Annotated in this window: 104 protein-coding genes (2 of these 104 running past the window's edge); 69 read left to right on the top strand and 35 right to left on the bottom strand. The window is 60.6% G+C overall.

The annotated features are described in order from the left end of the window. Together DYI22_RS02665 and DYI22_RS02670 are read left to right on the top strand one after the other, a co-directional pair. Positions 1 to 2183: the 3' portion of an acetyl-CoA hydrolase/transferase C-terminal domain-containing protein gene (locus DYI22_RS02665; protein ID WP_213476493.1), read on the top strand. It extends 28 nt beyond the left edge of the window; the window shows 2183 of its 2211 coding nt (coding positions 29-2211); its start codon lies off the left edge, out of view; the stop codon is at positions 2181 to 2183. Next, positions 2183 to 2641 carry an FKBP-type peptidyl-prolyl cis-trans isomerase gene (locus tag DYI22_RS02670; protein WP_213476494.1) on the top strand — a complete coding sequence of 153 codons (459 nt, stop codon included), beginning with the start codon at positions 2183 to 2185 and terminating at the stop codon, positions 2639 to 2641. Before DYI22_RS02665 ends, DYI22_RS02670 begins: the two co-directional genes overlap by 1 nt. Here the strand turns inward: DYI22_RS02670 and DYI22_RS02675 are convergent. Together DYI22_RS02675 and DYI22_RS02680 are read right to left on the bottom strand one after the other, a co-directional pair. Continuing rightward, a complete protein-coding gene (locus DYI22_RS02675; protein ID WP_213476495.1) occupies positions 2601 to 3398 on the bottom strand; it encodes a lysophospholipid acyltransferase family protein in 798 nt (265 codons plus the stop codon). The two genes, DYI22_RS02670 and DYI22_RS02675, sit on opposite strands and share 41 nt — an antisense overlap. A 51-nt stretch (positions 3399 to 3449) precedes the next feature. Further along, entirely contained in the window at positions 3450 to 4208 is a 759-nt protein-coding gene (locus DYI22_RS02680) for a GNAT family N-acetyltransferase (protein ID WP_213476496.1), read from the bottom strand. 248 nt (positions 4209 to 4456) lie between these two features. Between DYI22_RS02680 and DYI22_RS02685 the strand changes: the two genes are divergently transcribed. The 3 genes from DYI22_RS02685 to glpK all read left to right on the top strand — a co-directional run bounded on the left by DYI22_RS02685 (position 4457) and on the right by glpK (position 8583). Next, positions 4457 to 5194 (top strand): response regulator, encoded by a 738-nt coding sequence (locus DYI22_RS02685; protein WP_213476497.1) that lies wholly within the window; start codon positions 4457 to 4459, stop codon positions 5192 to 5194. A 70-nt stretch (positions 5195 to 5264) separates the two neighbouring features. Further along, entirely contained in the window at positions 5265 to 6848 is a 1584-nt protein-coding gene (locus DYI22_RS02690; RefSeq protein WP_213476498.1) for an ATP-binding protein, read from the top strand. Positions 6849 to 7101: 253 nt separating this feature from the next. Beyond that, positions 7102 to 8583 carry a glycerol kinase GlpK gene (gene glpK / locus DYI22_RS02695; RefSeq protein WP_213476499.1) on the top strand — a complete coding sequence of 494 codons (1482 nt, stop codon included), beginning with the start codon at positions 7102 to 7104 and terminating at the stop codon, positions 8581 to 8583. An 8-nt stretch (positions 8584 to 8591) separates the two neighbouring features. On the opposite strand, the gene DYI22_RS02700 is transcribed toward glpK, so the two are convergent. Together DYI22_RS02700 and argF are read right to left on the bottom strand one after the other, a co-directional pair. Further along, positions 8592 to 9665, bottom strand: a complete 1074-nt coding sequence (locus DYI22_RS02700; RefSeq protein WP_213476500.1) for an ABC transporter ATP-binding protein — start codon at positions 9663 to 9665, stop codon at positions 8592 to 8594. A gap of 4 nt (positions 9666 to 9669) precedes the next feature. Then, the gene (gene argF / locus DYI22_RS02705; RefSeq protein WP_213476501.1) at positions 9670 to 10584 is read right to left on the bottom strand and encodes an ornithine carbamoyltransferase; all 915 of its coding nucleotides are present in this window, start codon (positions 10582 to 10584) and stop codon (positions 9670 to 9672) included. 283 nt (positions 10585 to 10867) lie between these two features. On the opposite strand from argF, the gene grxD reads away from it, so the two are divergent. Next, positions 10868 to 11194 (top strand): Grx4 family monothiol glutaredoxin, encoded by a 327-nt coding sequence (gene grxD / locus DYI22_RS02710; protein ID WP_213476502.1) that lies wholly within the window; start codon positions 10868 to 10870, stop codon positions 11192 to 11194. 1 nt (position 11195) lies between these two features. On the opposite strand, the gene DYI22_RS02715 is transcribed toward grxD, so the two are convergent. From DYI22_RS02715 to DYI22_RS02735, 5 genes are all read right to left on the bottom strand, one after another. Then, positions 11196 to 11993, bottom strand: a complete 798-nt coding sequence (locus tag DYI22_RS02715; RefSeq protein WP_213476503.1) for a TonB family protein — start codon at positions 11991 to 11993, stop codon at positions 11196 to 11198. A gap of 37 nt (positions 11994 to 12030) precedes the next feature. Beyond that, complete coding sequence (locus DYI22_RS02720; protein ID WP_213476504.1) at positions 12031 to 14250, bottom strand: DUF1631 domain-containing protein; 2220 nt, start codon at positions 14248 to 14250, stop codon at positions 12031 to 12033. 199 nt (positions 14251 to 14449) lie between these two features. After that, on the bottom strand, positions 14450 to 15052 hold the full coding sequence (locus DYI22_RS02725) for a Yip1 family protein (RefSeq protein WP_213476505.1): 603 nt from the start codon (positions 15050 to 15052) through the stop codon (positions 14450 to 14452). Between the two features lie 141 nt (positions 15053 to 15193). After that, a complete protein-coding gene (locus tag DYI22_RS02730) occupies positions 15194 to 16471 on the bottom strand; it encodes an HlyC/CorC family transporter (RefSeq protein WP_213476506.1) in 1278 nt (425 codons plus the stop codon). Then, complete coding sequence (locus DYI22_RS02735; RefSeq protein ID WP_213476507.1) at positions 16468 to 17268, bottom strand: cytochrome C assembly family protein; 801 nt, start codon at positions 17266 to 17268, stop codon at positions 16468 to 16470. The genes DYI22_RS02730 and DYI22_RS02735 overlap by 4 nt, the downstream gene beginning before the upstream one ends. 178 nt (positions 17269 to 17446) lie before the next feature. On the opposite strand from DYI22_RS02735, the gene ffh reads away from it, so the two are divergent. From ffh to ung, 13 genes are all read left to right on the top strand, one after another. Further along, positions 17447 to 18835, top strand: coding sequence for a signal recognition particle protein (gene ffh, locus DYI22_RS02740; RefSeq protein WP_213476508.1), 1389 nt, complete (start codon positions 17447 to 17449; stop codon positions 18833 to 18835). 163 nt (positions 18836 to 18998) lie between these two features. Continuing rightward, complete coding sequence (gene rpsP, locus DYI22_RS02745) at positions 18999 to 19238, top strand: 30S ribosomal protein S16 (RefSeq protein WP_213476509.1); 240 nt, start codon at positions 18999 to 19001, stop codon at positions 19236 to 19238. 26 nt (positions 19239 to 19264) lie between these two features. Continuing rightward, entirely contained in the window at positions 19265 to 19792 is a 528-nt protein-coding gene (rimM, locus tag DYI22_RS02750; RefSeq protein WP_213476510.1) for a ribosome maturation factor RimM, read from the top strand. Between the two features lie 3 nt (positions 19793 to 19795). Continuing rightward, positions 19796 to 20554 carry a tRNA (guanosine(37)-N1)-methyltransferase TrmD gene (trmD, locus tag DYI22_RS02755; protein ID WP_213476511.1) on the top strand — a complete coding sequence of 253 codons (759 nt, stop codon included), beginning with the start codon at positions 19796 to 19798 and terminating at the stop codon, positions 20552 to 20554. 24 nt (positions 20555 to 20578) lie between these two features. Beyond that, a complete protein-coding gene (gene rplS / locus DYI22_RS02760) occupies positions 20579 to 20935 on the top strand; it encodes a 50S ribosomal protein L19 (RefSeq protein WP_127330945.1) in 357 nt (118 codons plus the stop codon). A 110-nt stretch (positions 20936 to 21045) separates the two neighbouring features. Beyond that, positions 21046 to 21978: a site-specific tyrosine recombinase XerD gene (gene xerD, locus DYI22_RS02765; RefSeq protein WP_213476512.1), complete on the top strand. Its 933-nt coding sequence runs from the start codon at positions 21046 to 21048 to the stop codon at positions 21976 to 21978. 135 nt (positions 21979 to 22113) lie between these two features. Then, positions 22114 to 22860 (top strand): DsbC family protein, encoded by a 747-nt coding sequence (locus tag DYI22_RS02770; RefSeq protein ID WP_213476513.1) that lies wholly within the window; start codon positions 22114 to 22116, stop codon positions 22858 to 22860. A gap of 101 nt (positions 22861 to 22961) precedes the next feature. Further along, on the top strand, positions 22962 to 24263 hold the full coding sequence (locus DYI22_RS02775; protein WP_213476514.1) for a homoserine dehydrogenase: 1302 nt from the start codon (positions 22962 to 22964) through the stop codon (positions 24261 to 24263). An 11-nt stretch (positions 24264 to 24274) separates the two neighbouring features. Further along, the gene (thrC, locus tag DYI22_RS02780) at positions 24275 to 25675 is read left to right on the top strand and encodes a threonine synthase (RefSeq protein WP_213476515.1); all 1401 of its coding nucleotides are present in this window, start codon (positions 24275 to 24277) and stop codon (positions 25673 to 25675) included. A gap of 6 nt (positions 25676 to 25681) precedes the next feature. Then, on the top strand, positions 25682 to 27418 hold the full coding sequence (recJ, locus tag DYI22_RS02785; RefSeq protein WP_213476516.1) for a single-stranded-DNA-specific exonuclease RecJ: 1737 nt from the start codon (positions 25682 to 25684) through the stop codon (positions 27416 to 27418). A 303-nt stretch (positions 27419 to 27721) separates the two neighbouring features. Then, positions 27722 to 28817, top strand: a protein-coding gene (gene prfB, locus DYI22_RS02790) for a peptide chain release factor 2 (protein ID WP_213476517.1) whose coding sequence is annotated in 2 segments (ribosomal slippage) — positions 27722 to 27793 and positions 27795 to 28817 — 1095 coding nt in all. Because the reading frame shifts where the segments join, the coding sequence is not laid out codon by codon here. Positions 28818 to 28870: 53 nt separating this feature from the next. Then, positions 28871 to 30403 carry a lysine--tRNA ligase gene (lysS, locus tag DYI22_RS02795; RefSeq protein WP_213476518.1) on the top strand — a complete coding sequence of 511 codons (1533 nt, stop codon included), beginning with the start codon at positions 28871 to 28873 and terminating at the stop codon, positions 30401 to 30403. A 4-nt stretch (positions 30404 to 30407) separates the two neighbouring features. Then, the gene (gene ung / locus DYI22_RS02800) at positions 30408 to 31151 is read left to right on the top strand and encodes a uracil-DNA glycosylase (RefSeq protein ID WP_213476519.1); all 744 of its coding nucleotides are present in this window, start codon (positions 30408 to 30410) and stop codon (positions 31149 to 31151) included. Between the two features lie 141 nt (positions 31152 to 31292). On the opposite strand, the gene DYI22_RS02805 is transcribed toward ung, so the two are convergent. The 5 genes from DYI22_RS02805 to nadB all read right to left on the bottom strand — a co-directional run bounded on the left by DYI22_RS02805 (position 31293) and on the right by nadB (position 35476). Continuing rightward, a complete protein-coding gene (locus DYI22_RS02805) occupies positions 31293 to 32126 on the bottom strand; it encodes an HDOD domain-containing protein (RefSeq protein WP_213476520.1) in 834 nt (277 codons plus the stop codon). Positions 32127 to 32243: 117 nt separating this feature from the next. Continuing rightward, positions 32244 to 33239, bottom strand: a complete 996-nt coding sequence (locus DYI22_RS02810) for a YgfZ/GcvT domain-containing protein (protein WP_213476521.1) — start codon at positions 33237 to 33239, stop codon at positions 32244 to 32246. A gap of 14 nt (positions 33240 to 33253) precedes the next feature. Then, the gene (locus DYI22_RS02815; protein ID WP_213476522.1) at positions 33254 to 33541 is read right to left on the bottom strand and encodes a hypothetical protein; all 288 of its coding nucleotides are present in this window, start codon (positions 33539 to 33541) and stop codon (positions 33254 to 33256) included. A 46-nt stretch (positions 33542 to 33587) separates the two neighbouring features. After that, a complete protein-coding gene (locus DYI22_RS02820; RefSeq protein ID WP_213476523.1) occupies positions 33588 to 33842 on the bottom strand; it encodes a succinate dehydrogenase assembly factor 2 in 255 nt (84 codons plus the stop codon). Between the two features lie 29 nt (positions 33843 to 33871). Then, the gene (nadB, locus tag DYI22_RS02825) at positions 33872 to 35476 is read right to left on the bottom strand and encodes an L-aspartate oxidase (RefSeq protein ID WP_213476524.1); all 1605 of its coding nucleotides are present in this window, start codon (positions 35474 to 35476) and stop codon (positions 33872 to 33874) included. Positions 35477 to 35607: 131 nt separating this feature from the next. On the opposite strand from nadB, the gene rpoE reads away from it, so the two are divergent. From rpoE to pdxJ, 13 genes are all read left to right on the top strand, one after another. Continuing rightward, positions 35608 to 36294, top strand: a complete 687-nt coding sequence (gene rpoE / locus DYI22_RS02830; RefSeq protein WP_213476525.1) for an RNA polymerase sigma factor RpoE — start codon at positions 35608 to 35610, stop codon at positions 36292 to 36294. Positions 36295 to 36309: 15 nt separating this feature from the next. After that, on the top strand, positions 36310 to 36876 hold the full coding sequence (locus DYI22_RS02835; protein WP_213476526.1) for a sigma-E factor negative regulatory protein: 567 nt from the start codon (positions 36310 to 36312) through the stop codon (positions 36874 to 36876). Between the two features lie 21 nt (positions 36877 to 36897). After that, entirely contained in the window at positions 36898 to 37917 is a 1020-nt protein-coding gene (locus DYI22_RS02840) for a MucB/RseB C-terminal domain-containing protein (protein ID WP_213476875.1), read from the top strand. Further along, a complete protein-coding gene (locus DYI22_RS02845; protein WP_213476527.1) occupies positions 37914 to 38381 on the top strand; it encodes a SoxR reducing system RseC family protein in 468 nt (155 codons plus the stop codon). Before DYI22_RS02840 ends, DYI22_RS02845 begins: the two co-directional genes overlap by 4 nt. Positions 38382 to 38503: 122 nt before the next feature. Then, entirely contained in the window at positions 38504 to 39922 is a 1419-nt protein-coding gene (locus tag DYI22_RS02850; protein WP_228300787.1) for a DegQ family serine endoprotease, read from the top strand. 113 nt (positions 39923 to 40035) lie between these two features. Then, on the top strand, positions 40036 to 42762 hold the full coding sequence (locus tag DYI22_RS02855) for an EAL domain-containing protein (RefSeq protein WP_213476529.1): 2727 nt from the start codon (positions 40036 to 40038) through the stop codon (positions 42760 to 42762). Positions 42763 to 42866: 104 nt separating this feature from the next. Next, complete coding sequence (gene lepA / locus DYI22_RS02860; RefSeq protein WP_213476530.1) at positions 42867 to 44669, top strand: translation elongation factor 4; 1803 nt, start codon at positions 42867 to 42869, stop codon at positions 44667 to 44669. Positions 44670 to 44680: 11 nt separating this feature from the next. Next, on the top strand, positions 44681 to 45469 hold the full coding sequence (gene lepB / locus DYI22_RS02865) for a signal peptidase I (RefSeq protein WP_213476531.1): 789 nt from the start codon (positions 44681 to 44683) through the stop codon (positions 45467 to 45469). 30 nt (positions 45470 to 45499) lie between these two features. Then, positions 45500 to 45889: a DUF4845 domain-containing protein gene (locus DYI22_RS02870; RefSeq protein WP_213476532.1), complete on the top strand. Its 390-nt coding sequence runs from the start codon at positions 45500 to 45502 to the stop codon at positions 45887 to 45889. Next, on the top strand, positions 45886 to 46575 hold the full coding sequence (rnc, locus tag DYI22_RS02875) for a ribonuclease III (RefSeq protein WP_213476533.1): 690 nt from the start codon (positions 45886 to 45888) through the stop codon (positions 46573 to 46575). The genes DYI22_RS02870 and rnc overlap by 4 nt, the downstream gene beginning before the upstream one ends. Continuing rightward, entirely contained in the window at positions 46575 to 47492 is a 918-nt protein-coding gene (gene era / locus DYI22_RS02880) for a GTPase Era (protein ID WP_213476534.1), read from the top strand. Before rnc ends, era begins: the two co-directional genes overlap by 1 nt. An 8-nt stretch (positions 47493 to 47500) precedes the next feature. Continuing rightward, positions 47501 to 48235, top strand: a complete 735-nt coding sequence (recO, locus tag DYI22_RS02885) for a DNA repair protein RecO (RefSeq protein WP_213476535.1) — start codon at positions 47501 to 47503, stop codon at positions 48233 to 48235. Further along, positions 48232 to 48972: a pyridoxine 5'-phosphate synthase gene (gene pdxJ / locus DYI22_RS02890; RefSeq protein WP_213476536.1), complete on the top strand. Its 741-nt coding sequence runs from the start codon at positions 48232 to 48234 to the stop codon at positions 48970 to 48972. The genes recO and pdxJ overlap by 4 nt, the downstream gene beginning before the upstream one ends. A 20-nt stretch (positions 48973 to 48992) precedes the next feature. Here the strand turns inward: pdxJ and DYI22_RS02895 are convergent, their stop codons facing one another. Beyond that, a complete protein-coding gene (locus DYI22_RS02895; protein WP_213476537.1) occupies positions 48993 to 51893 on the bottom strand; it encodes an ATP-binding protein in 2901 nt (966 codons plus the stop codon). 261 nt (positions 51894 to 52154) lie between these two features. Here DYI22_RS02895 and cysM point away from each other — a divergent pair, with 261 nt between their 5' ends. The 5 genes from cysM (at position 52155) to DYI22_RS02920 (ending at position 58035) form a co-directional block, all read left to right on the top strand. Then, positions 52155 to 53048, top strand: a complete 894-nt coding sequence (cysM, locus tag DYI22_RS02900; RefSeq protein ID WP_213476538.1) for a cysteine synthase CysM — start codon at positions 52155 to 52157, stop codon at positions 53046 to 53048. A gap of 21 nt (positions 53049 to 53069) precedes the next feature. Beyond that, positions 53070 to 54410, top strand: a complete 1341-nt coding sequence (rlmD, locus tag DYI22_RS02905; RefSeq protein WP_213476539.1) for a 23S rRNA (uracil(1939)-C(5))-methyltransferase RlmD — start codon at positions 53070 to 53072, stop codon at positions 54408 to 54410. 54 nt (positions 54411 to 54464) lie between these two features. Next, positions 54465 to 56702, top strand: a complete 2238-nt coding sequence (gene relA, locus DYI22_RS02910) for a GTP diphosphokinase (RefSeq protein ID WP_213476540.1) — start codon at positions 54465 to 54467, stop codon at positions 56700 to 56702. Further along, the gene (gene mazG / locus DYI22_RS02915; protein WP_213476541.1) at positions 56699 to 57541 is read left to right on the top strand and encodes a nucleoside triphosphate pyrophosphohydrolase; all 843 of its coding nucleotides are present in this window, start codon (positions 56699 to 56701) and stop codon (positions 57539 to 57541) included. The genes relA and mazG overlap by 4 nt, the downstream gene beginning before the upstream one ends. A gap of 149 nt (positions 57542 to 57690) precedes the next feature. Continuing rightward, the gene (locus DYI22_RS02920) at positions 57691 to 58035 is read left to right on the top strand and encodes a pilin assembly protein (protein WP_213476542.1); all 345 of its coding nucleotides are present in this window, start codon (positions 57691 to 57693) and stop codon (positions 58033 to 58035) included. Positions 58036 to 58118: 83 nt separating this feature from the next. On the opposite strand, the gene DYI22_RS02925 is transcribed toward DYI22_RS02920, so the two are convergent. Beyond that, entirely contained in the window at positions 58119 to 58352 is a 234-nt protein-coding gene (locus tag DYI22_RS02925; RefSeq protein WP_213476543.1) for a hypothetical protein, read from the bottom strand. 83 nt (positions 58353 to 58435) lie between these two features. Here DYI22_RS02925 and ppc point away from each other — a divergent pair, with 83 nt between their 5' ends. The 7 genes from ppc to DYI22_RS02960 all read left to right on the top strand — a co-directional run bounded on the left by ppc (position 58436) and on the right by DYI22_RS02960 (position 66166). Then, positions 58436 to 61081, top strand: a complete 2646-nt coding sequence (gene ppc, locus DYI22_RS02930; RefSeq protein WP_213476544.1) for a phosphoenolpyruvate carboxylase — start codon at positions 58436 to 58438, stop codon at positions 61079 to 61081. Positions 61082 to 61109: 28 nt separating this feature from the next. Further along, positions 61110 to 62480 carry an HDOD domain-containing protein gene (locus DYI22_RS02935; protein WP_213476545.1) on the top strand — a complete coding sequence of 457 codons (1371 nt, stop codon included), beginning with the start codon at positions 61110 to 61112 and terminating at the stop codon, positions 62478 to 62480. A 206-nt stretch (positions 62481 to 62686) separates the two neighbouring features. Beyond that, positions 62687 to 63340, top strand: coding sequence for an adenylate kinase (gene adk, locus DYI22_RS02940; protein ID WP_213476546.1), 654 nt, complete (start codon positions 62687 to 62689; stop codon positions 63338 to 63340). A 40-nt stretch (positions 63341 to 63380) separates the two neighbouring features. Beyond that, entirely contained in the window at positions 63381 to 64076 is a 696-nt protein-coding gene (gene tsaB / locus DYI22_RS02945; protein ID WP_213476547.1) for a tRNA (adenosine(37)-N6)-threonylcarbamoyltransferase complex dimerization subunit type 1 TsaB, read from the top strand. A gap of 32 nt (positions 64077 to 64108) precedes the next feature. Beyond that, on the top strand, positions 64109 to 64906 hold the full coding sequence (locus DYI22_RS02950; protein ID WP_213476548.1) for an undecaprenyl-diphosphate phosphatase: 798 nt from the start codon (positions 64109 to 64111) through the stop codon (positions 64904 to 64906). 85 nt (positions 64907 to 64991) lie between these two features. Further along, a complete protein-coding gene (locus DYI22_RS02955; protein WP_213476549.1) occupies positions 64992 to 65351 on the top strand; it encodes a UDP pyrophosphate phosphatase in 360 nt (119 codons plus the stop codon). Next, on the top strand, positions 65351 to 66166 hold the full coding sequence (locus DYI22_RS02960; protein ID WP_213476550.1) for a class I SAM-dependent methyltransferase: 816 nt from the start codon (positions 65351 to 65353) through the stop codon (positions 66164 to 66166). The genes DYI22_RS02955 and DYI22_RS02960 overlap by 1 nt, the downstream gene beginning before the upstream one ends. A gap of 38 nt (positions 66167 to 66204) precedes the next feature. On the opposite strand, the gene plsB is transcribed toward DYI22_RS02960, so the two are convergent. Next, a complete protein-coding gene (gene plsB / locus DYI22_RS02965) occupies positions 66205 to 68670 on the bottom strand; it encodes a glycerol-3-phosphate 1-O-acyltransferase PlsB (protein ID WP_213476551.1) in 2466 nt (821 codons plus the stop codon). 165 nt (positions 68671 to 68835) lie between these two features. On the opposite strand from plsB, the gene nudC reads away from it, so the two are divergent. Both nudC and murI read left to right on the top strand, forming a co-directional pair. Beyond that, complete coding sequence (gene nudC, locus DYI22_RS02970; protein WP_213476552.1) at positions 68836 to 69663, top strand: NAD(+) diphosphatase; 828 nt, start codon at positions 68836 to 68838, stop codon at positions 69661 to 69663. A 25-nt stretch (positions 69664 to 69688) separates the two neighbouring features. After that, the gene (gene murI, locus DYI22_RS02975) at positions 69689 to 70522 is read left to right on the top strand and encodes a glutamate racemase (protein WP_213476553.1); all 834 of its coding nucleotides are present in this window, start codon (positions 69689 to 69691) and stop codon (positions 70520 to 70522) included. On the opposite strand, the gene DYI22_RS02980 is transcribed toward murI, so the two are convergent. From DYI22_RS02980 to DYI22_RS02995, 4 genes are all read right to left on the bottom strand, one after another. Then, on the bottom strand, positions 70500 to 71507 hold the full coding sequence (locus tag DYI22_RS02980) for a DUF2156 domain-containing protein (RefSeq protein WP_213476554.1): 1008 nt from the start codon (positions 71505 to 71507) through the stop codon (positions 70500 to 70502). The genes murI and DYI22_RS02980 overlap by 23 nt on opposite strands. 51 nt (positions 71508 to 71558) lie before the next feature. Further along, positions 71559 to 72212, bottom strand: coding sequence for a class I SAM-dependent methyltransferase (locus DYI22_RS02985; RefSeq protein ID WP_213476555.1), 654 nt, complete (start codon positions 72210 to 72212; stop codon positions 71559 to 71561). Positions 72213 to 72469: 257 nt separating this feature from the next. Next, a complete protein-coding gene (locus DYI22_RS02990) occupies positions 72470 to 74641 on the bottom strand; it encodes a putative bifunctional diguanylate cyclase/phosphodiesterase (RefSeq protein WP_213476556.1) in 2172 nt (723 codons plus the stop codon). Between the two features lie 16 nt (positions 74642 to 74657). Beyond that, positions 74658 to 76643, bottom strand: a complete 1986-nt coding sequence (locus DYI22_RS02995; protein WP_213476557.1) for an HDOD domain-containing protein — start codon at positions 76641 to 76643, stop codon at positions 74658 to 74660. A gap of 208 nt (positions 76644 to 76851) precedes the next feature. On the opposite strand from DYI22_RS02995, the gene DYI22_RS03000 reads away from it, so the two are divergent. The 5 genes from DYI22_RS03000 to DYI22_RS03020 all read left to right on the top strand — a co-directional run bounded on the left by DYI22_RS03000 (position 76852) and on the right by DYI22_RS03020 (position 84546). After that, positions 76852 to 78165: an AAA family ATPase gene (locus tag DYI22_RS03000; protein ID WP_213476558.1), complete on the top strand. Its 1314-nt coding sequence runs from the start codon at positions 76852 to 76854 to the stop codon at positions 78163 to 78165. A gap of 298 nt (positions 78166 to 78463) precedes the next feature. Then, a complete protein-coding gene (locus DYI22_RS03005; RefSeq protein ID WP_213476559.1) occupies positions 78464 to 79999 on the top strand; it encodes a fatty acyl-CoA reductase in 1536 nt (511 codons plus the stop codon). A gap of 349 nt (positions 80000 to 80348) precedes the next feature. Further along, positions 80349 to 82295: an acetate--CoA ligase gene (acs, locus tag DYI22_RS03010; protein ID WP_213476560.1), complete on the top strand. Its 1947-nt coding sequence runs from the start codon at positions 80349 to 80351 to the stop codon at positions 82293 to 82295. Positions 82296 to 82335: 40 nt separating this feature from the next. Next, positions 82336 to 83001: a LuxR C-terminal-related transcriptional regulator gene (locus tag DYI22_RS03015; protein ID WP_213476561.1), complete on the top strand. Its 666-nt coding sequence runs from the start codon at positions 82336 to 82338 to the stop codon at positions 82999 to 83001. A 459-nt stretch (positions 83002 to 83460) separates the two neighbouring features. Then, positions 83461 to 84546 (top strand): fatty acid desaturase family protein, encoded by a 1086-nt coding sequence (locus DYI22_RS03020; protein ID WP_213476562.1) that lies wholly within the window; start codon positions 83461 to 83463, stop codon positions 84544 to 84546. 209 nt (positions 84547 to 84755) lie between these two features. Here DYI22_RS03020 and DYI22_RS03025 read toward each other — a convergent pair whose 3' ends face one another. Beyond that, the gene (locus DYI22_RS03025) at positions 84756 to 85739 is read right to left on the bottom strand and encodes a D-2-hydroxyacid dehydrogenase (protein WP_213476563.1); all 984 of its coding nucleotides are present in this window, start codon (positions 85737 to 85739) and stop codon (positions 84756 to 84758) included. 257 nt (positions 85740 to 85996) lie between these two features. Here DYI22_RS03025 and DYI22_RS03030 point away from each other — a divergent pair, with 257 nt between their 5' ends. The 3 genes from DYI22_RS03030 to DYI22_RS03040 all read left to right on the top strand — a co-directional run bounded on the left by DYI22_RS03030 (position 85997) and on the right by DYI22_RS03040 (position 88081). Beyond that, positions 85997 to 87223: a pyridoxal phosphate-dependent aminotransferase gene (locus DYI22_RS03030; protein WP_213476564.1), complete on the top strand. Its 1227-nt coding sequence runs from the start codon at positions 85997 to 85999 to the stop codon at positions 87221 to 87223. A 7-nt stretch (positions 87224 to 87230) separates the two neighbouring features. After that, on the top strand, positions 87231 to 87422 hold the full coding sequence (locus DYI22_RS03035; protein WP_213476565.1) for a CPXCG motif-containing cysteine-rich protein: 192 nt from the start codon (positions 87231 to 87233) through the stop codon (positions 87420 to 87422). 89 nt (positions 87423 to 87511) lie between these two features. After that, positions 87512 to 88081 carry a DUF1439 domain-containing protein gene (locus tag DYI22_RS03040; RefSeq protein WP_213476566.1) on the top strand — a complete coding sequence of 190 codons (570 nt, stop codon included), beginning with the start codon at positions 87512 to 87514 and terminating at the stop codon, positions 88079 to 88081. Between the two features lie 58 nt (positions 88082 to 88139). Here the strand turns inward: DYI22_RS03040 and DYI22_RS03045 are convergent, their stop codons facing one another. Continuing rightward, a complete protein-coding gene (locus tag DYI22_RS03045; RefSeq protein ID WP_213476567.1) occupies positions 88140 to 89294 on the bottom strand; it encodes an isocitrate/isopropylmalate dehydrogenase family protein in 1155 nt (384 codons plus the stop codon). A gap of 183 nt (positions 89295 to 89477) precedes the next feature. Between DYI22_RS03045 and DYI22_RS03050 the strand changes: the two genes are divergently transcribed. Beyond that, positions 89478 to 90242, top strand: a complete 765-nt coding sequence (locus DYI22_RS03050; RefSeq protein ID WP_213476568.1) for an EAL domain-containing protein — start codon at positions 89478 to 89480, stop codon at positions 90240 to 90242. Positions 90243 to 90261: 19 nt separating this feature from the next. After that, complete coding sequence (locus DYI22_RS03055) at positions 90262 to 90618, top strand: hypothetical protein (RefSeq protein WP_213476569.1); 357 nt, start codon at positions 90262 to 90264, stop codon at positions 90616 to 90618. Positions 90619 to 90627: 9 nt separating this feature from the next. Here the strand turns inward: DYI22_RS03055 and DYI22_RS03060 are convergent, their stop codons facing one another. After that, positions 90628 to 91521, bottom strand: a complete 894-nt coding sequence (locus tag DYI22_RS03060; RefSeq protein ID WP_213476570.1) for a LysR family transcriptional regulator — start codon at positions 91519 to 91521, stop codon at positions 90628 to 90630. A gap of 146 nt (positions 91522 to 91667) precedes the next feature. Between DYI22_RS03060 and DYI22_RS03065 the strand changes: the two genes are divergently transcribed. The 5 genes from DYI22_RS03065 (at position 91668) to DYI22_RS03085 (ending at position 96691) form a co-directional block, all read left to right on the top strand. Continuing rightward, positions 91668 to 92879: an acyl-CoA dehydrogenase family protein gene (locus DYI22_RS03065; RefSeq protein ID WP_213476571.1), complete on the top strand. Its 1212-nt coding sequence runs from the start codon at positions 91668 to 91670 to the stop codon at positions 92877 to 92879. A gap of 392 nt (positions 92880 to 93271) precedes the next feature. Next, positions 93272 to 94090 carry an SDR family oxidoreductase gene (locus tag DYI22_RS03070; protein ID WP_213476572.1) on the top strand — a complete coding sequence of 273 codons (819 nt, stop codon included), beginning with the start codon at positions 93272 to 93274 and terminating at the stop codon, positions 94088 to 94090. Positions 94091 to 94137: 47 nt separating this feature from the next. Then, positions 94138 to 95202 (top strand): phosphotransferase family protein, encoded by a 1065-nt coding sequence (locus tag DYI22_RS03075; protein ID WP_213476573.1) that lies wholly within the window; start codon positions 94138 to 94140, stop codon positions 95200 to 95202. Further along, complete coding sequence (locus tag DYI22_RS03080) at positions 95202 to 95891, top strand: histidine phosphatase family protein (protein WP_213476574.1); 690 nt, start codon at positions 95202 to 95204, stop codon at positions 95889 to 95891. The genes DYI22_RS03075 and DYI22_RS03080 overlap by 1 nt, the downstream gene beginning before the upstream one ends. Positions 95892 to 95920: 29 nt before the next feature. Then, positions 95921 to 96691: an SDR family oxidoreductase gene (locus DYI22_RS03085; protein ID WP_213476876.1), complete on the top strand. Its 771-nt coding sequence runs from the start codon at positions 95921 to 95923 to the stop codon at positions 96689 to 96691. Between the two features lie 5 nt (positions 96692 to 96696). Here DYI22_RS03085 and DYI22_RS03090 read toward each other — a convergent pair whose 3' ends face one another. Continuing rightward, positions 96697 to 97593, bottom strand: coding sequence for a DUF6279 family lipoprotein (locus DYI22_RS03090; RefSeq protein WP_213476575.1), 897 nt, complete (start codon positions 97591 to 97593; stop codon positions 96697 to 96699). A gap of 141 nt (positions 97594 to 97734) precedes the next feature. Here DYI22_RS03090 and DYI22_RS03095 point away from each other — a divergent pair, with 141 nt between their 5' ends. From DYI22_RS03095 to DYI22_RS03105, 3 genes are all read left to right on the top strand, one after another. After that, positions 97735 to 98001: a DUF2798 domain-containing protein gene (locus DYI22_RS03095; RefSeq protein ID WP_213476576.1), complete on the top strand. Its 267-nt coding sequence runs from the start codon at positions 97735 to 97737 to the stop codon at positions 97999 to 98001. A gap of 133 nt (positions 98002 to 98134) precedes the next feature. Beyond that, positions 98135 to 99253: a DUF4397 domain-containing protein gene (locus DYI22_RS03100; protein WP_213476577.1), complete on the top strand. Its 1119-nt coding sequence runs from the start codon at positions 98135 to 98137 to the stop codon at positions 99251 to 99253. Further along, on the top strand, positions 99172 to 99540 hold the full coding sequence (locus DYI22_RS03105) for a DUF4397 domain-containing protein (RefSeq protein WP_323132873.1): 369 nt from the start codon (positions 99172 to 99174) through the stop codon (positions 99538 to 99540). The genes DYI22_RS03100 and DYI22_RS03105 overlap by 82 nt, the downstream gene beginning before the upstream one ends. Before the next feature lie 59 nt (positions 99541 to 99599). Here the strand turns inward: DYI22_RS03105 and DYI22_RS03110 are convergent, their stop codons facing one another. The 3 genes from DYI22_RS03110 to dacB all read right to left on the bottom strand — a co-directional run bounded on the left by DYI22_RS03110 (position 99600) and on the right by dacB (position 102556). Next, positions 99600 to 100409: an OmpA family protein gene (locus tag DYI22_RS03110; protein WP_213476579.1), complete on the bottom strand. Its 810-nt coding sequence runs from the start codon at positions 100407 to 100409 to the stop codon at positions 99600 to 99602. Between the two features lie 27 nt (positions 100410 to 100436). Next, positions 100437 to 100811, bottom strand: a complete 375-nt coding sequence (locus DYI22_RS03115; protein WP_213476580.1) for a DUF4398 domain-containing protein — start codon at positions 100809 to 100811, stop codon at positions 100437 to 100439. 206 nt (positions 100812 to 101017) lie between these two features. Then, positions 101018 to 102556 carry a D-alanyl-D-alanine carboxypeptidase/D-alanyl-D-alanine-endopeptidase gene (gene dacB, locus DYI22_RS03120; protein WP_228300770.1) on the bottom strand — a complete coding sequence of 513 codons (1539 nt, stop codon included), beginning with the start codon at positions 102554 to 102556 and terminating at the stop codon, positions 101018 to 101020. Positions 102557 to 102869: 313 nt separating this feature from the next. On the opposite strand from dacB, the gene DYI22_RS03125 reads away from it, so the two are divergent. From DYI22_RS03125 to DYI22_RS03135, 3 genes are all read left to right on the top strand, one after another. Continuing rightward, positions 102870 to 103343, top strand: coding sequence for a sterol desaturase family protein (locus DYI22_RS03125; protein ID WP_213476582.1), 474 nt, complete (start codon positions 102870 to 102872; stop codon positions 103341 to 103343). 37 nt (positions 103344 to 103380) lie between these two features. Further along, positions 103381 to 104151, top strand: a complete 771-nt coding sequence (locus DYI22_RS03130) for a glutathione S-transferase N-terminal domain-containing protein (RefSeq protein ID WP_213476583.1) — start codon at positions 103381 to 103383, stop codon at positions 104149 to 104151. Positions 104152 to 104253: 102 nt separating this feature from the next. Beyond that, entirely contained in the window at positions 104254 to 105189 is a 936-nt protein-coding gene (locus DYI22_RS03135) for an aldo/keto reductase (protein ID WP_213476584.1), read from the top strand. Positions 105190 to 105228: 39 nt separating this feature from the next. On the opposite strand, the gene dkgB is transcribed toward DYI22_RS03135, so the two are convergent. Beyond that, positions 105229 to 106038: a 2,5-didehydrogluconate reductase DkgB gene (dkgB, locus tag DYI22_RS03140; RefSeq protein WP_213476585.1), complete on the bottom strand. Its 810-nt coding sequence runs from the start codon at positions 106036 to 106038 to the stop codon at positions 105229 to 105231. A 135-nt stretch (positions 106039 to 106173) separates the two neighbouring features. Here dkgB and DYI22_RS03145 point away from each other — a divergent pair, with 135 nt between their 5' ends. Continuing rightward, the gene (locus tag DYI22_RS03145) at positions 106174 to 106587 is read left to right on the top strand and encodes a GFA family protein (RefSeq protein WP_213476586.1); all 414 of its coding nucleotides are present in this window, start codon (positions 106174 to 106176) and stop codon (positions 106585 to 106587) included. Between the two features lie 29 nt (positions 106588 to 106616). Here the strand turns inward: DYI22_RS03145 and DYI22_RS03150 are convergent, their stop codons facing one another. Further along, entirely contained in the window at positions 106617 to 107741 is a 1125-nt protein-coding gene (locus DYI22_RS03150) for a PQQ-dependent sugar dehydrogenase (protein WP_213476587.1), read from the bottom strand. A 215-nt stretch (positions 107742 to 107956) separates the two neighbouring features. Between DYI22_RS03150 and DYI22_RS03155 the strand changes: the two genes are divergently transcribed. Then, a complete protein-coding gene (locus DYI22_RS03155) occupies positions 107957 to 110134 on the top strand; it encodes a TonB-dependent siderophore receptor (RefSeq protein WP_213476588.1) in 2178 nt (725 codons plus the stop codon). A 125-nt stretch (positions 110135 to 110259) separates the two neighbouring features. On the opposite strand, the gene DYI22_RS03160 is transcribed toward DYI22_RS03155, so the two are convergent. The 5 genes from DYI22_RS03160 to DYI22_RS03180 form a co-directional block, all read right to left on the bottom strand. Next, the gene (locus tag DYI22_RS03160) at positions 110260 to 111081 is read right to left on the bottom strand and encodes a (2Fe-2S)-binding protein (protein WP_213476589.1); all 822 of its coding nucleotides are present in this window, start codon (positions 111079 to 111081) and stop codon (positions 110260 to 110262) included. Continuing rightward, on the bottom strand, positions 111068 to 113098 hold the full coding sequence (gene fhuB, locus DYI22_RS03165; RefSeq protein ID WP_213476590.1) for a Fe(3+)-hydroxamate ABC transporter permease FhuB: 2031 nt from the start codon (positions 113096 to 113098) through the stop codon (positions 111068 to 111070). Before fhuB ends, DYI22_RS03160 begins: the two co-directional genes overlap by 14 nt. Then, positions 113088 to 114020, bottom strand: a complete 933-nt coding sequence (locus tag DYI22_RS03170) for an iron-siderophore ABC transporter substrate-binding protein (protein WP_213476591.1) — start codon at positions 114018 to 114020, stop codon at positions 113088 to 113090. Before DYI22_RS03170 ends, fhuB begins: the two co-directional genes overlap by 11 nt. After that, a complete protein-coding gene (locus DYI22_RS03175; protein WP_213476592.1) occupies positions 114010 to 114783 on the bottom strand; it encodes an ABC transporter ATP-binding protein in 774 nt (257 codons plus the stop codon). Before DYI22_RS03175 ends, DYI22_RS03170 begins: the two co-directional genes overlap by 11 nt. A gap of 104 nt (positions 114784 to 114887) precedes the next feature. After that, positions 114888 to 115053: the end of an ABC transporter ATP-binding protein gene (locus DYI22_RS03180; protein ID WP_213476593.1), read on the bottom strand. Its footprint extends 1625 nt past the window's final position; only the last 166 of its 1791 coding nucleotides appear in the window; its start codon lies beyond the right edge, outside the window — the gene reads right to left on this strand; it ends in the stop codon at positions 114888 to 114890.

A 115053-nucleotide genomic window follows, 5' to 3' on the forward strand; every position in this document is an offset into this window, starting at 1 on the left:
GTGACACCAGTGCCTGTGTCGACGCCGTCATTGAGCGGGTCGGTAAAAACATCACCCTGGGGCTGCCGCTCGGGCTCGGAAAGCCGGTTCGTTTCGTGAATGCGCTGTATCAGCGGGCCAAGGACGATCCCACCCTCAATCTTCACATCGTCACTGCGTTGTCTCTGCTGGCACCGGCGGGCAGCTCGTCGCTGGAAAAGCGATTCCTCGGGCCCTTTACCGAACGTCTTTACGGTCGTATCCCTGAACTGGCCTACGCCCGTGACGTCAGTGCCAATCGTTTGCCGGACAACGTCAGGGTGTCGGAATTTTTCTTCAAGGCCGGGTCCTATCTCAATAACACCGACCAGCAGCGCAACTACGTCTGTACCAATTACACCCACGCGGTTCGCGACCTGATGGCGCTGGGCGTGAACGTGGTCGGGCAGATGGTGGCTCCGGGCGCCGACCACGGCCTGCCGGGGCAGGTCAGCCTGAGTTCCAACCCGGATCTGACACTGGATCTTCTGCCGTTGATGCGCGCACGGGAGGCCGAGGGCACACCGGTGGCCCTACTGGCGGAACTTAACGGCAATATGCCGTTCATGGCGCAACATGCCGCTGTTGATGAAGCCCGGTTCGATATCGTGCTGGATGATCCCGGCACGGATTACCCGCTGTTCTCGGCGCCGCAAATGGCGGTCAGCCCGGAAGAGCATCTGATCGGCTTTTACGCCAGTGCGCTACTGAAAGACGGCGGCACGCTACAGGTAGGTATCGGCTCCTTGGGGGCGGCGCTGGTGCACAGTGCGATTCTGCGTCACCAGCACAACGAGCGCTGGCAAACGGTATTCCGCGACCTGAATGTTGCTGAGCGGTTTCCCGTGGTGGCCGACGTGGGCGGCACGGAGCCATTCAGCGAGGGGCTGTACGGCTGCAGTGAAATGATGGTCGACGGCTTCTATTACCTGCTCGAGGCCGGCGTGCTCACCCGCGAGGTATACGACCATGCCGCCCTGCAGGAGCTGATCAATCGCGGCGTCATTGGCAGCGAGGTGTCTCTGGATACTCTTGATGTCCTGTACCGCGAGAAGCTCATCGATTCGCCATTGCGCGCCCGTGATGTGCGCTGGTTGAGGCGGCTTGGCGTGTTACGCGGTGATGTGGAGTTCAAGGGTGGCCGGCTTACGGTGGGGGAGCAGTCTCTGGATGCCGATCTGGGCCACGAGGAATCCCGCGAGGCCATCCAGGCGCTGGCGCTTGGCGACCGTTTGACCGGCGGTATCGTGATGCATGGCGGCTTCTATGTGGGGCCGGAAGCGTTCTACCAGTCGCTACGGGAGCTTCCGCAACAGCAGCGCGAACGCATCTGCATGACCAGCGTGAATTACATCAACCATCTGTACGACCACGAGTTTGGCAATCAGCGGCTGAAAGCGGCCCAGCGGGTGCACGGCCGGTTCATCAATTCGACCATGATGTATACCCTCAGCGGCGCGGCGGTATCCGACGGTCTTGATGATGGCCGTGTGGTCAGCGGTGTCGGCGGGCAGTATAACTTTGTGGCGATGGCCCATGAGCTGCCCGGCGCCCGTTCCATACTGACCCTGCGCAGCACACGCCAGTCTGGCGGCGATACGGTGTCCAATATCGTGTTCAGCTATGGCCATTGCACCATTCCCAGGCACCTGCGGGACATTGTGATTACCGAGTACGGTATTGCGGATCTGCGTGGTCAGCCGGATGAGCAGGTGTATCTGCGGCTGATCCGCATTGCCGATTCCCGGTTCCAGCAGGCGCTGCTGGACCAGGCCAAAAAGGCGGGCAAGGTCGCCCGGGATTTCCGGTTGCCGCCCGAGTGGGGCAATAACGCGCCGGAAGCCGTCCGCAAGGCGATGACCGTGGCGGGTCAGGATGACCTGTTTCCACCGTTTCCCTTCGGTCGCGACTTTACCGACGAGGAACTGACACTGGGTAAAGCGCTCAAGTCCCTGAAGGCCGCAACCGCCACCCCCCGTGGTAAACTGGTCACGTTATGGCGGGCACTGCGCGAAAAAGACGAGAGCGGGCGTTACGCTTCCCTGCTGGAACGCATGGGGCTTGCCGAGCCGCGCGGGCTGAAAGCGAAGCTGGAACAGCGCCTGGTGATTCATGGCCTGCGCCAGACCGACACGCAACCGGATACAGGAAACCAAGAGAGCTGATGCAAAAACCTGATGTGTTTACCGTTCATTATGTCCTGAAGAACAAGATCGGAGAGCTTGTCGATACCTCGGAAGGTAGCGAGCCGCTGCATTTCCTGTACGGTAGCCCGGGCATCATCGCCGGCATTCAGGAGGCGGTAAAGGAGCGGAATGTAGGGGACTGTCTGGAGGTGACCGTACCGCCGTCCATGGCATACGGCGAACACAACCCCGAACTGATCCGCACGGTGCCGAAATCCATGTTCGAGGGCATAGAAAACCTCGAAGTTGGCATGAAATTCCAGACCAACACCGGCGACAACGCCCAGATTGTCCAGGTGGTGGGCATCGACGGCAATCTGGTCAAAGTGGATGCCAACCATCCGCTGGCGGGGTTCACCCTCTACTTCGACCTGGAGATTGTGGGTAAGCGGGAGGCTACCGAAGAGGAAGTTGCTCAGGGGCGTCCGCTGTATTGAGGCGTCGGGCCTGGTAAATCCGTTGCACGCCCGTGGCAACGGTCTCCCGCAGGCCTTCCGCCACATCGTGCCAGCTCTGGTCGGCGGAGACTTTCTGGGGGGAGTGAAACAGAACGGTCACATCGACCGCCGGGTGTCGCAACATTCGTGGCAGGTGCTGCTGGAATTCGTCGTCACCGGTGAAAGGGGCGAGGTGATCCGGCTGACCGTTCCGTGTGTAGGCAATGCTGATCGGCTGGATGGCAACGCCCGCATCGGCCGCCGCCTGTAGCAGACGGCCGTGAAATGGCAAAACGGTCAATCCGCTGCTGGTGGTGCCCTCCGGGAATACCAGCACGGACTGGCCAGCGGTCAGGGCGCTGGCAATCTCGGCCCTGATTTCGCCGGCCCGGCCGCCGCCCCGGGTAATGAACAGGGTGCCGGCCTGGCGGGCCAGCCAGCCAATCACCGGCCAGCGGGCCACTTCCGCCTTCGACAGAAATCGCAGGGGCGCGCGCCCGCCAAGCACCGGGATGTCCGACCAGGACACGTGATTGCTGACAAACAGCACCGGACCCGAGGCCGGCTGGCCTTCAAAACGGGTGCGGAAGCCGAGGCAGCGACCGGCGTAATCAAAGCAGAAGCGGGCAATCGGCGCCCGATTGATCGATTGTCGGGTGATGAGTTCCAGTGCAAGGCAGGCCGTCGCTATCAGGCCGGTAATCACCAGAAACCCGCTAAACAGCGCCAGTCGCAGGCCCAAACGCAAATTACCCATAGTTAGTCGCTCCTGATTCAGCAAAACCGGCGGTGTGAAGGCGGCGGCAACTCAGACGCGGCCCATAAAGTGCCGGCTGTAGCGGGAGGCGAGTCGGCTCACTTCCAGAACCACAAGTACGTCGGCACAACGGAACTCCGGGTCCCAGCAAGGTTCGCCGCATACCCGCGCACCCAGCCGCATGTAGGCCCGGATCAGCGCCGGGACATCAACCGGCCGGTCCACCGCGACCGGGTGAGCCAGATGGGGAAGTTCACGCCGCGGGGTAACGCGAAAGGCCTGATCTGCCATGAATTCGCGCTGAAGGTAGCGGGCGATGTTCCAGGCCTTCAGGCCGCCATCGGCCATGCTGATGCTGGCGCAGCCGATCAGGTACTGAACGTCGTGTTTCACCAGGTACTCCGCCAGGGTTGCCCATAACAGGGTGATGGTGGCGCCGTTGCGGTACTCAGGGTGCACGCAGGTTCGTCCCAGTTCGGCGATGTTGCCGCTCAACTGGTAAAAGGCGTCGAGCTCGAACTCCCCCTCGGAATAGAACCCACCGGTGCGGGCCACCTTATTCTGATGAAGGACCCGTGTGGTTGCGACAAGCGCGCCGGTAGTCTCATCCGTTACCACCAGATGGTCACAGTGGCGGTCAAAGTTGTCGGCGTCGATGCCGGGCGTGTCAGCGCCGAGATCGGAATCGTACTCCTCGGAGAAAACCCGGTAACGCAAGCGCTGCGCTGCTTCCACGGTTGCCGGATCGTTGGTGATGCCGGCCTTCAGTTTGCGGGTTGGGCGGGTGGCGGGAACGGATTGTGCGCTCATGACCTTGTCTCGTTGTTGCCATTTCCAGTCAAGGCTATGAAGCCGGTGTGACAGGGAAATGAACCCGCAATGACGAGTTTATGACAGTCCGTTATCTATTGTGGGGGTTCCCGGCTGTGTCACTGGCTGTAACGGCATGCCCGTTCCATGTATATTTCTGAATAGCATGTATAATTGCTGTTACAGCAGGTTGCCTGTATTGTCAGGAATTGAATGCTTCTTCTGAAACCGGAATAACAAAATCAGAGATGGACGGCGTGGAACAAACAAACGAAAGTTGGCGAATTCTCATTGTCGAGGATGACGAACGGCTGGCAGAGCTGACGCGGGAATATCTGGAGAGCAACGGCCTGACGGTCACTCTGGAAACCCATGGTGGCCAGGCAGTCGAGCGCATCCGCAACGAGCAGCCTGACCTGGTTGTTCTGGATCTAATGCTGCCGGGGGAAGATGGCCTGTCTATCTGCCGCCGCGTAAGGCCATTTTATCAGGGGCCGATCATCATGCTGACCGCTCGCACGGACGACCTTGACCAGGTGCTGGGGCTAGAGATGGGTGCGGATGATTACATCGGCAAACCGGTCAAGCCCCGGGTGTTGCTGGCCCGCATCCGTGCCATGCTGCGGCGGATCACCGAGGGAGCGCAGAACGAAGGCGCCGCGGCCAGCGGGGAAGAGCCGGTCCGGCTGCAGTTCAATGATCTGGTGGTCGATCGGTCCATGCGCGAAGCCTGGCTGAACGACGACAGCATCGATCTGACCAGCGCCGAATTTGATTTGCTCTGGCTGCTGGCCAGCAACGCCGGGCGGGTGCTGAGCCGTGAAGAAATTTTCACGGCCCTGCGGGGTATAGAGTACGACGGACAGGACCGTTCGATCGATGTCCGGGTTTCCCGAATCCGGCCCAAGATTGGTGACGATCCGATCCATCCCCGGCGCATCAAGACGGTTCGCAGCAAAGGCTACCTTTTTGTAAAAGAAGCCTGAACCAACAGCCTCCGGCGCTGGCCTTCCCGTTACCGTGGCGGGGCCGGCGTTCGTTGCCCGGGTTAATGCAATGCCCCTGAAGTTTTTCCTCAAGCTGTACCTTCGTCTGATCGGTCTCACCTTTTTGGTGCTGCTGCTTTGCGCGGCGCTATTCACCGGGATCAATTCCGTCCGTCAGCAGTTCTGGCATGAGCGTTACCCTGAACCGCTGATGCGCTGGCTTGCTGCCGCCCCGGCTCCGCTGCAGCAATATCACTGGTTATCCTCCCTGTACGATTTCCGGGTGTCTCCACCCGATGATCTGGCGTTGTCGTCAGTAGCCCGGGAGCGGCTCAGCTACGGCCAGGTGGTCGCCCGGGACTCGGCCATCGGGCTGCAGGTTCTGGTGCAGCGCGAAGATGGCGCTATTCTGGACGTGCGCTTGCGGGACCCCTACCGGGATGTGGCCGAGGCGGTGGCACTGATTGCCCGTTGGCACCTTGATGAAGTTGCCGGGCAACAGGAAGAGCGTCGGGAGCAGGTGAGGAACCGGCTGGAGGCTGCGCTGCAGGTTTCCTTGTCGCCGGTGCGCGATCCCGACCGCGTGCCTGAGGCGGAAGTGCTTGATCGCGTCTCGGAACGTGGGCTCGCCTGGTACCGCCACAAGACGGGCGGGCGTGCCAGCGTGCTGATCCGTCTGCAGGACGGGTCGTTGATCGATCTGTCCCTGCCGCCCCCCTTCCGCAGCTGGGCCTGGCCGGTGGTGTTACTGCTGATGGCGGTCAGTGGTGGCGTACTGGCGCTGGCGCTGTATCTCGCCCTGCGGGATGTGGACAGCAATTTGCGGGCGGTAGAGTCGGTGGCCGTGCGTATCGCCCGCGGAGAAATGGGGGCCCGCGTGGATGCCGGTGACAGCAAACTGGTGTCTCGGCTGGCCGCGGCCTTCAATGGTATGGCCGAGCATATCCAGCGACTGGTCGGTGTCCAGCGGGAAATGATCCACGCGGTGTCCCACGAGCTCCGAACGCCGGTCGCCCGTATTCGCTTTGGCGTGCAGATGATCGAAAGTGCCTCCAGCCCGGAAGCCCTGCAGAAGCAGCTGGACGGCATCGACGGAGACATCCAGGAGCTGGACGAACTGATCGATGAAATACTGACCTACGCGCGTCTGGAGCAGGGTGGCCCGGTGTTTTCTCTGCAGGAAACCTCGGTTACGGATATTGTTCGCCAGGTTGTCGGGGAACAGCAGCTGGTGCGCCCGGCGTTGACGATTTCCGCCAATATTGACAGCGAGTCCGAGCGCTGGGGGCTGTCCGACGTCGAGCCCCGTTACCTCCATCGCGCTATCCAGAACCTGGTAGGCAACGCCGGGCGCTATGCCAACGGCAAGGTGGTCGTGAACTGCCATTTTGATGAGGACAACTGCCGGATTGATGTGGAAGACGATGGCCCCGGCATTCCCGAAGAAGACTGGGAAAAGGTATTCACTGCGTTTGCCCGGCTCGATGACAGCCGAACCCGCACCTCAGGCGGCTATGGCCTCGGGTTATCCATTGTCCGCCGCATACTGTACTGGCATGGTGGTCAGGCATTCGTCAGCCGCAGCGACACCCTCGGTGGTGCGCGTTTCAGTCTGGTGTGGCCCCGCAAGAAGCCGGACGCCGCCATAGTGTGAGCCAGGCCTCACTGCCTCACTTGTTGTAACAATCGGAATACACAACCTCAACGGAACCCGCCGGCGCTGTTGGCCATAATGCAGAGCGTAAGGGATGACTTTTGAGGTTGTAGTTCTTACGAACTTTCCTTGTTTCATTCGTCATTTGAGGGCCGGTTTTTCCGGCCCTTTTTTTATGCTTTTTTGCAGTCCTTCCAGTTCCCTGCGCTCTCCGCTGTTAGAATTACCAAAAAACAACGGAGCCTTCAGGACAATGCCCGATTACATACTCGCTATAGACCAGGGAACCACCAGCTCCCGCGCCATCGTGTTTGATGACGCCGGAACCAGTGTTGCGGTCGCCCAGCAGGAGTTCCATCAATACTTTCCCCGTGATGGGTGGGTGGAGCACGATGCCACCGAAATCTGGGACAGTACCCTGGCGGTGTGCCGCGAAGTGTTGCAGCAGGCGGACATCGACGCCGCCAGGCTGTCGGGTATCGGCATCACCAATCAGCGAGAGACCACGGTGATCTGGGACCGCGAGACCGGCGTGCCAATCCACCATGCCATTGTCTGGCAGGACCGGCGCACCGCGTCGGTCTGCACCAAACTCAAAACCGATGGCCACGAAGACACGGTGGTTGAGCGCACAGGGCTGCTGATCGACCCGTATTTCTCTGCCACCAAAATCGCCTGGATTCTGGATAATATCGACGGTGCGAGGGCAAGGGCAGAAGCCGGCGAACTGACGTTCGGCACCATCGACAGTTGGTTGCTCTGGAATCTCACCGGCGGCCAGTCTCACCTTACGGATGCCACCAACGCGTCTCGTACCGCGCTGTTCAATATCCATGAACAGAAATGGGATGACGAGCTGTTGCGGCTGTTCCGGGTGCCCAAAGCGTTGTTGCCGGAGGTGATGGATTGTGCCGCGGACTTTGGCCGCACTGAGGAAAAGTGGCTGGGTGTCTCGGTGCCGGTGGCAGGTATTGCCGGCGACCAGCACGCAGCGCTGATCGGCCAGGCGTGTTTTGAGCCGGGTATGGCGAAAAGCACCTACGGCACCGGTTGTTTTCTGATGCTGAACACCGGTGAACAGGCGCTTCGGTCGGAGAACCGGCTGCTCACCACGATGGCCTACCGGCTCAACGGCAAACCCTGTTACGCCATGGAAGGCAGCATTTTCGTGGCGGGCGCCGCCATGCAATGGTTGCGGGACGGGCTGCGGCTGATCCGCCACGCCAGCGAATCGACGGCCCATGCCGAGCAGGTGGGCGTGGACAATCCGGTGTACCTGGTGCCCGCGTTTACCGGATTGGGCGCGCCGCACTGGGATCCACATGCCCGTGGTGCGATCATGGGCCTGACCCGCGACACCGGCATTGCGGAGATTGTCACTGCCGGCCTGCAGTCAGTGTGCTACCAGACCAAGGATCTGATCCGCGCGATCCAGAATGACGGCGCGAGCGTGCAGGGATTGCGGGTGGACGGCGGCATGGCGGTCAATGACTGGGTCATGCAGTTTCTCGCCGACATTCTCAACGTGACCGTTGACCGTCCGCGCGTGACCGAAACCACCGCACTGGGCGCCGCCTATCTGGCGGGCCTGCACACCGGCGTATTTCGCAGTCTTGAGGATATTTCCGCCTTGTGGGAGCGTGACCGGCGTTTCGAGCCGGCCATGAAGCCGGCTCTGAGGGAATCGCTGTACGCCGGCTGGCTGGATGCGGTGGAACGCATCTGTAACAACTGAGGCGTGGCTCAGGCGGTGCGCTCGAAGGCGATCAGGTGATCGGCTTCCACCCGCACCGGCACATGTTCGCCCAGGTGGAAGTCGAGGTGGCTGCGGAACAGTGCCTCGAACTCGGTGTCTTCGGAACAGCGGAAGCGGTACAGGGTAGACGTGCCGGCAAAGGTTTTTTCCACCACTTTGGGCTTCAGGTCCGATTCCCCATCGTAGACGATGTCGTCAGGGCGAATCAGAACGTCCACCAGCGTGCCCTCGGCCCATTTGTAGGCGCGGTTGCCATGAATAATGCCGAGCTCTGACTCGATGGTGTCAGGCCCGAGTGCCTTGCCGGGGATAAAACCACCCTGGCCGACAAAGCCGGCGACGAACCGGTTGGCGGGCTCGTGGTAGAGGTTGTAGGGCACATCCCACTGCTGAATGGTGCCGTCTTTCAGCACCGCGACCTGATCGCACATGGCGAACGCTTCCTGCTGGTCATGGGTGACCAGAATGCCGCTGATGCCGAGAGTCTTGAGAATTTCACGCACATCCAGGCTGAGGCGGCGGCGCAGGTCGGTGTCCAGATTCGAGAACGGTTCATCCAGCAGGATCAGTGTGGGCTCCGGAGCCAGTGCCCGGGCCAGGGCCACCCGCTGTTGCTGGCCGCCCGACAGCTCGTGGGGGTAGTTGTCGGCCAGATCCTGCAGGTGCACCAGGTGGAGCAGTTCCATCACTTTCTGCCGGCGCTCCTGGCGGCTTTCCTTGTGCAGCCCGAAACCCACGTTGTCGGCAATGGTCAGGTGCGGGAACAGCGCATAGTCCTGAAACACCATGCCGATCCGGCGTTTCTCTGGTGCCAGAGTTCGGCCGGGCAGGCTGATCGACTGGGATTGCAAAGAGATCTCACCGGCACTGAGGGGCAGAAAGCCCGCCAGGGCTCGCAGGATGGTGCTTTTGCCACAGCCACTGGGACCGAGCAGGCAGCCGATATCGCCGTGACCGAGGGCAAAACTGACGTCTTTGACCACGGAGCCATCACCGTAGCCGCAGGAGAGGTTGTTGACTTCCAGCAGCCAGTCTACGGCCGGGGGGGCGTGTTGGCTCATGCGGTCAGTCCAGCCGGTTGAGCATCAGAAATTCCAGCAGCGCTTTCTGGGCATGCAACCGGTTTTCTGCTTCGTCCCAGACCACGGAGCTTGCATGCTCCATCATGTCAGCGGAGATTTCTTCGCCACGATGAGCGGGCAGGCAGTGCATGAACAGTGCATCCTTGTCGGCCAGTTGCAGCAGCCCGGGGTTGATCTGATAGCCGCGGAACGCCTGTTCACGAGCTTTCTGTTCATCTTCCTGACCCATGGAGGCCCATACGTCGGTAACCAGCAGATGGGCGCCGCGGGCGGCTTCCGCCGGATCACGAACGATGCTCACGCGGTCCCGGTGTTCCTGGACCAGTGCTTCGCTGGGCTCGTAGCCTTCCGGACAGGCCACGCGGAGATTGAAGCCGAACTGGGTGGCCGCATTGATGTAGGAGTGGCACATATTGTTGCCGTCGCCCACCCAGGTCACCGTGGCGCCGCGGATACTGCCGCGGTGCTCACGGTAGGTCTGCATGTCGGCCAGCAACTGGCAGGGGTGGAAGTCGTCGGTAAGGGCATTGATGACCGGCACCCGCGAAGCGCCAGCGAACCGTTCCACGGTTGCGTGGGCAAAGGTGCGGATCATCACCGCATCCACCATGCTGGAAATGACGACGGCGGAGTCTTCGATGGGTTCGCCGCGACCCAGCTGGGTGTCCCGCGGGGACAGGAACAGGGCGGCGCCGCCAAGCTGAGTCATGCCGGCTTCGAAGGACACCCGGGTACGGGTGGATGATTTCTCGAAGATCATGGCCAGCACCCGGTTCTTCAGGGTGTCCCGGGTGACGCCACTGCGCCACTCCTTGCGGAGCTTGCTGGCATGATCCAGCAGGCTCTCCAGCTCGCCGGAGGCCAAGTCATTCAATGTCAGAAAGTGTCGTGCTGCCATGTTCTGGCCCTTTATCAAACGGAAACCCTGCCGCACCGAACAAACAACAACGCCCCGGGATGCGGAAGAACCGCACCGGCGTGTGAACGTGACGGGAGCTGCGCTGGCTGCCTGGAAGACAGGAGCCCAAGTCTAGCCCTTCAGGCAGTTGAAGACAACGGCGTGGGGCCGGTGGGTGGATTGTCTCGGCGCCGGAGTTTGGTGACCGAGTTGTGCCCCGTGTACAATAGCCCCAGGTATATTGCCGCGTGGCAATCCCGTTTCCAATCAGAGGTGAGTGTTCATGGACATCAACGAAACCATCAAGAGCCAACTCGCGGACAACCCGGTCATTCTGTATATGAAGGGTACACCGCAGGCTCCCCAGTGCGGTTTCTCGGCAAAAACCGTTCAGGCTCTGATGGCCTGCGGCGAGCGATTTGCGTTCGTAAACATCCTGGACAATCAGGAGCTTCGCGAAGCCCTGAAGGTTTACTCCAGCTGGCCCACCTACCCGCAGCTGTACGTCAATGGCGAGCTGGTCGGCGGCTGCGATATCGTTCTGGAGATGTCTGAAAGCGGCGAGCTGGCTCAGGTAGTCAAGGACGCTGCCAAGCAGGCGGAAGCCTGATCTAGGATCCCGCCTTGCGCTCCGGGGAGAACACCAGTTCGACCCGGAAGCGCGTGCGCTCTTCGTTGTCAGGCACCTGCTGATAGGGGCTGGCTGCAAGAGCCGCCCTGTAAGCCGCCGCATCAATTTCGTCCACGCCGCTGGAGCGAATAACTCTGGCCCGCGTCAGCACACCGCTTTGCATCAACTGCAACTCCACCTCCATAGCCACAGGCTGCGTTAGTGCATGCACGGCCCGAATACGGCTGCGTTTCAGTTCGCCGGCAATCCGCGTGGCAAGGCTGACAATATAGTCATCGGTTTCCGCTGGTGAGCGGGTGATTCGGGTAATGTCTGCGGGCGCAGCCTCGGTTTCAGGCGTCGTCGGCACGCCGGCAGTGGCCGGCGCTGAGTTTCTGGCGCTTGCTGTGGAATTGGGCGCCTGCGCTGTAGGCTGTTGAGTTGAGGGGGCTGGCGGGCTTGGCGCGGTTGGTACCGGCGCCGGTGAGGCAGTGTCTGGTTTGGAGGCGCGGGCTGATGTCGGCGTCGGCACTGTGGCCGGGCGTGGCGCTAAGTCAAACTCCGGGTTCCGCTCGGGGGGCGGCTCGCTTTGCGGGCCGGCGTCTGCCGGCGTCTGCGGGGCCGGACGCTGGCCCGGAGAGACAAGCTCTACCGTCAGGGTAGAGTTAACCGGTTCGCTGCGCTCGAACAGTAACGGCAGGGCTGACAGAACCAGGGTATGTACCAGAAGCGCCAGCGAAACGGCCAGCGCTATGCGATACTGCGCCGGTGGGCTTGCGGTGCTGCCAGGGTCGAACATGGTCCGTCAGGTGCTCCGGGAGAGGGCAGTGGCCGGGCTACCCGGCCTTGCTGCGGAGGCTTCCGACGACAGCATCCAGTGCCCGGTCAATCAAGGCACCCTGCTCCAGCACGGTCAACCGGCCGCGCCGCATTTCATGGGCCAGTTCCGTGCGGCTCTTTTCGATGACCTTGAGCCCCATGCGGTTCACAAAGACGAAGCAATCGGCCTCGTCGATGATGGCTGACAGTTTGCAGCGGAAGCTGGCGCCGTTGACCAGATTGAACTCCACCCAGTTGCCGATGGCGATGCTATCAATCTGGGCCACGTACTCGGCAATCGCCGCGTCTTCCAGCTGCTGTTCGCGCTGGATAGCGGTTTGTGGCGTGGCTTCGGGCATCCCGGTGCTGTCCGTGTCCGGCGCGTCTTCCTGCGCTTCGGCCAGGGCGTTAGCGCGGAACGCCTGGGTAAGTTCGTGTTTGAGCTCGCCCATCATTTCGTCCAGCTTGGAGGAGTTGTAGGAGACCTCCTCCAGTCCGGCGCGAAGTGACTTGATCAGGCCCGGAACCACGCGGACCCATTGATCCCGCTCTTCATCTTCCTGATGGGGATGCAGGCACCAGATCAGGTCATCCACGACGCGAACGGATTCCTGCCAGCGATGTTCCACATCGTCCCGCAGATAAGCGAGAAACATGACCCGGCTCCAGCCATTCAACAGGATGCCGCGGATCGATTCCGGGAGGCGGTAACGACCGATTTTCTCCTGCAACACCTGATCCACTGTTTCCTGGGCTTTCTGGGATTTGATGCGACCGCGCTCGGATTCCCGCGTCCGCTGTTCCACCAGCGACGCTTTGCGGTTCTCCCTCGCCAGATACTGTTCGAATTCTTCGCCAAGGGTTTCAAACAGGGTCAGATCGCCATCAAACTCGTTCAGAATTCTTTGCACGATGGTGTGGATCTGGTCGTAAAGTTTGTCCCGGGTCTTTTCGTCGCTGTCGCTCCAGCCGATGCCGGCACGGGCCAGCGAGTTCAGCAGGCGCCGTGCAGGGTGAGTGGCGCGGCTGAAGAAACTCTTGTCTTTGATCACGACCTTGAGAATGGGGATCTGCAGCCGGCTGATCAGCACCTGAATGGGGGCGGACAGGTTGTAATCGTCGAGAATGAACTCGAACAGCATCGACACGAGGTTGATCAGGTCCTCGTCCATCTCGTTCAGCGCCGGTGTTTTTCCCTCGGCCGCTGCGCTGCGTGCCAGTAGCTGCTCCACAACCTGATGCAAATCCACGGTGACGGGTTCGCCGGCACTCAGGTTCTCCCCGGCGGTGGCGGCGGGTTGTTGGGGCAGGGCGCTGAGCAGGGCGACCAATTCCGCACCTCCTATGACTTGAAAATTTGGATCGGAAGCCCGCGATGGTGCACCGGCATTGGCCCGCTGCAGCGACAGCATGTGGCGGATCTGCTCGAAGATGGCGTCGTCACCGCTGTGGGCGCCCTGGCTACCCTGGGAACTTTCCGCGCCGGCAGGGGGCTGACTGCCGCCATCAGGCGCCTCCGGCCGGCTTCGCTGCTGGCCGGTCTTGCCGTGGTAACGGAAATTAGGAATGACGCCGGCCTGAATCAGGATCCGGTTGGCTTCATCGAGCAGCATGCCGAGGTTGGACACCACGTAGCGATCAAACTGTTTCAGCAGGATGAGCCGCTCACGAATCTGAATCTCGAGCGCCTGAATGGCTTCCGTAAAGGCGTGGCACAAGTGCTCCGGAGACATGGGGTTGACCGGGGATTCGTCGCTGGCGTCGGGGTATACCGCACTGAATCGTGCCTGAAGCTGGAGCAATGGGCCCTGAAAATGGGCTTTTGCCTTGGCAATCATGGCGTTAAGAGCTACCTGTTCTTCCAGGTCGTCGTCGCCAACCAGAGCGAGGCTGTCCGCTGACGGAGAGGCGGCTTGCTGGGCATCGTCGGAATGGCCACTGCGCGGCGGGTTGGAAAAGTATTGGGCGACTGCATCCTGGAAGTGCCGCTCGACGCCCTTGCGCTTGATGCGGATTTCCCGCATCGCCTCAAAATAACGGTTCTGTTCGTTGTTGCTGCGGGCATTATTGGCTAACTCGAACAACGAGTCATCCACCGCATCAAAAGCGCCCTGCAGCAGGTCGCCAAGCCCGGCAACCACTGTGTCGCGAATGCGGCTCACCTCCGCCGGCACTGGCCGGGAACTCCCTGCCTCCCTGTGCTCGCGGATATAATGTATGCCGGACTGCTTATTCATGGCCGACTCCTGTTTACGCCTCAACCGGATACATGACCGAGCTTACTGCCTTGTGTTCTGATTATCGGTTAAATCTACCGCATTTTTACGTTTGGTAATACGTCTAAATGATAACAGAAACACGTTGCACAAAAATTTCGGGGCACCCCTCAGGGTGCCCCGTTTATTACCTGGCGGCGCAGATCGTTGGTCTGGGCCGTCAGCTTACGTAGACTGGCCCTATGCCAACGCTCCAGATCACTACGCTGATGGCAAGCAGCGCCACGAGCATCACCAGGCCGACGGTGAGCACCGAGGAGGCAAACATGAAACCCCGGTCCTCGGGAATCTTCATCAGAATCGGCAGGCCTTCATAGAGCAGGTAAACCGCATAGGCGACGGCAACCAGGCCGACTGCCATGTTGACCCAGATGTTGGGGTAGGCCGCAATCACTCCGAGCAAAAACATGGGGGTTGCGGTGTACGCGGCCAGCGTCACTCCCCTGGGGGTGCGATCCTTGACTTCGTAGGTGGCTGCGAAAAAATCGATGAACTTACCCAGCACGTAGATGCCGGAGAGCATGGCGGCGTAGAACAGTGCAGACAGTTGCAGTCCGCTGGATACCGTAAGGCGAGTGACGGCGCCGTCGCCAATTTGCCAGCCAACCTGGGTGGTGCCGACAAACCCCGCAACGGCCGGTATCAGTGCAAGAATCAGGATATGACCGATGTAGAGTTTGCTGACGGATTCGGAATCCCGGCGAATGGCTTCCCATTCACGGTCAGGATGAGTGAGCAGACCAACGGTATGTGTCAGGCTCATGGACAGACTCCTTGTGATTGTTGTTATGTCGCACGCCCATTCAGTCTTGGTGGAATGGCGGTGGCGGTCAAGGAGCTGGTTAAACTTTGATCTTCTAACCCGGTTTTGGCTATAACCAAATTATCTATAACAGGCGGCCAGTTACAGTCGTCCTCGCTTCTTGCGGCGGCCGGGGTGGACAATGGCGGCTTTGACCACGTTGTCCTTGATCTGGAGCACCTCGATGCGGTGCTCGCCCACCTTCAGGCACACGTTGGTTTCAGGGATGTTCTCGAGGGTTTCGGTGATCAGACCGTTGAGGGTTTTCGGGCCATCGGTGGGCATTTTCCATCCCAGCGTTTTGTTGATGGTCCGCAGCGCGGTGGCGCCGTCGATGATGAAGGTGCCGTTATCCTGCGGAATTATGTCTGGGCTGGTGGCCGCGTAGTCGGTGGTGAACTCGCCGACGATTTCCTCGAGGATGTCCTCCAGGGTGGCCAGGCCCAGCACATCGCCGTATTCGTCCACCACCACGCCGAAACGGCGTTTGCCTTTCTGGAAGTTCAGTAGCTGGGTGTTCAGCGGCGTGCTCTCGGGAACGAAGTAGGGCTCCTGGCACAGCTGCATGATCATTGCTTTGTTGATCTCTTCCTGGAGGAGCAGCTTGGAGGCGCTGCGCAGATGCAGGATCCCCTGGATGTTGTTGATGTCGCCCTTGAAGACCGGCAGGCGGGTGTGCTGGCTGCTGCGAAGCTGCCGCAATATGGTGTCGAGGTCGTCGTCGAGGTCGATGCCCACCACGTCATTGCGTGGCACCATGATGTCGTTAACCGTAACGCTCTCCAGATCGAGAATGCCGACCAGCATGTCTTTGTGCTTGGCCGGGATCAGTGCGCCGGCCTCGTTGACCACCGTGCGCAGTTCCTCACGGCTGAGGTGGTCGTTGGCAACGTCATCCGGTGATATGCCCAGCACTTTCAGGATGGCACCGGTGAACAGGTTCACCGCCCACACCAGCGGGTACAGGATCTTCAGCAGCGGGCCGAGGATGTGGCTGGCCGGAAACGCGATTTTCTCCGGGAACAGTGCGGCCAGCGTTTTGGGGGTCACTTCGGCAAAAATGAGGATGACCAGCGTGAGCAGCAGTGTGGCAATGGCAATGCCGGCATCGCCCCAGATGCGGATGGCGATAACGGTGGCAATTGAGGAGGCAAGAATGTTGACGAAGTTGTTGCCGATCAGGATCACGCCGATCAGCTGATCGGTTCGCTGCAGCAGCCCCTGGGCGCGCTTGGCGCCCCTATGGCCGGTCTTCGCCATATGCTTGAGGCGATACCGGTTCAGAGACATCATGCCGGTTTCGGAGCTGGAGAAAAACGCGGATAGCACGATAAGGCCGATCAGAACACTGCCAAGAACGGTCAGGGATGTTTCATTCATCTATGAAATACCAGCTCCAGTACAAATTTGCTGCCGTAGAACGCCAGCATCAGCAGCACGCAGCCTGCAAGGGTCCAGCGACTGGCGGTAATGCCGCGCCAGCCCTTGGTGTAACGACCGACCAGCAATGCCACAAAGACCACCAGGGAGAGCAGGGAAAACAGCGTCTTGTGAGCCAGGTCCTGAGCGAACAGGTCCTCGATAAACAGGGCGCCGGTCACAATGGCCAGTACCAGCATGACCACGCCAGCCCAGACCATCTCGAACAGCAGTGATTCCATCGTTTGCAGTGGTGGCAGGTTGCGGACCAGTGCGCTGTTGTAATTGCGTTTGAGTTGCCGGTTCTGGAAGTAAAACAGGGTTGCCTGGATCGCCGCCAGGGTGAACAGGCTGTAGGCTGTTACCGATAACGCAATGTGTGAGAGCATGCCGTAGCTGTCTTCGGCAACGACCCGCGACGGCGAGTGCGTCACCAGCGACATGATAATCGCCAGTGCCGCGAGCGGGTAGGCTCCGAGGAACAGGGTCTGGACCGGTTTGCGCAGGTTGAGACCGATCAGCAGAAACACGATCAGCCATGAGATCAGTACCGAGCTCTGGAAGAATCCGAAGTCGAATCCGCCGTGGTGGTGCACGGTTTGCGCAATCAGCAGGCCGTGGCTGGTCAGGGCAAGAACGCCGATCAGTGTGGTAATGGCCAGATTCGTGTGTACCCGTCCTCTGAAACTGAGGGCCTGCAGGGCGGTACCGATGCTGTACAGAAAAAGAGAGGTGACCGCGAGAATCAGCGTTCCCATGACTTCCTTTAACCACTGTCTGACTGGGGATCGGTGCTTCTGGTCACCGATTTGACCGGGTTGGTCGTTTCAGGGCGATAGTCTGGTTATAATGTCGCGATTATGCAACAGGAATCAAGGAGCCGGTCCCGGCTTCGTGGTTTGTGCACTCAATTTATCCGGGGTACGGAAGAGCAACATGTTTGAAAACCTCCAAGACCGACTTTCCGGTAGCCTGCGCAAAATTTCCGGGCAGGCGCGGCTTACCGACGACAATATAAAGGACACGCTGCGCGAAGTGCGGATGGCATTGCTGGAGGCGGACGTTGCCCTGCCTGTGGTCAAAGCCTTTATTGAAGGTGTTCGTCAGCGCGCCGTAGGTCAGGAGGTGCAGCGCAGCCTGACCCCTGGCCAGGTGTTCGTAAAAGTTGTCCAGCAGGAACTTGAGCGGGTCATGGGTGAGGGCAACGAGTCCCTCAATCTGGCTGTGCAGCCGCCGGCGGTGATCATGATGGCCGGCTTGCAGGGGGCGGGTAAAACCACCACCGTGGCCAAGCTGTCGCGGTTGCTGAAAGAGCGCCACAAGAAGACTGTCATGGTGGTCAGTGCCGACATCTACCGTCCGGCGGCGATCCGCCAGCTGGAAACGCTGGCTGGCGAGGTCGGCGTCGAGTTCTTCCCGAGCAGCTCGGACCAGGACCCGGTCGACATCGCCGAGGGCGCGATTGCGGCGGCGCGTAAAAAGCACATCGATGTGGTGATTCTGGATACCGCGGGCCGTCTGCATGTCGACGAGCAGATGATGGGTGAGATCGGGCGCCTTCACAAGGCGGTGAATCCCGTTGAGACACTCTTTGTGGTCGATGCGATGACCGGTCAGGATGCGGCGAACACCGCCAAGGCGTTCAATGACGCCCTGCCGCTGACCGGCGTGGTGCTGACCAAGACCGATGGCGATGCCCGTGGTGGTGCAGCGCTGTCCGTTCGTCATATCACCGGGAAGCCGATCAAGTTCCTTGGCGTGGGCGAGAAGTCCGACGCGCTTGAGCCCTTCCACCCGGATCGGGTCGCTTCGCGGATTCTCGGCATGGGCGATGTGCTCTCCCTTATAGAGGAAGCAGAGCGCAAGCTTGACCAGAAGAAAGCCCAGAAGCTGACCAAGAAAATCAAGAAGGGCAAGGGGTTTGACCTGGAGGATTTTCGCGATCAGTTGCAGCAGATGAAAAGCATGGGCGGCGTTGCCGGTCTGATGGACAAGTTGCCAGGCATGGGGCAGATGGCCCAGATGGCCCAGCAGCAGGTCAATGACAAGTCCATGGGCCAGATGGAGGCGATCATCTGCTCGATGACCCCGAAAGAACGCCGGTACCCGGATGTGATCAATAATTCCCGCAAGCGCCGCATCGCAACGGGGTCGGGCACCCAGATCCAGGACGTGAATCGCCTGCTCAAGCAGCACAAGCAGATGCAGAAGATGATGAAGAAATTCGGCAAGAAAGGCGGTATGGCCAACATGATGCGCGGCCTCGGCGGGATGATGCCGCCAGGGGGCGGAGGCGGTGGTATGCCGCCGTTTGGCCGTATGTAGAAAGCCGTACACAGAAAACCGGGTTTCACTGAGTTTCCCTGTTTTCTTTGGCGCTTAATTAGCATAGAATAGCGCCCCTTTCGAGTATGGGTCTTCACGCCGGCCGCTTTCCGGGCGGTGTGAATCGTACAAAGTTCGTACAACAGAACAGGATATTGGTTAAATGGTAACAATCCGTTTGGCTCGCGGCGGCTCCAAGAAGCGCCCGTTCTATCACCTTGCAGTCACCGACAGCCGCAAATCCCGCGACGGTCGTTTTATTGAGCGTGTTGGTTTCTTCAACCCGATCGCCCGTGGTCAGGAAGAGCGTCTGCGTGTTGATCGTGAGCGCGTCGAATTCTGGCTGGGCCAGGGGGCACAGACCAGCGATCGCGTTGCCCAGCTGCTGAAAGGCGCTGAGTAAGTTCGTATTATTCCGGGGTTAAAGGCATGACGCAGCGTTCGCAGGAAACTGTGATTGGCCGGATAACCTCGGTGTTTGGGGTCAAGGGTTGGCTGAAAGTCTTCTCGTTCACCGACCCCAGAGAAGGAATTCTCAATTACCGGGACTGGACGCTGGATCTGGACGGTAAGCGGATTCCCGTCACGCTTGAAGAGGGTCGCCGCCAAGGGCAGGGGATCGTCGTCAGGCTGAAGGGTATCAACGATCGTGATGTGGCCCACAGTTACTGTGGCGCGGAAATCAGGGTGCCTATTGCTGAGTTGCCGGCGCTACCCGAAGGGGAGTTTTACTGGCATCAGTTGGAGGGGCTCGAGGTTTTCACCGTCGAAGGCGAATGCCTGGGTGCGGTGCATCATCTGATCGAGACAGGCTCAAACGATGTTCTGGTGGTGAAGTCCAGCGCGGCTTCCATCGACCAGCGCGAACGGCTGATTCCTTATCTTCCGGACCAGGTGGTTCGGGAAGTGGATCTGGCCGGGCAACGCATGATTGTCGACTGGGACCCGGAGTTCTGACGGGTGTGGATTGGCGCAGTCAGTCTGTTCCCGGAAATGTTTGGTGCGGTAACCGACTATGGCATCACCGGTAGGGCGGTTCGTGACGGTCTTTTGACCTTCAGGAGCTGGAACCCCCGGGAATTCACCCATGACCGGCACCGCACGGTTGACGACCGGCCCTATGGCGGTGGTCCCGGCATGCTGATGAAGATTCAGCCGCTGCGGGATGCCATCCATGCGGCGCGGGAAGCGGCACCCGGCAACGCCTGTGTGGTGTACCTTTCGCCCCAGGGCGAGACCCTTAACCAGACGGTTGTAGAGTCGCTTGCGGCGGAAGAGAACCTGATTCTGGTCGCGGGTCGATACGAGGGTGTCGATGAACGCCTGATATCGGCGGAAGTCGATAGGGAAGTGTCGCTGGGTGACTTTGTTCTGTCCGGCGGCGAACTGGCAGCCATGGCTGTTATTGATGCGGTTACACGCCTCATCCCCGGAGCGCTGGGTCATGCGCAGTCGGCGGAGCAGGATTCCTTCGCTGACGGTTTGCTGGATTGTCCGCACTACACCCGGCCCGAGGTTTACGAAGGTCAGGCGGTGCCGGATGTATTGTTAGGCGGTCACCATGATCAGATCCGGCGTTGGCGACTGAAGCAGTCGCTGAGGCGAACCCGGGAGCGACGCCCCGACCTGCTCGAGCAGCGGGTGTTTACGGACGAAGAGCGTGAGCTGCTGGAAGAAATTTTGAACGAACCGGGTGCCTCTGAATCATCAGGGCATTAAAAGATTGGGTATCAGGAGCATACGATGAGCGGCAAGAACAACATCATCAGTCAACTTGAAGCAGAACAGATGACCAAGGAAATCCCTGCGTTCGCGCCGGGTGACACCGTGGTTATTCAGGTTCGTGTAACTGAAGGCAACCGTGAGCGTCTGCAGGCGTTCGAAGGCGTTGTTATTGGTAAGCGCAACCGTGGCATGAACTCCTCGTTCACCGTGCGTAAGATCTCTTACGGCGTGGGCGTTGAGCGTACTTTCCAGACTCACTCCAAGCTGATCGACAGCATCAGTGTGAAGCGTCGTGGTGACGTGCGTCAGGCCAAGCTTTACTACCTGCGCGACCTGTCTGGTAAGGCAGCTCGTATCAAGGAAAAGCTGGGCTGATCAGCTATCGCTGGACAGAGAGCTTGAGAAAAAGGCAGCCATCGGCTGCCTTTTTCGTTTGTGGCTGATATAACTCTTCCGCCGTTCCACAGATATCCAGGCTTGTTCCCATGGCAGTGAAGCGCAGATCCCGCCCCGAACTCCGCCCCGACGATGAGGAGGTCATCGGTCGTTTCACCGACGCTATCTGGCTGGAGGACGGTCTGGGTGAGAAAACCCGCATGGCCTACCGCAGTGACCTGGAAAGGCTGGCCGTGTGGCTGATGGGGCAGCCAGGGCGGCCGCTGCTGACAGCGGTGCGTCGGGTTGATTTGCTGGCGTGGATCTCTCGCGGGCTGGCGGAAGGGCTCAAGACCTCCACGGCCGCGCGCCGGCTGTCCGGGCTGCGACGTTTCTATCGCTTTCTGCTCCGGGAGGGCGTAATCAGTGAAGATCCCACCCTGCAGATTGAAAGCCCGCGGCTGCCGCGCCGCTTGCCGGATTCGCTGACCGAGCAGGACGTGGAATCATTGCTGGCGGAGCCCGACCCCGGCGTACCCATCGAGCTTCGGGACAAGGCGATGATGGAGATTCTTTACGGGTGCGGTTTGCGGGTCTCCGAACTGACCGAGTTGCGGGTTGATCAGGTGAATCTGCGCCAGGGGGTGGTGCGGATTACCGGTAAGGGCGGCAAGGAGCGGCTGGTGCCGCTCGGCGAGGAAGCAATCGACTGGCTGATGCGGTACATGAAGGAGGCTCGTGGTGAGCTGCTGAAGGGGCATCCCTCGGATGCGCTGTTTCCCGGCAGCCGCCCGGTGGCGATGACGCGCCAGACCTTCTGGCACCGGATTCGTCACTACGCCCTGCGCACCGGCATTCGCAAGCATCTGTCGCCCCATACCCTGCGACATGCCTTTGCCACGCACCTGCTGAACCACGGTGCGGATCTGCGAGTGGTCCAGATGCTGCTGGGGCACGCGGATCTGTCGACCACCCAGATCTACACCCACGTGGCCCGTCAGCGCCTGCAGGCACTGCATCAGGCTCATCATCCCCGTGGCTGAGCGGGGGCTTTTCGGGTAAGGTAAGGCGCCTGTCACCGTGGCTGAACTTTAGCGTCGCCGGCGTGTCGCAGTAGATTGATCAAGGCGCCGGGTATGTTGAGGCGGCGCACACGATAACCGGGAGTGGAAGTCACTATGTTTGCCAAGATTCAGATCAGATCGACCCTGGCCGTTTTCCTGCTGATGGCGGGGCTGACCGGCGCTCAGACCGCCTCCGCGGGCGAAACCGAGGAGCGGATCGCCGCGCAGTTGACCAGGGCGGTACCCGGCCTTCGGGTGACGGAGGTTCGCGAGTCCGAGGCGCCCGGGCTGTACGAAGTCGAGAGCAACAATGGCGATACCATCTATACCACCAAAGACGGCCGTTACCTGTTGACCGGTGATTTGCTGCAGATTACCGAAAACGGTATAGCCAACGTGTCCGAGCGCAATCGCGCAACCCGGCGCCAGAAGCAGATGGCTGCCTTCGGTAGTGATGGTGTGATCACTTTTCCCGCGGATGGCGACGAAAAAGCCGAAATCGCGGTGTTCACGGACATCGACTGTCCCTACTGCCGGAAAATGCACGACGAGGTGCCGGAGCTGAATAGTTACGGCATCACCGTGCACTACTATGGTTTCCCGCGTTCTGGCCCTGACACCCCGTCGTTCAGAAAGTACGTCTCTGTGTGGTGCAGCGACGATCAGCAGGCGGCAATGGACGATGCCAAGGCGGGCAAGGCTGTCGAGGCCGAGAGTTGCGAAAACCCGGTTCAGGCCCAGTACAATCTCGGTGGGCAGGTAGGGGTAACCGGAACCCCCGCCATCGTTCTCGAAGACGGCAATATGGTGCGTGGTTACGTTCCTGCGAAACAGCTCGCAGAGGGACTCGGCGTACTGTGATTCGGGGCTTATTCAGTGTGCCCTTAACCGGTATACTATGCCCCCTTGAGACAAGCCCATGAAAACCCATCAGCACCCCCAGCGGGATCAGAGGTGAAAGTTTGAAAGACGTCAGTGTCGGAATCTGCGGATTGGGAACCGTCGGCGGCGGTACGTTCAACGTACTGACCCGCAATGCCACTCTCATTGCCGGTCGTGCCGGTTGCAACATCCGGATCAGTCGGGTTGCCAGCCGGACCCGTCGTGATGATATTGATCTGGGGGATACACCGTTCAGTACCGACATTTTTGACGTGGTCAACGATCCCGCCATTGAGGTCGTGGTGGAACTGATTGGCGGCTATGAGACCGCCCGCGAACTGGTCCTTGCGGCGATCCGCAATGGCAAGCACGTAGTGACGGCCAACAAGGCGCTGATTGCCGTTCATGGCAACGAGATTTTCGAAGCGGCCGAGAAAGCGGGCGTGATCGTGGCCTACGAGGCCGGCGTGGCCGGTGGCATCCCGGTCATCAAGGCGGTACGCGAGGGCATGGCGGCCAACCGCATTGACTGGATCGCCGGGATCATCAACGGCACTGGTAATTACATCCTCACCGAAATGCGCGCTGGCCGCGAATTCGCGGAGGTGCTCAAGGAAGCCCAGGATCTGGGGTACGCCGAGGCGGATCCCACCTTCGACGTCGAGGGGATCGATGCGGCCCACAAGCTGACCATTCTGGCGTCCGCCGGTTTTGGCGTGCCGCTGCAGTTCGAGAAAGCCTACACCGAAGGAATTTCCGAGATCACCCCCTATGACATCGCCCACGCCGAGTTGCTGGGTTATCGCATCAAGCACCTGGGCATTGCCCGTCGCCGCGATGACGGCATCGAGCTGCGAGTGCATCCGACCCTGGTTCCCAGAAGCCACCTGATTGCGCAGGTGGATGGCGTGCTCAATGCGGTATTGGTCGATGGCGATGCGGTCGGCCAGACCATGTACTACGGTCCGGGCGCCGGAGACGAGGCCACCGCGTCAGCGGTGATTGCGGATATCGTCGATGTGGCGCGTTCCGTGGCGGCCCAGAGCAGCCAGCGGGTGCCCTATCTCGGGTTTGACCCGTCGGCGCTGGAAGAGCTGGGTGTGCTGTCCATGGAGGACATCCAGTCAGCCTACTACCTGCGCATCACCGCCCTTGATCGCCCCGGCGTGCTGGCGAAAGTGGCATCGATTCTCAGCGAGCATGGCATCAACATCGAGTCGATCATGCAGAAGGAGTCGGAGCTTCAGGATGGCCGCATTCCTGTGATCATCCTGACCCACACCGTTCAGGAGCGTCAGGTGAATCGCGCCATTGAAGAGCTTGAGGCTCTGACGGATATCGACGGTAAGGTTGTTCGCATCCGCGCTGAAAACTTCAACTGACAGGTACGCACGTGAGATACATCAGTACGCGGGGCGAAGCACCCGCACTGGGCTTTGAGGATGTTCTGCTAACCGGGCTGGCCACCGACGGAGGGCTGTATGTGCCCGAGTCGCTGCCGCACTTCAGTCTGGAGGAAATTCGTAGCTGGCGCGGCCTGTCCTACAGCGAGCTGGCGTTCAATGTCATGCATCCGTTTGTGGATGATGCCATTCCGGCGGACGACTTCCGCGCCATGCTGGATGAAACCTACAGCGTGTTTGCCCACCAGGCGGTGGCGCCGCTGGTACAGCTCGACGCCAATGAGTGGGTGATGGAGCTGTTCCGTGGCCCGACCCTGGCGTTCAAGGATTTCGCGCTGCAGCTGCTGGGCCGCCTGCTGGATTACGTGCTGGAGAAACGCAAGCAGCATGTGGTCATCATGGGGGCCACCTCCGGCGATACCGGTTCCGCGGCCATCGAAGGCTGCCGTCGGTGTGAGCATGTGGATATCTTCATCCTCCACCCCCACGAGCGGGTGTCCGAGGTTCAGCGTCGCCAGATGACCACGGTCAAGGGTGACAATATTCACAATATTGCGGTTCGCGGCAATTTCGACGACTGCCAGCGCATGGTGAAGGAGAGCTTCGGCAACCAGTCTTTCCTGGGTGGCAAGACCCAGCTGGCAGCGGTGAACTCCATCAACTGGGCGCGGATCATGGCCCAGATTGTCTATTACTTCCAGGCGTCGCTGGCGCTGGGCGGCCCCGATCGCAGCATGGCGTTTTCGGTCCCCACCGGTAATTTCGGCGACATTTTCGCCGGTTATCTGGCCAAGAAAATGGGGCTGCCGATCTCCCAGCTGGTCATCGCGACCAACCGAAACGACATTCTTCACCGCTTTATGAGCGGTAACAAATACGAGCAGCACCAGCTTGAGCATACCCTGTCGCCGAGCATGGACATCATGGTATCGAGCAATTTCGAGCGCCTGTTGTTCGACCTGCACGGTCGCGATGGCGCCGCGGTCAAGTTGCTGCTGGAGAATGCCGCCAAAGGCCCGGTCAGCATTGAAGACTATCGCTGGCGCCACGCCCGCAAGCTGTTTGACAGCGATGCGGTGGACGATAAGGCAACGTGCGATACCATTCGCGAGATCTTCGATCGCAACGAATATCTGCTCGATCCCCACACCGCTATTGGCGTGAAGGCGGCACGTAACTGTCGCCGTGACAAGACCGTGCCGATGATCACTCTGGGCACTGCCCACCCGGCAAAGTTCCCGGATGCGATCGCCGAAGCCGGGCTGACGGTGAAACCCGAACTGCCGGCCCATATGGCGGATCTGTTCGAGCGGGAGGAACGATACACGGTGCTGGATAACAACATCGCGGGTGTCCAGGAATTCATCGCCCAGAACTGGAAGAATACCTGACCCGGTATGCCCTCAAAAACGATCCTGCGTCGCCCCCGGCCCGAAGTCACCCATGGCTGGGGGCACAATCTGCCGCCTTTGCTTCGCCGTCTGTACGCGGCCCGTGGCATCACTTCTGATGAACAGCTGAGTTATACCCTGAAGCATCTGGCCTCGCCGCTGGAGTTGCGCGGAATTGATCGTGCCGTGGAGCTGCTGTCGGAGGCCATCGCTGCTCAGCAATCGGTGATGATCCTCGGGGATTTTGATGCCGATGGCGCCACCAGTACGGCTGTGGCCATGCTGGGTCTGTCCATGCTTGGCCTGCAGAGCGTCGACTTTCGCGTGCCGAGCCGCTTTGCGGACGGCTACGGTCTCACCCCCGGTATCATTCATCGCCTGAGGGAAGAAGGCGAGTTGCCGGATCTGTTGGTGACTGTCGACAATGGCATCTCCGCCATCGAGGGCGTCCGGGCTGCGAAAGAGCTGGGTGTTCGTGTCGTCATCACCGACCACCACCTGGCGGGCGAAACCCTGCCGGAGGCAGACGCCATTGTGAACCCGAATCAGCCGGGTTGCCCGTTCCTCAGTAAACATGCCGCCGGTGTCGGCGTGATGTTCTATGTGCTTACCGCGCTGCGAAAGCACCTGAGGGAACAGGGCAGGCTGCCGGAACCGCAACCCAACCTCGGTACCCTGCTGGACCTGGTGGCGCTGGGCACCGTTGCCGACGTGGTGCCGCTGGATCACAACAACCGTATCTTTGTGGAACAGGGGCTGCGCCGCATTCGCCAGGGGGAGGCGCGCCCGGGCATTCTGGCGCTGCTGGAAGTTGCGGGTCGCGACCACACCGCCATCAGCTCCACCGATCTTGGCTTCGTGGTTGGACCGCGCCTCAACGCCGCCGGTCGTCTCGACGACATGAGCATCGGCATCGCCTGCCTGTTGGCCGACAGCCCGGACGAAGCCCGCCGCCTGGCGCAAGAGCTGGACACCTTCAACCGCGAGCGCCGCACCATCGAAAAGGACATGAAAGCCCAGGCCCAGGACCTGCTGGCGTCCATGTCCCTGGGTGTGGATGGATTGCCCTGGGGGTTGGCGCTGTTCGACCCCGACTGGCATCAGGGGGTGATCGGCATCCTCGCCGCCCGCATTCGTGAGCAGACCCATCGCCCGACGGTGGCGTTTGCCGCCGACGATAACGGCGAAGACATCAAGGGCTCCGCCCGTTCCATTCCCGGCCTGCATATTCGCGATGCCCTGGCGGTCGTGGATGCGCGGCACCCGGGCCTGATGAAAAAATACGGCGGCCACGCCATGGCCGCCGGTATGACCCTGGCGAAGGTAGACCTGAACACTTTCTGCGAGGCTTTCGACAAAGCCGTACGGGATACCCTCACCGCGGAAGATCTGGAAGCCGCCATCGTCACCGACGGCCCGCTGACCACCGAGGAGCTGAGCCTTGACACCGCCACCCTGCTTAAACGAGCCGGCCCCTGGGGGCAGCATTTCCCGGAACCGCTGTTTGATGGCGAATTCCGCGTCGTCAGCCAGCGCATCGTCGGCGAAAACCACCTGAAACTGGTGCTCCAGCCCGCGGATGGCAACGGCATTGTTGATGGCATCGCCTTCAACACCGGCCCGGAAGTGCCGGACTACACCCGAACCGGCGCAAGGGTGGTGTACAAGCCGGACTCCAATACCTTCCGTGGCCGCACGAATCTGCAGTTGCTGGTGGATTATCTGGAACCGCTGACCTCCTGATTAGCCGAAGATTTGTCGGATTAGGAGGCGCTGCCTCTAATCCGACCTACGGGCTGGCCCGGAGCGGGATGGCACTCATGTCTGCCGGTTTCGGTGTGGAGGTCGCTTTTCTGCAGGGACAAAGGTGTCTGAGCGCAGCGAGTTCTTTTCCCGAAAGAAAAGCGACCCCCACACCGGAACCAGCCCCCCCACCGACCGACCCGCACAAAACAAGCCCATCCCACAGGCTGATTTACAATCAGAATTCCGGTAGAATTCCGCCTCTGTTTTTACTCTCCATTTTCAAGAGCGAGTAAGGGTTTCATGGAAATCAATCCCATTGTGACGAAGATTAAAGACCTTCGTGAGCGCACTGAAGCGCTCAGGGGGTATCTTTGACTACGATCAGCGTAGCGAACGGCTGGTCGAAGTAGAACGGGAACTGGAAATGCCCACCGTGTGGGACGATCCCGAGCGTGCTCAGGCCTTGGGCAAGGAACGCTCGGACCTCGAACTGATCGTACGCACCATCGACAACCTCACCTCCGGCCTGGAAGACGCCGAGGGCCTGCTGGAAATAGCGGCCGAGGAAGAGGACGAAGGCACCGTGGGTGAAATCGAAGCCGATCTGGAAGGCCTCGACAAGGAACTGGAGAAGCTCGAGTTCCGGCGCATGTTCTCCGGCGAAATGGACGCCAACAACGCCTACCTCGATATCCAGGCCGGTTCCGGCGGAACCGAAGCCCAGGACTGGGGCAACATGCTGCTGCGCATGTACCTGCGCTGGGCGGAACGTCGTGGATTCAAGGCGGAAATCGTCGAGTTGCAGGAAGGTGAAGTGGCCGGCATCAAAAGTGCCACCGTTCACATCCAGGGCGACTACGCGTACGGCTGGTTGCGCACCGAGACCGGTGTTCACCGGTTGGTCCGCAAGTCACCGTTTGATTCGGGCAACCGTCGCCACACCTCATTCTCCTCGGTGTTTGTGTCACCGGAGGTGGACGACAGCTTTGAGATCGAAATCAACCCGGCGGACCTGCGTGTGGACGTGTACCGCGCCTCCGGTGCCGGTGGTCAGCACGTTAACCGGACCGAATCCGCCGTGCGTCTGACCCATAACCCCACCGGGATCGTGGTGGCCTGCCAGGCTGGCCGCAGCCAGCATCAGAACAAAGATCAGGCGATGAAACAGCTCAAGGCCAAGCTGTTCGAGCGTGAGATGCAGGAGCGCAACGCTGAAAAGCAGAAAGCCGAAGATGCCAAGGCCGACATCGGCTGGGGCAGCCAGATCCGCTCCTACGTGCTGGACGACAGCCGCATCAAGGATCTGCGCACCAAGGTTGAAACCAGCAATACCCAGTCGGTGCTGGACGGTGATGTCGACAAGTTCATCGAAGCCAGCCTGAAGATGGCGCTGTAAACCAGCGCCATCGCCACGCTAACCCGGACAATTCCCGATTTTTGCGAGCCAACATGACCGATCACACCCCGAATGCACAGCCAGAGGATAACAAGCTGATTGCCGAGCGCCGCGCCAAGCTGTCAGAGATGCGCGAGCAGGGCAACGCCTTTCCCAATGACTTCCGTCGCGACGCCACCGCCGCCGAGCTGCTGGCGAAATACGGTGACAAAACCAAGGAAGAGCTGGCGGAAATGGGCATCACCGTGGCCATTGCCGGCCGCATGATGCTGGATCGCAAGGCGTTCAAAGTGGTTCAGGACATGACCGGGCGCATTCAGATCTATGCCTCCAAGGATGTCCAGAAAGACACCAAGCACTGGGACCTGGGCGACATCGTGGGTGTGCGCGGCGTTCTGTGCAAGTCTGGCAAGGGCGATCTGTACGTGAGCATGGACGAGTACACCCTGCTCACCAAATCGCTGCGGCCGCTGCCGGAGAAGCACAAGGGCCTGACGGATACCGAAGCCCGTTACCGTCACCGCTACGTTGACCTGATGGTGAACGAAGACAGCCGCCGTGTGTTCCATGCGCGTTCGAAAATCATCAGCACCATGCGTCAGTACTTTACCGACCGGGATTTCATGGAAGTGGAAACCCCGATGCTGCAGGTGATCCCCGGCGGCGCCACGGCGCGACCGTTCGTGACTCACCACAACGCCCTCGGTATCGACATGTACCTGCGCATTGCCCCGGAGCTGTTCCTCAAGCGACTGGTGGTGGGTGGCTTCGAGCGGGTGTTCGAGATCAACCGCAACTTCCGCAATGAAGGGCTCTCAACCCGTCATAATCCCGAATTCACCATGGTGGAGTTCTATCAGGCCTACGCGGATTACAACGACCTGATGGACCTCACTGAAGACATGCTGCGCACCATTACCCAGAAAGTGCTGGGCACCACCACGGTGGTGAACACGCGCACGCTCAAGGGCGGTGAAGAGGAAGTCATTGAATACGATTTCGGTAAGCCGTTCGAGCGCCTGAGCGTGGTGGACGCGATCCTGCGCTACAACCCGGACATCACCGCCGCGCAGCTGGCGGATGATGCCAGCGCCCGTCAGGTGGCGAAAGACCTTGGCATCCACCTCAAGGAAGGCTGGGGACTCGGCAAGGTGCAGATCGAGATCTTCGAAGCGACGGCGGAGCATCGCCTGATGCAGCCGACCTTCATCACCGAGTACCCGAAAGAAGTGTCGCCCCTGGCACGCTGCAAAGACAGTGATCCGTTCGTCACCGAGCGTTTCGAATTCTTTGTAGGCGGCCGCGAGATCGCCAACGGCTTCTCGGAGCTGAACGACGCGGAAGATCAGGCCGAGCGTTTCCAGGCCCAGGTTGCCGAAAAGGACGCCGGCGACGACGAAGCTATGTTCTATGACGAAGACTATGTCATGGCCCTGGAATACGGCCTGCCGCCGACCGCCGGTGAGGGCATTGGTATCGACCGCCTGGCCATGTTGCTGACCAACTCGCCGTCGATCCGCGATGTCATCCTGTTCCCGGCCATGCGCCCGGAACACAAGGCTGAAGCCCGCAAAGACGAGGAGTAATCCCATGCACCCGGTGGAGGTACTGGCCAGCCAGCTGAGGCCCGACCGGGGCTGGAGTGAACACCTGAACGCCGAATTCCGCCAGCCCTACATGCAGCAGCTGGCGGAATTTCTGGCCGATGAAGAGCAGGCCGGCAAGACCCTGTTTCCGGCCAGCCACCACTGCTTCAACGCCCTCAACAGCACGCCGCTGGATCAGGTCCGCGTGGTGATCCTCGGCCAGGACCCCTACCACGGCCCCGGCCAGGCCCACGGCCTGTGTTTCTCCGTCCGACCGGACGTACCCCCACCCCCGTCACTGGTGAATATCTTCAAGGAAATCCGCGAGGATCTGGGGGTTGAACCACCGGATCATGGCTGCCTGCAGCCATGGGCTGAGCAGGGCGTGTTACTGCTCAATAGCGTGCTGACCGTGGTACAGGGGCAGGCGGGTGCTCATCAGGGCAAGGGCTGGGAGACGTTTACCGACAGGGTCATCGAAACCATCAACCGGGAACGGCAGGGCGTGGTGTTTCTGCTCTGGGGCAGTTACGCGAAAAAGAAAGGCCGGCACATCGACCGCAGCCGTCATCACGTGCTGGAAGGTCCGCATCCATCACCGTTGAGCGCCTACCGGGGTTTCTTCGGCTGTAAGCATTTCTCGAGAGCGAACGACTGGCTTAAACAGGAAGGTTTGGCGCCTGTAGATTGGTCGCTACCCTCAAAGGCCAAACTTCTGGAGCGCTATCACCGAGAGTCGCGAGCGTAAGCGAGTGGCCCGGGCTACCAAAAACCGTGCGGAGCCATGGATGGCGGAGCCGAGCGTACAGGGACGTATTTACAGCGTGTTTTGGGGAGCCCGGGCCACTCGCTGGAGCGGCCCACTCCAGAGTGAGCAAGGCGCCTGGAGCTATTTGAGCAAAGCCATGGCCGCTTCCATCTGGGCGTTCAGATCCTCTTCCTCGCTCATGTCGGAATTGGGATCAATGCCCAGCCGCCCGAACGCCGTCACGGTATTCCAGTCCATTTCCGTCCACGGATGATCAGATCCGGCAACCAGTTGCAGGTTGGCCACCGTGACCAGATCCGCAAAGTCCGCAGCCGGTACCTCGCGCTGGAAGCTGGTGTACTCCAGTGGCACGTTCTGCAGCTCTTTCGGGAAATCCCACTTCTTGAGGATTTCCGCACCCAGGCGAGGGTGCAGCTCGTCAATGACATTATCCAGCATGATGCTGCTGATCTGAATGTCCTGGTCTTCCACATAACGCAGGATTGGCAGCACGCCGATCAGATGAACCAGGCCGGCGAGTGTCGCCTGATCCGGTTTCAGCCGGGTGTAATGCTGGGCCAGTACATGGCAAACGCCGGCCACTTCCGTACTGGTCTGCCAGGTCGCACGCAGACGCTTGTCGATCATGTCAGAGGTGGCCTGGAACATCTGTTCCATCGCCAGCCCCATGGCCAGATTGCTGGTATAGGCCATGCCCAGCCGGCTGACCGCCATGTTGAGGTTCTCAATGGCGCGGCTGCCGCGGAACAGCGGGCTGTTGCAGACGCGAATGATGCGGGCGGACAGCGCCGTGTCGTTGCTGATCACTTTGACCAGATCCATGATGGCGGAGTCCTCGGACTCCGCAATGTCCCGCACCTGCAGAGCTACCTCGGGCAATGTGGGGAGCACCAGCTTGTCGTTGTCGATGGCGCTGATAAGGTCGTTCTTGATGGTTTCAACAATATTCGACATGGTCAGATGAGGTCCGTCGTTTTGATTGCTGCTGCCCGCATGGACGCCGGGCAGGCACGAAAATATTCAGATATATGAAGTACTTTATAGCAAAAACTCGGTCAAATGCCTGTCAACTTATGTATCTGAATCGGCTGCGCTGTCCTGCTCCGGCACCGCATAGGGCAGTGCAAGACGATGGAGCGGCTCTTCCGGTGAGCTCTGAAGGTGCAGTGCTGAGTTCGCCGCCGTATGACGGACCACCGCCAGGCACTGGCTGGTGCCGTCGGCCAGGCGCACGCTGTTGACTATCTCGCCGACCGGCTTGTCGCCGGAAACGATGGCTGTGCCCGGGTCGGGGGCTGTGGTCACTTTCCCGGTGGCGTAACGGAACAGGCTTTTCTTGAGCTGGCCTAGGAAATGCATCCGCGCAATCACCTCCTGCCCGGTGTAGCAGCCCTTTCGGAAGTGAATGCCGCCGACGTGTTGCCAGTTCAGCATCTGGGGAACATAGGCCCCGGTGGTCTCCGGCGTCAGGCTGGCGATCCCCGCGGCAATCTCGGCGGCGAGCCAGTCGGTCGGGGTTGTCTGGCAGTCAGCGGAGAGTACCTGTGCGACAGCGTGGGGCAGTTCGCCGATCTGCCAGAGTTCGTACCGAGGCTGGCCTTCCGCTGTGCTTTCGGTGCGGATCAGGTGGTGCTGGTCCAGCATTATGCTCGCGCCGGCATCGGACAGTGCGCTGACGTCAGCACCCAGGCGTTCCGCCAGGTCCTCGCCCAGGATGCCTATCACGCGGGCATCGTCGAGTACCGCCATGGAGGTGCCACGGAACAGCATCAGGTATTTGCGCAGCTGGGCGGTGATGTCATCCAGCAGGGCTTCGGGCACGGTCATCAGCACATCGTCACCGTCACGAACCAGGCGGGTCAGGCAGTAGGCCCGGCCTTTGGGAGTCGAGGCTGCCGCGCGGGGCGAGAAGGTGGCCGTGACATCAGCGAGGTTCTGGCTGAACTGACCCTGGAGGAACTTGTCGGTGCCGGCGCCGGCGATGCGGATAACCTTCTGGTTTCCGGCAACCGTCCAGGCGGACGCGGGCAGAGGCTGGCTGGCATGGGGGGTGGCGGAATCTGTCATTGAACACTCCCGGTTCAGATGGTGCTGGCGGATGAACAACTGGGATGACCAAGTCTCAGCCACATCCGGAGTCGACGAAAATCGTCGGGCAGGATATTGCGGAGCCCGGGGCCGAGGTCGGCCAGAATCACCAGACGCGTAGGTGTTCTGGTGTCCGCTGCGCGAATTTTCAAGAGGGTGAGCCGGCGACCAATTCGGCTTTCGGCGGCCACATTGACGGGAACCGGCTCGGCGCCGTCGATGGTCGCGTATAGCTGGCCATGCTCAACGGTCAGCCGGCGAACCCTGTTGCAGGCGCGCAAAACATGATTGCCCCAGCGTCCGGAGCACCTGGGGTAAATAAGGGCGTCAATCCGGCTGGACACGGTTGATGATCATATCCACGATGCGTTGCAGATCCGGATCTTCGGGCCGGCTCCGCTGCATGAACCACTCGAACATGTCGGTGTCTTCGCAGGACAGTAATTTCTCATAACGCGCCTGATCGTCAGCCGGCAGGTCACGATAGACCTCTTCGACGAACGGAACCAGCAGTACATCCAGCTCCAGCATTCCGCGGCGGCTGTGCCACCACAGGCGTTTGTATTCTGTGTTCTCGGGCATACGGTTTCTCGTTCCGCTGTTCAAAAATGTCAGGGTGATGATGTTCTGTAGGTCGTCGGGACTAACACCGTGTCCTGAGGCTCGTTGAGCAGGCCGGGATAGTCCAGGGTGTAGTGCAGCCCGCGACTTTCCTTGCGCTGCAGAGCGGAGCAGATAATTAGGTCGGATACCGTTACCAGGTTACGCAGCTCAAGCAGGTCATTGGTGACCCGATAATTGCTGTAGAACTCGCCGATTTCGCGCGACAGCAGGTCAACACGGTGTTTGGCCCGTTGCAGCCGCTTGGTGGTTCGGACAATGCCGACGTAGTCCCACATAAAATGGCGCAGTTCGTCCCAGTTGTGGGAGATTACCACGTCTTCGTCGGAATCCCGCACCTGACTTTCGTCCCAATCCGGCACTGGCGGGGGTGGTGGGATGTCCGCCTCGCGTCGGGCTATGTCCGCGGCCGCCGCGCGTCCGTAGACCAGGCATTCCAGCAAGGAGTTGCTGGCCATGCGATTGGCGCCGTGTAACCCGGTAAACGCCGCTTCCCCCACCGCGTAGAGCTGGTTGATGTCGGTACGGGCCCGTTCATCGCTGACGATTCCGCCGCAGGTATAGTGCGCCGCCGGCACCACCGGGATAGGCTCCCGGGTGATGTCGATGCCAAATTCCAGGCACTTCTCATAGATGGTGGGGAAGTGATGTTTGATGAAATCCGCCGGCTTGTGGCTGATGTCCAGATACAGGTGGTCGGCGCCCAGGCGCTTCATCTCATGGTCGATGGCGCGGGCAACGATATCGCGCGGGGCCAGTTCGCCGCGGTCGTCGAACCTTTCCATGAAACGACTGCCGTCCGGGAGCTTCAACACCCCGCCTTCGCCCCGCACCGCTTCAGTAATCAGGAATGACTTGGCATGCGGGTGATACAGACAGGTGGGGTGAAACTGATTGAATTCCATGTTGGCGACCCGGCACCCGGCACGCCAGGCCATGGCAATGCCATCGCCCGAGGCACCGTCCGGGTTGGTGGTGTAGCGGTAGGCCTTGCTTGCACCGCCGGTCGCAATCACCGTGAATCGTGCCCGCACCAACTCAACATGGCTGTCTTCAAGGTTGAGGACGTAGGCCCCCACGCAGCGGTTACCGGGGAGTGCCAGCTTGCGGTTGGTGATTAAATCAACCGCCACCCGGCCTGACATCAGGGTGATGTTGGGGCGTTCCGTTGCCTGGCTTGCCAGGGTGGTGGAAACGGCATGTCCGGTGGCGTCGGCAGCGTGAATGATCCGCCGGTGGCTGTGACCGCCTTCCCGAGTGAGGTGAAGCTGGGCGTGTTCGTCGCGGGTGAAGTCGACCCCGGAATCGATCAGCCAGTTGATGCTTTCGTTGCCATGCTCGACGGTAAAGCGGACGGCGTCTTCGTGACACAGGCCCGCGCCGGCATTCAGGGTGTCCTGAATGTGGTTTTCCAGTGAATCGTCGTCGTCCAGTACCGCTGCAATGCCGCCCTGGGCCCACAGGGTTGCGCCGCTGCTGATATCGGCTTTACTGACCACGCCAACACTCAGGTGTGCCGGGAGATTCAGGGCGACAGTAAGGCCGGCAGCGCCGCTGCCGATAATCAGGACATCGTATTCATGAGACTGTGGCATTGGGTCGTTATCGCGGGCCATAATGTGGACGTGTATTGAACTAAACTTTACGCTTGCTGTCTATTTGGCCTGACGAGGGCCGCCCCCCGCAGGGCCATTGCCCGTTTACCCAGCGGACGCCGGACAGCACCATGACGCGAACCAAATCGAGGCAGGCAGGCCAGTTGGCCCAACACACAGAGCGCCCCGGCACCCCGTCCATGAATCCGGATACAGAGCATCAAAAAGGGGAAACCCCTGACAGTCAGACCGACCTTCAGCTGGTGCGGAAGGTGCGCCATGGTGACCGATCCGCCTTTGATCTGCTGGTGGTCAAATACCAGTCGCGAGTGGCTTCCATCATCAGCCGGTATGTGTACGACAGTCAGGAAGTGCTGGACCTGACCCAGGAAACGTTCGTGAAGGCGTTTCGCGCGATGGACCGTTTCCGCGGTGACAGCGCTTTTTACACCTGGCTATACCGCATTGCCGTCAATACCGCGAAGAATTTCCTGGAATCCCGGGGGCGTCGGCCCCAGGGCAGTGCCGATTCCGCGGAAGCGGAAAACTTCGAGGATGGTGCACGGCTCCGTGATAACGCATCGCCGGAAAAACTGCTTCAGCGGGAGCAACTGCAGCAGGCGCTGGGGCGTGCCATCGCGAATCTGCCCGAGGAACTCCGTTCGGCTTTTCTGCTCAGAGAATATGATGGTCTGAGTTATGAGGACATTGCGCGAATTCTGGAGTGTCCTATTGGTACCGTCCGGTCCCGGATCTTCAGAGCCCGGGACGCCGTCGATCGGCAGCTCGAGCCGTTACTCAATAATTCCCTGACATGAATGAGGTTGCATCCTATGGATGATCGTCTCAGAGAAACACTGTCCGCCATGATGGACGACGAGGCCGACGAATTGTCGGTCAGGCGTCTGCTGTCCCATGGTGAGCAGAGCGACGTCCGTGCCCAGTGGCAACGCTGGCAGCACGTGAGGGATCTCATGCATCAGGGGCACGCGCCGGCGGATGCGGTGGATGTCAGTGTTGGTGTCCGGCGTGCGCTGGCCGGCCAGCAGGATTCAGCCATGGAAGCAAGGCTGGCGACAGGCGTGGCCACGCGGAACTGGCGCTGGCCGGCCGTGGCGATGATCAGTCTCGCGCTGATCGTCGGCTTCGGAGCGGGGGCCGGCTGGGACTCGGCGGCGCCGGATAACGGGGTGGCCGAGTATGCCAGCGCCGGGGCGACGGTCAGCGGTAGCCCGGCGTCCGATCCGGTTCAGGAAGTTGCTCTTCAGGGGCTGGATCAGGAGCAGTGGGAGCACCTGAGCCGCTACCTCCTCGAGCATGCCCAGCACAACAGCGTCGGCGCGGGACGGGGGGCCGTAGGCTATGCGCGTCTGGTCAGCGCCTCGGCACCTGCGTACTAGGGGGCGGGTGTGGATAGCTTGATGGTGTACTCGCTGGCGATCAGCCGGTTCCTCCGGAGGGGCAGGGTTCTTGCGTTGGTACTCGTGGCGCTGTGTGTGCCCGCACCGGTGGTGGCAGATCAGTCCCGCACCGCTGAGGAATGGCTGGCCCAGCTTGCGCCGGCGCTGAACATGACGTCCTACCGCGGCGTGTTTGTGTACGCCCGGGGTGATCAGGTCAGTTCCCTTCAGATTGCCCACCGTTACCGGGACGGCATGGTGGAAGAGCGACTGGTGTTGCAGGACGGCGGCAATGGCGAAATCGTCCGTAAAGGCATGCGGGTGGTCTGTGTGCTGCCGGAGCAGGGCCACGTACAACTGGATCAGGTAATACCTTCCGGGCCCTTTGCCGAGGCGTTTGCCAACCAGTTGATGCCAGTGATGCAATGGTACACCCCCGAGTTGATCGGCGAGGACCGCGTGGCCGGATACGATGTGGTGAAAATCGGCCTCAAGGCGCGGGATGAGCATCGATACAGTCACCGGCTCTGGCTGGAAAAATCCACGGGTCTGCTAGTCAAGAGCCATGTGCGGTCGCTACGGGACAGCGTGTTGGAACACTTCCAGTTCACCAGCCTGGAAATCACCGACGACATTGCCGACGCCGAACTTGCTGTGCAGACGCAAGGGTATGAAATAAAACGGGACCTTTCGGCAGAAGCGTCGCCGTCGCCGGCTCCGAGAATGGAAGGCTGGGTATTGCGCTGGCAGCCGGACGGGTTCATGCCCGCGGCAACGCCCCGCTCGGGTAAGGGCCGGGCCGTGGCGTTTTCCGATGGCCTGGCGGCGTTCTCGGTATTTGTCGAGCGGGCAGGGCGAATTGCCATGCCGACGGGGGCCTCGCGCATCGGGGCTACCACGGTCTACATCAGTCAGTTGCAGGTTGCGGGGCAGCCCTTCATGGTGACGGTGGTGGGCGAGGTGCCCCCGGCCACGGCGAAAAAAGTGGCGGAATCCGTTGAAATAGATGACACCATGGCCTTCGAGACCGCAAAGCGATGATTACAGAAACTGGAAAAGTGGTGGCGGTAGACGGTGATCGGGCCTGGGTACAGACCATACGAGCCAGCGCCTGCGAGAGCTGTTCAGCCCGCCACGGATGCGGTCAGCGCGTGCTGGCGTCTGCCTCAGGGGGCCGCGCCAATCAGGTCCTGGTGGTAAACCGCCTCGGTGCGCAGGTGGGCGACAGCGTGGACCTCGCCATTGAAGAATCGGCCCTGCTGCGGGCGTCGCTGCTGGTGTACGCGGTGCCCCTGAGCCTGATGGTGGCAGGCGCGATTGCTGGTCACCAGTGGTCCGGCGGCCAGGATCTGGCGGCCATTCTGGGGGCGATTACCGGAATGGTGGCGGGCTTTTTTGTCGCCAGACGATTACAGCGCAGATCCGGAGATCAGTATGAGCCCCGTATGGTGCGAATCCTGTCTGCGTCGGTCCCGGGTGCGTCGCCCAATCCTACCGTTTTGTAAGTTGAAAAATCCTGTTACGGCGACAGAATGTTCGTAACGTTCTGATAAACAGAGGGTTCTATATGCTAACAACAAGTTCACAGCTTGCGTTGCCAGTCAGGAATCGTCCCAGCTCCTGGGTGATGACGTGGGTGCTCAGCCTGGTGGTGTCACTGTTGTGGCTGCCAGCGGCCCAGGCCCGCGACCTGCCGGATTTCACCGAGCTGGTGGAAGACAACTCCGGCGCTGTGGTGAATATCAGTACTACGAGTAGTACCCCTGCCAAGGGCAGCGGCGGTAGCTATCCGGGAATGCCTTTTGACGAACGCCAGCTGGAGCAGCTGCCGGAATTTTTCCAGGAATTCTTCCGCGGCCCCCAGTCACCGTTCGGGGGTGGTCCGGGACGATCCGAGCCTCGTCGCTCCATGGGGTCGGGATTCATCGTGTCGAGCGACGGATACGTGCTGACCAACAATCACGTGATCGAGGGCGCGGATGAAATTGTTGTGCGGCTGAGTGACCGCCGGGAGCTGCCCGCCACGCTCGTGGGCACCGATCCACGGTCGGATATGGCGGTGCTCAAGATCGAGGATGGGGATGATCTGCCGGTGGTGAAAATCGGCCGCTCTCAGAACCTGAAAGTGGGCGAGTGGGTGCTTGCCATTGGTTCGCCGTTCGGTTTCGATTACACGGTGACTGCAGGCATCGTCAGCGCGCTGGGGCGTTCCCTGCCGACGGAGAACTACGTGCCTTTCATCCAGACCGACGTGGCGATCAACCCGGGAAACTCCGGTGGTCCGCTCTTTAACCTCGACGGCGAGGTTGTCGGTATCAACTCCCAGATTTACACCCGATCCGGTGGCTTCATGGGCGTCTCTTTCGCCATCCCGATCGATGATGCCATGAATGTGTTCCGGCAGATCCGCGACAAGGGGTCGGTTGCCCGTGGCTGGCTGGGGGTGCTGATTCAGGAAGTGAACCGGGATCTGGCGGAATCCTTCGGTCTGAAACGACCGCGCGGGGCCTTGATTGCTGAGGTCATGTCGGGATCACCGGCGGAGGAAGCCGGTCTGCAGGCTGGCGATATCGTGCTGGAATACGACGACGAGGGTGTGGAGCTGTCGTCGGATCTTCCCCCCATGGTGGGCCGCACGCCGGTAGGTGAGACCGCCCGACTGACGGTGCTGCGTGAGGGTCGGGAAATGACGCTGAACGTGGAGATCGGCGAACTGCCGGAGCCGGGAGCGCAGCAGGCCAGTGCGGACCCCGATGAGCAGGGCGGTCCGGCGTCGGCGCCCCTGGGACTGGCGGTTGAGCCGGTACCCTCGGAGCTGGCGGAGTCGGCCGGCCTCAAAGGCGGTGTGCTGGTGACGGGCGTGGGTAGTGGTCCGGCCCTGGAGGCGGGCATCCGCCCCCGGGACGTCATCACCGAAATTCACCGAAAACCGGTGCGTTCGGTAGAGGATTTCCGTCAGGTGATCAGTGAGCTGCCCGATGACCGGGCGGTATCCGTGCGCGTTGTGCGTCAGGGGAGGGCCATTTATCTGGTAATGAAACCCTGATTCATCAACGGTCTGCGGCCCCGGAATCCTGTTCCGTCTGGGACAGGCTCCGGGGCTTTTGATATACTCCCGTGACTTAAAAAGAACGTTGGCCACGGACTGGACCCGCCCGAATGATGAACAAAAAGGAACTTCCCCTACGGACGCTGCTGCAATTCCGCCATGCCTGGGTTGCCTGGCTGTTGCTGGCAGGATGCATCACGGTCACCCTGTTACTCTGGCAGGTGTCTATCCGTCTGGTTGAAGACCGCACCGAAGCCCGCTTCCACACCCAGTCCCTGCAACTGAAGACCGCCATTGAAGAGCGCTTGCTGAATTACGAGCAGGTGCTCGCCGGCAGTGCCGGTTTGTTTGCGGTTGCCGGCGAGGTGTCGCGCGAGCAGTGGCGCGAATACGTCGAAAAGGTGGATATCGACCGCTATTACCCCGGCATTCAGGGTATTGGCTACGTACAGCGGATTGGCGTGCGGCGCATGGCCGACCATATCTCGTCTGTACGGGCCGAGGGAGTTCACAACTACCTGGTAACGCCGCTGGGCTCCGGGCCCGATTATTACCCGATGGTGTACCTTGAACCGGGAACCGAGCGGAACCGTCGGGCGCTGGGCTACGATGCGTTCAGCGATCCGGTGCATCGCCGGGCCATGGAGGAAGCGCGGGATGACGCCGTGCCCACAGTGACCGGCAAAGTCATCCTGGTGCAGGAGGAGCTGGCGGAGGATCAGGCCAGTTTCCTTATGTACTACCCGGTCTACCAGGGCGGCGCGGTTCCGAAGATACGTGCCGAGCGGCGGATGATGCTGGCCGGCTATGTGTTCAGTGCTTTCCGGATGAACAACCTCATCGACGGTATTGTCGGGTTGATCTCGCCTTTCCTGGACGTGCGCATCTATGACGGCGAACGGGTTTCCAGGGAAGCCCAGATGTACGGCTCTAACCTGGGGTCGCTGGACAACGAGTTCAGCTTTGACATGAACCAGACCATCCGTCATGGCGGGCGCAACTGGCTGTTGCAGACCCGCTCGACACCGGCTTTTGATTACCTGGCTTCCGATCCGCGACCGCCTATTGTGCTGGGCAGCGGCCTTGTCATCAGTGTGCTGATGTTTCTGTTGGTGCTCTCGCTGATCCGATCCCGCACCATGGCGCAGGTCGGCGCCGGCCGGTACCGGGCGATCACCGAGGGGGCCGCCAACGTCACCCTGGTGCTCAGTCGCCGGGGCAAGCCACTGTATGCCAGCCCATCAACGAAGGATATTCTCGGGTTTGATCCAGACAAGCTGCCGTCGCTGGATTTCGAGACCATTGTGCATGGGGATGACTGGCCGCAGCTGACCGCAGGTTTCGATGAGGCCGTCAGCGCTCCGGGTAAGCAGATGCCGGTGATCCGCGCCCGAATCCGTGATGCCGAAGGCCAGTGGCGCGACATGGAAGGCACCTACACCGCCATGCTGAACGTGCCGGGTGTAAACGGGGTGGTGCTGAGCCTGCGGGACCTGACGCAACTGAAAGCCGCCCAGTCAGAGCTGCACCGGCTTGCTTTCTACGATCCGTTGACCGGCCTTGCCAACCGTCAGTTGTTCCGCGACCGGTTGAGTCACGTGGTGCGACGCGCCCGTCGCAGTGGTGAGCCGGCGGCGCTGATGTTCCTTGATCTGGATGGTTTCAAGCGGATCAACGACACGCTCGGGCACGATGCCGGGGATGAGCTGCTCACGCAGGTTGCGCAATGGCTGTCCGGTTGCGTGCGCGAAGAGGATTCCGTGGCTCGCCTGGGCGGCGATGAATTTGTCGTGCTGCTATCGCGGATCAGTGGCCCGGAAGCCGCCAGCAAGGTGGCGGACACCATCTTGCGGCGCCTGTGCCAGCGTATTCGTCTGAACGATCATGAAGTGGGGATCACCGTCAGTATCGGGATCACCATGGTGCCTCACGACAGTGAGGAACCGGGCACCCTGATGAAATACGCCGATCTGGCCATGTATCGTGCCAAGGAGCTGGGGCGCAACACCTACCAGTTCTTCACGCCGGCCATGAACATTCAGGCCGCGCGCCGGTTGCTGCAGCAGGAAGAGCTGGCAACGGCGCTCGAAGGCGACCGTTTCGTGCTGCACTACCAGCCCAAGGTGGATCTTGAGTCGGAGCGGGTGATCGGTGTCGAGGCTTTCCTGCGCTGGCATCACCCGGAGAAAGGGCTGGTATCGGCCCAGCAGTTTATCGGCCTGGCAGAGGAGACCGGGCTGATCGTGCGGCTCGGGGAGCTGGCGCTGAGGCAGGCGTGTATCCAGGTCCAGGCGCTGGAGCGGGCAGGCTTCGAGTCACTGAAGATGGCGGTCAATCTCTCGGTCCGCCAGCTGACCGATTCCGGCTTCCTCGACATGATCCGCAAGGTGATTACCGAAACCGGGGTGGCGCCAGAGCGTCTCGAACTCGAGATGCCGGCGGAACTGCTCAACGAGGATCCGCGGATGCTGCGAGAGCTGCTGGTGTCGCTTCACGATCTCGGTGTATGCCTGATCCTCGACGACTTTGGTACCGGCTCCTGTTCGCTGGTCGCGTTGCAGCAGCTGCCGCTGGACGTGATCAAGATCGACCATCGCTTCATTCGGGATATCCCCTACAACGTCAGTGCAACCGACGTCGCCTCGGCGGTGATTGCCCTGGCCCGCAAGCTGCATCTGACGGTTGTCGCGGAAGGCGTCGAGACGCCCCAGCAGCTCAGCTTCCTGAAGACCGCGGGCTGTGCCCAGTGCCAGGGCAACCTGTTCAGTTACCCGCTGGACGAAGACGCCTTGATCGGCTTCCTCATTCGCCAATATGAGCGGCCGCTGATGTCCTGATCATGGCAATGGCGGCCCTTAACCGGTAAAATCACGCCGTTCCCGGATCGCGGTAGCGGCCCCTCCGGGCTCAATCCTTCGTCTTATATGAGTAATCATCGTCTGTGACTGAACTGAGCCGAATCCGTAACTTTTCCATTATCGCCCACATCGACCATGGCAAATCCACACTGGCAGACCGGTTTATCCAGGTGTGCGGTGGCCTGACCGATCGTGAAATGGCCGAACAGGTCCTGGATTCCATGGATCTGGAGCGGGAGCGGGGGATCACCATCAAGGCCCAGAGTGTCACGCTCAACTACAAGGCGCGGGACGGCCAGGAGTACAAGCTCAATTTTATCGATACGCCGGGCCACGTGGATTTTTCCTACGAGGTGTCGCGTTCCCTGTACGCCTGCGAGGGTGCCCTGCTGGTGGTGGATGCCGGTCAGGGGGTGGAGGCCCAGTCGGTCGCCAACTGCTACACCGCCATCGAACAGGGTCTGGAGGTGGTGCCGGTACTCAACAAGATGGACCTGCCCCAGGCCGAGCCAGAGCGGGTGGCTGCCGAGATTGAAGACATCATTGGTATCGAAGCGGCTGACGCGGTGCGCTGCAGCGCCAAGAGTGGTCTCGGCGTGGAAGACGTGCTGGAAGATCTGATCGCCAAGATCCCGCCCCCCAAGGGTGATCGCAGTGCGCCCCTGCAGGCACTGATCATTGATTCCTGGTTCGACAACTACCTCGGGGTGGTGTCCCTGGTGCGGGTCACCGAGGGCACCCTGAAGAAAGGCGACAAGATCGTTATCAAGTCCACCGGCAAGGCCTGGAACGCCGACAAGGTCGGTATCTTCAACCCCAAGCCCACTGACACCAACATTCTGGAAGCCGGTGACGTCGGCTTCGTCGTAGCCGGCATCAAGGACATTCATGGCGCGCCGGTCGGCGACACCATCGTCCATCAGAAGTACTCTGCCGAAACGCCGATGTTGCCGGGGTTCAAGAAGGTCAAGCCCCAGGTCTATGCCGGCCTGTTCCCGGTCAGCGCCGATGACTATGACGATTTCCGCGATGCGCTGGAAAAGCTGACCCTGAACGATGCGTCGCTGTTTTTCGAGCCCGAGAACTCCGACGCCCTTGGTTTTGGTTTCCGTTGCGGTTTCCTCGGCATGCTGCATATGGAAATTATCCAGGAACGTCTGGAGCGGGAATACGATATCGACCTGATCACTACCGCGCCCACGGTAATCTATGAAGTGGTTACCCGGCAGGGTGAGACGGTGTCGGTGGACAACCCGTCGCGATTGCCGGATGTTGGTTCCATAGAAGAAATGCGCGAGCCCATCGTTGAGGCCAGCATCCTGGTCCCCCAGGAGCATCTGGGTAACGTCATTGCGCTGTGCGAAGAGAAGCGTGGTGTGCAGAAGAACATGCACTTCATGTCCACCCAGGTGCAGCTGACCTATGAGCTGCCCATGGCGGAAGTGGTCATGGACTTCTTCGACAGGGTGAAGTCGGCCAGCCGGGGCTTTGCCTCGCTGGACTACCATTTCACCCGGTTCCAGCCGGCCAATCTGGTGCGCCTCGATGTGCTGATCAATGGTGAACGGGTCGATGCCCTGGCGCTGATCGTTCACAAGGAGCAGTCCCACTACAAGGGTCGGCAATTGATCGACAAGATGAAGGAACTGATTCCGCGGCAGATGTTCGATATTGCCATTCAGGCCGCGATCGGCAATCAGGTGGTGGCCCGGGTGACCGTCAAGGCGCTGCGCAAGAACGTCACGGCAAAATGTTACGGCGGCGACGTCAGCCGCAAGAAAAAACTACTGCAGAAGCAGAAAGAAGGTAAAAAACGCATGAAGCAGCTGGGCAATGTAGAGGTGCCTCAGGAAGCGTTCCTTGCCGTACTGAAAGTGGACAAATAAAAGGCACCTGAATGGATATTGATTTTCCCCTGGTCCTGGTAGTTCTGACCTTCGCGACAGGACTGATCTGGCTGGCCGATGTGCTTATACTGCGCAAACGCCGGACCGCCGCCGTGACGGCTGAAGGCCGCACCGAGGAGGCCGGGGCGGAGGCGCCGAAAGAGCCCTACCTGGTGGACCTGAGCCGTTCTTTCTTTCCGGTGCTGGCCATTGTGCTTGTGCTTCGTTCCTTTCTGGTCGAACCGTTTCAGATTCCCTCGGGCTCGATGCTGCCAACGCTGGAAGTCGGTGACTTCATTCTGGTGAACAAGTACGCCTACGGGCTGAGGCTGCCGGTTGCCGGTACCAAGATACTCGAGGTTGACGACCCCGCCCGGGGCGATGTGGTGGTGTTCCGCTACCCTGAAGACGGTCGCACCAACTACATCAAGCGTGTAGTCGGGCTGCCGGGGGATCATGTCAGGTATCGTGGCAAGGACCTGTTCATCAACGGCGAGAAGGTGGATTCCCGTTTTGTGGCGCGGCTTCCGCCGATGGAGTTGCGGCGCGAAGAGCTCGGCGGCGCCGTCCACGACATCTTCCTGACCCTTGGCCGCCCCGCCGGGTCAGGAGAAGGGGAGTGGACCGTGCCCCAAGGCCATTATTTCGTCATGGGTGACAACCGTGACAACAGCAACGACAGCCGCTACTGGGGAACGGTCCCCGACGAGATGATCGTAGGCAAGGCCTTTGCGATCTGGATGCACTGGCAATCGCTGACCAGTCTGCCATCCTTTGATCGGGTAGGCGCAATTGATTAAGCGGGTTTCCATTCAAGGAGCGCAGTCAGAATGAAGAAGTACAACCTGTCTTCCCTCGCACGCCAGCGCGGTGCGTCGGCCCTCACCATGCTGGTGATGGTTTTGTTTTTCGGCAGCCTGCTGACACTGGTGATCAAGCTGGGCCCGGTCTACCTTGATGACATTACCATCCAGGAGGCCCTCGAGGGGCTGGAAGGAACCGAGGGATTGTCCCGCATGGGGCCAGGGGAAGTGCGAAGCCTGATCAACAAGCGGTTGAGTGTCAATAATGTCCGCGGATTCGATTCCAAGCAGATTGCCATAGAAAAGAACGGTGATCTGGTGGTCATCAAGGTGGATTACGAAGTGCGCAATAATCTGTTCCGCAATGTGGACACAGTGATTCACTTCAATCACGAATACGAGATGAAGGGCCAGTGAGTTCGCAACCGGATCTCGACCAGTTACAGCGCCGCATAGGCTATCAGTTCGAGGCGCCGGAGCGTCTGTTGCTGGCACTCACTCACCGCAGTTACGGCAACCAGAACAACGAGCGCCTGGAATTTCTTGGGGACTCCATTGTCAATATGGTGATTGCTGAACACCTGTACCGGCACTTTGAGAAAGCCCGCGAGGGCCAGCTCAGCCGCCTGCGCGCCCGCATGGTGAAGGGCGTGACCCTGGCGGAAATCGGGCGGGAGTTCGAGCTCGGCAAATACCTTCGGCTGGGATCGGGCGAGCTGAAGAGTGGTGGCTTCCGCCGTGAATCCATTCTTGCCGATGCCGTGGAGTCGATCATCGGCGCTATTTATCTGGACAGCGATTTCGAAACCTGTCGCGAACAGGTGCTGCGCTGGTTCGAACAGCGACTCAAGAACCTGGACCTGCAGGACACCCAGAAAGATCCTAAAACACGTCTGCAGGAGTATCTGCAGTCCCGCCAGTTTCCACTGCCCCGATACGATGTGATCTCGGTAGACGGCGAGGCCCACGCACAGACGTTTCATGTTTCCTGCGCCTTGCCCTCCCTGGACCGCAAAACCTCCGGAATCGGCAGCAGCCGTCGTATTGCAGAGCAGCAGGCCGCCCGTAATGCCCTCAAGGAATTGGGTGTGGAGAACGATTGATGAACGATATTACCCGCCCGGAAAATCCGGACAGCCGCTGTGGCTTCGTAGCCATTGTCGGCCGGCCGAATGTCGGCAAATCGACACTGCTGAATCACATTCTTGGCCAGAAGCTGAGTATCACCTCCCGTAAGCCGCAGACCACCCGTCACCAGGTGCTGGGCATCAAGACCACGGGCCCGGTACAGGCGATCTACGTGGATACGCCTGGCATGCATGAGGAAGAGCCGCGGGCGCTGAACCGCTACATGAACAAGGCTGCCACGTCTGCGCTGATTGATGTGGATGTGGTGGTGTTTGTGGTGGATCAGCTGGCCTGGACCACCGCCGACGAGATGGTGCTCGAAAAACTGTCGTCGCTGAAATGCCCGGTGATCCTGGCGGTCAACAAGGTGGACAAGATCGAGAAACGGGAAACCCTGCTGCCGCATCTGGATATGCTGTCGAAAAAGCGGGAGTTCGCCGAGATTATCCCGTTGTCGGCCCTCAAGGAAAGTAACCTGGAGCCCCTGGAAGCGGCGGTGAACGGCTACCTGCCGCAAAGCGTTCATTTCTACCCGGATGACCAGATCACCGATCGCAGTGAACGGTTTCTGGCCTCGGAGATGGTGCGCGAGAAAATTACCCGCCAGCTTGGCGCCGAATTGCCATATTCCGTTGCTGTGGAAATTGAAGAGTTCCGGCGGGATGGCAAGACCCTGCACATCTCGGCGTTGATTCTGGTGGAGCGTGAAGGCCAGAAGAAGATCATGATCGGTGACAAAGGCGACCGCCTGCGCAGCATCGGCCAGGATGCCCGCGCCGACATGGAGCGATTGTTTGACAGCAAAGTCATGTTGCGGCTGTGGGTCAAGGTCAAACGTGGCTGGGCCGATAGCGACCGGGCGCTGAAAAGCCTGGGCATGAACGACTTCTGAGCCCGCCGATGGCAGCGGCTGTGCAACAGGAACCGGCGTACGTGCTGCATCGCCGGCCCTGGCGGGAAACCAGCCTGCAGGTGGATGTGTTCAGTCTCAACGCCGGCCGGCTGTCGCTGATTGCCCGCGGTGCCAGCAGTGCCCGCAGCCCCCTCAAGGCCCAGCTGCAGCCGTTCCAGCCGTTACTTCTGGACTGGACCGGGCGGGGTGACCTGAAAACCCTGACCCAGACCGACGTTCGCCCGGGGCCGGTGTTGCAATCGACCACCGCGCTCTACAGCGGGCTCTACGTAAACGAACTGCTTCAGCGCCTGCTGCCCGCGGCAGACCCGCATCCCGCCCTGTTTGCCGCCTATATCGATGTACTTGCCGAGCTGGCCGTAACCACCGACGTGGAACCGGTTTTACGACGCTTCGAGCGTGCCTTTGTGGATGCGCTGGGCTATGGCTTTGCCTGGGACCGCACCACCGACACCACAGCCGAGGTCGAGTCCGGCAAACACTATTGCTATGATCCCCAGCAGGGCATTGTGCAGACTCAGGGCGAGCATGTCCGGCTGCGCGGACTGCCCGGGGAGACACTACTGGCCCTGGCGGAGGGCGATTTCGAGTCGCTGGCCTGCCGGCGTATTGCCAAGCGCGTTATGCGGGTACTGGTGGATTACCTGCTCCAGGGTAAGCCATTGCACAGCCGGACCCTTTTCAGTCACGGTCGGCATCAACCGACGGAGAGAAACGAATGAATTCCAGAGTGTTACTTGGCGTGAATATCGATCATGTGGCCACCCTTCGTCAGGCCCGGGGTACCCGCTATCCCGACCCGGTGCAGGCTGCGTTGCTGGCTGAGGAGGCCGGCGCGGACGGCATTACCATCCATCCCCGGGAGGACCGCCGCCATATCCAGGACCGTGACGTGCTGCTGCTGCGGGAAATGTTGCAGACCAAGATGAACCTTGAAATGGCCGTGACGGACGCCATGATCGCCTTTGCCGAGCAGGTTCGCCCCCATTGCGTCTGCCTGGTGCCGGAGAAGCGCGAAGAGCTGACCACCGAAGGTGGTCTTGATGTGGACGGTCAGGAGGCCCGGGTCGCCAAGGCCTGTGAGCGGCTGGCGAAAATCGGGGCGGAGGTGTCCCTGTTCATTGATCCGGACCCGGCACAGATCGACGCTGCGGTGCGTTGTGGCGCCCCGGTGGTTGAGCTGCACACCGGTGAATACGCCGAGGCGGACACTCCGGAGGCCGCGGATGCGTCATTCCGGATATTGGCCGACGCCGTTGCCTATGCCCGCAAAAAGGGCCTGATCGTCAACGCGGGCCATGGCCTGCATTACCACAACACCGAGCGAGTGGCGGCCATCCCTGGCATCAACGAGCTCAACATCGGCCATGCCATTATTGCGCGGGCCGTGTTCACCGGCCTGAAAGACGCGGTGCGTGATATGAAAACCATTCTACAGAGCGCCAGAAGCCAAAGCTGAACGGCTCTCGGGCTGCCTCTTCAGGTCAGGCTGTCGGTGTTCTCCGGCGTTACGTCAGTGGCCCCGGTGTGCTGGCGGAACAGGGTTTGCCAGTCGGTCTGGTCGCTCCAGATCTGCAGCCGTTCAATGGCGGCAAGCAGCTGATCCTTCTGGTACGCAATGTCCGGTGAGGAGCACTTGAGAGCGGTTTCCAGCTGATTGGCGGCGGCTCTGAGCTCGGGGGCGCCGCAGTAACGGGTGGCGCCGTGGAGTTTGTGCACGCACTCGAGCAGCTCTTCCTCATCCCCTGCGGCCCAGTACTGGCGGATCCTGTCCACGTCGGACGGGAGCTGTTCCAGCAGCATGCTGAAAAGCTCCTCCGCGAGGTCGGCCTTGCCGGCGGCCAGCTGGATACTCTCGTCCACGCTGACGCAGTCCTGCTGAAGCTTGCGGGTGGAGGGCCGCAGGGCCTTGCGGGTATCTCTGACTTCCGGCACCGGCTGCTGGCCCCGGTCGGGCGCCGGCCCACAGGCATAACCGGTGAATTCGCGGATGCTGTCGGTCAGTTGCCTGCTGCTGATGGGCTTGGCGAGGTAACCGTCAAACCCCTGCCGTGCAAGCCGATCCTGTTCATCGGCAAGGGCGTGGGCCGTCAGCGCGATCACCGGCGTGCGATGGCTTTGGGTATCCATGGCCCGCAGGCGCGAGGTGGTTTCCACACCGTCCATACCGGGCATCTGCAGGTCCATGAACACCAGATCAAAGGGCTTGCTGCGGGCCTTGCTGATGGCTTCAAAGCCGCTTGAGGCACCTTCCGCATCGACCCGGCAGTCCTTCAGCAGCGTCATCACCAGTTTCAGGTTGGCGTCGTTGTCATCCACCGCGAGAATCCGCGGGACATTGCCTGACGGCTGCCAGGTCGGCTGCTCAGGGTGTTCATGCAGGGTCTTTCGCCCCGGGTTGATGCCGTGAACCAGCAGCAGAAGCTCGTCATACAGGGCGTCGCGGCAGATGGGTTTGGTCAGGTGGCCGCTGGCAAGGCCCGACAGCGGCGTGTCGTGGGTTTCCAGGGTGGGCGTCAGTAACAGCGTACGGCAATCCCGCTCGAGCTCCAGGTTGCGGACAAGAGCGCAGTACTGGCTGGAGTTCAGCAGGTGCCGGGTAATGCCGACAATCGCCAGGGCGTAACCGGACTGGCTGCGCTGGGCCTCCTCCACCTGTTCCTGCATGGCGCCGGGTGAGGCCACGGTGTCCACCTCCATGCCCCATTCCCGCAGCAGGTGCTCCACCGCCAGCCCGGTGGTCTTCTGTTGTTCCAGATACAGCACCCGTTCGCCGCGCAAGGCATCCCGGGGCGTGTTTCCGTCGGCGGCGCCGGACAGTTCCGAGGTCAGCGTGAACCAGAAGGTCGACCCTTTGCCGAGTTCGCTCTGCAGCCCGATCTTGCCCCCCATTTCCTCGACCAGCCGTTTGGAAATCGCCAGCCCCAATCCGGTGCCGCCATACTGACGCGCCGTGGAGGCGTCTGCCTGGCTGAAGGCGTTGAACAGGGACTGCTGCTGGGCCCGTGATAGCCCCACGCCGGAATCGGTAATGCTGATGCGCAGGGTGACCCGGTTGCTTTCCTTGTCTTCATCTTCGAGGCTGGCCCGCAGGACCACCTCTCCGGTCTGGGTGAACTTGATGGCATTGTTGACCAGGTTGGTGATCACCTGTTTGACCCGCAGCGGGTCACCCATGACGTTGTCCGGCACGTCGTTATAGACCAGCGGCACCAGGTCGAGGTTCTTGCTGTGGGCGGCCGGGGCCAGCATCACCATGACGTCTTCCACAATGTCCCGGAGGGCGAAGGGTACGCGGTCAAGGATCAGCTTGCCGGCTTCGATCTTGGAGAAATCGAGGATGTCGTTGATGATGGTCAGCAGAATTTCCGACGACTTCCGGATGGTGCTCAGGTGATCACGCTGTTGGCGCGGCAACGGGCTTTTCAGCAGCAGCTCGGTAAAGCCGATGATGCCGTTCAGGGGCGTGCGGATTTCATGGGACATGTTGGCCAGGAATTCCGACTTGATGCGACTGGCTTCCAGTGCTTCCTTGCGGGCGAGATCCAGTTCGATGTTCTGGATTTCGATGGTTTCCAGGGTCTCTCGCAGGTCTTCCGTGGCCTGATCGACGTTCTGCTGCATTTCTGCCTGGGCCTGGCTGAGCTCTTCCGCCATGGCGTTGAGACCGGATTCCAGCTGCTCGAACTCGGGGCCGGCGCGGGTGTAGACCCGCGTATCGAGCTTGCCTTCCTTGAGGCGGGCCACCGCTTCGTTGAGTTCGAACACCGGGTCGGTGAAGGCGCGACTCAGCCGCAGGGCAATGATCAGGCTGAGAATGACGCCGCCGAGCACCAGCATCAGGGAAATCAGCAGCGCCTTGTAGGTTTCTTTCTCGGTGCGTATGTGGGACATCTCCACCGCGGCCCAGCCCAGCGGGGTACCCAGGCGATTCGGGGGGCGGGCGGCATCGGGTTCGAGCATGTTCTCGATCATCAGGTCCTGCAGGAACACCGGGGTGACAAACAACGTGCTGTCGGAACGGAAGATGCGCCGGGGACGTTCGGGGATGAGTTCGTCGGGCGCTATGGTATCGGCGCTGCCGGGCCCGGTATGGAGCAGGCGCTTGCGTTCGCCGTCAAAAAAGGTGATTGAGCGAACGTCCTGCTCTTCGAGCAGCGCGTTGGAGAGACTGTTGAGCAGGCTGCGGTTCGCGGTGAACAGACCGTATTCCGAGCCGGCGGCAAGCTGGCGGGACAGCGACTGACCGCGGTCCTGCAGCAGGCTTTCGATATTGGCGACCCAGCTGTAGGTAAAAAACAGCCCCAGTACCAGTGTGGTCAGCAGGGTGGGGACCAGTGTCACCACGAGAACTTTTTTGCGAATGCCCCAACGCCGCATACCGTGTTCCTGTCTATCACGTTTTCAGCCGGATCGCCGGCTTTACTTCCCTGTCAGAATAGATGATCCGGCTGCACGGTGCTGAACAGACAGCCCGGTTTATGCCCCGGATATAGCCGCCGGTCATGGATATAGCGAGAAGCTGTATTGGGAGACGACGGCCATTACGCGTATCATGCGAACCCGTAAGTGTATCACAGGCATCAGCCGGTCTGGTTAACCGGCCTGTCCGGTGTTGGCAGATTTTAGGAAGGTTTCCGTATGAATTTCCCCACCATAGAAGATTATGTCGGGCACACGCCCCTGGTTCGCCTGCAGCGTCTGCCGGGCGAAACCAGCAATGTCATCCTGGCCAAGCTGGAGGGTAACAACCCGGCCGGTTCGGTGAAGGATCGCCCGGCAATCAGCATGATCCAGGAGGCCGAGCGCCGTGGCGAGATCAAGCCCGGCGACACCCTGATTGAAGCCACCAGTGGCAACACCGGCATCGCGCTGGCCATGGCTGCCGCCATCAAGGGTTACCGGATGGTGCTGATCATGCCGGCAAACATGAGCGAGGAGCGCCGCGCTTCCATGCGGGCCTACGGCGCCGAGATCGTTACGGTGTCGAAGGAAGAGGGCATGGAAACCGCTCGCGATCTGGCCCAGCAGATGGCTGCCGAAGGCAAGGGCCGGGTACTCGACCAGTTTGCCAACCCGGATAATCCGCTGGCGCATTACCGCACCACAGGCCCTGAAATCTGGGAGCAGACCGGCGGCCGGGTCACCCATTTCATCAGCTCGATGGGCACGACGGGTACGATCATGGGCGTATCCCGCTACCTCAAGGAACGCAATCCGGATATCCGGATCATCGGCCTGCAGCCCAAAGAGGGCGCATCAATACCGGGCATCCGCCGCTGGCCGGAACCATACCTGCCGAAGATCTATGACGCTGCACGGGTCGATCAGGTGCTGGACATTGGTCAGCAGGAGGCCGAGGACACCATGCGGGCGCTGGCAAGTGAAGAAGGCATTTTCTGCGGTGTGTCCTCCGGTGGCTCCATCGCCGCCGCCCTGAAGCTGTCCGCTCAGGTTGAAAACGCCGTCATCGTGGCCATTATCTGTGACCGGGGCGATCGCTACCTGTCCACCGGCGTCTTTCCCGGCGCCTGAACCGCAGCAAGAGAATTCACTATGAGTAGAAGACGCAGGAAGGTCCTGCCCAAGGAGCCCGTCCGTTGTGTGGTCGAATCCCTGAGCCACGATGGTCGCGGTATTGCCCGTCAGGAAGGCAAGATTCAGTTCGTTGACGGTGCCCTGCCGGGCGAAACGGTGATGGCCAAGGTGGTGGGGTCGCGCAGTAAATTTGATGAACTGCGCACCGTCGAGGTACTTGAGTCGGCGCCGGAGCGGGAAGTGCCGCCCTGCGATTATGCCGATCTTTGTGGGGGATGCAGTCTTCAGCACATGGCAGCGGACGCCCAGATCCGGTTCAAGGAAGACACCCTGCGGGAGCATTTTGCGCATTTCGGGGGCATTGAGCCTGAAGAGTGGGTGGCGCCGATGCGCTCCGAGAGCACCCTGGGCTACCGCCGCAAGGCTCGCATGGGTGTGCGTTACGTCCAGGCGAGGGAATCCGTGCTGGTGGGGTTCCGCGAGAAGCGCAACAGTTTTCTGACCGACATCGACCGTTGTGTGGTCATGGATCCCCGTATCGGGGAGCGAATCACACCGCTAAGGGAGCTGCTGCATTCGCTGGACGCCTTCAATCGCATTCCCCAGGTCGAAATTGCCTGCGGGGACGATGCTGCCGTCATGGTGTTCCGCAATATGGATGCGCTGAGCGACCGCGACCGCGCGGCGTTGATTGCCTTTGGTCAGGCCCATGATTTGCATATCTACCTGCAGCCCAAAGGGCCGGATACCGTACACCGTATCTGGCCGGAACAGGGGGAAGAACGTCTCAGCTATCGCCTGGAGGAGTTCGACCTGACCATGAAGTTTCACCCCATGGACTTTACCCAGGTCAATGCGGGCATCAACAGCACCATGGTACACCGAGCCGTGGAGTGGCTGGATATCCAGCCGCAGGAGCGTGTGCTGGATCTGTTCTGTGGTCTGGGGAACTTCACCCTGCCACTGGCACGGCGGGCGGCTCAGGTCGTGGGCGTCGAAGGTGACGAGGCCATGGTGGTTCGTGGCCGCGAGAACGCCGAACTTAACGGTCTCGGCAATGTCGCCTTCTACGGCGCCGATCTGCAGGCCGACTTCACTGCGCAGCCCTGGGCCGGGGAAGGCTTCGACAAGATTCTGATTGACCCGCCCCGGTCCGGCGCGCAGGAGGTCTGTGAGTATCTGACGGCGTTCGGTGCCCGCCGGATTGTGTATGTTTCCTGCAACCCGGCGACGCTGGCCCGGGATGCCGGGGTCATGGTGCGCAACGGGTATCGTCTGGTCCGGGCGGGTGTGATGGACATGTTCCCTCACACCACTCATGTTGAATCCATTGCGATGTTCGAGCGCGTCGACAAGTAACCGAAGGGCCGGCCAGGGATGGCGGCATCGATAACCGGGAATAACAACACCGATATGGTTAAAGTTCGCGAAGATTACGCAGTTACCGGCGACGGTCAGGTTGATATCGAGCGGTGGGTTCGTCAGATCGAATCCCAGACCCGCCTGGAAAACGTTGATCAGTTTCGTCGTGCCTGCGAGAAAGCGGCCGAGATCGACCTGCAGGCGTTCCGCGAGGACCGCTTGTGGGCGGAGGGCGCCAGCAGTTTCCGCACCGGTATTGAAATGGCCCAGGTGCTGGCGGAGCTGCACCTGGATCAGGCCAGCCTGGTGGCGGCGATACTTTACCGCGCGGTACGTGAGGAGCGCGTGCCGCTGGAAGATATCCGCAAGGAGTTTGGCGACGAGGTGGCCGGCCTGATCAACGGTGTTCAGCAGATGGCGGCGATTTCCTCGATACACCACCCGCTCAAGGGGAACGTGCTCGGGCAAAGTGAGGGCCAGCTGGACAATGTCCGCAAGATGCTGGTGACCATGATCGACGACGTGCGGGTGGCGCTGATCAAGCTGGCGGAACGGACCTGTGCGATTCGCGCGGTCAAGGACGGCTCCGAGGAGAAGCGCATGCGGGTGGCGCGGGAGGTGTTCGACATCTACGCCCCGCTGGCGCACCGTCTGGGAATTGGCCACATCAAGTGGGAGCTGGAAGACCTGTCTTTCCGCTACCTGCATGGCTCTGCCTATAAAAAGATCGCCAAGTTGCTGGATGAGAAGCGACTCGATCGGGAGAGCTACATCCGCCGTGTCATCGATACCCTGAAAACCGAGCTCAAGAACTTCGGCATAGAAGGGGAACTGTCCGGCCGCGCCAAACACATCTACAGCATCTGGCGCAAAATGCGCCGCAAGGGCATCGACTTTTCCCAGGTCTACGATGTGCGCGCGGTGCGGGTGTTGGTGCCTGAAGTGCGGGACTGCTATGCCGCGCTGGGCATTGTCCATACCCTGTGGCGACACATCCCCAATGAGTTCGACGATTACATCGCCAATCCCAAGGAGAACGGCTATCAGTCCCTGCACACCGCCGTGATCGGCCCGGAGGGCAAGGTGATGGAGGTGCAGATCCGCACCCAAAAAATGCATGAGGAAGCGGAACTCGGGGTGTGCGCCCACTGGCTCTACAAAGGCACCGACACGGGCAACCGCTCCACAGGCTACGATGCCAAGATCAACTGGTTGCGCCAGGTGCTGGAGTGGCAGGAAGAGCTGGGGGATCTCTCGGGTCTGGCGGATCACCTCAAGAGCGATGTGGCGTCTGACCGGGTGTATGTGTTCACTCCGGAGGGGCATGTGGTCGATCTGCCCCAGGGGGCGACGCCGGTGGATTTCGCGTACCGGGTTCATACCGAAATTGGTCATGCCTGCCGTGGTGCCCGGGTTAACAGCCGCATTGTGCCGCTGACCTACCCGCTGAAAACCGGGGATCAGGTGTTTATTCTCACCTCCAATAACCCGTCGCCCAGCCGTGACTGGCTCAACCCCAGCCTCGGTTACATCCAGACCTCCCGTTCCCGCGCCAAGGTCACTCACTGGTTCAAGCAGCAGGACCGGGGGCGCAACGTCATTGACGGCCGCGCCATTCTGGAGGATGAATTCCGGCGTCTGTCCCTCTACGACGTGGACCTTGGCGACCTTGCCCGCAAGGTCAACTACCACGACGCCGAGGACATGTTCGCGGCGGTAGGGGCCGGCGACCTGCGCCCCACGCACGTGGCGAACGTGGCCCAGCAGATGCTGGAGCCGAAATCCCAGCAACTGGACCTGAAGCTCAGTGGCCAGCGCCGCAAGCCCTACGACACCGAATCCGACATCCAGATTCTGGGTGTGGGCAAGCTCAAGACCCAGGTGGCCAAGTGCTGCAAGCCGCTGCCGGGGGATGAGATCGGTGGCTACATTACGGTCGGGCGGGGCGTCACCGTGCACCGTCAGGACTGCATAACCTTCCTCAACCTGAAGGACTTCGAGCCCAACCGTATCATCGAGGTGAGCTGGGGCGGCCGGCCCGCGGCGGTTTATCCGGTGGATATCGAGATTGAAGCCTACGACCGTTCCGGACTGTTGCGGGATATCACCCAGGTGCTGTCGTCCTCGAAAAGCGATGTGCTGTCGTTGAATACGCAGAGCAATCAGGACGAGAACACGGCAATGATGACCGTAACCGTGGAAATCTCCAGCCTGGAGCAACTGGCCCGTCTGCTGGCGCAGATTCGCAACCTCCCCAACATCATTTACGTAAGGCGTAAACGAGGATGAGCTACTCCATCGAAGACCTCAAGCATCTGATGGCGCGGCTGCGGGATCCGGACACCGGCTGCCCGTGGGACACCCGGCAGACGTTCGCCAGTATCGTGCCCCACACTCTGGAAGAGGCCTACGAGGTGGCGGACGCCATTGAGCGGGGGGATTATCCGCATCTGAAAGACGAGCTGGGCGATCTGTTGTTCCAGGTTATCTTTTACACGCGAATGGGGCAGGAGCAGGGTCACTTCGACTTTGACTCGGTGGTGGATCAGCTGGTCAGCAAGCTGATTCGCCGCCACCCCCACGTGTTCCCTGAGGGCACGCTGGAAAGCGAGGTCGACCCGCGCAATCGTCCTGATGAGGTCTGGATCAAGGCAAGCTGGGAGCGCATCAAAGCCGAGGAACGCGCGCTCAACCCCAGGCCGGAAGCAGCGACTGCCAGTCGTCTGGACGGCGTCGCCCGCACCCTGCCGGCCATGGCGCGGGCCGAGAAACTACAGAAACGGGCCTCCAATCACGGATTTGACTGGCCGGATATCGAGCCGGTGTTCGACAAGCTTCACGAAGAGATCGACGAGCTCAAGGAAGCGTGGCATGCCGCCCAGGCCGGGACCGGGCCCACGGACGCGCTGGAAGATGAGCTCGGGGATTTGCTGTTTGTCTGTGTCAACCTGGCCCGTTTCATGAAGGTGAACCCTGAGCAGGCACTGAAGCGGACCAACCACAAATTTGAAGCGCGTTTTCGCGCCATCGAAAGTCGCCTCGCGGATGAGGGGCGAGATATGGATGACGAAACCCTGGCGGCCCTGGATGCCATCTGGCAGCAGGTGAAAGGGGTGGAAAACGAGTAAAAACAAGGGCTGAGAAGGGATGGCGGTAAGTACAATCCGTTACCAATTTGTTGCACCGGACCCGCCTCCCTTCGACTACACTTCGAGAAACGGCGTTATTTAAGTAAGTGCGTCGTATGCCGTCAAGATGATGCAGGAGTGAAGGCACCATGAAAATTAAAGATCTGGTCAATTACTGGGATAAGCACGCGCGGGGTCGCCTGACCCGGGATGCCTATTTTATGGAGTTGTCTGACCAGCATCACAAGCGACTGGAGAAGCTGGCCGCTCTGTATCCGATGAAATCGCCTCAGGATCTGATGCGCGACCTCATTTCCGCGTCGCTGGACGAGCTGGAAACCAGCTTTCCCTATGTGCAGGGCACCAAGGTGGTGGCGTTCGATGAGGACGGTTTCGAAATCTATGAAGACCAGGGTATGACGCCGCGCTTCGTCAGCCTGAGCCAGAAGCATATCCAGCGCCTCAAGGCGCGTCACCTGGAGTCGGTGGCCTGATCAGGCACGGCTCCTGAGTACAGTCTGCCCGCTATGGTTATTGCCCGGCGGGGTGGTACTGCCACCCCGCGGCAGTCATCGCGCTACTTGTCCTTTCCTTCCAGTTTGTCCTTCAGCGGGCTTTGCCTGACGAGATCGTCCAGCGCTGCTCCGATCATATCGTTCAGAATGTCGCTTTCACTGCGGTCCGGATAAAGTTCAGCCAGGGCAGCGATGCGGGCAGCGTCTTCCAGCGGCAGTCGAAGGTTGTAATCGTGGGTCCGCTCAACGTGTTCTTTCTTGTTTTCCCAGTGCTTTGGCAGATCGGTAACTTTCATGATTTCTCCTTGCGACTGCGGGCTTTAATCGTTATTAGTATCGTTAGTTTACTTCGCCCCCGTCAATTTAAAAGGACGTCAATGTGACTGAGCTGCATCCCGATCTTCGAGAAAACGTTCGCATGCTGGGTGAATTGCTGGGCCAGAGCATCCGGCGTTATCCGGGACAGGAATGTTACGAACGCATTGAAGAAATCCGCGCCGCCGCCAAAGCCGACCGACGACAGGAAAGCGGCTCGGGTCAGCGTCTGGTCAACCTGCTCGGCAAACTCGGTGATGACGAACTGTTGCCGGTAACCCGCGCGTTCAACCAGTTCCTCAACCTGGCCAATCTGGCCGAGCAGTACCACGGTATCCGTCGCAAGCGCGGGCATCAGTCGGACCTGATGGTGGAATCGTTTGGCGAGGTGTTCGAGCGCCTGAAAGCATCGGGCATCAGCGCGGATGAGCTGCATAAGCGGGTGGCCGATCTGCGGATCGAATTCGTGATGACGGCCCACCCCACCGAAGTGGCCCGCCGAACCCTGATCATGAAGTACGACGAGATGTCCGACTGCCTGGCGCGTCTGGACCATGAGGATCTGATGCCCGCGGAGCGGGAAGAAGTGGTCGTGCGTCTGGAGCAGCTGATTGCGGAAGCCTGGCATACCGACGAAATCCGCCACGAGCGACCGACCGCAGTGGACGAGGCCAAATGGGGCTTTGCCGTTATCGAGAACAGCCTTTGGCAGGCGCTTCCGCGCTTTCTGCGCAGCCTGGATCTGTCGCTATCGGATGCCACAGGGAAGGGCTTGCCCCTCGAGGTGGCGCCTATCCGCATCGCCTCCTGGATGGGCGGAGACCGGGATGGCAACCCCAACGTTACGCATCAGGTGACCCGCAAGGTATTTTTGCTGGGGCGCTGGATGGCGGCGGATCTCTACCTGAGGGATATCCAGGCCCTGCGTGCAGAGCTGTCCATGTGGCAGGCCAATGACGAACTGAAAGCGCTTGCCGGCGATAGCCGGGAGCCCTACCGTCATGTGCTGGCGGGCCTGCGGGACCGGTTAATCAAAACGCGGGACTGGGCGGAAGCTGCGGTTAACGGTGAACCGGCGGACGACAGCGACATCCTGTTCGAGAACGAGGACTTTATCGCGCCGCTGGAGAGCTGCTACCGCTCACTGGTGGAATGTGGCCTGGAGCACATTGCTCACGGCCCGCTGCTGGATACCATTCGCCGCGCCCACACCTTCGGTTTGCCACTGATACGCCTGGACATCCGCCAGGAGGCTTCGCGGCATGCCGAAGCGGTGGCGGAAATGGTGGCGTTCCTGGAGCTGGGGGACTACCTGTCGTGGTCAGAGGAAGAGCGGCAGCGTTTTCTCCTGCAGGAGCTCCAGGGGCGCCGTCCGCTGGTGCCGCGTAACTGGGAGCCGTCCGAACCGGTTCGGGAAGTGCTGGCGACCTGCGAGGTCATCGCCCGCCAGACTCCAGAAGCCCTTGGCTCCTACGTGATTTCCATGGCCAGCAAACCCTCGGATGTGCTCAGTGTCATCCTGCTGCTGCGGGAAGCCGGCATGACGTTCCCTATGCGGGTGGTGCCCCTGTTCGAGACCCTGGATGATCTGACCGGCGCACCGGACAGCATGGCCGCGCTGTACGAGGTCGAGTGGTACCGCGAGTACTGTCAGGGGCGGCAGGAAGTGATGATCGGCTATTCCGACTCCTCCAAGGATGCCGGACAGTTGATGGCGGCCTGGGCCCAGTATCAGGCGCAGGAAAAACTGACAGAGGTGGCCAATCAATACGGTGTCCACCTCACGCTGTTCCATGGTCGCGGTGGCACCGTGGGGCGTGGCGGCGGCCCGGCCAACCGCGCGATTCTGTCGCAGCCCCCCGGGTCGGTCAATGGCAGTTTCCGCATCACCGAACAGGGCGAGATGATCCGCTTTAAGTTCGGCTTGCCGCGGCTGGCGGAGCAAAGCCTGACCCTCTACACCACGGCGGTCATTGAAGCCACCCTGGCGCCTCCGCCGGCGCCCGCGCCGGAATGGCGGGAAACCATGGACTGGCTGACAGAGCGCTCGCTCAAGGCCTACCGGGATGTGGTACGGGAGGATCCGGATTTCGTGCCCTATTTTCGCCAGGTCACGCCCGAGCAGGCGCTGGGCAAGCTGGCCCTTGGCAGTCGCCCGGCCCGCCGTAAGCCGTCCGGTGGTGTCGAGAGCCTGCGGGCAATCCCGTGGATTTTTGCCTGGACTCAGATGCGGCTGATGCTGCCAAGCTGGCTTGGCAGCGATGTGGCACTGGAAGAGGCGGCAAAGACCCAGAAATTGCCGGTGTTGCGGGAGATGATGAAAGGCTGGCCCTTCTTCCGTACCTATATCGACATGCTCGAGATGGTGTTGGCGAAGTCCGATCTGCGCATTGCCAGTTACTACGAGCAAACGCTGTTGGACGATGAGGAGCTGAAAAAGCTGGGCGAGAGCCTGCGGTCGCGGCTGGCTGGATGCATCGACCGGGTTCTGGAACTCAAGGAACAACAGACGCTGCTGGAGGACGAACCCGTCTTCGCCCATTCCATGCGGGTGCGGAATCCGTATACTGACCCCCTTCATTACCTGCAGGCCGAGCTTCTCAAGCGAGACCGGGAAGGTGAGGGCAAGGGCGAGGTTCCCGAGATGGTGGAGCGGGCGCTGAAAGTAACCATGGCGGGCATTGCCGCCGGTATGCGCAACACCGGTTGATGCCGGTGTGGACGACAGGAGTAGACAGGTGGCGGTAGCGGCGCGTCTGGACAGTTTTCTATCCCGCAAGGGCATTGTCTACCGGGAGGTGGCAATCGATCAGGCGGCCAATCTGGAGGCCGCCGTCATGACGTCGGGGCTGCCCCGGGAAGCGTTCGTCCGCGCCACCCTGTTGATTGATATCAATGGCGTGATGATGGCGGTTCACGACTTCAACAGCGCGCTGGATCTGGATGCGGTGCAGCAGCTGACCGGTCGCCGCCTGCAACCGCTTACCGCGCGCCAGAGTAACCGCCTGTTCAGCGACTGTGATCCCGGGTTCCCGCCGGTGATCGGCGGCGCTTATGACCTTCCTGTACTGGTCGACGAGGACGTGCTCGATCGCGCCCAGGTGCTGATGACCGGCGGCAACGACCACTCGCTGATGGAAATGGATGGTCGCTCCCTGCGGCTGGCGCTGGCGGGCGCACGGGGCGGTCATCTGGTCATCCGCGGTCAGGGCAGTGGCAAGGGTGAGGCGCTGAGCCTTGAAGAGGTTGCCGACAGGCTGCAAAGGCTCTACCGCCTGCCGCCGATGCCGGCGCTGGCCCTGCGCCTTCTCAAACTGACCGCCAACACCGAAGCCACCGCCAGGGAACTGGCGGAACTGATCGAGTTTGATCCCAGCCTCACCGCGCAGATCATGCGCTACGCCCGCTCGGCACTGTTCAATTATCCCGGCCAGATCAATTCCGTGCAGGAAGCGGTGACCCGGGTGCTGGGTTTTGACCGGGTGGCACACATTGCTCTGGGTATCGCGTCAGTGCGGGCCTTCGAAGTGCCGCGACAGGGCATGCTGGGGATGGACCAATTCTGGCGTCATTCGCTGTATTGCGCGTTTCTGTGCCAGCGTATGGCGCCATGGTGCCAAGCCGACAAAGGGTTGGCCTATCTTTGCGGACTGCTGCACAACTTTGGCCTGTTGCTGGTGGGGCACCTGTTCCCTGCGGAATTCGAGGAACTCAACCGCCTGCGGGAGGCCAATCCTGAATCCAGTATGCATTCCCTCGAAGTACAGGTGTTCGGTGCCGGCAACAGTCAGCAGATTCTCGCGGTCGGGCATGGCGCCATCGGTGGCATCCTGCATCGGCTGTGGCAGTTGCCGGATCCGGTGGTGAAGGCCGCCGGCATGCACCAGCAATCGGGCTATCACGGTGAACACGAGCGCTATGTGCTGATAGTGCAGCTTGCCAATGCACTGCTGAAAGAGCGTGGCATTGGTGATGAATTCAATCCCGACGATGTGGCCGCGCTGGCGGCGGCCCTGGGGCTGGACGACGCTGCCCTTGCTGCCATCCAGGCCGACATTGAGAATGTCGCCGGCGAACTGGACGCCCTGGCGGCCTCCCTGTCATCCTGACATCCGCGCGGTCTGCGGATACCCGATGTCCCAACCTGATGCATGATACGGAGGTCGACTTTCTCTGAGGCGGCTGACTTCGTATAATGCGGCCTTCGCCGGTTCCGGCGGATATCCCGACAGGGTCGAGAGGCTGTCGCAAAGGCACGGGTCTTTGCCATAGCTTTTCAAACGATAATGACTAAATACTATGGGAGCACAGCGTTATGCGAATCATCATGTTAGGGGCACCGGGAGCGGGCAAGGGCACTCAAGCCCAGTTCATCACCGAACGCTTCAGCATTCCCCAGATTTCCACCGGCGACATGCTGCGCGCCGCGGTCAAGGCTGAGTCCGAGCTGGGCAAGCAGGTCAAGGAAGTGATGGCGACCGGTGGGCTGGTGTCTGACGATATCATCATTGCGCTGATCGAGGAGCGAATCCAGCAGCCGGACTGCAAGAATGGCTTCCTTCTCGACGGCTTCCCACGGACCATTCCCCAGGCGGAAGCGCTGAAAGACCAAGGCATTGTTATTGATTACGTGGTAGAGATCGCCGTCGATGACGAAGAGATCGTCAGCCGGCTGTCCGGCCGCCGGGTCCACGAGGGCAGTGGCCGCATTTATCACGTCAAGTACGACCCGCCAAAAACCGAAGGCAAGGACGACGAAACCGGTGAGCCCCTGGTTCAGCGTGAAGACGACAAGGAAGAAACCGTCCGCAAGCGCCTGAAGATTTACCACGAGCAAACGGCACCCCTGGTCGACTATTACCAGGGCTGGGCCGGCCGTGACGCGAGTGCCGCGCCGAAGTACGTCCGCGTAGAGGGCGTCGGCAGCCTGGACTCGATTCGCGACCAGATTCTTCAGAAACTGAAGTAACTGATTCCACCCCAGTCACCTTGAGGCAAGCGCAGCATCCGTGAAGCTACTGGCCCTGGACACCTCTTCAGAAGGGTGCTCGGCAGCACTGCTGGTGAATGGCAGCGTTACCGAACGCTTTGACCTGGCCCCCCGGGGCCACACCCGCCTGTTGATGCCGATGATCCGTGAACTGCTGGCGCAGCAGGCGCTGGCGCCGGCGGACCTGGATGCGTTGGCGTTTGCCCGCGGCCCCGGCTCCTTCACCGGGCTGCGCATTGCCACCGGGGTGGTTCAGGGCCTGGCCTGGGGGTTGGACATTCCGGTGATTCCGGTCTCCTCGTTGGCGGCAGCGGCGCTCGGCGCCCTGGAAACCCTGGATGTCCATGAGGGCGACGGCATTGCCGTGGCCTTCGACGCCCGCATGGGGGAAGTCTACTGGGGGTGCTTTGAGGCCCGTGACGGTGTGCCGTTGCTTCTCGGTGGCGAGCAGGTCTGTGCACCGTCGGCGCTGTCATTGCCGGCGTTCTCCGGCCACTGGGTTGGCGCCGGTCAGGGCTGGCGGCTGAAAGAGCAGATGCCCTCAGCGTTGGTCTCTGCAATCACCCGGATCGACGACTCACTGGTGCCCCGGGCCAGTTGCGTGGTTCGTCTTGCCAGTCGCGAACTGGCGGCCGGCGGTGGCGTGTCCGCCGCCCTGGCCCAGCCGGTTTATATCCGTGATGAAGTGACCTGGAAAAAGCTGCCCGGTCGCTGATGACATCTCACCCCTAAGCGGAATCTTTGCCGATGGAACTGTGGCATATCATTGTGCTGGCTGTTGTCCAGGGGCTGACGGAGTTTCTGCCGATCAGCAGCTCTGCCCACCTGATTCTTCCCTCCCAGGTGCTGGGCTGGCCCGACCAGGGGCTGGCCTTCGATGTGGCAGTGCACGTGGGCACACTCACCGCCGTGATGTGGTACTTCCGTCAGGAGGTCTATCGGCTGACGGTCGCCTGGGTCGGTGACACCAGTCGTGGCCGGGTCCGGGAGGACAGTGGCCTGGCCTGGGCGGTGATCGCCGGCACCATTCCGGCGGGCCTGGCGGGCTTGCTGCTGAACGATTTCATTGAGACGGAGCTGCGCTCGGGCCTGGTGATTGCCGTGTCTACCATCGGCTTCGGGCTGGTCTTGTGGTGGTCCGATGCAGTGGGCCGACAAGCCCGCGATCTGCCGGCACTGACCATGAAAGATGCGATTATCGTGGGGCTGGCCCAGGCACTGGCGTTGATCCCGGGCACCTCCCGCTCCGGTATCACCATCACCGCGGCGCTGTTTCTGGGGCTCAAGCGCGAAGCGGCGGCGCGCTTCTCGTTTCTGCTGTCGATTCCGTTGATTCTCGCCGCCGGGCTGCTGAAAACCCTGGAGCTGATCGAGCAGGGGGGCGCCACCGACTGGACCGCCATTGTGCTTGGCACTCTGATCTCGTTCGCCAGTGCGCTGCTGTGCATTCATCTGTTCCTGAAGTTCCTGGAGCGCCTTGGCATGATGCCTTTTGTCATCTACCGCTTGCTGCTGGGTGGCATCCTCCTTGTCATGCTGTGGTAGTTTGGTTAACAACTGTTCAGCCTGCTTTTAATCCGGGTAAGGTTGTTTCATACTCGGCTGTCAGCCATTTTTCCGGTTTAACGTCATGATCGGTGGTCTTAACCCCAACAACAGTTTTGCCCTCCAGTCCGGCAACAACAGCCCGGTACGGGAGCGCAGCGATGTGGCCCGGGCGCCGGCCTCCGCCCCCGAGCGCAGCGCGGAGGCAATCCGTCGCGATCTGGGGGATGGCCGAGGGGAGACCACGGCCATTCGCAGGCTCGACAGCGAATCGCTCGAGCGCCGCGTGGAAGCGCGCCGTGCAGCCGAAGACGTCCGCCTGGAGCGTTTCCGCGCCGATGAATTGCCGCTGAGCACTTCCCGCGCACTGTCGACCTTTGCCGATATTGCCGCGCGTGGAGACGCCGGCGACAGCGGCCTCGCCGGTATCGATATACTGGTCTGATGTCCCCCGTACCCCCTTCCAAAAACCTTGCTGTCGCCTGCAGCCCCCTGGGCAATGTGGCCGAGGCCCGTGATCTGGCCGCTACTCTCGCTGTTCCTTTTCTGGGTGTTGTAAAGCCAAGGCAGGTAACAGACTTTGCGGTGCTGGCGCTGTTTGACGAGCAGGGCTTGTGTTTGCAGATGACGGGTAAGGGTGCCCCCGGCCCCGTCCGCGCGGAGTTCGTCTCGGGCAAGGCCGGCTATCGCCGCGAGCACGGCGGGGGCACCGGGCAGCTGGTGGCCCGGGCCATTGGTCTGCAGAAAACCCGGGCGTCGTTGCATGTGGTGGATGCCACCGCCGGTCTGGGGCAGGATGCGTTCGTGCTCGCCGGTCTGGGTTGTCAGGTCACACTGTTCGAGCGAAATCCGGTGATCCACGCCCTGCTGGCGGACGGCCTGGCCCGGGCCGCGCTGAACACCGAGTGTGCGCCTATTGTGGCAAGGATGACCCTGCGCCAGGGCAGTAGCGAAGCGTGGCTGGCCGCGGCCCCGGAGGGGGCGGCCGACGTTGTCTATCTCGATCCGATGTTTCCGCACCGTGACAAGTCGGCATTGGTGAAGAAGGAGATGCAGGTCTTCCGCGCCGTGGTCGGCGATGACGATGACGCCGAAGCACTGCTGGCCGCCGCCCTGAAAGCCGCGCGGTATCGGGTGGTGGTGAAACGGCCCCGCAAGGCCCCTGGTATTGCAGGGCCGGAACCGGCCACCCGGATCGAAGGCAAGAGCAGTCGCTACGATCTGTATCCGGTCAGGGCGTTACCGGATTCCAAAGGCTGAGGCTGGCCTCGCCGATGTCGTGATCCAGGGTCTGGCGCTCAGGCGCCCAGCATGGTCACCTGCTGGATCGCCTGGCGTTTCTCAACGCTGAGTACCAGCCGGGCATCCTCGGCCACTTCGTTCAGTCCGTCGGTATAACACAGCAGGCCCTGGTCGTCGGTGGTGATCACACCGTTCTTCTGCATGTTGGCGATGAAGTTGCGGAACAGGGTCTTGTCAAAGAATTCCGGCGCGTTGAGACCGAACAGAATGGACATGCGTTCGGCCAGCAGCGTGCTCTGCTCCTCCAGTTCCGCGGCGCTGATTCGCCCTGACCCATACTTGCGCAGAATGCCAATGGCGATGTGGTAGCGTTCGAGCGTCTGGATGATAAACCGTGACAGCACCCGCAGCCGCAGCATCGCGTCGGTGCCTTCCTCGGGTCGGCAGACGCGGCCGTCTCGCTCGAAAATCAGTCCTTGCTGTATCAGCAGATCAATCCAGTGGTTGACCACGCCTGCCACCTCGTCCGGCGCATATTTGAGAAACAGCTCTGATTGCAGGTAGGGATAGGCAACGCTGGCCAGGAACACGATCTTTTCCCGCTGCAGCGAATCCTTGTTCTCGAACAGGCTGGCGATCAGCGAGGGCAGGGCGAACAGATGCTGAATGTTGTTGCGGTAATAGGTCATCAGGGTCGCGTTACTGCCTTCCAGGGCAATGATGTCGCCCAGCTTCTGGGGCTGGCGTGTCACCAGTCCCATGTTCTCACAGTACGCGATCCAGTCCTTGCCGCTGCCCTCGGGCAGGGTCACCGTCTGGGCGTAGGGGTATGCCCGAAGCAGGGCGGCATACTGATCCATCAGTCGGATGAGCTGGCTTTCGTCCATCGCCAGCCGTTCGGTGCCCAGCAGGACGGTTGCCGTCATGCCGATAGGGTTCACCGCCACCGAGGCGTTAATGTTGGCGGCCACCCGCACGGACAGCTCATCCACGGCATCGGAAAGCCAGGCGGGTCGATACTCGGCGTCGTAGGCCTCATTGCGCCAGCTGGGATGGACGTCGTTCAGCACCTCCGCCAGCGGGATCGGATCGCCAAAGTTCAACGCAACGCGGCCGAAGGAGTTGCGCAGCTTACGCGCGGTCTTGGCCAGCCCGAAAACGCTTTCTTTCTGTTTCTTCTTGCCCCGCAATTCACCCAGGTAAGAGCGGCCCTCCATGACTTTCTCATAGCCCACGTAGACCGGCACGAACACAATGGGCTTGCGGTGATTGCGCAGGAAGCTGCGCACCGTCATTGCCAGCATGCCAGCGCGGGGCTGCAGCATCCGGCCGGTACGGCTGCGCCCGCCCTCAACGAAGTATTCCACCGAATAGCCGCGAGTGAACATCACATGCATGTATTCGTTGAAGACGGTGGCGTACAGCGGGTTGTCCTTGAAGCTGCGACGCATGAAGAACGCGCCGCCGCGCCGCAGGATCGGCCCGACCACCGGCATGTTGAGATTGATGCCGGCGGCAATGTGCGGCGGCATCAGGCCGTTTTTGTAGAGCACGTAGGACAGCAGCAGATAATCAATGTGGGAGCGGTGGCAGGGTACGTACACCACGGCGTTGTCCTGGGCCACTTCCTTGGCCACCTGGATGTTGTTCACGGCAATGCCGTTGTATATGCGGTTCCACAGCCACGCGAGTACCACTTCCAGAAAGCGGATGGTGACAATGGACATGCTGGCGGCGATTTCATCGGCGTATTTGTAGGCTTTGGCGCGAACCTTTTCCGGCGGAATGTCGTCCTTGCGGGCGGTCTCGCGAATGGCCTCCTTTACTGCCTGGGTACGAACCAGGCCTTCGACCAGTGTGCGCCGGTGTGACAGGTCCGGCCCCAGCACCGCCTGGCGCACGCGGCGGAAGTGGGTTCGCAGAATGCGCGCCAGCTTGCGGTTGGCCCGCTCCTCGCTGTGCCGGTACTCCTCGATCACCTGTTTCAGCGACAACGGCTGGTTGAACTGCACGTAGGTATTGCGGCCGTGCAGCAGGATGATCAGGAATTTCTGCAAGCGGCCGGCGACAGACCAGGTATCCGACAGCAGCAGTTTAACGAGGGATTTTTCCTTGTCCGGCGAGCGCCCCCAGAACAGCGACACCGGAACGATCTGGACATCTCGCTCCGGATGCTCCAGACCGTAGCGAACCAGCGCCTGGAACTGGGAGGTCGGAACCGGGGTCTGCCGTGACTGGAACAGGCCGCCGATACGGCGGTACAGGAAGAAAAAAGAATGGACCGGACCGTTCTTTACCGGCAGGGACACCTCGGCTCCTGGCAGGGAGGCACGGAGCACTTCCTGTTCCAGGACCAGACGGCTGGACATGGAGCTGTATTGCAACACATAGCAAACCGGCGTGTCGGGATCGAGCCCGAGTGCTTCGCGGCTGTTACCACTGACGTCCGTTCTAACCCACAAAAACAGAATTTTGCGGAAAAAAGTCAGAATCAGGCTGCGAAGCGCCTGGAAAATTCGCATAAGGTGAAGCTCCGGTTTCCAAAACAGGCGCTAAGTTTACTTGGTTGTTGCAACAGCGCAAAGGCATCCCGACGTTCTGGTGGCTGGCGCGGTGTGTTACATTTCCCACTGACGAAATTCACCCCGATATCGGCTCAACTCGCCTACTGTTGCAGGACGCTGTCTATGACAAAGTGGACACCAGGTTGGTCCATTGCTCCGCCCGCTCCCGGTGACCCCGTGTTGGTTATCAGTGGCGGTAACGTGGTGCGTTTGCGCGGTGCCTGGTTCAGCCCCTGGCAAGAGGTGCGGCCGTTGACGGCTGGCGCTGCAGAGCCGGTGAACCTTGGGGTCTGGGATGGCAGGCCGCTGTATGTGGTCGAGGCGGCTGCTGACGCAGAACTGGGGGAGCAGGAGGCGCTTCCTTTGCGGGATGCCATCCTGGCCATGCCCGACGCCCCGGCGGATCTTCTGGGAACAGGCTTTCAGGTCTGGCAGTGGTGGCGGGACCATCGCTACTGTGGTCGTTGCGGCGGTGTGACCGGCCTGCATGCCCACGAACGTGCAAAATGGTGCGCAACCTGTCAGATCCCCTGGTACCCCCGGGTCGCGCCTTGTGTGATTGTGGTGATACGTCGGCAGGATCGGATGCTTCTGGCCCGATCGTCCCGGGTGAAGCGCCATTTTTACAGCCTGATTGCCGGCTTTGTAGAGCCCGGAGAAACCCTGGAGCAGGCGGTGGTCCGTGAGGTGAAGGAAGAAACCGGGCTGGACGTGAACAACATCCGCTACAGCGCTTCCCAGCCGTGGCCGTTTCCCCATCAACTGATGGTGGGCTTCTTCGCCGATTACTGTGGCGGCGACCTGGTGTTGCAGGAAGATGAGTTGGCTGATGCCGGCTGGTTCCGGGCCGACGACACCCCACCGGTTCCGCCGGAGACCACCATCGCCGGGCGGCTGATCCGCGACATGGCGAGCCAGCTGGCGCGGCCGGAGGGCGAGCGGTGTCCATGACAACTCTGGCCGGGGGGCGCTGATCGTGGCCCGCATCCTGGTGTTCGACTCCGGCATCGGCGGCCTGAGTGTCGCGGCCTGCATCCATCAGCGTCTTGCAGATGTGGAACTGGTGTATGTGGCCGATAATGCCGGTTTTCCCTACGGCGATCAGCCAGAGCCCGTGGTGCTCGGTCGCTGTCGCTCGCTGATCGCCGAGGCCTTACGGGAGTTCTCCTGCGATCTCATCGTGGTGGCCTGCAACACCGCCAGTACCATTGTGTTGCCGGATCTGCGGGCGATGACCGATGTGCCGGTTGTTGGCGTGGTGCCGGCCATAAAGCCGGCCGCTGCTTGTAGCGTTAACCGCCGCATCGGAGTGCTGGCGACACCGGCCACCATCCGCCGTCCCTACCTGGACAATCTTATCCGCGAGTTCGCCAACGACTGCCAGGTAACGCGGGTGGGGCACCCGCAACTGGTCCACTGGATAGAGGGTTCGGTGTCGGGCAATGACCTCCCCGGTCAGGCGCTGAGCGATGCCCTTCAGCCCTTCCGCGAGTCAGCGGTGGATACGGTGGTACTCGGTTGCACCCATTACCCGTTGATACAACGTCAGCTAGCGCGGTGTCTGCCTGATGTCCGGTTCTGGGTTGACTCCGGCGATGCCATCGCCCGTCGGGCGGAATGGCTGCTGGAGCAGCAGGGCAGCCTCGCGGCGACCGCCGACGGTCCTGAACATCCGGTGCGCGCGATTCTGTTTTCCGGTGCGGTTCCCGAGGGGCTGGCGGCCTACATGACGGGGTTGGGGCTGGCCCCGGGAGACATCCGGGGCCACTGGCCGGGCGTCGGCGGCGCTACAGCAACCGCGTCAGCTTGAACATGGCGAGGAATTCCAGGGCCGGGATGGTTCTGCGGTGGCAGCAGTAGGTCTTGAATGTGTCGCCGCGGAACCGCGACTTGGTAAACTCCAGTCCCTTGAAGTTGTACAGAAAATTGCCTTTTTCATAGACACCGTGAAGAAGTCGTTTCAGTGGCCGGCTTTCCTGATGCTCGGTGGCAGGGTCCAGTGACAGGGGGATCAGCCCCAGATCCAGATACGGTATGCCTTCGGCTTTGAAAACTTCCAGAGCATGGGCCATCAGCGTGTAGAAAATGCCCTGTCTGAAATCGGCGTTGGCCCGGGAGATATTGGGAACGTAGCTGATGATCTCGTTATTCCGGTAAATCGGGTCAAAGTAAATGAATCCCACGGCCTTGCCATCCTGATAGGCGTAGAAGTGGCGCTCATTTTCCCGGTAGTCCATTTCCATCGGACGAATCAGGAATCGGATCTCCTTGCTTTTGCACTTCCGCGTGCGGATCCAGGCGTCGGAAATCTCACGGGTGTGGTCATCGCTGAACCGTTCTTTAACCGTAATGCCGTTCTTTTCGGCCTGATTCAATGCGGTTCGCAGAATCTGCTTTTTCTTTCCGCGCAGCGACCAGTCCTGCAGGGTAATCCGGGACTCGCTGCCAAACTGGGTGCCGAAAAGGCCGAAGCGCAGGTGAAGAAAATCCACTACCGGCTTGGAGACCTGGATGTAGCAGGCGTTTGGAAAGCGGGTGTGAAATTTCTCGAGAATCACTGCAAAGTTCTCCGTGGCGCACACCGGGTCAGACAACACAAACGTGCCCCCCCATTTACGCATGTAGGCCACGTAGCCGACGCCCGGCATATCGAAATACTGCATGCCAGGCTGCAGGGTGGAAAAAGACTGCGAATGCACCCCGTACTGCTTCAGGTAACCCACGCGTTCGGCAAAGCCGAAGTTGCCCTCCGCGGCTGAGCGAATGCCGTCAAGTGCAAGAATCTGATCTGACATGATGATTTTCCCCGCCTTGTTCCTGTTCAGAGCGTGTCTGAGGATGACTGTTTACGCCCGTTTCTGACCCAGAATCGACCAGTAGCAGTTCATGTTCAGCAGCGTGAAATGTTTCTTCTCAGTGACCTGCAGGCCGAGGCGCTGCATGTGTTCGGGGTAGTTGTAGATCTTGTGGAAGGCATTGTTGGCGAACAGCCAGAAGATGAAGACCGCCATATACCAGTACATTTTCTTGAACAGGCGGGCGACGATGTTGCCGGTGGGGTAACAGAAATCCCCGACCACGACCTTGGCGTCGGCCTTGCCGAGGCGGATCAGATGTTCCAGCACCCGCACCATCATGTCTTCGTCAAAGACGTTCAGGAAAAAATTGGCCACCACCATGTCGTATTGCTCGAACTCCTCCACTTTCATGATGTCGCTGTGGATACGGCGGATCGTCAGGTGGGGGGCTTCCTTTTCCTGGGCCTCGCCGAATTTGCGAAGCATGGTTTCGGACAGATCCACCACCGTCACGTCGGCGCCCAGTTCCGCGGCGCGGATAGCGTCGCGACCATGGCCGACGCCGGCGAAAAGGATGCGTGATCCGGGGCGGACGGTTTCCACGTCCAGCATGGCGGTTTTGCAGCGATGAATGTTCTTGCCGCTGTAGAGGTTGCTGAGGAAATCGTAAACGGGGCCGATGTATTTATACTTGTCGCGCATGATGACTGCTGCCTGTTCAGATCCTGTGGTTGCCGTCACCGTTCTTGTGATTATTGGCTCGACTGCCTGTCGGCTTTCCGGTGACAACGCCTGAGTTTTTTCACTCTAGTGAAGGATCGGGGGGAAATATGTGCAGCAACGCGCATTTCTGGATACACAAAGTAACGCAAAGAAATACTTTGCAAACCAAGTCAACATTCCTGTTCTGACTGTCAGACAATAGATTATCGGTTATGACATCAATGATGTGGCCGCTTTCAGAAGGCAGCGGCCGCGGCGGTTACATGGCCGAGGCTCTTGGCAATGGCGTCAGCGGGTCGGGCAGGACCGTAGAAGAACCCCTGGACCTGATGGCAGCCCAGATTTTTCAGGTAGGTCAGCTGTTCGCCGGTCTCGACACCTTCGGCGACGATATCGAGCTTCAGCCCGTGCGCCATGGCGATGATGGCATTGACGATACAGGCTCCGTCTTCCCCGCCGCGGATGGCGCGGACGAACGACTGGTCGACTTTCAGGGTATGGATGGGCAATCGGTGAATGTAATTGAGTGATGAGTAGCCGGTACCGAAATCATCAATCGCGATGCGTACTCCGAGATCCGCCAGTTCCCGTAACTTCTGGCTGATCTGTTCAAGGTCATTCATGATCAGGTTTTCGGTAATTTCGATTTCCAGGTTCTGCGGCGGGAATCCGTGGGCGCGCACCTGATCCATCAGGGTTTCGACGAAGCGCGGATGCTCCACCTGCATCGGTGACAGATTGACCGCCAGGCGAAGGTCCTCGTGACCGGCACGGATCCAGTTGCCGACATCGCGGCAGGCCTGGTCCAGCACCCGCTCGCTGACGCGGGCAATGAGCTTGGTTTCTTCCGCCAGAGGCAGGAAATCCCGCGGGTACAGCAGCCCGCGTTTCGGGTGCTGCCAGCGAACCAGGGCTTCCAGGCCAACCACGCGATTGCTGGTGGCACAGACCTGGGGCTGGTAGAACACCTTCAACTGATCTCGCTCCAGAGCCAGTCGCAGATCCCGTTCAAGACTCAGGCGGTTGGCGGTATCGATGCTCATGCTCTCGGAGTAGAAGCGGTAACCGTCCTTGCCGCGAGCCTTGACGTGGTACATGGCAATGTCGGCATTCTGGATCAGTTGATCCATGTCGGCGCCGGCTTCGGGGAAAATCGAAATGCCAATGCTCACCCCCACAAACACTTCGTGTTCACCGAGCTGAAACGGCGCCCGTAATGCTTTGATCAGTTTGCGGGCAATCTGCCGTGCGTCTTCGTGATTGTGGATTGACGGCAGCAACAACGTGAACTCGTCGCCGCCGAAGCGGGACAGGGTATCGCCTTTTCGCAGGCATCGCTCGAGTCGCTGGGTCACCGCCTGCAGCAAGCGATCGCCCATGGCGTGGCCGAGGGTGTCGTTGATCACCTTGAAGCGATCCAGGTCCAGGAACATGACCGCTAGTTTCTGATTTTCCCGGCGGGCGTGGGTAATCGCCAGTTCGAGCCGATCCTTGAACAGGGCGCGATTGGGCAATCGGGTCAGCAGATCATGGTAGGCCTGGAAATTGATGAACGCCTCGGCTTCCTTGCGCTCGGTGACGTCGCGTGCGGTGCCGTAGTACCGTGCTTCGCGCCCGTTGCCGTGGCCCTCGTCATCGGTTCGTGGCCAGGTTTCCGGGTCGATGGGAAAAGCCGTGATCTCGAAATGGCGGTTGGCGCGGCGACTGCCACGGGTTTTGAGGCGAACTTCCAGAGTACGGGGGTTGTCCGCGCTGATGTTCGGGGCGTTGAGGGCGTAAGTGCCCCGGGCGACGTCCCGGTCATCCAGAATGTGGCGGAAATGCCGGCCGCACAACTCCTGCGGCTGATACCCGAGCATGGTTTCGATCTTGCTGTTGACGAAACAGAAGTGGCCGTCGCCATCGAGCATGAACACTATGTCCGGAGAGCTGTTCACAATATAGCGGTGCAGCGCTTCGGATTTTTCCAGCCGCATCTGGATGTGTTCGTGGGACCGTAACAACGATTGCTTTCCCAGGACGCTCTCGACAGTGGCCAGCAACTCCTCGGGATCAAAGGGTTTGCGAATGTAATCCAGGGCACCTCGGCGCAAGGCACGGCTGACGGCGGCAAAGGAGCTCTCCCCGCTGACAACGATGGCGCCGCAGTCGGGTTGGCGACTGGCAAGGTGTGCCATCACATCGAAACCGTCTACCTCCGGCATGCGCAGGTCCAGCAGGGCAAGATCGTAGGACTGACGATCAATCAGTTGGCAGGCCCGGCGCCCCCCTTCCGCTTCGGTCACATCGTAGTGCCGGCTCCGCAGCAGGGACGCAAGGCTGGCCAGCAGCCTGGGTTCGTCGTCCACCACGAGGATGCGTGCAGGTAAGCGGCTACTGAGAGAGTGGTCCGGTTGCGCAGATTTCATTGGTCTTTGCCCGTCGTCAGTCATTATCGTTCTTCTTTTCGCTCACAGCCGGCAGCAACACCCTGAAAGTGGTGCCTTCACGCCCGGTGCGGCAAGCAATGATGCCCTCCATGTCATCAATAAGCTGTTTGACTATGCTCAGGCCCAATCCGTTATGGCCTTCTCCCTTCGTGCTGCTCACCGGGGTGAACAGCTGCCCGCGGAGGTGCTCGGGAATACCGGCACCGGTATCCGCCACCTCCAGTTCAACCCACGTGCGCCCGCTCTGCCAGATCGGCGCTGCGGTGCGCAACAACACGCGCCCGGTGTTCTTTAGGCATTCGGCGGCATTGCGTATCAGGTTGATAAGGATCTGTCGCACCACGGAAGGCGGTGCGGCAACGTGCGTGTCGTCGGGGCAGAGTTCTACCACGAGGGTGGTGTCGCCGTCACGGAACAGGCCTTCGGCAAGCAGATCCTTCAGCGTCTCGATCTCGGTATTGATCCGTGTGGATGCGGTCGTCTCACCGTGACCGGGCTGGTCGGCGCGGCCGATCTGCAGCAGCATGTCCCCGGCGCGATCCAGCTCCTCGCGAATGACGTCCAGCTCGTGCTCCACGTCGTTGTCGTTCAGGCGCGCGCGCAGCTGAAACAGGTACTGGCGGATGATGGTCAGCGGATTGCTGACTTCGTGGATCTGGCGCCGCAGCGCCTTCTGTGCAATCTCCCGGTTCAGTTCATCCGCGTTGGCGCCGTCTTCCTGCACGCTTCGGTTCGAGGACAGGTGGGTTGCCAGCTGCTTTGAGAACAGGGTGGCCAGTTCTTCGGCCGCCGCGGTGGTGCCACGGTCGGTGCCCACGGCAAAGACCCCGGGGCAGTCGTTTTCGATGATCACCGGGATGGCAAACAGCGACGGAGTATTGAGCAAAGACAGTAACTGACGGTCAAGCACGGTGGGCGGGCGGTCACCGAGCTGGACGGTTTTCCGCGTGACAAAGGCCTCGGTGAGCACGCTGGACCCGGGGCTGGCGGCAAGGGTCAGCGCCGGAACATCGCCGATTGACCCTGACAGCAGGGTCAGCTCATCGTCTCGACCACCAAAACACAGTGCCGGAAAACCGGTCACCAGGGTCAGGCTGTTAACGGTTTCTGCCAGCATCTCCTCAAGCGGGCCCCGGAACGACGGCAGTTTCAGGGCCTGGGTCGCCAAAGCCTGCCGGAGAACGGTCTGCTTCAGCCGGTGGTTCGCGGCCCCGGCATCGTAATCGTCGTTCAAAGGTATGCCGAGGGACTCCGCCATCGCGTTGACTTCGTGGTCAATGCGCCGCTGGATTTCCCGGGTCAATTCCTCGCTGAGGCCAAATACGGTGCCGGCGGCGGCAATGCCAGCCGCGTCCGAAAGTGCAAGTCGCGTTGCCAGGCTGATCAGTTTGACGAGGTGTCCGGCGTCGCGGATCTCTGATGGCATTGCGTGCTGATAACGCATGGCGTCTGCCGCCATGGAGCCGAGCCCCCAGGCGCGCACCAGTTCTGCTGCGATGTCGCACTGATGGTTGAGATAGTGCTGCCGGGTCTCGCCGGCCGGTGTCTTGAGGGCGATCAACTCGCCGACATTGTGTAACAGCCCCAGCATGAACGCCTGGTCCGGCTCCGGGAAGCGGGTGAGGGTTGCCAGTGCCCGTGCCGTCAGCGCCGTCGTCAGGGAATGGCGCCAGAAATCCCGCAGTTGTTGCCATTGATCCGCGCCCAGTTCAAAGAGCAACTGGCGTAGAGCTGCGGTCAGTACCAGAGTGTGGAAACGCCGGGTTCCGAGGCGCAACAACGCCTGGTCCACTGAGCGAATTTGAGAGACGGGGCCATAGAGGGCAGAATTGGCAAGCGCCAGAACCCGGGTGACCAGCGCGGTGTCGGCGCATACGATATCGCTGATCCGCCGATAGCTCTGATCCTGGTGACAGGCTTCAAGCGCTCGAAGGGTAACCTCCGGCAGGCTCGGCAACTGAATATCAGGGGCAATGTCCATGGGGCTACCTGTGAGCGCCTCGTGTCGACATACTCTGACGACATGTTCACTATTATTGTTGGTTCGGAGCTTAGACAATAAAGTGGATTTATTAAATAGTTAGTGCTGAATTTTTGAGCATTATGTTAACCGGGTTGTGATACGTGTAAACTTTTTACAGGTTAACATCAGACTTTGGCCCTGACTCCGTGGATAAAAATAACCAGCGATGACAGCCACCCCGGGCGCCCCGCGCCGCTCGAATCCGACCCGCACCGTTGCCGTAACAGGAGGCAAAGGCGGCGTTGGAAAAACCTCTGTTGCCCTTAACCTGGCGCTGACGCTGTCACGGGAGGGCAAGCGCGTTTTGCTGCTGGATGGCGACACCGATCTCGCCAATGTCAGCATCATGCTCGGGCACTATCCGTCCAGAACCCTGGCAAACGTGATAGCCGGTGAGTGCGCACTGGAGGATGTGATCATGGTTGCCGACCATGATTTGCACATCGTCCCCGGCGCATCCGGCGTGCACCAGTGCATCGATCTGGACCCGCAGTCGAGCCTGGCCCTGCTAAAGGCGCTCGCCCGTCTTGAGAGCCGTTATGACGTAGTCATTACCGATACCGCAGCGGGGCTGCAGTCGACAGGGATGCACATGATTGCGGCGTCTGAACTGGCCTGCGTGGTGGTCACCCCCGACCCCGCGTCGCTGACGGACGCCTTTTCGCTAATCAAGGTGTTGAACCGGCGCGGCTACAAGAGAACGCCTTCTGTGCTGGTGAACATGGCTCAGGGCGCCAGCCAGGCGCGCTCGGTGTTCCAGCGGCTGGATGCCGCATCGCAGAGACATCTGGGGGTGGCTCTCCATTATCTGGGTGCGGTATGGCGAGACGAAACCATACGGCAATCGGTGTTGCAGCAGCGCCCCGTGGCGCTAATGCCCGCGGCAGATCCTTCGTGCCGACAGTTCCGCACGTTGACCGATATGCTGACGCTGCGGCTGAATCAGATACCGGTGCGCAAAACCGGTATTGCCGCCTACTGGCATCAGGTATCCCGGCGGTCGGACCGGCCGGCCGACACCCGCGAGGTGGCAGGGCAGCGCGCCGGCGACAGTGCGAAAGCCCGCAGTCTCGAGTTGGTTGAGGCGTTGAGTAATTTGCTGGCGTCAGAAGGGGATTCGCCACTGCTGCGTTATGAGGCGTTTAATCGATTCTTTGCACTGATGGGGCGCACGCTGGATGACACCACCACGGAAATCATTCAAACCGGTCTGGCGGCAATGGACTGGGAATCCCTCGCGCCGGCGCAGCGTCGGCATTTTGCGGACCACCTGCGGGAGCTGGCCCACCGACTGACGCCGGAAGCAGCGACGGCGCCCGCCCCGGTACCCACCGAGCAAAATGCACCGGAGCCCCGTTATGACCGGGTGAGTTTTGGTGAGCAGGAGCGGCTGGTGCGGGCACTGAAAGAGCAGCCCGGTGATATTTCGCTGGACCGCCTGTTGCGCTCCTTGTCGGGCTCAAACAAAGACCACTCCTGATTCCATTCTCCTCTCTTTTTTGCGAAATAGTTCCTTATTTTTTCGTCATTTTATTAACGCATTTTGTAGCGTAACTTTGCTGTGTGTCACCGCTTTGTCATTAATGGTGTGCAAATATTAACCTGTTAATTTTGGATAATGGCCCGCTTAATGCAGCGGTTTTCCTGGTTTCCCCGTTGTCAGCGTTTTGAGCCTGAGAGATGAAAGCTAAGGCTGAAAGAGGCGAAGGGTAGTAGGTGGTCAGAGGCAGGTAGCGCGCATTCGTGGCCAACGATTGTTAAGAGAAGGAGTTCCCGGCATGACAAATCAGCTTCAAACTGCAGAATCCTCTTCAACCGTGCTTGAGCAACTGCGAGGCAAGCACGTCCTGATTACCGGCACCACCGGTTTTCTGGGCAAGGTGGTGTTGGAGAAGATCATTCGCGCAGTTCCGGACATCGGCGGCATACATCTGCTGATCCGTGGTAATAAGCGCCACCCCAACGCCCGCGATCGTTTTCTGCACGAGATCGCCACATCCTCGGTTTTCGAACGACTTCGCAAGGACGACAACGAGGCCTTCGAGAGCTTTATTGAGGAGCGGGTCCACTGTGTTACCGGCGAGGTGACCGAGCCCCGGTTCGGGCTGCCGGTCGAGCGGTTCTCCGCACTGGCCAATCGCGTGGATGCGTTCATTAACTCCGCCGCCAGCGTTAACTTCCGCGAGGAGCTGGACAAGGCGCTCGCCATCAACACCCTGTGCCTGAACAACGTGGTGCAGCTGGCCCGGCAGAACCGGGAAATGGCGGTCATCCAGGTGTCCACTTGTTATGTCAACGGCAAGAACTCCGGTCAGGTCACCGAGTCGGTGATCAAGCCGGCGGGCGATGACATTCCCCGCAGCACGTCCGGCCATTACGAAATCGATGAACTGGTGCGGTTGCTGGAAGACAAGATTGCCGATGTCCGGTCCCGTTACTCCGGCAAGGTGTTGGAGAAAAAGCTGGTGGACCTGGGTATCGAGGAAGCCAATCGTTATGGCTGGAGTGATACCTATACCTTCACCAAGTGGCTTGGCGAACAACTGTTGATGAAAGCGTTGGAAGGCCGCGCACTGACGATTGTCAGGCCCTCCATTATCGAAAGCGCGCTGGAAGAACCGGCGCCAGGCTGGATCGAAGGCGTGAAAGTGGCGGATGCCATCATCCTTGCGTATGCCCGCGAGAAGGTCACGTTGTTCCCCGGTAAGCGCAGTGGCGTTATCGATGTAATCCCGGTGGATCTGGTGGCCAATGCCATCATTCTGTCCCTGGCGGAAGCGCTGGCAGAACCAGCCCGGCGACGCGTTTACCAGTGCTGCAGCGGTAGCAGCAATCCGATCACCCTCGGAGAGTTCATTGACCATCTGATGGCGGAGTCCAGGTCGAATTTTGCCGCATACGACCAGCTGTTCTATCGCCAGCCGACCAAGCCGTTCATTGCCGTCAATCGCAAGTTGTTTGATGTGGTGGTGGGCGGGCTCCGTGTGCCGCTGAGCATGACCAGTCGCGTCCTGAAGCTTCTGGGTCAGGATCGCGAGCTGAAAACGTTGCGTAACCTGGATACCAGCCGCTCTCTGGCTACCATCTTCGGTTTCTACACCGCACCGGACTACATCTTCCGCAACGATGAGCTCAAGGCTCTTGCGTCCCGCATGGGCGAGCTGGACCGGCTGTTGTTTCCGGTGGATGCCGCGCAGATCGACTGGTCAGTCTATCTGCGCAAGATTCATCTTGCCGGCCTCAATCAATACGCTCTGAAAGAGCGCAAGCTCTACAGTCTGCGTTCTGCAAAAGCCCGCAAAAAAGCCGCCTGACCTTACGGGCAGGCCCGGCATGATGCCGGGCCTGCTCTGTATTGCCATCCGATATCGTGCCGGCCTTTCCCAAACAGGCTGCGCCGGGCCGAAACGTGCTTGCGGATCGGGGTGGTGCAGCTATCCTTTGTTCAGACTCCCACGTAACGTGATTACCCGTTGTTTTCGTGCGGCATTAGCGGTCATCTCGGCGAAAAGTTCAGGCGCATTAGGACGTTAGTCTAATTCATTGTGTAGTGGCACACATGTTGAACTACAGATATCCGTCTTCAGGGCCTGGGTGCCCGGCAAGCTCTGTTTATACAACAACCGACAATGACAACAGACTCTAGACTATAGGGGGAGCACAATGACTGAGAAACAGGTTTATCCCGTAAGTCCGGACGTGGCCCAACACGCGCTGCTGAACCGTGACCAGTATGAAGAAATGTATCGCCAGTCCGTCGACAACCCGGACGCATTCTGGGCTGAGCACGGTAAGCGCCTGGAGTGGATAAAGCCATTTTCCAAGGTCAAGAACACCACCTACGATTACGATAACCTGTCCATCAAGTGGTTCGAGGACGGTGAGCTCAATGCCTCCGCCAACTGTCTGGACCGCCACCTGGCCAAGCGTGGCGATCAGACGGCGATCATCTTCGAAGGCGACGACCCCGCCGATTCCCGCAACGTCACCTACCGCGAACTGCACGAAGAAACCAGCAAGTTCGCTAACGTGCTTAAAGGGCTGGGCGTCAAAAAAGGCGATGTGGTCACTATCTACATGCCGATGATTGTGGAAACGGCCGTCGCCATGCTCGCGTGCGCCCGCATCGGTGCGATTCATTCGGTGGTGTTCGGTGGGTTCTCTCCCGAAGCGCTCGGTGCCCGTATCGCCAACGGCAAATCCCGTTTTGTGGTGACCGCTGATGAAGGTGTTCGTGGTGGCCGCAAGATTCCGCTCAAGAAAAATGTCGATGCAGCCCTGAAAAATGAGGATGCAGCGAACGTCGAGAAGGTGGTTGTGGTCAGTCGCACCGGAGGCGATGTGCCCTGGAACGACGGTCGCGATGAGCGTTACGAAGACCTGATGAAATCCGCTTCCACTGACTGCCCGCCGGAGCCCATGAATGCGGAAGATCCGCTGTTCATGCTGTACACCTCCGGGTCCACCGGTGCGCCGAAAGGGGTTCTGCATACCACCGGTGGCTACATGGTGTACGCCTCCATGACCCATGAGTACGTGTTCGATTATCACGAGGGGGATGTGTACTGGTGTACGGCCGATTTCGGGTGGGTAACCGGCCACAGCTACATCCTCTACGGGCCGCTGGCCAACGGTGCCATTACCGTTCTGTTCGAGGGCGTGCCCAACTATCCGGACAGCTCCCGCATGGGGCAAGTGGTCGACAAGCACAAGGTCAATATACTGTACACCGCGCCCACCGCGATCCGCGCACTGATGGCCGAAGGTGAGTCCTGTATGAATGGCACCACCCGTGACAGCCTGCGCCTGCTGGGTTCCGTGGGTGAGCCGATCAACCCGGAGGCCTGGGCCTGGTATCACCGGGTCATCGGTAACAGCAAGTGCCCCATTGTCGATACCTGGTGGCAGACTGAAACCGGCGGTATTCTGATTTCACCGCTGCCGGGTGCGATTGATCTGAAGCCCGGTTCTGCCACGGTGCCGTTTTTCGGCGTCAAGCCGGCTCTGGTGGATAACGATGGCAACATCCTGGACGGCAAGACCGAGGGTAACCTGGTCATCCTCGACAGCTGGCCAGGCCAGATGCGCACCATCTACGGCGATCACGAGCGCTTCAAGCAAACTTACTTCAGCACCTACAAGGGCATGTACTTCACCGGTGACGGCGCCCGTCGTGATGAAGACGGCTATTACTGGATCACCGGCCGGGTGGATGATGTGCTGAACGTCTCCGGCCACCGCCTGGGTACCGCCGAGGTCGAGAGCGCGCTGGTTTCCCACGACAAGGTGGCTGAGGCTGCGGTGGTCGGCTATCCCCATGAGATCAAGGGTCAGGGCATTTATGTCTATGTCACCCTGGTGCAGGGGCAGGAGCCCTCTGACGAGCTGAAGAAGGAGCTGGTTCAGTGGGTGCGTAAGGAGATTGGCCCGATCGCCTCTCCGGATGTCATCCAGTGGGCGCCGGGGCTGCCGAAAACGCGGTCCGGCAAGATTATGCGCCGCATATTGCGTAAGATTGCAGCCAACGAGCACGACCAGCTGGGGGACACCTCCACTCTGGCAGACCCGGGTGTGGTTGACGATCTGATCAGTAGTCGCGCTTTCAAGTAAGGTCTGACGGCAGGCCAGAAACCTGTGAGGAATCTGTTGAATGGCACAAACAATTATCGTCGCTGATGATCACCCGCTGTTTCGGGCAGCTTTGAAGCAGGCGGTCAGTCAGGCGGTTCCTGATGCGCAGACGGTCGAGGTCGACAGCATCAAGGCCTTGCAGGCGGCGGTGGAGTCGCACCCAGATGCGGATCTGGTGTTGCTGGATCTGAATATGCCAGGTGCCCACGGCTTCTCCGGGCTCGTGTTCATGCGCGGGCAGTATCCGGGCTTGCCGGTGGTGGTGGTGTCAGGCTCGGAGGAGATGCAGGTGATGCGCCGTTCGATCGATTATGGGGCGTCGGGTTTCATTCCGAAGTCGGCGCCGCTGCCAACTATTACCGAGGCGATTCAGGCGGTCCTGGAAGGGGATGTCTGGTTGCCGGAGGGTGTGGCGGACAAGATCGAACGGATGCACTCGGATACGACGGATTTTTCCGAGAAGCTGGCGTCGCTGACGCCGCAGCAGTTCCGGGTGCTGGGTATGCTGGCCGAGGGGCTGTTGAACAAGCAGATCGCTTATGACCTGGATGTGTCGGAGGCGACCATCAAGGCGCACATTACCGCGGTGTTCCGCAAGCTTGGCGTGCGGAATCGGACCCAGGCGGTGATTGCGATTCAGCAGATGGAGATCGATCCTTCGGATCAGTCGTTGTCTGGCAGCTAGTTGCTTAAAAGTTTGATCGGAATGAAAAGGGAGCCTGCGGGCTCCTTTTTTTGTGCCTCTGAGGAGCTTTCTTGCTGTGGCGTCAGCACCGGTCGGGTCGGCCCTCCTTGGGACCGCTGCGAGCCCCCGCAAGCGGGTCCAGTCAGCAATCACAGATTGCTGCCGTTCGTCTGCGCACGAAGCGATGCTTCTAAAACGCTTGCCTCACCCATGTGCGCTTCGCTTTGGCCATCCATGGCCAAAGATATCCCAAGGAGGGCCGACCCGACCGGCGCCTCCATCTTTGAAGGTGGCTTGTCATAAAAAACACACATGTACGCAAAAATATTCCTGGTCATTAAAAATTAATCTATCTGCCATTGTCATGAGACCAAGTGTTCTGTAAATTCGGCTCACACATGTACGCTGAAAATAAAATGGCGTGCCGGATATTATTGTTTTCAGAACGAAAGGTGACGAATGAACGCTGCTGTGAAACCCGAATCGATGGGTAATGCCGTGTTTGGACAACCCGATGAGCGGGAGCTCAGGGACAGGATGAAGAAGGAGCTGCCGGCGGATACGTTCAAGGCGCAGACCTGGCGGGTGGTCTGGTTCCTGCCGTTGCAGCTGATTATCTGGGGCGGGATCGCCGCGATTCTGCTGGCGGGCCTGCCGTGGTACGCGAATCTGGGGCTGGGTTTGCTGGTGGGGCACACCATCGGTGCACAGGCACTGTTGGCCCACGAGGTGTTGCACGGGGCCCTGGGCATGAGTAAGCGCTGGCAGAATTTCTTCGGCTGGCTGGGGTTCGGGCCGTTGATAGTGCCGCCGGAGTTCTGGCGCAAGTGGCACAACGTGGTTCACCACGGCAACACCAACACCGGCGATGCGGATCCGGACAGTTTTGGTACGCTGCGTCGTTACAAGACCGATCCCAAGCAGAAGAAGTTCACCAAACTGGCGCCGGGGTCAGGCACCTGGTACAGCTATCTGTTTCTGACTTACTCGTTCACGTTCCACGCGCAGCTGGTGCTGTGGTTTCAGGCGAGGCGTCGTAAACAGTTCAAGGGCTTTGACCGCAGTAAGGCGATTCGGCAGACGTTTTATTGCATGGCGGTGTGGGCCCTGCTGGCGATGATCTCCGGGCCGCTGGCGCTGTTTACGGTGCTGATTCCGTTCATGGTGGCCAACGCCCTGGGGCAGGGGTATATCCTCACCAACCACTTCCTGCGTCCGCAGACGGCCACCAATAACCCGCTGGACAACTCCATGAGCCTGCGCAGTAACCCGGTGCTGGATCGGCTGCATTTCCGCTTCAGCCATCACGTGGAGCACCATTTCTTCCCGAAAATGGGGCATAACATGGCGCCGCGGGTGCGCAAGTGGCTGGAGGAAAATCATGGCGAGCGGTACATGTCGATGCCCCATGGCACCGCGCTGAAACTGCTGTATACGACGCCACGGGTCTATAAATCGTCCACCGAGTTGGTGGATCCGAATCATCCGGAGCGGGTGTTTGATTTGTTGCCGTTGCAGAGGGAGTTTGCGGCGAGTAATCGGTAATTAGTTGGGTTTTGTCGGATTACGCCTTTGGCTAATCCGACCTACGTCATGCTCCGAACTGGGAGAAAAACTCGGAGGAGCGGGTTGGCGGGGCGTCGTCCAAAACCGTGCGGAGCCATGGATGGCGGAGCCGAGCGTACAGGGATGTATCTACAGCGTGTTTTGGACGACGCCCCGCCATTCTGCTCCGGGCTTGATCGAATTCAAGCCTAGCGGCTCCCCGCGTACCCCAATTCCTTGTCCACCAGATTGAACAGCTCCTCGCCACCATGCCAGCGGTCGAAGTTCTCCAGGAACTGGTCGGTGAGGGCGCGTTTCCAGCCGATGAAATCGCCTGCCATGTGGGCGGTCATGATGACGTTTTCCATGTCCCATAACGGGTGATCCTCAGCCAGCGGCTCCTCCTCGAACACGTCCAGGCCGGCGCCGGCGATCTCGCCGCTGCGCAGGGCCTCGATCAGATCGTCGGTTTTGACGATGGGGCCGCGGCCTATGTTGATCAGGCGGGCGTGGGGCCGCATGGCCTTGAACGCCTTGCTGTCAAACAGCCCCTCGGTCTGCGGTGTCAGCGGCGCAGCAATGACCACGTAGTCTGCCAGCGCGAGTTGCTCGAACAGATCGTCATTGCTGTGGACGGCAATGAAATCCGGGTCGTCATGGCGCGCATTGCGGGCAATGCCGTGGGGCTTCATGCCGATAGCACGGACCAGACGACCGATCTGACGGCCGATGGAACCGGCGCCTACCACCAGAACCTGGCCACCCTGGGCCCGTTCGGTATCCCGGTGCTGCCACTTGTGATCCATCTGCAAGCGAATCGAGCGGGGGAAGTCCTTGGCGAACATCAGGATGGTGCAGAGCACGTACTCCGCAATCGTCCGGTCGAAAATTCCCCGTGCGTTGGTCACGGTAACGTCGCCTTTGGTCAGCGCAGGGAACATCAACGCATCCACGCCGGCGCTGGTGGCATGAATCCACTGCAGCTTGTCGGCCGCGGGCCAGGCCGCTTCCAGTGCCTCGGTACGGAAGTCCGTCACCATCATCACGTCGGTACCGGGCAAGGTGTCCCGCAGCGTCGGTTCGTCACAGGCAAACCGTACCGTTGCTCTGGCGCGCAGCGCATCCATACCGGGTGGCTCTTTCTCACCCGGAGCTGTCAGAACGGTTACCACCGGTTTACTGTGTTGAGTCATCTTTCCTCCGCGGACCTGTTACCTGGAATCGGGGTGCCTGGGCCGGCAATCGGGCGGCGCAACCCTGTCCGTTACAGTCTGGTTTGCGGGGCGCGGGTGGTCAACCTGAGTTCGTCAGACAAAGGGATAGGAAGGTGCCGGTCAGGCATTCGGGCCGGGCGGGGAATCTTTCTGAGGTTATGTCTTGTACGGCCCCTGCATACTGACTAACCTGCAGGAGTAGCTTCTTTTTTGCGCTGTTCGCAGGAGGTAGATTTATGGCAGAAGCCGTCAACAACGAAACTGGCCAGTCCAAGCCCAGAAAGGTGAAGTACCGCAAGACCAAGGCCAGTTGGAACCCCGCCATGCAGGCCGTACCGGTGCCCGGTATCCGGCGCATGGTGAATATGGCGGCCACCATGAAAGACGTTATTCATCTTTCCATCGGTCAGCCGGATCTGCCGACGCCAAAGCACGTTATCGATGCCTATGTGGACGCGCTGAATGCCGGCCAGACCGGGTACACCATGGATGCCGGCCTGCCGGAGCTGCTGGTTGCCCTGCGGGACTATTACGGCAAGCGCTACAATCGCAAGTTGACCCGTGACAACATTCTGATCACCAGCGGTGCCACCGAGGCCATGTACCTGGCCATCTCCGCCACCTCGGCTCCGGGCCGTCAGTTTATTGTGACCGACCCCTCGTTCCTTCTTTATGCGCCGTTGATCCGGATGAACGGTGGTGAGGTGAAATTCGTGCCCACCCGCGCCGAGAACAACCACCAGTTGGACCCGGATGAGGTGATCCGTGCCATGGGGTCGCGCACCTTCGCGCTGATCCTCAATAACCCGAACAATCCCACCGGCGCCGTTTATCCGCGCAGTACCGTGGAGACCATACTGGAAGAGTGTGCCTATCGGGGAATTCAGGTTTACGCGGACGAAGTCTATGACCACCTGATCTTTGACGACGATGACTTCGCCAGTGTGCTCAACTGCTCGATGGATCTGGACAACATCATGTGCATCAGCAGCTTCTCGAAAACCTACAGCATGGCCGGTTTACGGGTTGGCTGGGTGATTGCCAGCCAGGCCGCGATCAAATCCCTGCGGCGGTTCCATATGTTCACCACCTCGGTGGCCAATACCCCCTCCCAGTTTGCCGGTGTGGCGGCGCTGACCGGCGATCAGCAGTGCGTGCGGGACATGGTGGACATTTATCGGGAGCGCCGGGACAAGGTGGTGGAGCTGATTGACCAGACCCCCCACCTCACCGGTTACAAACCCGGAGGCGCTTTTTTTGCGTTCCCGGACCTGCCGCCCCACGTGGACGGCTCCGATCTCGCCCTGCGCATGCTCAAGGAAACCGGGGTATGCATGGTGCCCGGGGACGCCTTCGGTGAACACTGCACCAACGCCGTTCGCATCAGCTTTTCCACCACCTGTGAAAAGCTGGAAGAAGCGTTCGACCGGGTGATTCCGTGGATGGCGAAACAACAGTTCTGAGGTGACCATGTCAGCCCTGGACTCGGTTCTCATTCAATGCCCGTACTGCTGGGAGACGCTGGAAATCAGCGTTGATCCCTCGGTGCGGGAGCAGGAATACGTCGAAGACTGCCAGGTCTGCTGCCAGCCGATCCTGCTGAAAGTACAGCTTGATGACGACCTGACCCCGCACGTGGACGCCTGCGCGGAAAACAGCTGACGGTTTTCTGACAAATCCTTAACCTCCCGCCTCGGCGGGATGGCATAGTCTACCCCTCTCGTTCTTGTGTTCACTCCGGAGAAGTTTCCATGTCAGTCAAGCGATCCTCCCTGTTGCCCGTCCTGATGATTCTGGCTGTCAGCCTGATCAGCGGCTGCGCCAGCCTGTCACCCTACTCAATTTCCGAGGGGGAGCTGGAGCGTCACCTTCAGGACACCGTAAGCCGCTTCGATCGGCAGCAGCTGCAGAGCGGCTCGCCGCTGAGCCTGAGCCTCAGTGACGCAGATATTACCCTGGGCCCGGACGGACGGGATGTGGCCGTCATTGATCTCAGCGGGCAGGTGGCGCTCAACGCGCTGATGACCAAACTGCCGGTGGATATTGCGCTTAAAGTGGAAGGGGCGCCGGTGTACGACGCGGAAGAAAAGGCCGTGTATATCCGACGCCTGCAGTTGCTGGAAAGCAGCATTGATTCACCCTTCTTCAAGGGTGACCTGAAGCCGGTCACGGACACGGTCATGCGCGCGGTGGCCCAGATGCTGGAGACCATGCCGGTCTACCGTCTGGACGAGGCGGATTTCGCCCAGCGTATGTTCGGCATGGTGCCCATGGATGTGCGGGTGGCGCCGGGGCGGCTGGAATTCGTGATGGCGGAATAACGCCACCACCATCGGCCGCTCGCCCCCCGATAAGGTGGCGAGCGGTGGTTTGAATTTCCTAGTTTGCCAGACGCTTGCAGATTGCCTCGCCGATTTCCCGGGTGCCCCGCTGGGTGCCGCTGTTCTGCGCCAGGTCGGCGGCCACAGCGTCATGCAGCTCCTTGCCGGCACCGGCCAGGGCAGGGTCCTTGCGCCCCAGCCACTCCAGCATGCGGGCGGTGGTAAACAGCATGGCGGTCGGGTCCGCCAGGCCCTGTCCGGCGATGTCTGGGGCACTGCCGTGTGTTGGCTCGAACATCGACGGCATATCTGCATCCGTCGGGTTCAGGTTACAGGACGGCGCTACCCCCATGCCGCCCGACAGCACGGCGGCCAGATCGGTCAGAATGTCACCCTGCAGGTTGCTGGCCACCACCACATCGAATGCCCAGGGGCTCTGCACAAACTTCATGCAGGCGGCGTCCACCAATTCGTGGTGGGTGGCGACGTCCGGAAACTCCCGGCTTATTTCTTCAAAGGCTTCGGTGTACATGTCGCCCCAGTAGCGCAGGGCATTGCGTTTGGTGACCAGGCACACCTGGCTCTCGCAGCTGCGGCCGTCCAGGGTTTTGAAATGCCGGGTGTGCCCCTGCTGTGAGCGCTCGCCGGCGCGGAGGCGCGCCTGTTCGAAACCATATCGGATGATCCGGTCGGTGGCGTGGCGGGTAAACACCTCCATCTGGGTGGCTACCTCATCCGGCGACCCCTTGCGCAGGCGGCCGCCCTGGCTGACATACTCGCCCTCACTGTTTTCGCGAATCACCAGCATGTCGATGTCTTTGGCGCGTTCATCGGCCAGGTACTGCCGCGCTCCGGGAAGCAACCGCGCCGGGCGCTCACAGACCCATTGGTCGAACCCTTTGCGCATGTCCAGCAGGGGCGCCAGCGAGATACTGTCCGGCAGAAGGTAGCGTTGCGGGTCGTCCACCGGGCCAGGATCCCCGAGCGCGCCCAGGAGGATGGCGTCGTAGGCCATGAGCTGTTTCAGCGCGTCTTCCGGCATGGACTCGCCATGCTCCTCGTGCCATGCATGGGAGGGCCAGGGAAAGCGGGTCCACTCCAGCGCCAGTGAGTGTTTTGCCCGCAGGGTTTCCAGGCAACGTACCGCTTCGGCAACCACCTCGGGGCCGATACCATCGCCGGGGGTCACTGCGATTCGGGATTTCTGGGCCATTCCGCTAACTCCTGTTGGCTTTCAATCGTGTGGAACTGTCTGTCTCAGTGTAGTCATGTGATTGGTGGATGCCAGAGCTTTACACAAACGCACTTTTACCGGGCTGGGCATGGCGGCTATAGTGGAACGGATATATTGGTTATAAACGCAGTTTGCCCGTGCGGGGGCAAGGAAGGAGTAGAAGTGAATCAACCGGCCGTATTATTTGATGAGTCCCACTGTAATCAATGTGCGTGCGGCGAAGGGTTGGATTTTTCCTTCTCGTTTGCCTTTCAGCCCATTGTCGATACTGAGAATAAAAGTGTGTTTGCGTACGAGGCGTTGGTGCGTGGCCTTGAGGGCGAGGGAGCCCTGAGTGTGCTGGCGAACGTGAACGAGCGGAACCGCTATTCGTTCGACCAGATCTGCCGGGTCAAGGCCGTCAAACTCGCGGCGCGGCTGAAGATGGAGCCCAGGCTCAGCATCAACTTCATGCCGAACGCGGTGTATCAGGCCGAATACTGTATCCGCACCACACTCGCGGCGGCCGAGACCTATAACTTCGATACCTCCAAGATCATTTTTGAAGTGATCGAAACGGAAGAACTGACGTCCGTCGATCATCTTGCCTCGATTATCGCGGCCTACAAGGAAATGGGGTTCAGCACTGCCATTGATGATTTTGGTGCCGGCTATTCCCGTTACGACATCATGATGGCCAGCCCGCCGGATCTTCTGAAACTGGATATGGGCCTGGTTCGTAACATCGATCAGGAGCCCAACAAGCAGGCGGTGGTGGCGGGTATCATCGAAATGATGAACCGGCTGGGCGGCAGGATCATCGCCGAAGGGGTGGAAACCGAAAACGAATATCGCTGGCTGCGGTCCCAGGGCATCACCCTGTATCAGGGCTATCTGTTCGCCCGCCCGGCGTTCGAGGCACTGCCGGAGCCTTACTTCCCGGATTGATGACAATCGAGGTTTCATCTTGTTCTATCGTCTTATCACTATCGTTGGCGGTCTGGTCTTTGTTGTTGCCCTGTTTGCGTTGATCTGGTTTTTCTGCAAACAGTTCCTGCTGCGCCACGGGGTGCAGGAAAACGCGTCCGACCGAGCCACCATTCTGGCCACCTGGACGTTTGCCGGTATCAGCGTGGGTCTGGTTTTCGCGGTGGTGGGTTCCTTTATCCTTGGCCCCTGGGCGTTCTACCGGACGCTGCAGGGCCAGGGCTCCCCGGTCTCGGCCGGCGCCGCCATCTGGTGGGGCTTCGGTATTGTGGTGGCCTCCCTGGGCATCACCGCGGCGGGCTTTATGGGCTTTCTGGCGCTGGTTGGCGCATACTGAGACAGCGCCTCAGGCAATCTGGTTGAGCTGATCGCGAAACCAGATCAGTGCCGGTTCCCGTTCGTAGGCTTTGTGCCAGTAAAGGTGCACGTCAAGGTCGGGAAGCTCCGCCGGCGGCGTCAGAATGCGAATGTCAGCCCGCTCAGCAATGATGCGCGCGTAGGTTTCCGGCATGGTCAGCAGCAGGTCAGTGTTCTCTACCACCCGGCACGCGGCATAGTAGTGCTGGCAGCGCAGCCGGATATGCCGCTGTACCCCCAGCCGAGATAATTCAAAATCCTCGATGCCTGGCCCCTCGGTGCGTGAAGACACCAGCACATGGCGGGCGCTGATGTATTGCTCCATGGTCAATTCCGCCTGCGCCAGCGGGTGATCCTGCCGCGCCAGCACCACCAGGCGGTCTCGGCGCAACAGCTCATGGGCGGTCTGGTTGCTCACCGGCAGCAGCACGTCTACGGCAAAATCGAGTTTGCCGGCCGCCAGTTGGGTTTCCATATCCCGCCTTGGTATGCGCTGGCTGATGATCTCCAGTTCCGGATAGTCCGACAGGCGGTGCATGAGCTGGGGCAGAAAGGTCGATTCCAGAATGTCTCTCAGTGCCAGTGAATAGGTCTTGCGATGGCTGGCGGGATCGAACGCGTGGAACTGATTCACCGCACTCTGGATCTGTGTCAGACCCGGGCGCATGGACTCCAGAAACCGCCGTGCCAACGGCGTTGGAATCATCTGGTTGCCCTGGCGGGTAAACAGTGGATCGTCAAAATGCTCCCGCAGGCGGGACAGGGAATGACTGACCGCCGGCTGGGTCAGATGCAGGGCGCGAGCGGCCCGGGTCAGACTGCCTTCCCGGTAGATGGTGTCGAAAACATGCAGAAGGTTGAGGTCCAGCCGGTTGAGTGCCATACCAGATTTCCCGCTCTTGGAATAAGTGATGCTTATGATAAACGATAAGAATAATTCAGTCGCGTAATAGTGTCCTGAACCCTAGACTGAGGCAATAGCAGCGTCCCGTTGGACAGCTCCCAGACAGAATTGACGAGGGTAGGGCAATGGATTTCAACATTTCTGAGAAGGGTCAGGATTATCTCAACCGCGTGAAGCAGTTCATGAAGGACGAGATTTTCCCGATCGAAGAACAGTATCACCGTGAACTGGCATCCCTGGAGAATCGCTGGGTGGTGCTGCCAGTCATCAAGGAACTGAAGGAAAAAGCCAGGGCCCAGGGCCTGTGGAACATGTTTTTTCCGGATGAAAAACACGGCTGTGGACTGCTCAACTCCGACTACGCGCTGATTGCCGAAGAAACCGGTCGTAGCTTTATTGCGCCTGAAATCTTCAACTGCAACGCGCCGGACACCGGCAACATGGAAGTGCTGATCCATTACGGCTCCGAAGAACAGAAAGCCGAGTGGCTGCCGCGCCTGCAAAGCGGCGAAATCCGCTCCGCCTTCTGCATGACCGAGCCCGACGTGGCCTCCTCCGATGCCACCAACATGGAAGCTACTGCGGTTGTCGAAGGCGACGAAGTGGTGCTCAATGGCCGCAAATGGTGGAGCACCGGCATCGGCCATCCGGATTGCAAGGTCGCTATCTTCATGGGCCTGACGGACCCGGATGCTCATAAACACCGCCGCCATTCCATGGTGCTGGTGCCGCTGGATACCCCGGGCGTCAACATCGAGCGCATGCTGCCGGTTTTCGGTGCCTACGATGAGCCTTACGGGCATGGTGTGGTGGCTTTCGACAACGTACGCCTGCCGAAAAGCGCCTTTATTGCCGGCCCGGGTCGCGGATTCGAAATTGCCCAGGGCCGTTTGGGGCCTGGCCGAGTTCATCACTGCATGCGGGCCATCGGGGCGGCGGAGCGCACGCTGGAGTTGCTGATCAAACGGGCCACCACCCGTGAAGCGTTCGGCCGGCCGCTGGCCAAGCTTGGCGGCAACCCGGACATCATCGCCAACGCCCGCATGGCCATTGAACAGGCCCGCCTGTTGACGCTCAAGTGTGCCTGGGCGCTGGACGCCAAAGGCATTGCCGGAGCACTGCAGGAAGTGTCTATGATCAAGGCGGTGATTCCGCAGATGCTGCAGACCATTGTGGATCAGGCCATCCAGATTCACGGCGGTGCCGGGGTGAGCGACGACGACTTCCCGCTGACGCAGTTGTTCGCCTATGCTCGGGTATTGCGACTGGCTGATGGTCCTGATGAGGTGCATCGGGCTATGGTGGCTCGTCTGGAGCTTAGCAAATATAGATCCTGAGGTTGGGAGATCAATTCTGATCCGCAGGTCGTCAAGCTCAGGTGCGGGGAGCCGGCGGGGCGGTCTTTCTGAAAACCGCTCCTTCGGCACATCCATGTGGCGCTTCTGCTCCGCCATCCATGGCTGCGCAAATTTTCAGAAAGACCGCCCCGCCGGCTCCTCCCAAACCTTGGAGGTGGCTTCGGGCTTTTAAGAACCTGAGCCCCCGACTGTTTTTTAGGCAACGAACTGTGAGGTCCGGGAGCTGGCGCCGGGTAGAGCTTTCCAAAACGTTGCGGAGCCATGGATGGCGGAGCACAGCGTACACGGACGTATTCACAGCGTGTTTTGGAAAGCTCTACCCGGTGTCAGCTCTTGCACCGAAACAAAAGAACTAACGGAGAACACGAAACATGACACAGCGAGTATTCATCACCGGCGGGGCCAGCGGCCTGGGCCGGGCTATTGCGTTGCGGTATGCCAAAGAGGGCGCGAAGGTCTGCATTGGGGATATCAATCCAGAGCAGGGCGTTGACGTTGAAAAAGAGATTAACGCGGCCGGCGGTGAAGGCTACTTTGTGGAGTGTGATGTCCGCAGGCTGACCGATTTTGAGAAAGTCCGGGACGATCTGGTCAGTAAATGGGGCGGTGTTGATGTGGTGGTGAACAACGCCGGTGTCGCCTCCGCGGGTTCTATTGAAGACACCACCATGGCGGACTGGGAGTGGATCCTGGACATCAACGTGCTGGGCGTCGTCCGTGGCTGCAAGGCGTTCACGCCGCAGTTCAAGCAGCAGGGTTCCGGGGCGTTTGTGAACGTGGCGTCCATGGCGGGGCTGATGCTGGCGCCATTGATGGACAGCTACAATGTCACCAAGGCCGGGGTGATTGCGCTTTCCGAGACCCTGAGCCAGGAGCTGCGGGATGCCGGTATCCATGTCAGTTGCGTGTGCCCGGCGTTTTTCCAGACCAACCTGACCAGCAGTATGCGGTCCGACATCCCCGGTATTCAGCAGAACGTCAGCAAATTGATGAAGCGCTCCACGATTACCGCTGAGGACGTTGCCGAGGATGTTTTCCGCTCGGTGAAGGACAGGAATTTCTGGGTGCTGCCCCACGCTAAGGAGCGTCGCATGTGGGTGCTCAAGCGTCACGCGCCCTGGGCATTTGATTGGTTGATGCACCAGGAAAGCAAGCGTTGGATGAACAAGATGGGCGGCAAAAAAGTCTGAACCGGCTTTCGATACCCGCTAACGATGATTCAAGAGGAGAGTCCTGAATGACCCAGATTGACCAGGCCGTGGACATCCGCGAAGGCGAAGAGCTGGATGCCGGTGTCGTTGACCGTTTCATGAAGCAGGCCATTCCGGATCTGCAAGGTGCGCCCGACATCCGCCAGTACCCCGGCGGCGCCTCCAACCTGACCTATCAGGTGGATTACGGCGATCGTTCCTTTGTGCTGCGGCGGCCACCGTTTGGCAAGATCGCCAAGTCTGCCCACGACATGCTCCGCGAAGCCAAGGTGATGCGGGCGCTGAAGCCGGTTTACCCCTATGTGCCGGACATCATCGCCATTTGCGACGACCACGATGTGCTGGGCTGTGATTTTTACGTGATGGAACGGCTCAAGGGCATCATCCTGCGTCAGGACTTCCCCAAGGACTTCGAGCTGAGTGAGGCGGACACCCGCAAGCTTTGCCTGAACGTGATCGATAAACTGGTCGACCTCCACACGGTGGACGCCAAAGCTGCGGGCCTGGATCAGCTCGGTAAGGGCGCCGGTTATGTGCAGCGTCAGATCGGCGGCTGGAGCGACCGCTTCCGCAAGGCACGCACCGAGGACGTGGGCGATTTCGAGGCAGTGATGAGCTGGCTCAACGACAAGATGCCGGAAGACCTGGCGCAGGTGGTCATCCATAACGATTTCCGCTTCGACAATGTGGTGCTGAATCCGGACAACCCGTTTGAAGTGATCGGTGTGCTGGACTGGGAAATGGCCACCATCGGTGACCCCTTGATGGACCTGGGTAACAGCCTTGCTTACTGGATCGAAGCCGATGACGACGGCCCCTTCCAGATGCTGCGGCGCCAGCCCACTCACCGGCCGGGCATGCTCACCCGCAAGGAAGTGGTGGAATACTACATGGACAAGTCCGGCTTCCGGGTCGACAACTTCGACTTCTATGAAATCTACGGCCTGTTCCGCCTGGCGGTGATCATCCAGCAGATTTACTATCGCTTCTATCACGGCCAGACCAAAGACAAGCGGTTTGCCGCTTTCGGACACGCCGCGAATTACCTGGAAAAGCGCTGTCAGCGACTGATCGCGCAGAGCTCCCTGTAATGGCCACGATTTATCTGATCCGCCACGGCCAGGCCAGCTTCGGCAAGGACAACTACGACCAGCTTTCGCCCCGCGGGTGGGAGCAGGGGCGGGTGCTGGGCCGATGGCTGGCGGGCAAGGTGCAGCCGGATGCGGTGTTCGGCGGCAACATGGAGCGCCACCGGGAGACCGTGGAGGCTATCGCCAGCGGTTTCGGTGAGGCGCTGCCGGATATGCAGGCCGTTGAAGGGCTGAATGAGTTCGACCACATGCAGGTGGTTGAGCGCCTGCGCCCGGAGTGGGCGGACCGTCAGCGCATGGCATCGGACCTGGCGGCTTTTCCGAAACCGGCACGGGCGTTCCAGCAGAACTTCGAGAAGGCCATGGCCCGCTGGGTCAGCGGCCAGTTCGACAGTGACTATACCGAGACCTGGCCGGCGTTCCGGGCGCGGGTGATTGCCGCACTGGATGGGCTGATTGAGTTTGCCGATGGCGGCGACACACTGGTGTCCACGTCCGGTGGTCCCATTGCGGTCATTGCCCAGCACCTGCTCGAGCTGAGCGACCAGAAGGCGCTGGAGATGAACAACGTCATCGCCAATACCAGCGTTTCCCGCATTCTGTATTCCGGCCCCCGGCGCAGCCTGGCGGTCTTCAACAACTACAGCCACCTGGAAGCGGAAGACTCCGCCCTGGTGACGTTCCGATAACGAACCGAGGTGACTCTATGTCCAACCCCATGAGCAGCAACAACCTGTTTGACCTGAGCGGCAAAGTGGCGCTGATTACCGGCGCCAGCCGTGGCATCGGCGAAAGCGTCGCCCGTACCCTGGCCGCATACGGTGCCCACGTCATCTGCAGCAGCCGCAAGATCGACGGTTGCGAGGCGGTCGCCAGCAGCATCCGCGAGGCCGGTGGCAGTGCCGAAGCCTATGCCTGCCACATCGGTGAGATGGATCAGATTGAGGACATCTGGACGCACATCGAGAAGTCCCACGGCAAACTCGATATTCTGGTCAACAACGCGGCCGCCAACCCGTATTTCGGCCCGGTAGAGGACACCGATCTTAACGCCTTCCAGAAAACCGTGGACGTGAACATTCGCGGTTATTTCTTTATGTGTGCCCGTGGTGCGCAACTGATGAAGAAAAACGGTGGTGGTTCAATCGTCAACGTGGCGTCGGTCAACGGCGTAAATCCGGGCCATTTCCAAGGCATCTACTCGGTTACCAAGGCCGCGGTTATCTCCATGACCAAGTCGTTTGCGATGGAGCTGGGCCAGCAGAACATTCGCGTCAACGCCCTGTTGCCGGGCCTGACGGATACCAAGTTCGCCAGTGCGCTGACCACCAATGACGCCATCAAGAAGCAGGCGATGGCCCACATCCCGATGAAGCGGGTGGCCGATCCCAGCGAAATGGCCGGAACTGTGCTGTACCTGGCATCCGGTGCCTCCAGTTACACCACCGGCGCCTGCATTAACGCCGATGGCGGCTATCTGACGGTTTAACGCGGTCAGTTGCCGGCGACTTCGGAATCCGCCACACAGGTCAGGGTTTCGAAGTCGTTGTTCAGCTCTTCTGCGCGACTGCTCAGATGCGCCAGCGTGGCGTTGTCACCGGCCCTGAGCAGGTCGTGCATCAGGTCAGCCATGGCGACCCGGCTTTCGGTCATCATGGCTTCGTAAGCCGGCCCCCGCACTTCTTCCGAGTGAACGATCAGATACTCCAGTTTTTCCGGAAAGGTTGGCTCGTGCCGTTTTTCCAGAAGTTCAAGCAGCGCGAGTTGCCAGTTTCTGCGTCCCTGCAACCAGATTTCCGTCTGCGCACCCCGGTTGGCTGACCATTCCTGCACGATCCGGCGCTGTTCGCGGTTCAGGTTACCCAGCCACCGCTCGACCCGCTCCATGGTTCTGTCTGCCCGGGCTTGCGCGGTCGCTTCCGGGGAGTCGGCGAGGAACTCGTCCTCCATCTCTTGCTGGCTCTGTGCCATGTTCCTCGCCAGTTCCTGTACCTGTTCATCGTTCAGACTGGACAATAGGTTGACGGCAACCGGTGTGGCCTGCTCCAGCAGGCTGGGGAAGAACGCGAATAACTGCTCCTGATGGTAGGCCACCGTGGCCGCATCCGGCGGCCCCTGCGTAACATCCGATTCCAGTTCGTCCAGCCAGGCCTGGTAACGGGGCAGTTCATCGCTGCAGTGCCATCGCCGAAGGTCCTGGATATCATCGTTCAGCCGTTGTTTCTGATCGGCGGTGAGCGACACATAGTCTTCTACCCACCAGATAATGCCCCAGTCGGCGTAGCGATACGCCAGTTTGGTGGAGCTGCACCCACTGGCTAACAGGGCCATTACGCAAACCAGCAGAATCGGGCGCAGGGCAGCGGTCGTGTTGCGGTTGTGCAAATCCATAGCGTGCCTGAATCGGTATATGGTCGTATCGATAAACGGTCGCAAGCTCATTACTATGCGGTTCATCAGTCAATTTTTTTACGGTGCTCCGGTGCTTTCAGATGTTACGCGCCGTTGTCCACAGCCGGACCGGGAGATACCATGCGTCGAATCAAGCCTGCCCGTCTTCGTCAGTTCGTTTTCGGATTCTACATGTCCGGCATGATGTCACTGCTGATGTCAGCGGTCATTACCTTTATCAACACCGGCCTGGATGCCGGGTTCCCCGCACGCTGGGCTCCTGCCTTTCTGGTGGCCTGGGGCGTGGCTTTCCCTCTGGTCACCTTCATCGCTCCGCTGGCCGCGAAACTGACCGCTCTTACCACCCGCCACCTGACCGATGAGGTCCAGCGCACAGATGTACGTTGAAATGTGAAAAACTGTCAACCCGTTTAATCCGACCTTCCGTAAGTTGCAGGTGCGTACAATTCAGGGACTGATATTGTGCAGGTTCGAACCACCTGACGCTGATCAATAACCTCTGCAACCGAGGATCGGAACAATGAAGACAAGACTTGCGTTACCTTTGGTGGTGGCAGGCACGGTGGTGCTTGCCGGCTGTTTCGACGGCTCCAGTTCCAGTTCCAACCCAACAACTCAGGTTCGCGTGGTCCATGCCTCGTCGGATGCGCCCGCGGTGAATGTGCGGCTGAACGATGACGAGGTGGTGTCCGCAGCCGAGTTCAGACAGGTGGCGGTGCTGACGCCCCGCACCGGAACCTATTCCGTTGCCGTCGACGGGCTGTTACCTGACGGCAGCACCGCCACCGTGATCGACGAATCCGGGGTGGTGCTTGAGCGGCAGGTGAGCTACGACGTGATCGCCACCGGCAAGGTCGGTGACGATGATGTTGCCCCGCTGATTCTGACTGACAGTGGCGAGCGTGAGAGCGCTGACACCGTCAGGTTGCGGGTGGCCCACCTGTCGCCAGACGCCCAGGCGGCGGCGGGTGGAGCGGTTTCGGTCTTCCTGAGCGACGCGGGCGAGCCGCTACCGGCCGATCCGGCGTTCACCTTTTCCTTCCGTGAAGATGTCGGCCCGCTGGAAGTGCCGGCGGGCGACTATCAGATTCGCATTACACCCGAGGGCGCCCCGGGCACCGTGGTCTACGACAGTGGCACCGTGCCGCTGGCGGCCGGTGCCGATCTGCTGATCGGTGCCATCGATAACACGGTGTATGGGGATTCTCCGGTCAGTCTGCTGGTGATCAACGAGGGCGAAACGAGCGAGCTGCTTGATGCCTCCACGGGCGCCGGCATCCGCGCCGTCCATAACGCGGCTGCCGCCGGTGATGTGGATATCTATCTGAATACCGAACCCGATGGCACCAGCGCGGCGGTCACGGCTCTGTCTTTCCCGGAAACGGTGCCGGCGGTTCCGCTCACTGGCGAGTATGTGAGTCTTGACGAAGGCGACAACCGCGTGGCGGTCACTGCCACCGGGGATACCGCCGCCCTCATCGACGCGACGCTGCCTCTGGCACGGGGGATATCCGCACCGTTGTTGCCGCCGGGCTCACCACGGACGTTGAGGCCTTGGTGTTCGAAGACGACAACCGCGCGATTGCCACGGCAGCGAAACTGCGGGTCATCCACGGCGCGGCCGAGGCTCAGGTGGTGAATGTCTACCTGGTGCCAACGGCAGAGGGGGGCGCTGACGCAACGCTGATCGGCAACGCACAACCCGCACTGGCAGACTTCACCTTCGGCGATTCCTCCGGCTATTTGCAGGTACCCGCCGGTGATTACGTGGTGTTTATTACCACCACCGATAACGCCCAACTGTTCAAGTCCGGCAGTGTGACATTGGCGAACGGGGGAGTGTATACGGCAGTTGCGCGGCTGGCGCCGGACGATCCTGAGAATACGGCTGGCCTTACCCTCATGGACGATTTTGCCCAACCCTAGGAGAGCGTTGACGAGCCTCTGACTGAAGTGGGATTTGCCCCGGGGTGCCGGGGCTTTTTTTATCGGCCTTCGATATTGCCGTTCTCGTCGGAGATCACGATCTCCACCCGCCGGTTCTGTTGCCTGCCGGACGAGGTGTCGTTGCTGGCTACCGGATACTGCTCACCGTAGCCCCGTGTTTCCACCCGATCGCTGCTGATGCCCATGGAGACCAGTGAGTCCCGAACTGCCTGGGCACGGCGCTCAGAGAGCCCCTGGTTGTAGGACTCGTCCCCGGTGCTGTCGGTATAGCCTTCAACACGGACGCGGCGTTCCTCGTACTCCGACATAAAGTCGGCAAGGCGGGCGATGGTTTGCTCCCCGGCGGGCTTGAGGTCGGCCTGATTGAGGTCAAAGAGCACATCACCGAGGGTCAGCACCATGCCCCGGTCAGTCTGCTCGGCTTCCATTTCCGCCATGCGGGCGCGGAGCATTTCCGCTTCCATGCGCGCTTGCGCGGCCGCGGCTGAGCTCGCTTCCAGTTCCAGCTCCTTGCGTCGGGCTTCGGCGGAATTGATTTCCTCCTGCAACTCGGCACGACGGCCCTGCTCGCGGGCGATTTCCCCATGGCGTTTGGCGAGGTAGGCGGCGTGATCAATTTCCACCAGATCTTCTCCCTCCTCCACCAGGTTGTCGGCCCGCTCCAGCTGGTTTCTGGCGTTTCGCAACTGCTGATCGCCGCTGCGGGCGACGTCGGGGTCATTGCGGATTTCTTCGTAGATCGCCCGGGCCTCTTCCACGTTTTCGTTTTGCGGCGGGGCGCCGGCGCAGCCCGCCAGGGCGACAGACAGGCCGACAGTCATGCTCAGAGTCATGTTGCGCGTGTTCATAGCAATCTCCTTAATCTGCTGCGGCCATTACTGGTTAGTCTCGATGCGCTGGCGAAGCGATTCGATGCTGCGATTGATTTCCTCCACAGCGGCTTCGGCTTTGGCTGTGCTGGAGCGGGCTCCTGCCAGTTGCGCATCCACGGAGGCCTGCTCGAGCAGTCGCTCGGCCTGCTGGTACTGTTCCTGTTCAATCAGCTCCTCGGCATCGGCAACCTTGTTCTGCGCCTGATTGAGCAGTACCGGCTCGAACTCGCGGGCGTCCGATGAGACCGCCTGCTGGATGGATGCTTCGGCCGACCGAAGCTCACTTTCCGGGGGTTCGCCGGGGCTGGCACAACCACCCAGTGCGAGTGCCGCACCCATGACACCGGCGGTGCCCATTATCGAAGTGTTCTTGTTCATGCACATTCTCCTTCCAGTGAAGGACGGGGACACGACCCCACCCGAACATTGGCCACTCTCCGGTAATGCGGGGATCCGGAACTGCCTGGTGACGCAGTTTTCCACAACAACAACTTACCTTTACGGATAAGCGTAGCAGCCGGATGGAAACTAGCCATGAAGGATCGGCAAGAAATACGCCACTTTCGGGGCAGGGCAGGGATTAATCAGTGCACTTTGGGATTATTGTCGGCTTCGGACTGCGACAGCGTGGTGCCGACGGGGGGCTGGTGGTGCAGGGAATACAGAATGCGATCCAGTACTGCCTGACCATTCCAGGCCGGATCGGTGTTAACCATGCCGACAACGGCCCAGGTGGTGTTGCTTTCGTCGCGGGTAAAACCGGCAATCGAGCGGACATTCTCCAGGTACCCGGTCTTGATCCGGCCGAGACCGTCCATGCCGACGTTGCGCAGTCGTCTTGCCATGGTGCCATCCATGGCAATCAGCGGCATGGACGCCAGCAGGTCCGCAGAGAACGGGCTGTTCCACGCATGCTGCAGGATCTGGGCACCCTGGCGGGCGGTAATACGACCGTGCCGGGTAAGGCCGGCGCCGTTATCAATGACCATGCCGGCGGTGTTCACCCCTTTCGCTTCCAGCCAGTCATAGATCACGCGAATGCCGGCTGCCCGGTCATCGTCCTCGTTCTCCAGGCGATGCTCGGCGCCCAACGTGAGCAACAGCTGGCGGGCCATCACATTGCTGCTCCATTTGTTGATGTCGCGCACCATGGTCACCAGGTCCGGCGAGGTGGTTCTCAGCATCAGGCGAGCGTCTTCCGGCGTAGGGCCGGTGAGGTTGCCTCCGGTTACGGCAATGCCCATATCCGATAACAGCGTACGGATCAGTGACGCCGAGTATTGCTCATGGGGCAACAACGACAGGTAAGCTGTGGTGCGGCAACCCTGGGGCAGTTCGCCGGTCACCCGGACGGTGACCCGCTGATCGGCGTGGAAGACCGGCTCCCAGGTGAAGCGGCGCCGTGACGGGCAGGGGCCTGCGGCAACTGCCGTTACCCGGTTATCAATCACAACATCGTCGAGGGCGGGTGCGCTCCATGCCTGGGTGCCGCGCTCGTCCGCCCGCACCTGGAAGTGCAGCAGGTTCAGGTTGGTCAGGAACGCCGAAGGTTCCACCAGAAACGGTGCATAGGGATTGTCGCCGTTGTCATCGAAGCGGGGCAGGCCGCCGGCAATCTCAAAATAGCCGCCGTCGAGCACCAGATCGCCGTTGATGGTGGTGACGCCCATGCCGCGAAGCTCCTGCAGGGTGGTCCACAGGCGCTCCAGGGTAAGTTTCGGGTCACCGCCGAACTGGACGAACAGGTCGCCTTCCAGCGTGTTGCCCTTCAGCGTGCCGTCGGTGTAAAAGTCGGTGTTCCAGTGATGGGTGGGGCCGAGAATCTCCAGCGCGGCATAGGTGGTAACCAGCTTCATGATGGAGCCGGGGCTCATCAACGCGTCGGCGTTGATGTACTGGTCAATGCCGGGGCCATTCATCGGAATTGCCGCCATGCTCAGGGCGTTTTCATCGTTCAGTGACTGGAACGCGTAATCCCGCACCTGATTGCTCCAGGTCCTGGCCGGGGAGATGTCTGAATCATTTTCGGCGGCATAGGATGGAACTCCGGCTAGCGCAAATGCACCTGCCAGCAGTGAGCAGCAAACGGATTGTGGGAAGCGAAAAATCGCCTTACGTCGCATGGCCGGACCCATCGTTAGTTATGTACCAACAATAGCCCAGATTTGCCGCTGGTACTATGTGGAAAAGCTCTACATGACGTTAAAAAATGCCAGTAGTGTCATTGTTTGCACAGTGATTTTGTGACCGCTTGTAAGGTTCTTTGGAATCAGCAGGTTAGATGGTCAGAAAACGCACACTTCGATGTCAATGACCTTGGGGTCATTTTTATCCGCGGTTTCGCCGGCAATTCGGTCATGGAATCCGGGCCTTAAAAGGCGTTTCCTAGTAGCTGTGTAACTAACTGTTCCAATAACAATGAGATGGGAGGCCGCCATGTTAGGCATACCGCTGGGCTTGATTACCGCCAACGCCGTTGAATGGGTGTTTCATAAACACGTGCTCCATGACATGGGACGAGACCGCAAAAGCTTCTGGGCGTTCCACTGGCACGACCACCATCGCAGTGTCCGCAAGAACGGGTTTCTTGATGAGGATTACCGTCATCCGCCGCTGACCTGGAACGCCCAGACCAAGGAGGTGGCTGCCCTCGTTGCAGGTGCGGCCGCGGTGACGCCCTTGATGCCGGTTGCGCCGTTTTTTGTCGGCACCCTGTATTACTGCGCCTGGAACTACTACCGTGTGCACAAGAAATCCCACCTGGACCCGGAATGGGCCCGTGAGCACCTGCCCTGGCATTACGACCATCACATGGGGCCGAACCCTAATGCCAACTGGTGCGTGACCAGGCCGTGGTTTGACCACGTCATGGGAACCCGGGAGCCAATGGAAAACCGGCGGCCAGCCTGATAATGGCCGTGTCACTCATCACAAGCAGGGTTGATTCATGTCCAATCTGTTGATTCACAACGCCAACGTACTGGCTTCTGTTGCCACCTCTTCGTTATCCGCGTGGCGGGGGTGCCTGGTGGTCAGGCAGGCCGCCCAGCCGGCGAAACCACTGGTGCTCTATGACATGGAGGCCTGCCCATACTGCCGCCGGGTGAGGGAGGCGCTGACGGCGCTGAATCTCGATGTCGACATCCGGCCCTGCCCGAAGGGCGGGCGTCGCTTCCGGCCTGACGCCGAAGCCGCGGGCGGTAAACAGCAGTTTCCTCTGCTGGTAGACGAAAACACGGGCAGTGTGATGTACGAATCCGCTGCGATCGTTGACTATCTGTTTCGCGAGTACGGTGGCCGGCCGGTACCGGCGTATTACCGCACCAAGCCATACCAGCCGGCGCTGGGCTCGCTTGCTTCTGCGGCCAGCGCACTGCGGGGGCTGCGAGCGGTTAGCGGCAGGGTGCCGGCGCAGCCGCTTCACCTCTGGAGCTTTGAGGGCAGCCCGTTCTCCCGCCTGGTCCGGGAGCGGCTGTGTGAGCTTGAGATCCCCTACACGCTGCACAATCTGGGTAAGGAACACTGGAGGGAAATCGGCCCGGCCCGGCAGCGTATCAAGCCCGGGCCCTACACGCCGATTCCGGGCGGTAAGCGGGCAGCGTTTTTCCAGCGGCACCAGCGGGTTCAGGTGCCGTACCTGGAAGATCCAAACACCGGCAAGGGGTTGTTTGAGTCGTCGCGAATCCTGCGATACCTGGATCTCACGTACCGCGGCTGAACCTTTTGCGTAGCCGTCTGTCATGGTGTGAGTGCAACAAAGCCCCGGCCCGCGCTGCAGTGGGCCGGATATCACCCCGACCGCCGGTCAGTGGAGGTGGCTATGGCAAACGGCTTTTCCCGGCGACAGTTTCTGTATGGGGCCGGCGCGTCGATGCTGGCATTGCGGGCGCCGAGCGTCTTTGCCAGTGCCCCCGGCAACGTCGAGGAGTCGCTGGTCACCCGTGCGATTCCATCGTCCGGCGAGCAGATCCCCGCTATCGGCATGGGCACCTGGCAGACCTTCGATGTCGACGGTGATGCCGCGGCGATGGACCAGCGGGTTGCCGTGCTGAAGGCGTTTTTCGACGGTGGTGGGACGGTGGTTGATTCATCACCCATGTATGGCTCGTCCGATGAGGTTATGGGCTACGCCCTGGAAGCGCTGCAGGCGCGTCAGCGGGTGTTTGCCGCAACCAAGATCTGGACCGGAGATGAGTCGGCGACGCGCCGGCAGGCGGAAACATCTCGCGAAAAATGGGGCATAGAGCGCTTTGATCTGCTGCAGGTGCACAATCTGTTGGGGTGGCGCGGGCACCTGGAAACCCTCCGCGAGATGAAGGCCAACGGCGAGGTCCGCTACATCGGCATTACCACGTCTCACGGGCGGCAACACGCGGACTTGGCCGGCATCATGGAATCCCAACCGCTGGACTTTGTGCAGCTGACCTACAACCTGATCGACCGCGAGGTGGAGGACCGCCTGCTGCCGCTGGCCCGGGAACGAGGCATTGCCGTGTTGGTGAACCGGCCCTTCCGGGGTGGTGCGCTGTTCCGCCGTTTCGGGGGCGAACCGCTACCGCCCTGGGCGCAGGACGCCGGTTGCCATAACTGGGCGGAGTTTTTCCTGAAGTACATCATCTCTCACCCGGCGGTGACCTGCGCCATTCAGGCCACCAGCAAAGTCAGTCATATGGTGCAGAATACCGGCGCGATGACGGGCCGCTTGCCGGATGAGGCGCAGCGCCAGCGCATGGCCCGGTTTGTCAGTGCCGGGTGACGTGTCGGTTGAGGGACGGCACCCCCGAATGGGGGTAGTTCAGTCCCATTGCGGAGCAAAGCCCGGATTGGCAATGCGCTCGCCCCGGTCCAATGCGTCGATCGCCGCGATATCATCAGTGCTCAGCCGGATCTTCAGGGCATCCAGATTGGCCTTCTGATGTTTCGGCCGGGTGGACGAAGGAATGGGAACCACCCCTTTGGCACGCACCCACGCCAGCGCAATCTGTGCCGGTGAGGCGTTATGCTCCCGGCCAATGCGGATCAGGGTTTCATTGTCCATCACCTTGCCAACGGCCAGTGGCATGTAGCCGGTTACCTGAATGCCCAGATCCTGCGCGTGCTGGACCACCTTACGGTTAGCCAGAAACGGGTGCACTTCCACCTGATTGGTGAACAGGGTGGCGTCCCCGAGAATGTCTTTCGCCTGATCCATCTGCGCGCAGGTGAAGTTGGAAACGCCGATGTGCTCGGTCAGACCTTCTCGCTGGGCGTCCCGGAGTGCGCCGAGGTATTCGCTCATGGGGACTTCGTCATCCGGTGATGGCCAGTGGATGAGCGCGAGATCAACGTGATCCGTCTTCAGTCGGGCCAGGCTGTCGTGAAGGCTGTTGATCAGGTCGCTGGCGTGGAGCTTGTCGTGCCAGATCTTGGTGGTCAGGAATATCTCGCGCCTGGGGATGCCGCTGGAGACAATGCCGTCGCCCACTTCCGCCTCGTTTTCGTACATCTGTGCGGTGTCGATATGGCGGTAACCAAGAGACAGGGCACTTTTAACGGCGTCTCTGGCTTCGTTGCCCTTCAGGCGAAAGGTGCCCATACCGATGTCCGGAAGTGCGCTGAATGACATGGTGTCCTCCTTTGCGAATGCTGTGTTCTTAATGTGGTGTCCGTGCGCTGGTTCTTCAAGAGGCCCACAGGTATCATGACGGCCCCGTAACCAGATCAGCACGCACCGCGGCAGTGCGTAACAGAGAGGCAGATCATGCTGACCGGCCAGTGCCTTTGCGGCGATATCACCTTCGAATACGATGGCCCTCTCGGGCCTTTGGCACTGTGCCATTGCAGCCAGTGTCGTCGCGCTCACGGCAGCGCCTTTTCCGCCAGTGCGCCGGTCCAGAAAATTCGCTTCCGATTCTTGAGCGGCGAAGACCGGGTGCAGGAATACGAGTCACGCCCCGGTAAATACCGCGCGTTCTGCAACCGCTGCGGCAGTCAGCTGTACAGCCGTGTAGATGCCATTGCCGGTATTCTCCGGCTGCGGGTCGGCGTGATCAATGAACCCCTGGGCAAGGGTCCGGCGCAGCACGTCTTCGTAGGCTCCAAGTCCGACTGGTTCGAGATCACTGACCATATTCCGCAGTTCGAAAAAACCGAAAGAACCAACGACCCGCACTGAGCAGCGGGCCCTGCCCGTTCCCGGGCAATTTATTCCGCGGGCCTGATCCGGTACACCTTGCCGTCGTGTGAATCGGTCAGCAGCCAGAGTGCGCCATCCGGCCCCATGCGCACATCGCGGATACGCTCACCCAGATCCTCGAGCAGGTCTTCTTCCTCCGTCACTTTCTCGCCATCCATGCGCAGGCGCACCAGTTTCTGCATTTTCAGGGCGCCTACGAACAGATTGCCTTTCCACTGCGGGAATTCGTCACCGGTGTAGAACGCCATACCGGACGGCGCGATGGACGGGTCCCAGTAGTGCAGGGGATTGGTAATCCCTTCCATGGTGGTTTTGTCGGAAATAGTGGCCCCCGAGTAATCGATTCCGTAGGTGACTTTGGGCCAGCCGTAATTGTTGCCGGCCCGGAGGATGTTGATCTCATCGCCGCCCCTGGGGCCGTGTTCGTGGCTCCAGATCTCGCCGGTGTCCGGGTGAACCGTCATGCCCTGGATATTGCGGTTGCCGTAGGTGAAAAAGGTATCGTTAGCCGCGGAGTCGCTGAGGAACGGATTGCCCGGCGCAGGGGCTCCGTCGGCGGTGATGCGATGAACGCCCCCGGCGTCGTCACCGGTGTCCTGGGCCCGGTCCATCTCCCCACGATCCCCCACGGCCACGTAAAGGTTGCCCTCGGCGTCAAACACCATACGGCCGGCAAAGTGCCGGTTGGGCTCTCCTCGCGGCGAGGCCTCGAAGATCACCTTCACGTCCGAGAGCCGGTCGCCGTCGAGCCGGGCCCGCGCGACGCGGGTGGTTAACCCTTCGCGGCTGATTTTGTGGGAGTAGCTGAGAAACAGCGTGCGGTTCTGCTCGAAATCGGGATGCAGGATAACACCGAGCAATCCCCCCTGGCCGGTCACTTCCAGCTCCGGCAACCCCTCCACCGGAGCCTCCTGAAGCTTCCCGTCGCGGATGCGTCTGAGTCGTCCATTGCGCTCGGTCACCAGTTGAGATCCGTCGGGCAGAAACGCCAGTGACCAGGGGCGTCCGAGTCCCTCGGCCACGGTTTCCAGCCGAAAATCTGCCGCAGCGGATGAGAAGGTCTCGCTTGCCATGCCAGCCATCGGAGTCAGTGACAGACTGCCTATGAGAGTCAGGTAGGTGCAGGTGCGCATCGGAACCTCCGTCTGTGTCGGCGCATTCGGTGCCAGTCAGTCTATGAGCATAGCAGGTGGTCTGCACTGCGCAGAGGTTCAGACCCGAATCCGAAATGTGCAGGACGAAAAAAGTCCGCCAGGGCAGCGTTTTGATGTTTTAAATTAGAATGATTCGCATTAAGATATAGTCTCTTAATTTCATGACTGTAATAAACCCTGTAACGGAGAATAAGATGTCCCGAATCCCCCAGCCTGCGTTCCGCCGTAAAGCGCTGTTTTCCGCCATCGTCTGTGCAACCCTGCCAGCCGTTGTCGCGGCTCAGGATAGTGAGCCCACTGCGCTGGAAGCGATCAGCGTGACCGCCGAACGCAGCCAGGCGTCGTCCGAGTCCACCGGCAGCTACACCAGCGGAGCCACCACCACGTCCATGAAGATGGAACTTGGCCATCGTGAAACGCCCCAGGCGGTTACCGTGGTGACGCGACAGCAAATGGACGATTTCGCGCAGAACGATATTAACGATGTGCTGGAGGGCACCACCGGTGTCACGGTTGAGTCGGTCGAGACGGACCGGACGTATTACACCTCCCGCGGGTTCGATATCAATAACTTCCAGTACGACGGCGTGGGTCTGCCCGCGGTATACGACAATGTACAGGGTGAGTTGGACACCGCCTTTTTCGACCGGGTGGAAGTGGTGCGTGGCGCCAATGGTCTGATGTCCGGTACCGGTAACCCGTCGGCAACCGTGAATTTTATCCGCAAGCGGCCAACGGCCGACACCAATGCCTCGGTGGCGGTGACGGGTGGTTCCTGGGACAAGAAGCGCATTGTCGGCGACCTGTCCGGGTCGGTCTCTGAATCCGGGGCTGTCCGCGGCCGGGTGGTGGCAGGCTATGAAGACAAGGATTCCTACCTGGATCGGTACAGCAACGAAAAGCAGATGTTCTACGGTGTGCTGGAAGCGGATCTGACCGACACCACGCTGCTGACACTGGGCCATTCCACCCAGACCTCCGATACCGACAGCCCGCTGTGGGGCGCGTTGCCGCTGTTCTATACGGACGGTACCGCCACGGATTATGCCCGCTCCACCAGCACCGCGTCGGACTGGTCCTACTGGGACAACACCCAGCACAACAGCTTCGTGGAATTGCAGCAGGAACTGGCCGGCGGCTGGCGCGCTAAAGGCACGGTGTTCCGCCTCGAGAATGACAGCGAATCCGAACTGTTCTATCAGTACGGTACCCCGGATGCCGAGACCGAAGAAGGGCTGCTTGCCTACCCCAGCCAGTACGATCTCAACGTAGAGCAGTGGGTGGTCGATACCTACGCAACGGGTCCGTTTAATCTGGGCAACCGCACCCACGAGCTGGTGCTCGGCGCCAGCTGGTCACGCTCCGAAACCGTTGATGAGTCGCGGTATGGTCAGGGCATTGGTAATCCGCTGCCCCCGTTGAATGAATGGGATGGTAATTATCCACGGCCTGCGTTCGACAACGGCGTCGCCGGCTCGGACTGGACCGACCGGGAAACCGCCACCTACGCCGCGGGCCGCTGGAGTCTGACCGACAGCCTGACGGCGATCACCGGTTTACGCCTGACCTGGCTCGACAGCAAAGGCGAGAGCTACGGGCTGACCAAGGAAACCAGCTACGATGCAGTGGACACACCGTACGCCGGCCTGATTTACGATCTCAACGACGACCATTCGGTTTACGCCAGCTACACCGAAATTTTCACGCCGCAAACCGAACTGGACGTTAACCGTGACCGTCTGGATCCTATCGACGGCGTGAACTATGAGCTGGGCCTCAAGAGTGAATTCCTGCAGGACCGGGTCAACACCACCGTCGCGTTGTTCCAGACCGAGCAGCAGAACGTGGCGGAGGCCGTCGGTACCTTCCCGGGCACTCAGGATGCCTTCTATCGCGGTGTTGATGGTGTGGAGAGTCAGGGTGTTGAACTGGAGTTCGTGGGTGATGTCACCGACCGCATCCAGTTGTTCGCCGGCTATACCTACGTCGACATCGAAGACAGCGACGGCAACTCGGCGAAATCCTTTGTCCCCGAGCATCTGGCGCAACTGCGGGGCACCTGGAAAGTGCCGGGCATTGAGGGTCTGAAACTCGGCAGCAAGGTACGCTGGCAGTCGTCCATTTCTCAGGAACAGGGCGTTGCCACGGCAGGACCGAACGCTGGCGCAACCATCGTCACCGAGCAGGACAGTTATGCGGTGCTGGACCTGATGGCCAGTTACGACTTTGCCCGTGACTGGAACGCCACCCTGAACGTGAACAACGTGACCGATGAAAAGTACATCGAGAGCCTCAAGAAGTTTGGCACCTCAGCCCAGGGATTCTACGGTGAGCCGGCGAACGCCAGCCTGACCGTCTCCTGGGTGTACTAACCGGTGTTGAGGGCAACGCCAGCGCGTTGCCCTCAACAGGTTTGACGAAGCAAAGGGAGGAAAAGGAATGACGCCCGAACAGGAAATGATTGAAGGATTAAAACTGGCTGCAGGCGCTGGTGTCGTTATTGGCCTGGTTGCCATTGGCCTGGCGGTTGGAGCTGCTGTTGGCGCCTGAGCGCCGCCATTCTTTCCTTGCGATACACTCCGCAGGTTCCGCAATACCCACCATCCGGTAGCAGATACTTCAGGCAGCAGCCTTTGCGCTGCGGAATGGCCGTGGTCTGCCCGCCGAACTCCGCCGGGATCCAGTCGATGAACTGGTTGGCATCGTTACGAAACTCCTCCAGCCAACGCTGGGCCAGGCTGCACAGTGCGTCGGGCTCTGCAAGATTCCACACCGCCGAAAACGGTGCCCCCAGACCCAGTCCGATACTGCTCCAGTAGGCGCCGGGGCTCACACCCAGTATCTGCCGGAACGGCAAGTACCATTCCAAAGTCCGTTTCGCGACCGTCTCAACAAACGTGGCTTCGTCCACGTCGGCGACGCCAGGCGCCTGAAACCAGCGCGATGCGCCCTCCATCGGTTCTCCGGCGGGTGCCAGAAAGATTCGCTGGGGCTCCGGCAATGGCGCCCGGCCGTCGCGGAACAGGCGCAGGGATAGGGGGCCGATCACGTTCAGCGCCAGGTCCTGCTGCAGGACGGAAATCTGTGCCCGCAGCGCCCGAGCGCCGAATAGGTGCGGGTAGTCGATGCCCATCTGGTCAATCAGTAACGATGGCTGCTCGAGGCACTGGGCCAGTGAGAACAGCCCCCGCCGGTCGAAGGCCTGAGGTTGCAGTGCCTGCGCAAAAACCGCCGCCCGCTCCAGGCCGGATGCCTGCAGCAAGCGGTCGAACCGTTCGGCCCAGAGCCCGTGATGCGAACCTGAGTCAGGCCCGGCCATGGCGGCTCAGCCCCCAGAGGAAATAGATGCCGCCCACCAGGGCCGCCAGCAAGCCGGCGGGCAGCTGGCCCGGGAATACCACGATGCGGGAGAGGTAATCGGCGACGCTGAGCAAAAGCCCACCTGCCAGCGCGGCCACGATCAACTGCCGGCCAACGGTTTGCTGGCCCAGCACCCGCGCCAGATGGGGCGCTATCAGGCCGACAAAACTCAGTGGCCCGATGACCACCGTGGCCGATGCCGTCAGCACCGCGGCCACCAGTAACAGTAACAGGCGTGCCCTGGCGACCGGCAACCCCAATGACGATGCCGAGGTGTCGCCGAGAGGTAGCAGTGTCAGCGGGCGGACCGCCAAACACAGCAAGCCACAGATCACCGTAATGAATGCAAGCAGGCCAAGGGCTTCACTCTCTGACACCAGCCAGGTGGAGCCGTACATCCAGTTCAGCAACTGAGACGCCACGGTGCCGCCTGATGCCATGACCAGGCGCAGGCCTGCTTCCATGAACACGTAAAGGGCCAGGCCGCCAAGCAGGAGCTGATTGCCGGCAAACCGGTGTTTGCGGGCCAGCAGAATCAGCAGGCCGAGGGAGGCGGCTGCGCCGAGGGTGGCGGCGCCCAACTGGCCAAGGCGGCCGACTTCGAGTCCAGATAGCACGATCAGCACCATCAGCAGGGCGGCACCACCGCTGATGCCGAGCATCTCGGGGCTGCCCATAGGGTTGCCGGTCATCCGCTGAATCAGTGTTCCGGCGAGCCCCAAAGCAACGCCCGCCAGCATGGCCGCCAGCATTCTGGGGCCGCGCCAGACCCAGGCTTCGTGCCACTGGCTGACGGCAGTCCAGTGCCAGCCATCCAGCCCGGGCGACCAGCTCATTGAGATCACGGTTGTGATCAGCAGCAAGGTCACAATGATGCCGCCGATCAGAGTGGGGGAGCGCCGCCGCGGCAGGAAGCTGGCCGGGCTGGATTCCTGTCCCGGCATGTGGTGGGTGTTTCGGAAACCCTGCAGGGCCAGCAGGATGACCGGCCCACCGATCAGCGCGGTGGTGGTCCCAGTAGGAACCAGGGAGCCATCGCCCCAGGTGGATGCCCAGTGGGCCAGGGTGTCGGCCAGTAGCAGCAGGCCACCGCCCATCAGCGTGCTCCACAGCAATCGGCTGCCGAGGGTACGTGCGCCGAGAAGCCGGGCAAGCACCGGTGCGGCCAGCCCGATAAAGGCAACCACGCCGACCCGGCTGACCACTGTAGTGCTCATCAGCACAACCAGCACCAATGCCAGCATGCGAACAAGCCCCACGCGGGCGCCGAGGGAACTGGCGGACGCCTGCCCCAGCTGCAGCAACTGCAGCGGCCGCATCAGCACGAGCATGAGGAGGGCGGGGACCAGAACCCGCGGCCAGAGATCCATGAACGGACCCCAGTTGTTCTGCACCAGGGAGCCGGCGCCCCAGATGAACAGGTTGCCGAGCCATTCGCCCTTCAGCAGCAGAAACGCCATGTTCATGGCGCCGAGGAAAAAGGTGATCACCAAACCGGCCAGCACCACGGTTACCGGTGAGAAGCCCAGGCGCCAGGTCAGGGCGATAACCAGTCCAATCGCCAGCAAGCCCCCGCCAATGGCGGCCAGATCCGGGCTGAACGCCAGCAGGCCGGGCGCAAACAGCGTTGCCACGGTGACGCCGAACTGCCCGCCGGCCTCGACGCCGAGTGTGGTGGGTGACGCCAGGGGATTCCCCAGTATCTGCTGGGTAACGGCACCCGCCAGCCCCAGCCCGCAGCCGATCAACACGGCAATGGACACCCGCGGTGCCCAGCTGAAATGGGCCATGACTGAGGCATACTGGCTCGCATCGAAGGTCCAGAACGCCTGCAGCAAGGCTACCGGGTCCAGCTGGTTCAGCCAGGGGGTGGCGCTGGCGATCAGTGCCCCCAGCCAGAGGATGCTCGCGGCGATGGGAAGCGAAACGGGGATCGTTGGACGGGCCGAGGGCAGGGAAGTTGAGTCAGCGTACATTGTCAGACCCTCCTGCCAGCAGGCTGTCGGTCAGTTGCATGGCCAACCTTTTGATCTGGAACAGGCCGCCAAAGGGCCAGGTGGTGTCTACCCGGTAAATTCGTTCTTTCTGTACCGGTGGCAAATAGGTCCAGAACGGACTGTTTGCCAGGTTGTCTGCCAGTCCGGGCAGCAGAGGGGAGATCACCACCACGCGGCTGTCCTCATAGGGAGCGATGGCCTCCAGTCCGACCACCGAAAAGCCCCAGAAGTTACCGGCCCTGGGCCAGGCGTTATCGAGCCCGAGGCCATCCAGTACGGTCTGATAAAGGCCGTTGGGGGCGTAGATTCGCACGTGGCGGTCGTCGAGAAAGTTAACCAGCGCGACGGGGCGGTCGGTGAGCCCGGCGGCTTCCAGTCGCTGGCGCTGAGTGTCGAGGGTCTGTTTGATGTCAGCAATAACCGCTTGTGCTTGCTCTTCGCGTTCCAGCATCTCGCCGAGGGTCATCAGCATCTCGGTGGATTTTTCCAGAGGCTTGCTGCCTTCCCGGTACACGCTGATCACATAGGTGGGGGCGATCCGTTCCAGCAGGTCGGCGGCCGGTGCCATTTCGGAACTGGTGACAATCAGGTCCGGTTTCAGCTCGGCGATGGCCTCGAGGCTCGGCGCTACCCGGGTGCCGACGTTGTGTACGCCCTCTGGCAGCGCCGGTTGGGTGACCCAGACCGAGTAGCCATCCCGATCGGCCACCCCGACCGGAGTCACGCCGAGCAGCAGCAGGGCTTCGGTAGCGGCCCAGTTCAGCGCAACGACTCGTTTTGGCGCTTGCTCAAGGGTGATGTGGCCATATTCATGCTGCCAGGTGGCGGCACTGGCGAGGATGGGCAGCAGGTTCAGCAGCAGGGCAACGATCAGTCGGGTTGGCGGGCGGTCAGTGAACATAGGAAACCCACTGTCCGGGCGCCCGCTCCATAACGCCCATTGAAACACCGTAAATCGATTCGAGCATGGCCGCGTCCATGATTTCGCGGGGGCGGCCGTCGGCCACCAACTCGCCGGTTTTCAGCGCCACCAGTCGATCGCAGAAGCGGGCGGCGAGGTCAACGTCGTGCAGTACCACGACCACGGTCAGCTCTCGCTGTTCGGCGAGCCGGTGGACCAGGCGCAGGGTTTCCACCTGATGCTTCACGTCGAGGGCAGAGATAGGTTCATCCAGCAGCAGGCAGCGGGTCTGCTGCGCCAGCAACATCGCGATCCAGGCCCGTTGGCGTTCGCCGCCGGACAGCGTGTCCACAGACCGGTGGCGAAAACGATCGAGGCCGGTATCGGTGATCGCCTGGTCGATCAGGCGGTGGTCCTCATCGTTGTAGCGCCCCAGCGGACCACGCCATGGATAGCGGCCAAGCGCCACCAGTTCCTGCACGGTAAGGCCGTCGGTTCCGGGAGGGTGCTGGGGCAGGTATCCCACGGTGCGGGCGAATTCCCGTGCGCCGGTGTGATGGAACGAGGTTCCCAGAACACTGACGTCACCACAGGACGGCGACATCTGCCGCGCCAGAATTTTCAGCAATGTGGACTTGCCGGAGCCGTTGTGCCCGAGCAGAGCCGTGACCTCGCCTTCGCGAAACTCAAGATGGATGTTGCGAAGGATGGCGGCGTCACCGATACGCACACCCAGGCCGGATACTTTGAAGAACGCAGACATGCAGGCAGGCTCTCTTGCGACTGAGGAAATGGTTGCTGAGGGCCTGCAGAATAATCTAAATGCGAATTACTATCAATGGAATTTAAGGTGAAGCCGGTCAGGATTCATACCTGACCGGTCTGCACGCGCCATTGCGCGGCGTAGGCGCCGTTCTGCTCGAGCAGCTGGTGGTGAGTGCCGCTTTCCACCACCTTGCCGCCTTCGACCACCGCAATGGTATCGGCATCCACGATCGTGGACAGGCGATGGGCAATCATGATCACCGTGCGG

The organism is Marinobacter lipolyticus (assembly GCF_018424605.1).
In the GTDB taxonomy this organism is placed as follows: domain Bacteria; phylum Pseudomonadota; class Gammaproteobacteria; order Pseudomonadales; family Oleiphilaceae; genus Marinobacter; species Marinobacter lipolyticus_B.

Coding starts and splice junctions, on each gene's coding strand:
- DYI22_RS02770 (WP_213476513.1), top strand. CDS start 22,114: ATGTTTGCCAAGATTCAGATCAGATCGACCCTGGCCGTTTTCCTGCTG.
- DYI22_RS02925 (WP_213476543.1), bottom strand. CDS start 58,352: ATGAAAGTTACCGATCTGCCAAAGCACTGGGAAAACAAGAAAGAACAC.
- DYI22_RS02960 (WP_213476550.1), top strand. CDS start 65,351: ATGTCCCCCGTACCCCCTTCCAAAAACCTTGCTGTCGCCTGCAGCCCC.
- rpoE (WP_213476525.1), top strand. CDS start 35,608: ATGACGCGAACCAAATCGAGGCAGGCAGGCCAGTTGGCCCAACACACA.
- DYI22_RS03000 (WP_213476558.1), top strand. CDS start 76,852: ATGACAGCCACCCCGGGCGCCCCGCGCCGCTCGAATCCGACCCGCACC.
- grxD (WP_213476502.1), top strand. CDS start 10,868: ATGGACATCAACGAAACCATCAAGAGCCAACTCGCGGACAACCCGGTC.
- adk (WP_213476546.1), top strand. CDS start 62,687: ATGCGAATCATCATGTTAGGGGCACCGGGAGCGGGCAAGGGCACTCAA.
- dkgB (WP_213476585.1), bottom strand. CDS start 106,038: ATGTCATTCAGCGCACTTCCGGACATCGGTATGGGCACCTTTCGCCTG.
- DYI22_RS02950 (WP_213476548.1), top strand. CDS start 64,109: ATGGAACTGTGGCATATCATTGTGCTGGCTGTTGTCCAGGGGCTGACG.
- DYI22_RS02810 (WP_213476521.1), bottom strand. CDS start 33,239: ATGACAGATTCCGCCACCCCCCATGCCAGCCAGCCTCTGCCCGCGTCC.
- rlmD (WP_213476539.1), top strand. CDS start 53,070: ATGAGTAGAAGACGCAGGAAGGTCCTGCCCAAGGAGCCCGTCCGTTGT.
- DYI22_RS03015 (WP_213476561.1), top strand. CDS start 82,336: ATGGCACAAACAATTATCGTCGCTGATGATCACCCGCTGTTTCGGGCA.
- DYI22_RS03100 (WP_213476577.1), top strand. CDS start 98,135: ATGAAGACAAGACTTGCGTTACCTTTGGTGGTGGCAGGCACGGTGGTG.
- DYI22_RS03145 (WP_213476586.1), top strand. CDS start 106,174: ATGCTGACCGGCCAGTGCCTTTGCGGCGATATCACCTTCGAATACGAT.
- DYI22_RS03020 (WP_213476562.1), top strand. CDS start 83,461: ATGAACGCTGCTGTGAAACCCGAATCGATGGGTAATGCCGTGTTTGGA.
- DYI22_RS03125 (WP_213476582.1), top strand. CDS start 102,870: ATGTTAGGCATACCGCTGGGCTTGATTACCGCCAACGCCGTTGAATGG.
- DYI22_RS03095 (WP_213476576.1), top strand. CDS start 97,735: ATGCGTCGAATCAAGCCTGCCCGTCTTCGTCAGTTCGTTTTCGGATTC.
- rplS (WP_127330945.1), top strand. CDS start 20,579: ATGAGCGGCAAGAACAACATCATCAGTCAACTTGAAGCAGAACAGATG.
- DYI22_RS02675 (WP_213476495.1), bottom strand. CDS start 3,398: ATGGGTAATTTGCGTTTGGGCCTGCGACTGGCGCTGTTTAGCGGGTTT.
- xerD (WP_213476512.1), top strand. CDS start 21,046: ATGGCAGTGAAGCGCAGATCCCGCCCCGAACTCCGCCCCGACGATGAG.
- cysM (WP_213476538.1), top strand. CDS start 52,155: ATGAATTTCCCCACCATAGAAGATTATGTCGGGCACACGCCCCTGGTT.
- DYI22_RS02715 (WP_213476503.1), bottom strand. CDS start 11,993: ATGTTCGACCCTGGCAGCACCGCAAGCCCACCGGCGCAGTATCGCATA.
- DYI22_RS03150 (WP_213476587.1), bottom strand. CDS start 107,741: ATGCGCACCTGCACCTACCTGACTCTCATAGGCAGTCTGTCACTGACT.
- DYI22_RS03040 (WP_213476566.1), top strand. CDS start 87,512: ATGTCAGTCAAGCGATCCTCCCTGTTGCCCGTCCTGATGATTCTGGCT.
- DYI22_RS03035 (WP_213476565.1), top strand. CDS start 87,231: ATGTCAGCCCTGGACTCGGTTCTCATTCAATGCCCGTACTGCTGGGAG.
- DYI22_RS02735 (WP_213476507.1), bottom strand. CDS start 17,268: ATGGGAACGCTGATTCTCGCGGTCACCTCTCTTTTTCTGTACAGCATC.
- mazG (WP_213476541.1), top strand. CDS start 56,699: ATGAGCTACTCCATCGAAGACCTCAAGCATCTGATGGCGCGGCTGCGG.
- DYI22_RS02820 (WP_213476523.1), bottom strand. CDS start 33,842: ATGCCCGAGAACACAGAATACAAACGCCTGTGGTGGCACAGCCGCCGC.
- DYI22_RS02955 (WP_213476549.1), top strand. CDS start 64,992: ATGATCGGTGGTCTTAACCCCAACAACAGTTTTGCCCTCCAGTCCGGC.
- DYI22_RS03030 (WP_213476564.1), top strand. CDS start 85,997: ATGGCAGAAGCCGTCAACAACGAAACTGGCCAGTCCAAGCCCAGAAAG.
- plsB (WP_213476551.1), bottom strand. CDS start 68,670: ATGCGAATTTTCCAGGCGCTTCGCAGCCTGATTCTGACTTTTTTCCGC.
- DYI22_RS02690 (WP_213476498.1), top strand. CDS start 5,265: ATGCCCCTGAAGTTTTTCCTCAAGCTGTACCTTCGTCTGATCGGTCTC.
- DYI22_RS03170 (WP_213476591.1), bottom strand. CDS start 114,020: ATGTTCACTGACCGCCCGCCAACCCGACTGATCGTTGCCCTGCTGCTG.
- DYI22_RS03025 (WP_213476563.1), bottom strand. CDS start 85,739: ATGACTCAACACAGTAAACCGGTGGTAACCGTTCTGACAGCTCCGGGT.
- DYI22_RS03090 (WP_213476575.1), bottom strand. CDS start 97,593: ATGGATTTGCACAACCGCAACACGACCGCTGCCCTGCGCCCGATTCTG.
- dacB (WP_228300770.1), bottom strand. CDS start 102,556: ATGCGACGTAAGGCGATTTTTCGCTTCCCACAATCCGTTTGCTGCTCA.
- recJ (WP_213476516.1), top strand. CDS start 25,682: ATGCCCTCAAAAACGATCCTGCGTCGCCCCCGGCCCGAAGTCACCCAT.
- DYI22_RS03115 (WP_213476580.1), bottom strand. CDS start 100,811: ATGAACAAGAACACTTCGATAATGGGCACCGCCGGTGTCATGGGTGCG.
- DYI22_RS02670 (WP_213476494.1), top strand. CDS start 2,183: ATGCAAAAACCTGATGTGTTTACCGTTCATTATGTCCTGAAGAACAAG.
- DYI22_RS02920 (WP_213476542.1), top strand. CDS start 57,691: ATGAAAATTAAAGATCTGGTCAATTACTGGGATAAGCACGCGCGGGGT.
- DYI22_RS03060 (WP_213476570.1), bottom strand. CDS start 91,521: ATGGCACTCAACCGGCTGGACCTCAACCTTCTGCATGTTTTCGACACC.
- rimM (WP_213476510.1), top strand. CDS start 19,265: ATGACGCAGCGTTCGCAGGAAACTGTGATTGGCCGGATAACCTCGGTG.
- DYI22_RS02700 (WP_213476500.1), bottom strand. CDS start 9,665: ATGAGCCAACACGCCCCCCCGGCCGTAGACTGGCTGCTGGAAGTCAAC.
- DYI22_RS02805 (WP_213476520.1), bottom strand. CDS start 32,126: ATGTCGAATATTGTTGAAACCATCAAGAACGACCTTATCAGCGCCATC.
- ung (WP_213476519.1), top strand. CDS start 30,408: ATGCACCCGGTGGAGGTACTGGCCAGCCAGCTGAGGCCCGACCGGGGC.
- DYI22_RS03155 (WP_213476588.1), top strand. CDS start 107,957: ATGTCCCGAATCCCCCAGCCTGCGTTCCGCCGTAAAGCGCTGTTTTCC.
- rpsP (WP_213476509.1), top strand. CDS start 18,999: ATGGTAACAATCCGTTTGGCTCGCGGCGGCTCCAAGAAGCGCCCGTTC.
- DYI22_RS03175 (WP_213476592.1), bottom strand. CDS start 114,783: ATGTCTGCGTTCTTCAAAGTATCCGGCCTGGGTGTGCGTATCGGTGAC.
- DYI22_RS03080 (WP_213476574.1), top strand. CDS start 95,202: ATGGCCACGATTTATCTGATCCGCCACGGCCAGGCCAGCTTCGGCAAG.
- DYI22_RS03085 (WP_213476876.1), top strand. CDS start 95,921: ATGAGCAGCAACAACCTGTTTGACCTGAGCGGCAAAGTGGCGCTGATT.
- DYI22_RS02720 (WP_213476504.1), bottom strand. CDS start 14,250: ATGAATAAGCAGTCCGGCATACATTATATCCGCGAGCACAGGGAGGCA.
- DYI22_RS02870 (WP_213476532.1), top strand. CDS start 45,500: ATGAAGAAGTACAACCTGTCTTCCCTCGCACGCCAGCGCGGTGCGTCG.
- DYI22_RS02845 (WP_213476527.1), top strand. CDS start 37,914: ATGATTACAGAAACTGGAAAAGTGGTGGCGGTAGACGGTGATCGGGCC.
- DYI22_RS02835 (WP_213476526.1), top strand. CDS start 36,310: ATGGATGATCGTCTCAGAGAAACACTGTCCGCCATGATGGACGACGAG.
- fhuB (WP_213476590.1), bottom strand. CDS start 113,098: ATGTACGCTGACTCAACTTCCCTGCCCTCGGCCCGTCCAACGATCCCC.
- DYI22_RS02995 (WP_213476557.1), bottom strand. CDS start 76,643: ATGGACATTGCCCCTGATATTCAGTTGCCGAGCCTGCCGGAGGTTACC.
- era (WP_213476534.1), top strand. CDS start 46,575: ATGAACGATATTACCCGCCCGGAAAATCCGGACAGCCGCTGTGGCTTC.
- DYI22_RS02855 (WP_213476529.1), top strand. CDS start 40,036: ATGATGAACAAAAAGGAACTTCCCCTACGGACGCTGCTGCAATTCCGC.
- DYI22_RS03135 (WP_213476584.1), top strand. CDS start 104,254: ATGGCAAACGGCTTTTCCCGGCGACAGTTTCTGTATGGGGCCGGCGCG.
- acs (WP_213476560.1), top strand. CDS start 80,349: ATGACTGAGAAACAGGTTTATCCCGTAAGTCCGGACGTGGCCCAACAC.
- pdxJ (WP_213476536.1), top strand. CDS start 48,232: ATGAATTCCAGAGTGTTACTTGGCGTGAATATCGATCATGTGGCCACC.
- nadB (WP_213476524.1), bottom strand. CDS start 35,476: ATGCCACAGTCTCATGAATACGATGTCCTGATTATCGGCAGCGGCGCT.
- DYI22_RS02895 (WP_213476537.1), bottom strand. CDS start 51,893: ATGCGGCGTTGGGGCATTCGCAAAAAAGTTCTCGTGGTGACACTGGTC.
- DYI22_RS03070 (WP_213476572.1), top strand. CDS start 93,272: ATGACACAGCGAGTATTCATCACCGGCGGGGCCAGCGGCCTGGGCCGG.
- DYI22_RS02680 (WP_213476496.1), bottom strand. CDS start 4,208: ATGAGCGCACAATCCGTTCCCGCCACCCGCCCAACCCGCAAACTGAAG.
- DYI22_RS03160 (WP_213476589.1), bottom strand. CDS start 111,081: ATGGCCGGGCCTGACTCAGGTTCGCATCACGGGCTCTGGGCCGAACGG.
- relA (WP_213476540.1), top strand. CDS start 54,465: ATGGTTAAAGTTCGCGAAGATTACGCAGTTACCGGCGACGGTCAGGTT.
- DYI22_RS02730 (WP_213476506.1), bottom strand. CDS start 16,471: ATGAATGAAACATCCCTGACCGTTCTTGGCAGTGTTCTGATCGGCCTT.
- nudC (WP_213476552.1), top strand. CDS start 68,836: ATGACAAAGTGGACACCAGGTTGGTCCATTGCTCCGCCCGCTCCCGGT.
- DYI22_RS02980 (WP_213476554.1), bottom strand. CDS start 71,507: ATGTCAGATCAGATTCTTGCACTTGACGGCATTCGCTCAGCCGCGGAG.
- DYI22_RS03005 (WP_213476559.1), top strand. CDS start 78,464: ATGACAAATCAGCTTCAAACTGCAGAATCCTCTTCAACCGTGCTTGAG.
- DYI22_RS03045 (WP_213476567.1), bottom strand. CDS start 89,294: ATGGCCCAGAAATCCCGAATCGCAGTGACCCCCGGCGATGGTATCGGC.
- DYI22_RS02990 (WP_213476556.1), bottom strand. CDS start 74,641: ATGAAATCTGCGCAACCGGACCACTCTCTCAGTAGCCGCTTACCTGCA.
- DYI22_RS02840 (WP_213476875.1), top strand. CDS start 36,898: ATGGTGTACTCGCTGGCGATCAGCCGGTTCCTCCGGAGGGGCAGGGTT.
- recO (WP_213476535.1), top strand. CDS start 47,501: ATGGCAGCGGCTGTGCAACAGGAACCGGCGTACGTGCTGCATCGCCGG.
- DYI22_RS03065 (WP_213476571.1), top strand. CDS start 91,668: ATGGATTTCAACATTTCTGAGAAGGGTCAGGATTATCTCAACCGCGTG.
- DYI22_RS02985 (WP_213476555.1), bottom strand. CDS start 72,212: ATGCGCGACAAGTATAAATACATCGGCCCCGTTTACGATTTCCTCAGC.
- DYI22_RS02725 (WP_213476505.1), bottom strand. CDS start 15,052: ATGAGCCTGACACATACCGTTGGTCTGCTCACTCATCCTGACCGTGAA.
- DYI22_RS03130 (WP_213476583.1), top strand. CDS start 103,381: ATGTCCAATCTGTTGATTCACAACGCCAACGTACTGGCTTCTGTTGCC.
- DYI22_RS03075 (WP_213476573.1), top strand. CDS start 94,138: ATGACCCAGATTGACCAGGCCGTGGACATCCGCGAAGGCGAAGAGCTG.
- lysS (WP_213476518.1), top strand. CDS start 28,871: ATGACCGATCACACCCCGAATGCACAGCCAGAGGATAACAAGCTGATT.
- argF (WP_213476501.1), bottom strand. CDS start 10,584: ATGGCAGCACGACACTTTCTGACATTGAATGACTTGGCCTCCGGCGAG.
- ffh (WP_213476508.1), top strand. CDS start 17,447: ATGTTTGAAAACCTCCAAGACCGACTTTCCGGTAGCCTGCGCAAAATT.
- DYI22_RS02685 (WP_213476497.1), top strand. CDS start 4,457: ATGGACGGCGTGGAACAAACAAACGAAAGTTGGCGAATTCTCATTGTC.
- lepB (WP_213476531.1), top strand. CDS start 44,681: ATGGATATTGATTTTCCCCTGGTCCTGGTAGTTCTGACCTTCGCGACA.
- DYI22_RS03110 (WP_213476579.1), bottom strand. CDS start 100,409: ATGAACACGCGCAACATGACTCTGAGCATGACTGTCGGCCTGTCTGTC.
- DYI22_RS02850 (WP_228300787.1), top strand. CDS start 38,504: ATGACGTGGGTGCTCAGCCTGGTGGTGTCACTGTTGTGGCTGCCAGCG.
- glpK (WP_213476499.1), top strand. CDS start 7,102: ATGCCCGATTACATACTCGCTATAGACCAGGGAACCACCAGCTCCCGC.